Origin of the sequence: Tuberibacillus sp. Marseille-P3662 (genome assembly GCF_900178005.1) — a bacterium.
Taxonomy (GTDB): Bacteria; Bacillota; Bacilli; order Bacillales; family Sporolactobacillaceae; genus Marseille-P3662.
Genome location: NZ_FXBS01000006.1, coordinates 1,382,070 through 1,497,412 on the forward strand (window position 1 = coordinate 1,382,070; position 115,343 = coordinate 1,497,412).

Consider the following 115,343-nt stretch of genomic DNA (forward strand, 5'->3'; position numbering starts at 1 on the left):
TTTTATATTCTGTCATATCCAATTTCATGATGTCTTTAAATAATTTATGTTCCTTGTTCTCTGCTTTGACCATGGGTTTTTGCAAGTCATTAAATGTTGATTCACCATCGGCGGCGTCTTCTATTTTTTGATACATGTGATCTCCCGGACTTTTCCCTAGACTACAACTTGTCAGGAAGACAAAAACAGCCATTAGAGTCAGGACTATTTTATAGCTATGTAACGGTTTCAAGCGTCTCCTCCTCTTTTAAATGCAAATTAATTTCCTATATCATATCAAAATTTCATCATGGGTGATATAACATCAATAAAAAAGTGACACACTTATCAATGTTTTTCCTGCTAAACATGATTATGCTAAACTAAATATACTGATGAAAAGTTCGCCTTGAGAAGGAGAGGATAATATGTACACCATGGATGACATCGTGCGGGAAGGTCATCCCATTCTGCGTCAAGTCGCTGACGCGGTCACCTTGCCGCCAAGTGAAGAAGACCAAAAAACGTTAAACAAAATGATGGAATACTTAGTGAATAGCCAAGATGACAATATCGCACAGCAATGTCAACTGCGTCCAGGTATCGGGCTCGCTGCCCCGCAAATCGCCGTATCTAAGCGAATGCTTGCCGTCTATCTTGTTGACGGCAAAGAACAGTTGCATCAATATGCAATGATCAATCCAAGAATCATCAGTCACTCAATTGAGAAGTCCTATTTAGAAAGTGGTGAAGGGTGCTTATCCGTTGACCGTGATGTTCCGGGATACGTCCCCCGTTATGCGCGGATTAAGGTTAGAGCTTACGATATTAACGGTCAAGAATTCACGATAAAATTACGCGGACTACCCTCGATTGCAGTGCAACATGAGCTCGATCATCTTGATGGTATTATGTTTTATGATCATATCAACGCTGATGACCCATTTGCCGTCCCTGACAATGCGCGATCTGTGGATCGTTAGCAACCAAACATACTCCGTGAACGGAGTATGTTTTTTTATAATAATCCTAGATGCTTTAGACCATTATAAATACCATTGTCTGAAACATGGGTTGTCACATGTTTGGCCACATCTTTCACTTGAGGTTGACCGTTACCCATGGCAACACCATTCTCAACGAATGACAGCATTTCAATGTCATTCATGGCATCACCAAACGCAATGGTGTTTCTCCGGTCGATGCCAAGATTGTCTAATAAAGACTGGATGCCAATGGCCTTGGATCCTCCTGTTGGAACCACGTCCATAGAATAGCGGTGCCAACGGACATAATCAAAGGCATCAATCGCCTGGAAAGCTCCAATATCTTCACCTTCTTCACAAAAAATGAGCGCTTGATAAATTTCATGATCATGATGGAACGTTTTATCGTAATCGGGTGGATCCAATTTTAAAGAATTAAAGCTTTTCATAATAAAAGGATGTTGATCATGGGTTACAGCCGCTTTATGCGAGGATAGAAACGCTAATGGATAATCTCCTCCCATTGCTTTTTGGTGTAACTCACCTAAATCTTCAAAGTGCATAGGATTTTTAAAAACAGCTTCACCCTTATGAACGACATACTGACCATTAAAACTAATAAAAGAATCAATATTTAACTCACGACGGACATCCGCAAACATAAACGGCGCCCGACCCGTGGCAATCGCTGTGATAACTCCTTTTTTCTGTAAATCATAAACAGCTTGTCGCGTGGTGTCCGGTATGTTTTTATCTTCATCTAATAAAGTGCCATCAATGTCAAAAAATACGATGGGTTGTTCGCTCATCAGTTCCACTCCTCCACTAACTCCCAATAATATAACCCTCATAATTATAACAAGCCGTGCAACCCTAAGTAATAAATCAAACATTTTTGTCAATAATAGTGATGTTTGAATACATGTCACAACACTGCCATGAACAAACTAATTCATATAGCCGATACATTTGGTCACACTGTCCTTGTCCGAACATCTGGGATCCGACTTCAAGGGAGGCCAGACCATGAGCAAAAAAGCACGTAGAAGATGGCTCCGGCGCGTTAAGGAGCTTCTTGAGAACGATCGGCTTGCGCGTATTTAGTTTTTTAAATTTGGCGTTCCACTCAGTTTGGAACGTCAAATTTAAAATATGACATGAAATTCGCTTTTATATGATTTATAATAAACATTAGACATTTTTACAGGCTTACGTCGTAATAAGATAAAGGAGAGGTTATACATGATTTTTAAAGTATTATATCAAGAAACTTTAGACGAAATTCCTGTTAGAGAAAGCACCCATTCAATGTATGTTGAAGGTGACTCCGAGAAAGATGTACGCAAAAAACTTGCGGAAAAAGGCTGGAACATTAATATAGAATTTGTTCAAGGTCTTAGTGATGAATTCCTGGAATACGAAAAACAATCGGAAGACTTTAAAGTGGAGCAGCTCTAACCTTATGAAATCAGTAAAAAATCATCAGACAGCAGTTTTCGCCCTTGGCGGGTTAGGTGAGGTCGGTAAGAATACGTACGCGGTCCAATTCCAGGATGAGATTGTGTTAATCGATGCCGGAATTAAATTTCCGGAAGATGAACTACTAGGGATCGATTACGTCATTCCCGATTATAATTACTTAACAAAAAACGCTGATAAAATTAAAGGACTTTTTATCACCCATGGCCATGAAGACCATATTGGCGGTGTTCCCTACTTACTTAGAGTTGTGAATGTCCCCGTATTTGGGGGGAAACTCGTGATTGGACTTTTGCGTAATAAGCTGGAAGAACACGGTTTGTTACGGCAGACAGAACTGCACACCATTCAGGAGGATGACGTCATCAAGTTTCAAAAAACATCGGTGACTTTCTTTCGCACTACACATAGTATCCCGGATTCTTACGGTATTGTAGTCAAAACACCGTCGGGGAACATTGTCCAAACCGGTGACTTTAAATTTGACTTTACACCAGTAGGAGAGTCAGCTAATTTAACTAAAATGGCTGAAATTGGAAAAGAAGGCGTTCTGTGCTTGCTTTCCGATAGCACGAACAGTGAAGTTCCTAAATTCACCATGTCTGAACGTCAAGTTGGATCTAACATCACTGATATTTTCCGTAAAGTTAAAGGGCGTGTCATTTTCGCCACCTTTGCATCTAATATCCATCGTTTGCAACAAGTCGTAGAAGCCTCGATTGAAACTAAGCGAAAAATAGCCGTATTCGGTCGAAGTATGGAAGCGAACATGCGGTTGGGGCAAGAACTTGGGTATATTCGGGCGCCAAAGGATACTTTCATTGAACATCAGGAGATCAATCGTTTGCCTGAGAATGAGGTTACAATTCTTTGCACAGGAAGCCAAGGCGAACCGATGGCGGCGTTATCGCGTATTGCCAACGGCACCCATCGCCAAATTCAGATTATTCCTGGGGATACTGTGGTGTTTTCATCATCACCGATTCCTGGTAATGCGATTAGTATTAATAACACGATTAACCAACTGTTTCGTGCAGGTGCCGAAGTCATACATGGCCCGCTGAACGATATTCATACATCAGGCCACGGCGGACAGGAAGAGCAAAAACTGATGCTCAGATTAATGCAGCCTAAGTTCTTCATGCCTATCCATGGTGAATATCGTATGCTTAAGAAGCACGCTGAGTTGGCCCATGATTGCGGCCTGCCAGAAGACAAATCATTCATTATGGATAACGGCGATGTTCTAGCATTGGATGAAAACGAAGCAGAAATTGCTGGACGCGTCCCTTCAGGATCTGTTTATGTGGACGGTAATGGTATCGGCGATATTGGTAATATCGTTTTGCGTGACCGTCGCATCCTTTCTGAGGAAGGTCTTGTGATTGTCGTTGTCAGCATTAACATGAAAAAATATCAAGTGCTTGCTGGGCCTGATATCATTTCTCGCGGATTCGTCTATATGCGTGAATCAGGTGATCTTATCAAAGACGCCGAACGTCTATTAAAACAACATCTCGGCAAAGTCATGGAACAGCAAACGTCACAATGGTCGGAAATTAAATCCGAAATAAGCGATACTTTAGGACCATTTTTATATGAAAAAACACGTCGTAAGCCAATGATCTTACCCATTATTATGGAAGTCAATGAATAATAAGCAAGAAAAAACACCCGGAGGTTTCATAACCTTCGGGTGTTAATTATCTAGCATATGATTTTTAAATCGGTCGATGTCATTGTCCGCACCAATGATAATTAAGATGTCACCATCATTTACCGTTTGATCAGCCCTAGGCGACACGTTAATGTTTCCTTCCTCTTTTATAGCAACAATATTAACACCAAACTTAGCTCTGACATCGAGATCGATCAATGTCTGTCCATCCATTTTCTGTCCAGCGATCACTTCCATAATACTATGTTGGTCTGACAGCTCAAGATAATCTAGAACACTCGAAGAGGTAATATTGTTAGCAATCCGCGTCCCCATATCACGCTCGGGGTGACTGACTTGATCGGCCCCAATCTTTCTAAGCACTTTTTCATGATAGTCGTTTTGGGCTTTAGCCGTGACCTTTTCAACCCCTAATTCCTTTAATATCAAGGTCGTGAGCGTACTGGCTTGAATATTATCCCCTATCGCTACGATCACATGGTCAAAATTCCGTAAGCCTAAACTTTTCAAAACCGTTTCATCAGTTGAATCAGCGATCACGGCATGTGTTGCAATCGGCGTATATTCATTGACGCGGTCTTCATCCATGTCAATTGCTAAAACCTCCTGCCCCTGCTCACTTAAAGTCCAGCATATACTGCCTCCGAACCGTCCGAGTCCAATCACAGCATATTGTTTTTTCACATTCATTCCTCCATCTCTATAAAACGAAATTAAAATCAATGATTAACGATGATGAGCCCGTTCCAGTACTTTGACCGCGCCATATATTAATCCCAATATCAGTAACAGTGCGATAATAAACCAAACTGCCCCAGAAGGGATATCGTCTGCTAACTTAATATTAGGATACAATAAATAAGGTAAATGAGAAATGCCGTAGCCGTAGAAAGCAAAGAAAAACTGCAATACAACAAAGCCAAACGCTCCCGAAATCAGATACTTTCGAAAAACTAATGATATTGCAATAAGCAGGCTAATCAAAGACAGCATAAACAACCATGCATGATCCAGCGCATTAATGAAATGTTCATTGTTGTGTCCCTGTAACGCTGCAAAGACTAAAGCACTAGCTAATAATGTCGGCATACTCCAATAGAGGGTTAAATGTCGCGGCGTATCTGCTTGCTGTTCGACATGCAAATGGAAATACCGAACATGATACGCTGAACTGATGTACATCACAGAAACAACCGCAAGAATACCGACGCTCCAAGGATAGATAGACGTAAGAAATGTCCCATAATCCAACATCATCGTTTCATCACTAATAAAACCACCCTCAGAAACCGCTAAAACCGATGCCATCACACCTGGGATGATTAGAGATAAGAGCCCCATACAAAACGTCACAGATAATCTCACTTGATTAAGAGGTATCCAGTAAGTGAACCCTTTCCAGACCATATGCATCAGCAGAATCCCAAGCACAGGCCACTTAAGCGGCGGGACGAACGTTTCTAACAACGTCTCATTCAAGACAAATAGTCCGGCTAATGCAGCCAATAGAAACACATAGAAATAAATCCAGAAATAGGCCTTCAAAAGTTGATCCAAGACAGCCCCTGCACGCTGCCGGCCAGTCAAGCGCATATACACCATCAAGCCGCCCGTTCCGAAATCAATTGATGCCATAACGACGTATAAAAATAAGATCAGCCATAGTAAATAAATATCAAGCCAGTGAGGCAACCGACTTCACCCCGATTCTCTATTCTATTTCAAATGAATGTCTATTAATACAATAGGCAATACGGCCACGAACGTCAATGATTGTTTATGAAACGTGACTGTTGATTTTAGGTCCAGGCGTTCGTCCACTAGGTAAAGGGGTTTTCTTGACCAAGTTATCTGGGGCCGTGCCCGCGGCAAGCGAAGGATTTTGACGAAGCGATGATAGGAATGACGATTTTAAAACAAATCATCCGAACGGATTAACAAAAAAGTTCGGATGATTCTGTTATCAATATACTTTTGTCTCAGCCTCGTTTTCTTTTATCCTTATGATGCGTCCAGTGCTTTGAATTGGCTCAGGACCAATTCATAATACTTGCCTTGAGCATCCATCAATTCATCGTGTGTACCCCGTTCAAGAATATTGCCTTCCTCAAGGACAATAATTTGATCTGCATCACGTATGGTTGATAGACGGTGAGCAATGATTACTGACGTCCGTCCTTTCAGCAGCTTATCCATCGCTTCTTGAATTTTCAATTCCGTCTCCGTATCGATACTCGCTGTCGCCTCATCCAAAATTAAAATTTTCGGATCAGCTAACAACGCACGAGCAAACGATAACAACTGACGTTCACCGACGGACAAAATGTTACCGCGTTCTTCAACTTCAGTGTCATAGCCCTGGGCTAACTGCTGAATAAAAAAATCAGCGCCAACGGCTCGAGACGCGCTTTTAACTTCTTCATCAGAAGCATCCGGTCGCCCAAAACGAATATTTTCCATAATCGTCCCTGAGAAAATGAAGGTGTCCTGCAAAACGGTACTGACATTAGCCCTCAGTTCATCAAGCTTAATATCTTTTAGATCAATACCATCAAAAGTCACTTGGCCGTCCGTTGGATCATAGAAACGACCAATCATATTCGCAATCGTTGATTTTCCTGAACCCGTATGACCAACCAAAGCAACCGACTGTCCAGCTTCCATCGTTAAGTTAATATCATTAAGAGCTTTTCGCTTATCATCGTAACTGAATTCAACATCCTTGAAATCCACGCGTCCTTGAATGTGACTCATACTGATGGCATCAGGTTTTTCAACAACATTGGGTCTCTCATCCAAAAATTCAAAGATTCGTTCGGATGACGCCATCGCCATTAATAGCTGATTATAGACTTGACCAAGACGGGATATCGGTTCCCAAAACATCCCGATATAGAACGCAAATGAAACAAAAACACCCATTTCAATATAACCATTTAAAATCAACACAGATCCAAGCCAAATTAAGATCGCCGAACCTACAGCATTGGCCATTTCCACAAACGGCCGAAACATTGCGTTTTTTTGTGTAGCATGACGCAAACTTTCATAGGTTTCGCCGTTAACACCTTTAAAATAATCCATGTTTTCCGACTCTTGTGTGAATGACTGCGTAATCCGCATACCCTGGATACTTTCATTCAAGTGCGAATTCATCTTGGATTGTTTAACCCGCACCTGTTGCCATGCCCGCCTGATCCGGCGCCGGAGTTTAGTCGATATGAAAAACATAATCGGCATAACAATAAATACAGCAAGCGCAAGCGGCGGGCTCAGTGTAAATAATATGACGGCAATACCGACTAACATCGTTAAGTCCATTAATATGTTAATAACACCATTTGTGAACAAATCTTGTAATGAATTAATATCATTAATAATACGAACTAAAATTGATCCTGCCGATCGCGAATCAAAAAATCGGTGGGACAATCGTTGAACATGATCAAATAAAGCTTTCCGCAAATCATAAATCACATATTGACCGATCCGATTCGTTAATTTAATTCGAAACATATTACTTAACCATGAAACAGCGTACATCGCCGCAATTCCAGCGACGAGCCACCAGAGTTGATCAAACTTGCCTTTGGCTATAACTTCATCAAATGCATACACACCAATTAAAATCGGGACAATTAAACGAACCGCAGTCTGGATGAACATGGTCAAAACAGCTAACGGAACGAGTGTTTTTGCATAAGGTTTCATGTAGGACATCAAACGGAACATTTGTTTCCAATTAAACTGTTTCTCAACAACTTGATCAGCCTTATAATAAAATCGCTCTCTCTTTGGCTTTTCAATTTTGACAGTCACAACTCTCACCTCCTAAAGAACGTGCTCTGACCGTTGTAAAATTTCCTTGTCTTTATATTGAATGTCAAAAATGCGACGGTAAATGCCATTTGGATGCTCCAACAATTCACTGTGGACACCCCGTTCATTAATTTCACCATCGTCAAGAACTAGGATCTGATCGGCATGCTGAACCGAAGAAATCCGATGAGCAATAATGAATGTTGTCCGCCCTTTCATTAATTCGCGAAATGCTTTCTGAATTTTAGCTTCCGTCTGCATATCAACGGCACTGGTCGCATCATCCAAAATTAAAATACTTGGATTAATTAACAAAGCACGGGCAATCGCCAACCGTTGCTTCTGACCACCGGATAGACCTAATCCGCGTTCACCGAGCATGGTGTCATAGCCATCAGGCATTTCAGAAATGAACGCATGCGCTTGGGCACGTTTGGCTGCATCAATTATCTTCTCATCACTAATATCAGGGTTTCCGTAAGCAATATTGTCGCGAATGGTTGACGAGAATAAAAATGATTCCTGGAGCACAAATCCGATATTTTTTCTTAATGCACTGACGTTATAGTCATGAACCGGCTTACCATCAATCAAGAGCTCTCCATCAGTAATATCATAGAACCGGGAAATCACTTGTGTAATTGTTGATTTACCGGATCCTGTCGCTCCCATCAAGCCAATTGTTTCACCAGGTTCCACATTAAAAGAAATATTTTTTAAGGCATAGACTTTTTCATTCGGATATCGAAGAGACACATGGTTAAATTCGATATGACCCTGAATCTGCTTAGTGTCAATCGCTTTATTTGGAGACTGAATATCCTCAGATTCATTCAAAATCTGCAATAAACGTTCCCCTGACGCTTTGGATTGTGAGAATGTATTGATAATAAATCCCAAATTCATTAATGGCCCCATGATGTACCAAACTAAACTAAAGAAAGCGACAAGCTCTCCGGATGACAATTGACCTTGCATGACCATATAACCGCCAAGCCCTAATAAGAAAACCACGCAAAGGTCACCGACAAGTTCCATGATAGGAAAAAACTTCGCCCAAATATCCGATGTTTCAATTTGCCGAGACCGATAATTCAGATTAGATCTCTTAAAACGCCCCATTTCAAAGTCTTCTCTCGATAATGCTTTGACGGTGCCCATACCACTAATATTCTCCTGAACACGCGTATTCAAATGAGCCATAGACAGACGAATTCTACGGAACGCTGGATGTACCTGCTTATCGAAGCGGTACACGGTCAAAGCAAGAAACGGTACCATGAGTAAGGTAACAATTGACAGCACCGCCGAATAGGTGAACATCACAATAAGACTAAAGGTCACAATCAGACAAAAGTTAATCAGTTGAGCAAATCCCCCGGACAAGAAAAAACGAAACGCCTGAACATCCGCTGTCAATCTAGACATGAGATCCCCTGTGTGCGCATTATCGTAATACCGGAACGGCAAGCGTTGCAACTTTGCATATAGCGCATTACGCAGTTCATAAACTGAACTAATGCCAAACAGTTCTCCCCAATATTGATTAAAGTAGGCCGATAGTCCTTTAATAGCCATCAATAGTATAAAACCAATTGCAATATACGGAACGATATCAATTTTTCCTTGTAATACAACCTTATCAATGGTTAGCTGTAAAGCAATTGGATAGGTTACAGTAATCCCTGTTACAAACAACAAAAAGACAATCGAACCAATAAAATACTTTCTATACGGCCAATAAAACGGTTTCAACTGCTTAAAAACACCCATAAGGTCACCACCTAACCCAGTCATTATAAAGTAACATCACCTAATATAACGAATTTCGAAATAATTGACTATGGGATTTTATTGCCAAATAAACCGGTGAGACCCCAAATCATTTGATTTAACGACAAAATATTATCATTAGTATACATTTTTTAAAATTTTCTTCTTATATCTCAATTTATCTTTAAATAACAAAATCTATAGGCACCAAACAATATATTTTTGCTTTTAATACAAATTATACGAAAAGAGCTAAACAACCTACAGAAAAAGGATACCCCTTTTTGGGATATCCTTTGAATACTGCTTCAGTTTTTTTCTTAAAGTGTCGCTTGACCAGGCTTCCAGTTAGCTGGACACATACCGCCTGTTTGTAGCGCCTGAAGGACACGAGACGTTTCTTCCACGCTACGACCGATGTCGTTATGGTTAACAACGGAATATTTCAATTCTCCTTCAGGGTCAATGATGAATAGACCGCGAAGAGCTACACCTTCTTCTTCAATTAGGACGCCGTACTTTCGAGCAATTTCATGATTCGTATCAGCAGCGAGAGGATAAGTTAGGTCACCCAAACCATTATCGTCCCGCGGAGTGTTAATCCATGCTAAGTGTGTGTGAATCGTATCCGTTGACGCACCAATCACTTCAGCATCAAGATCTTCGAATATATCAAATTCATCACTCATTGCTGTAATTTCCGTTGGACAAACAAAGGTGAAATCCATTGGATAAAAGAATAAAATCGTCCATTTGTCGTTTTTCATGTTCTCTTCAAGACTGACCTTACCAAATTCTTTGTTCGGCATAACAGCCTCCATTTCAAATCGAGGCGCTTGTTTGCCTACCATGCGTTCTGGCATGAAAAATCCCTCCTATTATAGTTTCCCGTAAGTCTTATGTATCGGGTTTTTTCATCACGCTAGCCATTATAGTATAATCCTGATACTTGGTCAATTTGTATTGGAGATCGAAAAACCTTGCTAGATTTTCGAATGATACTTTATAGACTAGCGCCTGAGCCCTATGATTTTATTGGTATTATCATTATTGGTATAATAGAGAAAAACTATACGTAATAAGGAGTATTCTCATGGATATGAACAACTTTATCAGCGCGCCATTTTGGACAGAATTACTTGTCAAATTCGGTGCCAATATCATCGAATTCATCGCTGTTGTCATTATTTACTTTGTATTAAAAAGGGTCGGTTCAAAAATTATCGCCCGTTCTTTTGACCGTTACAAACAGCGAAGGGACGTCTCCTCAAATCGCATCTACACATTAGAAAAATTAACAGCCAGTGCCTATACATACGTCCTCTTTTTCATATTTCTTGTTCTCGCTTTTAATGCGTTTGGACTTCCTACAGCGAGCCTAATTGCCGGGGCTAGTGTTATTGGCCTAGCTGTCGGTTTCGGTGCTCAAGGATTAGTCAGTGATGTCGTGACAGGGTTCTTTATTTTATTAGAAAAGCAAATAGATGTCGGCGATTATGTCACAACGGCAGGTTTTGGCGGCATTGTCGAAGAAGTCGGCTTACGCACTACTAAAATCCGGAGTTTTGACGGAACATTAAATTATATACCCAACCGGCAAATTGCTACTGTCAGCAACCATACTCGAGGAAATATGCGTGCGCTTGTTGATCTGGGTATAGCCTACGAAGAGAATGTTGACGATGCCATTACTGTCATCCAAGAGGCTTGTAACCAAGCTGCGGAGAATGATGACCGGATTAAGGAAGGGCCTGATGTCGTCGGTGTTCAAGCCTTTGGTTCGTCAGATATCGTCATCCGCGTCATTGCTCAAACAGAAAATATGGAACAATGGGCGGTTGAACGCGATTTGCGCAAAGCCATTAAATGGGCATTGGATACCAATAACATCGAAATTCCCTACCCGCATCAAGTTAATATTGATAAAAATGCCTAAAAAAGCTGCCATTACGGCAGCTTTTTTTATCCTGTAAAGACATCGCCATTAGGAAAGCGGATATTGTCTTTCTTAGGTGTTGCTAATGAGAATGCTAAGGTTAATGGCCCCATTCTGCCAAAGAACATTAACACAATGACAATCACTTTTCCCGCTATCGATAATTCGGGCGTGACGCCCATAGATAACCCGCATGTTCCAACGGCTGAGGCTACTTCAAATAATAATGGGACAAACGGTTGATTTTCCGTAATCGATAAGATAATAAGTGCGATAAAAAATATCGTTAATGAAATGATCACAATAGATATGGCACGCATAATCGCCCCTTGACGAATGGTGCGGCCGAAAGCAACTGTGTTGTCTCTCCCTCTGATAAAAGCAATAACAGCCAATAAAATCGCTAGAAACGTGGTTAATTTAATCCCGCTTGCCGTTGATCCACTTCCAGCGCCAATGAACATGAGCATGGAAGTAATAATGGCTGTTCCATCTGTGACTTCTGATATATCTACAGTATTAAACCCGGCTGATCGCGGGGTCAACCCTTGAAAAATAGATGCTAGAAATTTCTTAAACAGTGATAGGTGCCCTAATGTACCAGGATTCATATATTCTAAGAGAAAGAATAGTAGAACAGCAACGATGTTAATGCCAATGGTCCCGGCAATCATTAATTTGGTATGGAGCGTCAAGTTTTTAAACTCTTTTGTAAACCAAATATCATAGATGACCGTGAAACCAAGTCCACCCGTGACAAACAATACCATAATGATAAGATTCACAACCGGATCACCTACAAAGCGCATTAAACTGTCTGACCATAATGTAAACCCAGCATTATTAAAAGCTGATATCACATGAAAAACACTATAATAAAGCCCTTGTCCCAGACCCATTTTGGGTATCCAATATAATGCCAAGAAGAACATGGCAATCCCTTCTGTAACCAACGTATAGATCAGTAGAATTCTAACGAGCCGCACAACGCCACCCAGTGAATCTTGACTCAATGCTTGTTGGATAAGCATGCGCTGTCTTAGGCCCACTTTCCGTCCCAGAACCATAATAATTAAGACCGCAAACGACATAAAACTTAACCCGCCAACTTGAATCAAACACAAGATGACGACTTGACCAAACAGGGTGAATGTCGCCCCAGTATCGACAACTGTCAATCCTGTAACCATGGTCGCCGAAGTCGAGGTGAACCACGCATCAATAAGACTAATAGATCCATGAGTTGCTACAGGCAAGCATAAAAGTACCGCTCCTATTAAAATAATGAAGGTAAAACCTAGTGCTAAGATTTGCGGTGGACTTAGGCGCTTTGATATGATGTTATTTTTTAGAGTCGGCATCCTCATTTTCAATGTGTTTTTCTCCTTCTTTAGCCGCTGCCTGAATTTCAACCCATTTGATTTGTAAACCTTCTGCCTCTTGCACTTTAAAGGTTAAACCCTGGTATTGAACAACTGTTCCTATTTGAACATCGGGATTTTTGGATAAAATAAAGCCACCAATCGTATCAATCTCCTCATGATAGATGGGCACATTCATTAATTCACTGAGATCAGTCAGTAGTACTTTACCATCCACTTCATAAGTGTCATCTCCAGTCTTGCGAATCATCGGTGCTTCGTCAATATCAAACTCATCACGAATCTCACCAACGATTTCTTCAAGAATGTCCTCAACCGTTACGATACCTGAAGTCCCGCCGTATTCATCAATCAGCACAGCCATATGAACACTTTCCTTCTGCATTTTGATCAATAATTGTTTAATTGGCGTTGTTTCCAGCATGCTAATAATTGGGCGGATGTGCGGACGAAGACTTTGCCGATACGCATCATCCGAATGGAATAACTCTTTAATATTAACCAACCCAATGATATGATCTTTATCATTTTCCGCAACTGGATAACGAGTGAACTTCTCTTTCTTCATGATAGTCATATTATCTTCCATTGAACACTGGCAATAAAGACAATCCACTTCCGTCCTTGGAATCATAATTTCCTTGGCCAACCGGTTATCAAAATCAAAGATCCGGTCAGCATAGCGATATTCCGACTGGTTGATTTCTCCGCTTTGGTAGCTTTCTGATAATAAATGCCTGAGTTCTTCTTCCGTATGTGACTCTTCTTGTTCGCTCATCGGCCGAACGCCAAACAATTTAGCAATCAAATTGGCTGAGCTATTCAATACCCAAATTAAAGGATACATGATTCTATTAAACCATATTAAAGGTAAAGCACACATGATCACAATTTGCTCAGCCTTCTGAATCGCAAATGTCTTGGCGACAAGTTCACCCAGTACAACATGCAAGACCGTTACCAGTAAAAATGCGATAATCGTAGAAATCGTCATTGAAAGTCCATGTGATAACGGTAACTCAAAAAACCACACTTCCATAAGCTGGCCAATAGCGGGTTCACCAAGCCAACCAATGCCTAATGATGTCATCGTAATCCCTAATTGACAAGCTGATAAAAATTCATCGAGTTTTTCTAGCACGCTTTGAGCTGCTGCTGCCTTACGATCACCATTAGCAGCAAGTGTGTCAATTTTCCCTTTTCTTACCTTTACAATAGCAAATTCGGTTGCCACAAAAAAAGCTGTTAAGAAAATCAGTAAAGCAACTATAAATAATTTTAAGGCAATCATTGACCATACTCCCTTAGACTCTCAAAAACCATTATATATAAGAATGTCCGACCTGTCATGCTTCACTTTTAAGTGAAAAAAAGGCAGCAAATAGTAGCTGCCTTAAATGAACTATTGCAATCGACTATCGACCTCTTCACAAACCTGATTGGCATCAAGGCCGCGTGCGTCAATGACTGATCCATCAGTAGTCACGTCTTGCATGCCCATCACATTCACGTCCTGACCAGAAATCACACAACAATCACTGTTCTTAGCGTCCTCCTCATTTTTTAGGGGAGCGACTTGATAACCTTTGCTCTCTAAAGCTTCCTTGATGTCAGTCAAGGATTGTTCAACAGCTATTTTAGCCATTTTCACACCTCCTAGACCTAGGTTACCAAAAAAGGGATTCATCTATTCGCTGGCCAGATCATTTATATAACCACTAACAGCCTTAACAGCCTGTTCCATCGCTGGTTCATGTGGCTTTAATGTCGATGAATGCAACCCTGATGTTGAATCCACACCCAACCAAAACATAAACCCTGGAATATTTTTTAAAAAGTAGCCGAAATCTTCTCCCGTCATAGCGGCATCACATATTTGGACAGGCAAGTCGTTCCGACGACAATACGACAAAAATGATTGGGTGAAGTCAGCATCATTAGTGACTTGATAATAATGGCTGCCGTAATCAATGGATGCCTGGCAATGATAGGCCGCTTCAATCCCTGCCACATGCGCTTCAATTTCCTGTTGAATCACTTTCATACTCTCAGGACTCAGCGCCCGAATCGTGCCTTCAACTCGTGCCTTTTCGGCAATAATATTTTGCTTTGTCCCGCCGTCAATTTTTCCTATGGTGATCACCCCTGAGTTCATAGGATCAACTCTGCGGCTGACAATGGATTGCAGTTGAGTCACAAAAGCACTGGCCGCAACCACCATATCATTAGCAAGATGCGGATAAGCCGCATGGCCGCCTTTCCCGTGAAAATCAATAAAGAGTTCAGACGTATTCGCGAACAATAAACCTTCTTTCAGGGCAAGCGTTCCCGTCGGCAATTCTGGAGCAACATGTAGAGCAAAAATCATATCAGGTAACCAGTCTTGAAACACTGCGCTTTCCTGCATCGGCCGAGCACCACCCGGGCCTTCTTCAGCGGGTTGGAAGATGACGACAACATTGTCACGGAGCGGCTTTTCTAATAGCTGTTCGATCACTCCAAGACCAATAGTGATATGAAAGTCGTGGCCACATGCATGCATCCAGCCATCATGCTGTGAACGAAAATCATATCCCGTTTCCTCTTCGATAGGTAAGCCGTCAATATCCGTTCGATAGCCAATGGTTTGCTGGGGTGCTGTTCCTTCAATTTTAACGAGTACACCTGTTTCCCATGTTTTAATCACTAACCGGTCTTGAGGAAGACGGTCTAAATAATCAAGGATTAACGCCTGGGTTTGATATTCCTTGAAACCGGGTTCAGGAATTTGATGAAAGCTACGGCGAAGATCAACTAAATTGAATAACACTAATGAACCCCCTCTCCTCTAACTGGTCCTTACTGAACCACATGTTCAATTGTCTCTGCAAAGGCTTGGACAAAGGTGTCAATGTCTTCCCGGGTAATCGTTAACGGTGGGAGCAAGCGAATGATCGTTTTCTGCGTAACATCAATTAAGAACCCTTTCTGGAGCATCGTTTCCCTAACTTCGCGTATCGCATCGGCATCTCCATTCAAAACAACACCAAGCATCAGACCTTTTCCACGAACCTCTTCAACAACAGCAGACGTCTGCTGCAAGTGTTCTAAAGCATCCCATAAATAAGTCGCCTGTTCAGCCGCCGTTTGCATAACACCATCATCCGTTAAAACTTCAAGCACGGTATTGCCTAGCGCAGCGGCCATCGGTGAGGGTGCAAACGTTGTACCGTGATCCCCCGTCTGAAACAATCCCGAGAATCGATCGGCAACAATCATTCCCCCTAACGGCAATCCGCCTCCAATCCCTTTAGCAAATAAAATCGCATCCGGATCAATATGATAATGCTGATAAGCAAACAGTTCACCTGTTCGCCCCATGCCTGTTTGAATCTCATCAAGACAAAATAGGACATCGTTTTCTCGACACAGCTGGTAGGCCGTTTCCATAAAAAACTGTGATAAAGGCAAAATCCCAGCAGAACCAAGCACCGGCTCCATAAGTAACGCAGCAGGTTTGTTTTCAAGGGCCGCCTCCAACTGTTCCAGATTCTCTGGTTCAACCTCATATACAGGAATATCTGAATAAGGGAAATCTTGATAGACATGCGGCTGCCTCGTCAATTTTAATGCTCCAAGTGTACGACCGTGAAAACTTTGACGGAGGACGACAATCCCGGATTGACCACTTGTTGCTTCCTTTTCATACTTATGCAGCCATTTGACAAATGCCTCCGTCGCTTCTGTCCCGGAATTAGTAAAAAACACCTTGCCATTATTGGTCGCTTTTGACAACTTTTCGGCTAATCGAATGGCTGGCGGATTATAGTAAACATTAGATATATGTAAAAATTTTTCCGCTTGGTCTTTTAACGTTGCTATAATTTTAGGATGTGAGTGACCTAAAGTATTCACTGCCAAACCTGTAAATAGATCAAGATATTGATGACCTTCCGTGTCATATAAGGAATTGCCCTCGCCACGAGCAATGGCGATGGGCAATTTTTGCTTAGTATAGGTTGGCATGATGAACTCATGGTCCCGTTCTTCCCAGCTCGTCATTGAAGGAACCCCCTTAGATGTTTACTCGTCCTTGAGCTGCCGTAATTCTTGCTTGATTTCCGTTTTACCTTTTGTCTGCTCGTCCATTTGCTTAATGACCTTTGCAGGTGTTCCAGCAACAACGGTATTGGCTGGGACATCTTCTGTTACAACAGCACCAGCTGCGACAACCGCACCTTTTCCGACTGTGACACCTTCCAGAATGACGGCGTTTGCACCAACGACGACATCATCTTCTAAAATAACTGGACTGGCGGAAGGCGGCTCAATAACACCAGCAAGCACAGATCCCGCACCGACATGGCAATTTTTCCCTACTGTTGCGCGTCCACCAAGAACGGCATTCATGTCGATCATCGTGCCTTCACCAACAACAGAACCAATGTTAATTGTCGCGCCCATCATAATGACAGCATTCTTACCGATCTCCACTTGATCACGAATAACGGCACCAGGTTCAATCCGGGCTTGAATCCCTTTTAAATCCAGCAATGGGACACCTGAATGTCTGCGATCATTCTCCACAACGTAATCATCTATGTACTCCGCTTGTTCTTCAAGCAACGATTTAACAACTTTCCATTCACCGAAAATTACGCCAGATTCGTCGTTGACAAAACTTTGAATGTTAGCCCCAAAGTTAACTTTCGATAATTCTCCTTTTATATACACTTTTACAGGTGTCGTTTTTTCACTGTTCTGGATAAAAGAAATAATTTGATTTGCGTCCATCGTTTCCATGCTTTTAGTTCCCCCTATGTATTATGAATGTCCTAATGGTATCGAATTTTTAATTATAAGTCTATGCCTTCACTTCGAACAAGTTCCATGAAAGCCTTTACTTGTTTTAATTCCATTGTTTCATGATGGGTTAACAGCCATGTATCTCTCGTCAAAGGCTTTTGTTTTCTGTCCTCTAGTGGTATCTGAAAGATATGCTGATCTTGGTCCGTTAAACTGATCGAAGGTAAAATTGCATAGCCAATCCCGTTAATAGCCATTTGCTTACATGTCTCAATTTGATCGACAATAATCGTTCTTTCCGGTGGTTTTTGGTAATAATGATGCCACCACTCTTGAATTTCCTGATAATAAGAAGAATCACTCTTAAATTGAATGTAGGGTTTGGTGATATCATCCAATTCTTTAATTGATCGCATGTTAGTATCTACTAAGTTGAGGGCATCACTAAATAAATGGAACGTCTTCCCCCGCCATTTTGGTTTCCCGCGAATAATACCAATATGTGTATCATTTTCGTACATATGCCTCAAAATATCTGAACTCCACCCCGTCATGAGCGAAATCTTAACATGAGGGTAAGTTTCAACGTATTTTTTTAGCAAGCGCGGCAGCCAATATTGACCAATAATCGAAGCAACCGCTAATTTGAGCGTTCCGTAAACCTCGGTCTGGGTTGAAACAATGTTATCTCGTAGTTGGTCCTCCTCTTCCAACATCTTTTTGGCAAAATCAGCAATCTTTTCGCCCTCCGGTGTTAAGATCAGTCCCCGCTTTGAACGAATAAAGATCTCCGTTTCCCAATGAGTTTCAATACTATGCAGCCGTTGACTAAGGGCCGGTTGCGACACAAATAAGCGTTCGGCTGCTCTTCTCATATTTTTCTCATCAGCAAGGACACAAATGATTTCATAATCAGCTCGTTGCATTTTGGTCACCTTTTGTTTCGTTAGTCATTCATATCAATGTCACCTTGTATTTTTCACGATAGACTCACTGTTGAATCCTGATCCCGAAGATAGTGATTCAACAATTTCAAAAGACTGCTTCTAGGTAAAATCCCAATTAACATTTGTTCCTCGTCGACAACACATAGAAATGGGTGATTAATCGCCAATTTGATTGCATCAAGAATATGCTTATCCATATTTAAAATGGGGGGATCTGTATTCATTGCCTTTTCAACAATGTAATCGCTTAACTGTTCAAATTCAATGCGTTCGACACCTAATATAGAATCCAAAATCAAGGTTTTACTGATAATACCTTGTAACTTAAATGCCTCATCTAAAACGGGAATCGCTGAATAGCCCGTCTTTATCAATACCAATAATGCATGTTCCAGTGGATTACCCATTTGTACGTGAGCGACGTGATCCGCAGGAATCATGAGATCTTCAATTTTTTTATTCATGACATCACCCAAGGTAAGTTTACTCATATAACCATCCCCTTTTTAACTCACGATGTCACTTCCAAATACAGTTTACCATATAAAGGGCTAAGGCTGAATCATGCTGTTCCAAAACGCTAACAATGGTAAAAAAGACTTACGAAAACCCGAATAATGTTAAATGAACAATGAAAAACACTTCCCTAAAGTCCTATTCTTAAATGCGAATTCCCTCGAATCGCGACTTTTTTAATCGAATCTATTTAAAACGGGGTTGCTTTGTACGATAATATGGACATCTGGTTGTACCAATAATAGAGGTGAAACAACATATGTTGACAAAAGTCATCGAAAAAAAACGAGACGAACTCATTAAGACCGTGAACCTATATGGTTTAAGCTCTGAGCAAGCATTAGCGACGAGTCGGGAATTAGATGAATTGATTGACCGGTATCAAGATTATAAAAGACATTCCGTACCCTCTGTACCATTGTTATTACAAGACATTGGTTAATATTTATGACGAATCATGTATAGGCTGAAGGACCTATCCGCTCATAGGTCCTTGGCCGTCTAACTTACGTTTTAGTTAACGTATGATGCGCCTACAATGATTAACAGTATGAACAGAACAACGATGATAACGAAACCTCCACCGCCCGTATGACTCATACAATATCTCCTCCTGAAAGCATATTTTTGACGCGAGCCTTCCCGCGCTTACACTCATACACTATTCATGAGAATCGATCCTTGTATAGGCCAAAGCCCAATTCACCTTATATTTTAATCTCAGCTAATTTTATTTTGTTAGGATAAGGCCGATGGCTGCAACCCATATTATACTTGAGGTGATTTATAATGGATGAGACATTAGCTTATTTAAAAGAGTCTTTGTCGAATTGGGCCGATGACAACCCTGCCGCCTATGATTTGTATCAAAAATTACAAGGGTACATGGGAGAAAATGAAGCCCACTTCGCGAGTGATCTGTCTCAAGAGGAAGTTCAATTCTTAAGTGAAATTATGAACAAAGAGATGAGTTATGCGGAACATGCTAATGACGACGTCCGTCTTGCTCAACTAAATGAGGTTAATGAACAACTGTACTAATAAAGTAAAGGTATGGGGGTCAGACGGCTGACTCCCATTTTTTCATACACAGAATGGTTTCGTCATAGTTATAGAGCATCCTTAGACGCCTAAAAAACAACCATGAGTCCAGTCAAAGTCAAAATTCTGTCACCTCCATTTCCGTTGACAATAAGATAGGTCGATTATATAGTTAAACATATGAACTATTAAATGATTAAACAAAAATCCTTGAATAGGAGGGGTGAATTCATGAGGCATGATCCGGAGTTGCTTAAACTCGCTGAATGGTATGAAGATTTATCGTTTAAAGTTCACAAGATGGGCGAAGTTTTAATTAACGATAAGATTAGCGAAACGCTAACACCTGATCAAGGTGCAATACTACGTTACTTGTATAAAAATCAGCCGTGTACTTCTTCTTCCTTGTCTAAAGCGTTTTATGTGAAGAAGAGCGCCATCACTGCTATTATTAATCGCTTATTTAAGAAAGAGCTCATCAAACGGGAGAGAAGCGAGGATGACCGCCGGGTTGTTTACTTACTGCTCACTGATAAAGGTGAACAATTGTACATGGAGACATCACAGCAATCGAGTCATATTGTTGCTTCGCTTATGTCACAGTTTGATGATGAGGAAATTCGCTCATTTATGAACACATATGAAAAATTGGCCAATACTTTGGAGCAGCAAATTGAAAATATGAAAGGTGTCGAGGAATGAAGACCTTACTTAAAGCAAAATGGTTGGTAATCGGTATATGGATCGCCGGTTTAGCCGCACTCATTATATTTCAACCCAATATGTCAAAGTTGGTACGTGAACATGGGCAGCCTGAAGTTCCGGATGGCTATTCATCGAAAATGGCCAGCGATATTTTAAATGAATATAGCGACAATGACAGTTCACAGACAGCCTTAGTTTTTCATACCGATCACGCTATGACAGATCAAGATAAAAACACTGTCAAATCAGCGATCAATACGCTGAAATCAGACAAAGATTCACTGGGGATTGAATCGGTCACATCTTATTTTGATAACCCTGATGCTAAAGATCAGTTTGTTTCTGATAACAAGAAAACGATTCTTGCCAGCTTACAAGTTAATTTAGATGAGCGAACAGCTGCAGAGGCAAAGAAAGCCTTGTATAACGCTCTGGATGATGTTGACATCGACCATTACTATACAGGCGATTGGCTCATCAATGAAGACTATACAGCCAGCATTGAAGATGGGATGCATCAGACTGAATATCTAACCATTATTTTCATCCTTATCGTCCTATTGGTGGTGTTTCGTTCAGTTATCACACCATTGATTCCACTCGTAACGGTTGGTATCACTTATATTGCATCACAATCGATTGTTGCTTGGTTAGTTAAACTGTTTGACTTTCCATTATCAAACTTTACACAAATATTCTTGGTCGCGGTCCTGTTTGGAATTGGTACAGACTACTGTATCCTGCTGCTTAGCCGTTTTAAGGAAGAATTACCAAGGCATGAGTCGATCACTGATGCTATTGCACAAACATACAAGAGTGGCGGTCGAACCGTATTTTTTAGTGGCCTCGCCGTACTGGTTGGTTTCTCAACCATCGGTCTTTCTAAATTTAGTACGTATCAATCGTCAGTAGGAGTCGCTATCGGGATTATCATATTGATCATTGCTTTGGTCACTATCGTACCGATTCTCATGCTGCTACTTGGACGAAAAATGTTTTGGCCGTCCAAGAAAGCAATGGAGCATAATGAAAGCCGTCTTTGGGGAGCTGCCGGCCGGTTCTCCCTTAAACGCCCGCTGCTTTCACTTTTAATTGTTGCCGCCGTAACGGTTCCGTTTATCATAACAGATGATGGCTTGAAATCTTTTAACACACTTGAAGAAATCGGAAATGAATACAAGTCAGTCCAAGGATTTAACATTCTTTCTGACAATTTTGGTGCTGGTGAAGCGATGCCGACTCAAGTCGTGATTGAAAACGACGAAAAAATGGATCAACGCGCCTACTTACAAACGATTGAAGGCATCACTCGTGAGCTGAAAACGATCAATCACGTTGATACGGTTCGCAGTGTCACCCAACCAAAGGGCGAGCCTATAGAGGATTTTCTCGTCCCTAACCAAGCCCAGACGCTGGATGAAGGTATTGCAGACGCCAATGATGGGATTGATAAAATCGCAGATGGTTTAAAGCAAGCACAAAATCAATTGAATGATTCGAAACCAAAACTCAAAAAAGCGGTCAATGGTTTTGATCCATTGATCTCCGGAACCAGTGACTTACAATCTGGCGTTAAGAAATTAAAAACCAATCTAGTTAAAATTCAAAACGGCCTAGAAGACGGTGCTCAGCAGATCGATATCAATAAACTCAAGCAAGCTAAACAAAGTGCTCAACAGTTGGCTGATAAGAGCCAAAAGTTATTGAATAACTATCAAAAGATCGGCGATGGCATCGGTACATTACAAAAGAAATATACCGATATCCAATCTCAGACATCAAAATTATCTAAAGGATTGTCCGGGATACAGAAGAGACTGAAAAAATTAGGTAACGATCACCCTGATATTAAGGACGATACAAATTACCAAAAAATTGTAGGCACGACCGGAACATTATTAAGTAGTACTCAAGATTTATCAGATGGTTTGGGTCAATTGAATAAACAGTTAGGTTCTGTAGCTTCAAATATCAAAAAAGCCAACAATGGATTAAGCAAAATTGTTGATGGTCAGAAACAATTCGCGTCACAAATGCAACAAACCGTTGACGGTTTAAGCCAACTGCAAACCGCGATGACGAAACTGGCGAATGGGCAGCAGCAAATCATCAACAATGTCCCTAGCATCCAAAATGGCTTGAGTGATATTAAGAATGGACAAAAACAGTTACAGAATGGCTTCTCACCCATTGTTTCACAGCTTGATCAAATGGCCAGTGGCCTTGGCGACAGCGTCAATGGATTAAACAAGGTTTCAAATGGTTTAGGGGATGCTCGAGGATTTTTAGATGAGTTGTCACAAAACAACAGTTCACTCGCTGGCTTCTACATTCCCGACGAGGCTTTAGAAGGCGATGACTTCGTCCAATCCCTTGATCAATATATGTCCGATAATCGGAAAATGACGACGATCAGCGTGTTATTTGATGTGAGTCCGTATTCGACAACAGCCATTGATCAAATTGATGACATCAAATCAGCTGTCGACCGGGCAACGGATGATACTAAATTGGAGAACGCCCATGTCGGTGTCGGTGGAGCTACAAGTAATTTTGCCGACCTCCGAAATATCTCTGATGAGGATTATTCACGCACGGTCATGCTTATGTTGATCGGCATTGGGATTATTCTCATCGGCCTCTTAAGATCATTGATTATGCCGATCTATATTTTAGGTTCACTTTTACTCACCTATTACACAGCCATGGGTGTGACGGAACTTATTTTTGTTAACCTGTTAGATTATACCGGCATCAACTGGGCGGTACCGTTCTTCGGTTTTGTCATGCTGATTGCCCTAGGTGTTGATTACAGTATTTTCTTAATGGACCGGTTTAACGAATATAAAGATATTGACGTGAAAACGGCCATAATAGAAGCGATGAAACATATGGGTACGGTCATTATGTCCGCTGCCGTAATTCTTGGCGGTACCTTTGCAGCTATGATGCCATCAGGTGTCGTTGTACTCATGGAAATCGCGACGATCATCATTACCGGATTAATTTTGTATAACATTTTCATCCTCCCACTGTTCATTCCGGTGATGGTTAAAATCTTTGGTAAAGCCAATTGGTGGCCGTTCAAGCGCAATGATGATTAAAGAATAAGTCTTCCTAGAACGGACGTTTCATTAAGCGTCCGTTCTTTTTGCTTGATTCGCGAACGACTCAACGACTTTCAGGATATGATGAACCTCATAACTTTTCTATTTTCATGAGTTAACCCGCCTCCTGTGGAGTGCGGGTTTGTTACTTTGTGATTCTCATAATAACGCGTGTCATGCTTTCCCCTATACAACTTGTTCGGGATTTTGTCCTGAGAACAATCGTGATACTACATGTTTCATCGTATGCTTCGCTTGTTGACCTTCAATAATGACCAATAACCGTCGATGTCTAGATGTCAATATAAAAGCTAAGAGTTCAGTGACTCTGGTTATTTTTTTTGTTTTACCATCTTTGTATAAGTATATGTCATTATTGGCATCACAGCAGGTATGATAGAGTTCTAGGACATTTTGTAACGCCATTTGACTAGGATCGAGTTTGAAAGAGACAATATTTTTCATGGTGCATCCCCTTTATTTAGTGTGTGATGTCTACACCATTATTTTCCCACATAACCATTGATTGCTGAACCGGGTTATTTTGTCGATTCACCACTAATTTTCACCAACCAACGCAAATAATCATTACGGATGCACTATTTAAAAATGAGAAATAATTGTCACAAGTCACCTTTCTTTTTCTATTTACGCGGTAATGAAATTGCGTTATAATTCGAATATTGCTCTAAAAAGTCAGAAAAGTATAAAGTTGATAGTCGCTAAGCTTAGCATAGACAACATGATACGGCTTCGGAGGTGGCAGCATGAAACAAACAAACTTCAACACACTCAAACTAGGGCTCATGATGTTAGCTTTATTTTTGGGAGCAGGAAACCTGATTTTCCCACCCAAGCTCGGACTAACTTCAGGTGAGCACCTTTGGCCAGCCATTATTGGTTTCTTAATAACAGGTGTCGGACTTCCTCTGTTAGGTGTAACAGCGGTTGCGGTAACTGGGAATAGTCTTCGAGACCTTGCGGGAAGGGCTCACCCAATATTTGGGATTATGTTTACGGTTGTTATTTATTTAGCTATCGGTCCTCTATTCGGCATTCCACGGACCGGTTCAGTAGCTTATGAAATCGGGATTGCCCCTTTTGCACAAGACTTTATACCAAATACGGACGCGCTTCTCATTTTTTCAATCATCTTTTTTGGGCTTACTTTATGGCTATCTTTAAAGCCAGGAAAAATGGTCGACCGTTTTGGTAAAATCATAACGCCGATACTGGTAATTGTCATTGCTACGATTGTTATTGTTGGCTTTCTACAAATTAATGGTCAGACTGGACAAGCCGCAGCCCCTTATGATAGTGAACCATTTTATGGTGGATTTATTCAGGGATATTTAACACTTGATGCCATCGCCGCCTTAGTTTTTGGCATCGTGATTACCAGCACCATTAAAAGTCAAGGTACTACTGATCATAAGACGGTAACCAAAGTGACTTTAAAAGCAGGTATGATTGCTGTAACAGGTCTTGGACTCATTTACCTTTCCTTAGCCTACCTTGGCGCAAACACGGTTAACCAGTTAGGTGCTGGCGCTAGTGGCGGTGATATTCTCACTTTTATTGCCAATACAACATTAGGTCAAATAGGTCAAATTTTACTTGGTATCGCGATTGGTTTAGCTTGCTTAACGACTGCTGTCGGCTTAGTCACATCTTGCAGCAGTTTCCTGCAGCAATTGTTGCCGAAACTGCCTTATCCAGTGATCGCCACCCTTTTATCTCTATTTAGTGGATTAATGGCTAACCTTGGTCTGACGCAATTGATTGCGGTTATGACACCGATTTTATTAGCAATTTATCCGATGGCGATCACCTTGATGATTCTATGCTTTACACACAGGCTATTTTCCGGTTTTCACGAAGTCTATGCGGGAGCTCTCATTGGTACCGGAATCATCAGTATTCTAGACGCATTAAGCGGCTACGGTATTTCTTTAGGCGTTCTGCAAGACGCGTTAGCGCTTCTCCCCCTTTATGAACAAAGCATGGGCTGGATCGTACCTGCCTTCATTTTCGGACTAGTCGGATGGATTATCGGTTACGTACGAAAGGACGCACAAGACATGCAGCATGAGTATTCATAATCTTAAAAGACCGCTGTATAAGCGGTCTTTTATAGTGATAAAGCTTAGATTACACAACCAAATTTATTTCATGATATACTAGCTATGTGAATAAGACAGCTAAGGAGGCAAACCTATGTCAAAACAACAAATCGGCGTTATTGGACTTGCTGTGATGGGTCGTAATCTTGCACTCAATATAGAAAGCCGCGGCTATTCTGTTGCCGTATATAATCGATCGTCCGAGAAGACCGAAACCATGCTTGAAGAGGCCCAAGGCAAGCAAGTGGTCGGTACATATTCAATTAAAGAGCTTGTTGATTCTTTGGAAAAACCAAGAAAAATATTGTTGATGGTTAAAGCCGGAAAGGCCACTGATGCGACCATTGAGCAACTGCTCCCCCACCTTGATCAAGGGGATATCCTAATTGATGGCGGGAATACTTATTTTGAAAATACGCGTCGTCGTAATCAAGATTTGGCTGAAAAGGGCATTCACTTCATCGGCACCGGGGTCTCCGGCGGTGAAGAAGGTGCGCTGAATGGCCCGTCCATTATGCCTGGGGGCCAAAAAGAAGCGTTTGACAAAGTTGAACCCATCCTTAAAGACATCGCCGCTAAAGTCGACGGTGAGCCCTGTACGACTTATATTGGTCCCGATGGTGCTGGACACTACGTTAAAATGGTGCATAATGGCATTGAATACGGCGATATGCAGCTCATTTCAGAAGCCTATTATGTATTAAAACATGTGCTGGGGCTCTCAACTGAAGAAATGGCACAAGTTTTTTCCGATTGGAATCAAGGTGAGCTTGACAGTTATTTAATCGAGATCACCGCTGATATTTTCACCAAATATGATGATAAAACCGGACAACCAATGGTCGACGTGATTCTTGATACAGCTGGACAAAAAGGCACAGGTAAATGGACAAGCCAGGATGCTCTTGGTCTAGGTGTGCCCCTTCCGATTATCACAGAATCCGTCTTTTCCCGATTCATTTCCGCTTTAAAAGAAGAACGAACAGCAGCCAGCAAAGTCTTAAGCGGACCGGATGTTGAACCATTCAACGGTGATAAAGATGACTTAATTGAAGCCGTGCGCAAAGCCTTGTATATGAGTAAAATTGTTTCATATGCCCAAGGGTTTGCCCAAATGAAGGCTGCTTCAGAAGAATATGACTGGAACCTTGAATACGGCAATATTGCGATGATCTTCCGCGGCGGCTGTATTATCCGTGCCGGATTCCTACAAAAAATTAAGGAAGCCTATGATCGCGATCCGAACTTGAACAACTTGCTTTTGGATGATTACTTTAAATCCATTGTTGAAAGTTATCAAGGGGCTTTGCGCAAAGTCAACGCTGTCGCCATGGAACGTGGCATCCCCGTTCCCGGCTTCTCTAGCGCCCTAGCTTATTATGACAGCTATCGTTCTGAGCGGCTGCCTGCTAACCTATTGCAAGCGCAACGTGACTACTTCGGTGCGCACACTTATCAACGCGTCGATCAAGAAGGCACATTCCACACGGATTGGATTAACAAATAATAATAAAATGTTCATTACCCCGCTTTCGAGCGGGGTTTTTTTGTTTACTTACACTTTGTAGAGACGAATGAAAAAGTAAATGCTTCATAAGATGGTATTCCTTTCTGTAAATTGAGCGCTCCCTCCTGAAATTGAGCACTCTTTTTTTAGGTTGATTTCCACGACAGGATGCTCGCTTTCCTCGGCGCTCTGCGCCTGTGGGGTCTCACCTGTCCCGCTCCTCCCGCAGGACTCTAGTAAGACATCTTGAGTAAGCGGCGCTGAGGAACACACTAAGTCTAAGTGTTCCGAATCTCGACACACCTGCCGCTCCAATCAACGATTTTCGACCTTTAGCTTTCATAAGTCCTATTTAAACAGCAACAATCTTTTAGAAAAGAGCCTTTTTTTCAATCCATTGACACCAATCATGTACGCGTGTATTATTTATCTAGAACACTATTACAGTCAAACAAATTAAATTTGGAGGTGATTGAATGCAAGCGTTTTGGGGGCAATTGAAGAAAGATTTTTATTTGGGACGGTCTATGATCATCATAACGATCATCGGCTTAATCGTTCTTTTCATGGTGGGACAGTTTCTTGAACTTTATTTTAATATAGAGCGCTTAGTGACAGGGCTATGGGCCATGATAATCGCTCCCCATATTTTTTATCTATGGGCTTATATGGCCGTCAGTTTAAATGTTGAAACGAACAAGTTTCACTTATGGCTGCATACGCCTTTATCCGGATTCCAATTACTTATTTCAAAATTCATCAACGGGCTAGTCGCAATGGTGATTTCTTTCGCTATTGCATGTAGTGTGTTTTTATGGATGTCATTCCAGGAATTGAATCAGGCCATATTGCTTCAATATGGTTTTATCTTGGCCGTCCATCTTTTCTTGTTTGCCATCTATATCGCTATTTGGTTCATTTTTTATTGGACCATTTTTCAGTATTTTAAAAAGAAGATCGGGTCGTTCGCATGGCTCATCATCATTGGTTTATTTATCGCCATATCCTGGGGCATGGGCAAACTCAGATCAAGCGCGCTCTATGATACGTTAACAACTTGGGGATCCATGACATCTCAGAAAGCAATGGAAAATTTAGTAGATAGTAACATCGGAGCTCTATCCTTTCAAGTCCAGCCAAATGGTGAATTAACGGTTTATGCCGGCTTCTACATTTTTTATCTTATCCTTTGTGTCATACTCATCTGGTTCTCTAGTTGGCTGCTCGATAAGAAGATTGAGGTGTAGGTATGACCAACGATTTCAATCCATCAAGACCGATTTACCTACAAATTGCTGACCGCATCATCCGGCAAATTCTAAGGCGTGAACTGAATCCCGGGGATAAACTGCCCTCCGTTCGGGATATGGCCGTTGAATCAGGGGTCAATCCTAATACCGTTCAACGAACCTACCGTGAATTAGAAGTCATGCGTGCCGTTGAATTCAAACGCGGTCAAGGAACCTTTGTGACTGAGGATCACACAGCATTAAGTGACCTTCGCAAGCAACTAAAACACGAAGAAATATCAACCTTTATTCAGCACATGACAGAGATGGGTTATACCGAACAAGAGACGATTGAAGGCGTTCGCGACTATTTGCAAACGAAAGGAGAGTCCCAAGATGATTGAATTTGACCATGTGACAAAAAAATATCTGTCGTCATTAGCATTAGACGACATTTCATTTCAATTGAAACCAGGTAAAATTACCGGTCTCGTTGGTGCGAACGGCAGTGGCAAATCCACGACATTAAAACTGATTGCCGGCCTTATCCATCCAACAAAAGGTGATATTACGATTGACGGCGAACCTGCCCACCGGCGTTTAGCAACAAAAGTAGCCTATTTATCCGAACTTGACGCCACTTACGACTTTTTCACCATTAGAAATATGTTACAATATTACAGTCAGCTTTTTCCCGACTTTGATTGGGATAAAGCGCAAGCCATCCTTGATTTTATGGATTTATCTAATGAAAGAAAAATTAAACATCTCTCAAAAGGAAACCGTGGGCGCCTCAAAATCGTTTTAACCTTAGCACGGGACGTTCCAATCATACTCATGGATGAACCCTTGTCCGGTTTGGATCCTATGGTTCGTGACGCCATCGTTAAGGGACTCATTTCGTTCATTGACTTGGACAAACAACTTGTTTTGATCACAACTCACGAAATTAGGGAGATTGAAGCTCTTTTAGATGAAGTGATGGTTGTCAAAGATGGCCAGCTGCTCGGCAGACAAGATGTTGAGACTTTAAGAGTCGAAAAAAATATGAGTATCGTTGATTGGATGAAACACGTCTATCAATAAATTTTTTACTTACAATGGAGGGACAATCAATGGCTGAACCCGTTATTCAACTCGAGAATGTCAAGAAAAATATCGGCGGAAAGACGATTATCCATGGTCTGAGTTTCGATATTTATCCAGGCGAAGTCTTTGGCTTCTTAGGACCGAACGGCGCCGGTAAAACAACGACGATCCGGATGATGGTCGGATTGATGAAACTTACCGAAGGCGACGTCATTATAAAAGGAAAAAGTATTAAAACAAACTTTCAAGATGCCATCAGTCAAGTCGGTGGAATTGTTGAGAACCCAGAAATGTACAAATTCCTAAGCGGATGGAAAAATCTTGTTCATTACGCCCGAATGGTTCCTGGGGTCACCAAAGAGCGGATGAAGGAAGTCGTTCAATTGGTGGGATTGGAAAAACGTATTAATGAAAAAGTTGGGAAGTACTCGTTAGGTATGCGCCAACGGTTGGGTCTTGCGCAGGCGTTATTACATAAACCTTCCGTATTAATTTTGGATGAACCGACCAATGGTCTGGATCCTGCCGGGATTCGTGAAATTCGTAACTATATTCGCCGCTTAGCTCAAGAAGAAGGATTGTCAGTGATTGTTTCCAGTCACTTGCTTTCGGAAATGGAATTGATGTGTGACCGGATTGGCATTCTCCAAAATGGAAAATTGATCGGTGTTCAAGCAATGAATGATTTCGTTAATGACGAAACAACCGTCCAAGTCCGTTTATCGCTGGAGCCCGATGAACAAGCCAAAACGATTTTGGAACAGGAACTTGACTTAACAGTTCAAGTTGAAGATGACGCCTTTACCATCCATACAGAACGGGAGCGCATTCCAGATATCGTGAAACAACTTGTCGATAATGATATTAAGGTGTTTGGCGTTAACGTGACATCAGGAACATTAGAAGATCGATTCTTGGAAGTGACTGGAGGGGAAGGCATTGAGTAGCTTTATCAATCTTGTAAAAAATGAAAACATGAAATTAATGTTGAAACGTTCGACCCAAATTATGACCGCTCTTTTGATTGTCTTTATTATCGGCGCGGCATTGCTGATCAAATTCACAAGCGACAGCCCTGACGCAAATGACAATGACCAATGGAAGCAGGAATTAAAAGAACAAAATCAAACCTATCAACAATCAATGGAAAAAAACGATAATGTTGATTATAAACAACAAATCGCATTAAATGAATACCGAATTGAACATGATTTAGAACCGGAAGGCAATAATGTCTGGTCATTTGTTAAAGATATGGTTGGATTGACGATGATCATAAGTCTGTTCACCATTATTGCCGCTGCGGGCAGTGTCGCCAATGAATTCAGTTGGGGAACGATTAAACTGTTACTGATCCGGCCGGTTTCCCGGGCCAAAATTCTGCTGTCCAAATACGTATCCAGTCTACTGTACGCCGTCGTTCTTATTTTGATCCTTTTCGTTGTATCGTTCATTATCGGTGGTCTATTTTTCGGGTTCGAAGGTTTAACCCATCCCGAATTGATTTACCAAGACGGTCAAGTTGACAGCGTCAATATGATCGGCTACATTTTTGCCCAATATGGCTTCAAAGTCATAAACTTAATCATGATGACCACTTTTGCGTTTATGATTTCTTCGATTTTCCGCAACAGTGCCTTAGCCATTGGTCTAGCCGTGTTCTTAATGTTGGCAGGAAACATGATTATGAACTTTTTGATGGCCTTTGGCTTTGACTGGGCCAAATACGTGCTGTTTGCCAACACAGATTTGAGTAGATACTATTCAGGATCTCCGATGTTTGATGGCATGACCTTAACATTTTCAATCGTCGTATTAGTTGTTTACTATATCATCTTCGTCGCACTCTCTTGGTGGGCCTTTACCAAACGCGACGTTGCAGCTTAAGAAAGATAAGCACGCTGAATGATCAGCGTGCTCTTTTTAATGGAAAATAGATAGTTCTGAATTTCACTTCCCCTCTACCATTCATCAGTGATTTTGGTATAATAGGCTAAATAGTGAAAGTTATATAGAAAGGAGTATTGACATTTGGAAAAGTTATCGTCGTATCGATTAGGTACTTATCTTAAATTTATTATTCCATCCATCATCGGCGTCTTTTTATTCATGATCCCCGTTCAATATACAGACCCAAGCACGGGGGAAGATGCCACTACCATTCCAATAGCCTATTTGGCTGATTTGCTTAAGGGTGAAATTGTTCAATCGATTCCTTACATTGTCACGGTCATCATTACAATTACAGCCCTTATGACATTACTGACTAAATTAGTCCACCCGAGAGGCATCATAGAGCGGCCATTTTTAAACGCTCTTTTTAACGCTAATTGGTTTTGGACAGCGGTTCGAATCTTAGGCTGTATCTTTGCGATTATGGTTGCCTTTAATATCGGCCCTGAAGCAGTCACATCTATGGCGACCGGCGGCCTCCTTTTAGATGCTCAAGAAGGCTTGCTTTCGGTGCTTTTTGTCGTCTTTTTATTTGCTGGACTGTTCTTGCCATTATTACTTGATTTCGGGTTATTAGATTTGTTTGGTACACTGATGACTAAAATTATGCGACCTTTATTTACCTTACCAGGGCGCTCAGCAATTGATTGTCTGGCTTCATGGCTTGGTGACGGAACCATCGGGGTTTTGTTAACCAATAAACAGTATGATGACGGGTATTACACGAAACGTGAAGCCGCCGTTATCGGTACTACATTCTCTGTGGTGTCCATTACTTTCAGCATCGTCGTCTTAGAAACAATGGATTTAACATCTTATATGCTGCCTTACTATTTAACAATTGTTGTGGCCGGTGTTGTCGCTGCCTTAATCATGCCCCGGATTCCACCATTGTCACGTAAAGATAATTCATATAGTGAACAGCAGGATCAGTCATCTATGAGTGAAGAGATTCCTGAGGGGCAATCGGTATTTAAATTTGGTTTACTCAAGGCCGCGAAACAGTCCAGCCAAACGCGATTGACCGATGTTGCCAAAAGCGGTGTTCAAAACGTGATTGATATGTGGTTCGCCGTGATGCCGATTGTGATGGCGATTGGTACAGGCGCACTCATCATTGCCGAAGAAACACCCATATTTGATTGGCTCGGCCTGCCATTTATTCCGCTTCTAGAATTGATGCAAATTCCTGAAGCGGCAGAAGCGAGTAAAACAATTCTCGTCGGCTTTACAGATATGTTCACCCCTGCTCTAATCGGGGCTAATATTGAAAGTGAACTGACTCGATTTGTGATTGCTTGTTTGTCAGTGACGCAGCTCATTTATATGTCGGAAGTTGGCGGTCTTCTGCTCGGTTCCAAATTGCCGATCAAATTCAGAGACCTTGTTATTATATTTCTTGAGCGAACGGTCATTACATTGCCGATCATCGTGATCATGGCCCATATTATTTTCTAAGGTGCTTTTCTAAAAGATTGTTGTTTTTTTAATTAGGATTAATGGAAGCTAGAGGTCGAAATCAATACTTAAAGAACGTTCTTTATACTTTCTTTAAGCGCAAAAAGAGTGCCCAATTAAATTGGGCACTCTTTTACTATGTTCATTATTTAATGTGAATAATATCTTTTTCAAGCTCACCCACATAACCTTGCTTGTCTAATGATAGTTGTTCTTGTTCACCTAAGTTCGTCATGATCACGGGCGTAATGGTCGATGGCGCGTTCTGTTCAAGATAGCTCCAATCCACTTCAAGCAGCACATCGCCGGCTTTAACTTCGGCACCCTCTTTGACCTTTTCAGTAAACCCTTCACCGTTCAGTTGAACCGTATCAAGGCCGACGTGGATGAGAATTTCGCGGCCGTTCGCCGTTTGCAAACCAATCGCATGCTTCGTCGGGAACACATTAACGACTTGTGCATCGACGGGCGCCACAATTGATCCTCCCTCAGGTTTGACTGCAAAGCCGTCCCCCATCATCTTCTGTGAGAAAACTTGGTCTGGGACTTCAGATAACGGTATAATCGTTCCTTTAACCGGTGCAGCAAGGTTGTCCAATGTTGAATCAGCTTCCACCGTCGCAGCAGCTTCGTGATCATTAGAAGGTGTCTGCGGTGCTTCAGACGGTGTCTTCCCAGCCATAATTTCTTGAATTTGCCCCTTTAAGGTCTCGGATTTTGGACCGAAAATCGCCTGAACATTGTTACCCACTTCAAGAACGCCAGAAGCTCCAAGATTCTTTAGCTCATCCTTACTGACTTCACCTTTGTCAGCCACACTGACACGCAGACGTGTAATACAAGCATCCAGATGTGTAATATTGTCTGAACCACCTAAACCAGCGAGCACTTTTCTCGGAAGTTCAGCACCTTCGACAGTGGTGTGTTCACCACTCTCGTCCTCATCATCTTCGCGTCCCGGGGTTTTGAGATTAAACTTGCGGATCGCAAACCGGAAACCAAAGTAATAAACAACAGCTAAAGCAAGTCCCACCGGAATCACGAGCCACCAATCTGTCTGGTTAGGCAATACCCCGAATAGAAGATAGTCAATCAATCCACCGGAGAACGTCATCCCAATTTTAACACCTAGAATATGCATCACCATAAATGATAATCCTGCAAAAATACAGTGAATCGCGAACAATAATGGAGCTACAAACAAAAAGGCAAATTCAATGGGTTCTGTAATTCCTGTTAAGAATGCCGTTAACGCACCTGAACCCATAATACCAGCAACATAAACTTTATGCTGTGGCTTTGCTTCGTGATACATCGCCAATGCTGCTGCCGGAAGACCGAACATCATAAACGGAAACTTGCCTGTCATAAATGTTCCAGCTGTTAATGGCACATTGTCTTTAATTTGTTTCATAAAAATCGCTTGGTCACCATGAACCACTTCCCCACTTTTGGAAACATAGGTTCCAAATTCAAACCAAAATGGCGAGTAGAAAATGTGGTGTAGACCAAATGGAATTAATGAACGTTCAATTACGCCGAAAATAAAGGCTGCCAATGTACGGTTTTGATCAAGCATAAAATGCGAGAAAGCATTCAGCCCACCCTGAATAGGTGGCCAAATGACGATCATAAGACCAGCTACAATAAAAGCTGAGAAGGCCGTCACAATCGGCACAAACCGTTTACCTTGGAAAAATCCTAGATATTGCGGCAACTCAATATTATGAAATCGATTGTAGAGCACCGCTGCAAGCACACCGATAATAATTCCGCCGAATACACCTGTTTGCACGGTAGGAATTCCTAACACTTCAGTAAATGCTTTTGAGCCTTCAATATCACTGGCTTCAATACCTTTGAATGCACCCATGGCAACGTTAAAGATAAGATAGCCAACTATTGAGGCTAGACCGGCACTGCCTGCTCCATCCGCAAGACCAATGGCCACACCAACCGCAAATAATAAAGCTAAGTTGGAAAAGACAATATCACCAGATGACTCAAGTACTGTTGCCAATAGTTGAACCCAATCCGCTTTCAAAGCGGGAATGACTGCCAAAGTTTGCTCTTCACTTAACGCCGTTCCAATGCCAAGAAGCAGTCCGGCTGCCGGCAGTATCGCGACCGGTAGCATGAGCGAACGACCAATGCGTTGTAATACGCCAAAGAGTTGTTTAAACACAACCGTTGCCTCCTTTTAAATATAACTATTGATTGATGAAAGCAAAATGATACTCACACAAACAAAAAAGGCATGAGTAAAAAGATACCTGGAAGCATACACCTCACCTAATAGTGGATGTGCTCCAAACATCTTTTCACTCATGCCTGATCACGTCAGTAACACGTCAAAAAGTTGTTGGTTACTCGTTTTTGGTTGTAAACCTTTGCAAATGAAGTGTTAAATAGACGGCTTCTGCCTCATCAATGGTCTGATGAAGTTCTTGTTGCATGATTTTAATCATTTTCCATGCTAGATTATAACACAAAGGGTATTGCGCTTTCAATAAATTTTTCATAAGATCTGATTCATGTAACTGCTCTCCCTTTTTTACCCTTTCTAACGTGTATCTGAGATGTCGAATGAATCTTAAATAGTGGGTACTGTTTGTATCTATAGCAATGCCTAGTTCATCTTCAACAATTTGTAAAAGTCGGCTAATTAACTGAGAATAACGGTTCAGTTCTTGAAGATTGGTTTCTGTTAACGCACTATGAATATGTAAGGCGATAAATCCCGTTTCTCCTTCCGGAAGATTCAACCCCAACCGCATTTCAATCATGCTTGTCACATGACGTGCTATTTTATATTCATCGGGATATAAAGCCTTAGTTTCATGGAGAAATGGGTTTGTGATCGGCAGCCCTTGCTGCAAGCGTTTAACAGCAAAAGCAATATGATCGGTCAAAGCAACATGGATATGTTCGTTCAAAGATGAACCTGACATTGTCTCAATATCATCAATAATATCGTGCATCAAAGCAATTAACGGCTCATCAACATTAGCAATAATTTGTTTATATTGCTCTTGTTCATCCGGACTTTCTAAGACAAAGACTTTTTCTATATGGTCAGTGGCAATGGCTTGTCCAGCTTTCTTTCCAAATCCAAGCCCTTTACCAATCAAGACCACTTCATCATCGTCCCCTCTGTCAGCGATCAGCACATTATTATTGAGAATCTTGGTTATTTCATAATGAATTGCCATCTCCTCCGCCCTTCCTTACACAAGCGATTCCAATCACTCATTATCCAAAAAGCACTTCATTCTGTCAATTCAAATGCTGTTATACATGAAAACACTATACATGTCTAAACTAATCCTAATAACAGACCAGAGGTGACAATAAATGTATCCGGAGATGCCCTATTACGGCGAAAAAACAAAGAACAAAAAAGAAACCTTAACCTTCCCACCCCAGAGTCAACCGACATTGCCAGGTCAAGAACAAGAGATGGACCCTAGACCCATTGTCGATAATCCCGAATATCAAGGTAGTCAGAAACTTAAGGGGAAAACGGCTATCATCACAGGGGGTGACAGCGGTATTGGAAAAGCAGCCGCCATTGCATTTGGCAAGGAAGGCGCAAATGTCATGATCGCTTATTTGAACGAACATCAAGATGCCGAGGAAACTCAAAAAATCATCCGTTCACTGGGTGGAGAGTGCCTTTTAGTGCCTGTGGATCTATCAAAGACCAGCGCAGCGCAAAAAGTCGTGCAACAAACTCTTAACGCCTATTCACAAATTGACATTTTAGTGAATAACTGCGCCACCCAATATCCGCAAAAAAGTATCATGGATATTACCGAACAACAGCTTGAATTAACATTTAAAACGAATATTTTCTCATATTTTTTTATGATTCAAGCGGTTCTACCTCACATGAAATCAGGAGCCTCGATTATTAACACAACGTCGATTACTGCCTATAAAGGCAACAAAGAGTTAATTGATTATTCCGCGACCAAAGGGGCGGTTACCACATTAACCCGGTCATTATCCTTATCGCTTGCAGATACAGGGATTCGTGTTAACGGAGTCGCTCCAGGACCGATTTGGACTCCGCTGATTCCAGGATCGTTCACGGAAGACAATGTATCAACTTTTGGAAATAATACACCGATGAAACGCGCTGGTCAACCGTTTGAATTAGCCCCTGCGTACGTCTATCTAGCATCTGATGATTCTGCTTTTATGAACGGACAGGTTTTACACATTAATGGCGGTGACATTGTCAATGGATAAAGAGCAGATAAAAGCCGGTGAGATGCTCACCGGCTTAATCCTTAGCTGAAATCGGATCACTAAAATGTGACGTATCAGCATATAGAGCAATATTCGTTTCCTCTTCATCAATATCAACCACGGACAAACTTGTACCGTGTATGTAAGGACCTTCCCACAATTTTTCTAAAGGACGCTGTTCAAAATAACTCAACAATATTTTTAAAACAACTGAATGGGTAACAATGAGTATATTTTGATCCGTAAAATCTCGTATCAAATGTTTCAAACGCGGTAATACACGTTCACGAACATGGTAGAAATCTTCCCCTTGATCCGTTTTAAATAAATGGGGCTGCTCCCAAAACAGCTGATGCCGCTCAAGATCTAATGCCTCGATCTCATCCTTCGTCTGACCTTCCCACTCGCCAACATCCATTTCAAGAAAATGTTCGTCGCGGTGGATCACTGCATCCCGTTGTCCCTTTATAAGTTCAGCTGTTTGAATCGCTCGCTTGCTTGGTGATGAGATAATCACATCAATCGATTCATCATTCAACTTCCTCGCTAGTTCTTGGGCTTGTTTGTACCCAAGGTCTGTTAATGGTGAGTCGGCCCGACCTTGCATCCGCCCGTTGGCATTCCACTCTGTCTCCCCATGTCGGGTTAAGAGCAAGCGTATCATGAATCAACCCTCCCACGAAATCTACAATGTATCAAAACACTCTCCTACATGATGCTTGTTATCCATGGTGTGAAGAACCGAGATGTGTTGACATTAATATATTCGTTATCATTAAAGCAATTCCTCTTAAATGTCGAAAAGTTTCAAGATAAGAAACGATTAATAGCGGCACTAACTTGTTGGGGACGCTCCTCAGGCAGAAGATGGCCTGTCTCATCAAACGCCTGTAATTGGGCGTTGGGAAGATCCTGCAAGAATCTTTCGCCTGTTTTAAGGGGGACCACTTTATCTTCTTTCCCCCACAAAAGCAGAACAGGCTGCTTGATATCAGAGAGCTGTTTTGCGTTCATATCTCCTTCTCGATGCCGTGCTAATCGTTTTAATGAATGGTAAAAGTCAATCCGCTTCAACGGTTTTAAATAAGCCTCCATCATATCTTGAGTGATGGCTGAACGATTATAAACGACTAATGAAAATTGCTGGGTTACATCATTTTTATTCATATAATAACGCAGAAGATAACTGCTGAACGGTAAGTAAGTGGCCAACTTCAATTTTTTATTGACACGCCCCATATAGCCGGCAACCGACAAACCGATCACTTTTTGAATACGACCGGGACTTTGTCTAGCCGTATTGAGGCAAATTTGTCCCCCCATTGAATGGCCAATAAGCACTGCTCTAGAAATCGTCAATTGATCCATAAATGACAAAATGAGCCGACCGTAATTTTCTAAAGAGTAATGGAATGTTTTCGACTTTTCGCTATCGCCAAATCCAGGTAAATCCAACGCATAAATGGTATATGAATGCGCTAGGTGAGGATATAGAAACCGGAAACTGAACAAAGATGATAAATAACCGTGCACGAAGATAAGAACCGGTTTTGCTTCTTCAGTGGGACAACCATGTACCTCGTAATAAATGATGACACCGTTAACCTCCATGGTCTTACCTGCTTGAGTCAATCACATCAAACCTCCTTATCCACTGAATCTTTATCATATCATAAAGGCCCTCTCAATCCTTATAATCGTATCATCATTACATATCTAATATATCGTTTGAAACCTTTATTCACCCTATGATTAAATGGTGTTCGCGGATAATGATTGATCCGTCGATTGAAGATACTTCACTAATATGGCATACATAATGATTGACGTCTTTATAAAAGAATAAGGTCTGGATAACTTACATGAATGCCATTGGATTAGGACAATCTAACAATAGTGAACGTTAACGGATAAGAATAAGGAAGGTGAGCACATGAAAAAAGGGAAACTGACCACAGTCTTTATTATTTCTGTCATAATGTCTTTTGCTTTTGTATTATGGGGAGCGTTTGCGCCCGACAATCTTAGCAATGTGACAACAACGATTCAGACTTTTTTACAACTAAAATTTGGCTGGTTTTATTTAATTTCCAGCAGTATTTTTCTTATTTTCTCCATATATTTGATTTTCTCACGTTGGGGTAAAATCAGATTAGGAAAAGATGATGATCAACCTGAATACAGTCTTATTAGTTGGTTCGGGATGTTATTCAGTGCCGGCATGGGTATTGGATTGGTGTTCTGGGGGGTTTCTGAACCTCTATCGCACTATGCGGTTCCGCCTTTTGGTGAGCCGAAATCAGAACAAGCCGCTAAACTAGCGCTAAGATACTCTTTCTTCCATTGGGGATTGCATCCATGGGGAATTTACACGGTCATTGCCTTATCACTTGCGTACTTTAAGTTTAGAAAAGGCGTTCCAGGTGTGATCAGTGCAACATTTCAACCCCTTTTAGGCGATAAAATTCATGGTCCTATCGGGAAAATCATTGACATTATCGCCGTCTTTGCAACAATATTCGGTGTCGCAACGTCACTGGGATTGGGTGCCATTCAAATCAGCAGTGGTGTTTCTTATATCAGTGATATTCCAAAAACAACGGGTGTTCAATTCATCATCATATTAATTGTGACTGTTTTGTTCATGTTATCGGCCATTTCCGGTCTTGGCCGAGGGATTAAATGGTTAAGTAACACCAATATTTTGCTCGCTGGCTTGCTTATGGTTTTCCTATTGTTCGCTGGACCGACGAATTTCTTGTTGAACTACTTCACATCAACACTGGGCAGTTATTTGCAAAACTTGCCAAAAATGAGTTTTCGGTTAGCCCCATTTGATGAACAGTCAGGCCAATGGATTCAAGACTGGACGATTTTCTATTGGGCATGGTGGATTGCTTGGTCACCCTTCGTTGGAACGTTCATTGCCCGTGTATCCAGGGGAAGAACCATCCGTGAATTTGTCATTGGTGTCTTGGCCGTCCCCACCATCTTTAGTGCACTATGGTTCGCTGTATTCGGCGGTTCCGGTGTGTATTTGGATAAATTCTTAGGAAACGACGTTTCATCTGTCGTTCAAAAGCAGTATGAAATCGGTCTGTTCGCAGTCTTAGATTACTTCCCAATGTCAACAGTGATGACGCTAATAGCCATTCTTTTGATTAGCTCGTTCTTCATCACTTCAGCTGACTCAGCGACCTTTGTTCTCGGTATGCAGACATCGAATGGTAAGTTAAATCCTTCTCTAGCCATTAAACTTTGCTGGGGGGTCATCCAATCAGCGGCAGCCGCTGTACTCTTGTTCTCAGGGGGACTGAATGCTTTACAAACCGCCTCAATTATTTCGGCATTTCCATTTGCATTTATCTTGCTGTTCATGATCGTTTCCCTAGTCAAAGCGTTAAAAGAAGAACAACCAAAGCAAAGACGCTACTAACTCATCCCCGGCGGATCACACACCCTGTGTGATTCGCTTTTTATTGATCTTACAATAATTTCACCAGTCAAAGAATATTCCTTTCCTTACCGTCAATAATAATATATAGGAGACCAATATTCTTGCCCATAAGAAGCAAATAGCATAACTAAGTTTTAGCCAAGGACTAGATATCATGAGAGCAACCGAATCACTACTTTGGAGTATTGCACTACCGGGGTTTGGGCAGTTACTTAATCGAAAGTACATCAAAGGTATTCTTTTTATTATATTGGAGTTTACCATCAATGTTCAAGCGAACTTCAATGTTATTATTAAGCACAGCTTCCAAGGTGACATTGAACAAGCCATTAATTCCTGTAATTACAGTTGGTTAATGTTTTACCCTTGTGTTTACCTATTTGCTGCTTGGGATGCGTTCCGTGACGCCGGTGGTCGGCAGTCCCCTTATACATTTTTGCCGTTTGTTTTTGCGGCCTATTTTGTCACGGTAGGTCTGATATTTTCCGACCAACCTATTTTCCATATTTTGTTTGGCCCTGTTTGGTTACCTATTTTAGCACTGATTCCTGGTGTTTTAATCGGCTTTATCATTCGGACCATTCTAATAAGGATTCATAATTCCCTTGATTAAAGCAGCGGTCACTATGATCGCTGCTTTTCAGTCATTATTCAGGTAAGTGCCCCAGTTGTTGCAGGACTTGTAGATCGCTCATTTCACACCAGATCTCTTTAATCTTTTTCCTGTTATTAATATGAAGCATAATCATGCCGGTTTCCTTAATTGTTTGACCTTTTCCTTTTATATTTAATAGTCCTCCCCAATAAGCAGCCTTCGCTTGATATCTAACGACAATAATATTACTTTCCTGAATCACATCTTGGATCTCCCAGGAATGATCTTGAAACGTTTGTCGATACCAATCAAGCCAGTTTTTAAACTCATCACGGCCTAGCAATTCTTTTTGGTGACCCTGGCCATGAAACGTGCAGTTAACAGTGAGCATATCGTCAACAGCGTCGTGAGAGCCCCTTGTAAAAATATCGTCAAACCAGCGTTGGGCAATGTGTTTACCCGGTTTCATCGTTTGCATAAAACCCCTCCTGGTCTCTTATTATTGGCAGGTTAGAGGTTAAAAAAACGCCGGATGGTGCTCATCCGGCGTTAGCTAACTCATGAATCAAGCGTACAATCCGGCTTGCCGGTTCTTCAGCATTATCATGGGTCATATTACTGATATATTGCTGGCGGGCTGTATAAAGCTGATCCACCGCCTTAACAAATGTATCGTCGGTTATCGCTTCTTCTTCCATCACTTTTGCATAGCCTAATCTTTCAAACGATCGAGCATTCAAAATTTGGTCACCACGACTAGCCTGACGTGACAGCGGAATGAGTAACATAGGGATTTTTAATGCTAGAAATTCAAAAATCGAATTAGAACCCGCTCTTGATACCACCAGATCGGTCATGGTCAAAACATCAGGCAAGGCCTCATTTAAATACTCAAATTGTATGTAACCCGGTTTATTAATCGTCTCATCGACTTGACCTTTGCCACAAAGGTGGACAATTTGATAATGATTCAAAAGATGATCTAAATTATGGCGGATGGTCTCATTGATCTGCTTAGCCCCAAGACTGCCACCCATGATAAGCAGAACAGGTTTTTGTTTGGTGAAACCGCACAGCTTACGACCTTTGGCTGGATCACCTGCTTTTAACGTTTCACGAACAACAGCTCCAACATATTCCGTTTTCTCCGATTTAATATATTCTTTAGTCTCTGGAAATGTAGTGCAAATTTTGGTCGCAAACGGCATGGCTAGTTTGTTAGCTAACCCGGGTGTCAGATCCGATTCATGAATCATCACCGGAACCCGGTTCAACCAAGCACCAATGACGACAGGAACGGAGACAAAGCCACCTTTTGAGAAAATGATCTCGGGCTGTTCACGACGAATGAGCCGCATCGCTTGAATGACACCACCCATGACTTTAAATGGATCTTTGAAGTTCTGCCAATCAAAATAACGCCTGAGCTTACCCGTCGAAACAGTATCATAAGGGATATCCAGTTGAGATATAAGATCTTTTTCAATGCCGGTCTTGGAACCAATATATCGCGTTTCCCAACCTTCTTCTTGTAAACGGGGAATTAAGGCGAGATTAACACTGACGTGACCTGCAGATCCACCGCCTGTCAACATAATTGTTCGCTTCTTTGTCTTCTTCATGATGGAGGTTTCACCCATTCTTTAAAAAAATCATACATCATTCTGTATGTATTTTACACGACTTACGTTCATAACAGAACACTTCTAAACAAATCCTCTTGTTGAAAACGCTTTCTTTTGCCGTTCATTTATCTTATAGTATATAAAGAAGCCTTTTTGAATGAATTAAAGGAGGAAAAGACATATGGGCCAACATCGACGTTTCGAAACCCAAGTGATTCATCATGGGTATCAACAAGAGAGCGACCAAGGCAGCTTAGTACCACCATTATATCAAACATCGACTTTTGCTTTTGACAGTGCCGAACAAGGTGAACAGCGATTCGCTGGTGAAGCGGAGGGCTATGTTTATTCACGTCTAGGTAATCCTACAGTAAAATTGTTGGAAAAGCGTATGGCAATATTGGAACAAGGTGAAGCAGCACTAGCTTTCGGTTCAGGCATGGCCGCTGTTTCAGCCTTACTTTTTCATCTTACAAAATCTCATGATCACATCCTTTGTTCTGAAGGGGTGTATGGCTGTACATTTGGATTATTACAGTTAATAGAGAAAAAGCATCACATCAGCCATGATTTGATTGCTATGACGGATGAGGATGGGCTTCGAGCGGCGATTCAAGAAAACACTGCGGTTATTTATGTAGAAACGCCGATCAATCCAACGATGACGGTTATTGACTTAGAAATGGTTACCAATGTCGCCAGAGACTACGGGATTCCCGTCGTTGTCGACAATACATTTTGTTCACCTTATTTGCAAAAGCCTTTAACTTTAGGATGTGACTATGTGATTCATAGCGCCACCAAATATATTGGCGGGCACGGAGATGTCGTAGCTGGTATCGTTGCCGGTCCCGAAGAATCATTAAATGACATGGCGATGACAACGCAAAAAGATATCGGAGGTGTGCTTTCCCCTTTTGATGCGTGGCTGTTAATCCGCGGGTTAAAGACACTCCCGATTCGACTGGACCGTCATTGTGATAATGCTAGGCAATTAGCCACCAAACTGAAAGCTCATCCCATGGTGGACCATATTTATTATCCAGGTGATCCGTCTTTTTCACAATATACTGTTGCGGAAAAACAGATGCATGCGCCGGGCGGGATGATTACTTTTACTATTAATGGAACAAAAGAAGATGCTCAGTCATTCCTTAATACATTAAACCTAATAAAAATCGCTGTCAGTCTTGGGGATGCGGAAACCCTTATCCAACATCCGGCAACCATGACCCACGCCGTTGTTCCGAAAGCCGATCGCGCAAAAATGGGCATCAGTGATTCACTTCTCCGTCTATCCGTCGGTCTTGAAGCCTGGGAGGATATCTGGGAAGACCTTGAGCAAGCCCTGAATGTTATTCAAGATCAGACAACACAAAGTGGGCAAGTCAACGGATAGAAATAAGGACTAAAACATGAGCCGCCTTGCATGTTTGGCAAGACGGCTCAATTTAATTATCCTTTTTGTCATCATGGCTGGGCAAACGTCCCGCTTTTTTGGCAGCTTCACGGAGTAAAAATTCAACGTGACTGTTGACACTGCGGAATTCGTCTTTTGCCCATGATTGAAGAATATCATATAGTTGTGGGTCTATGCGTAACGGAAAGTTCTTCTTTTTTGCCATATAAACCCTCTTTTACTGCGCCCTTATTCACGGGAGTGTCATAGTTATTGATAGAGACTGCCTGTATTGACAACGGGTTGCGAGCCGTTTTCAGACACAATAGACACAAGCAGATTGTTAATCATTGTTACGCGTCGTTCATCATCAAGATCAATCACACCATCTGTCTCTAGCCGTTTGATCGCATCTTGGGCCATACCGACAGCTCCATCGACAATTTGCTTCCGGGCGGAAATGATCGCCGATGCTTGCTGTCTTTGCAACATCGCTTGGGCGATTTCCGTCGAATACGCTAAGTGAGTCAAGCGTGTCTCAATCACTTCAACACCTGCAACCTTAAGACGTTCTTGTAACTCTGTTGTCAGTTCATGCGACACTTCTTGAGCATTGCCTCTCAAGGTTAGTTTAACATCTTCAAACGTATCATAGGGATATTTAGTTGCCACATGTCGGATTGCGGTCTCACTCTGAATTTCCACAAATTCTTCATATTGATCAACATCAAATACTGCCTTAGCCGCATCAACCACTTTGAAAACAATAACCGCAGCAATTTCTACCGGATTACCCTCAACATCGTTCACTTTTAGACGCTTACTGTTAAAATTTCTGACCCGCAAAGAAATCGTCCGACGGATTGTAAAGGGGATCGTCATGAAAATCCCCGCTTCACGGATACTTCCCATGTATTTGCCGAGAAAAAGCACCACAACCGATTGATTAGGTTGAACAATTGTGATCCCTGAAACTAAAACAATGGCCACAACGACGAGCAAAATACCTGGTATCACTTGTTCTTGGAGTAAACTATACACCCCGCCTCCGGCCAAAACAACCATCACCAATATTCCGAGAAACCCATTCATCGCCCACGCTTTGCTTTCCTGCATCAACGCTCACCACTTCCCCATTTTTGTTTTTGTGACATCATTATTTCAATATTATATTAATATCACTTTTGTATATTTATGTTAAGTGATTATCATAAAAATATCGCTTTTGTTGAAGGGCATTTTTCCATATAATGTTTTCGATTATGCCTTTGTCTTCTGGATAAGCTAATCGATAAGGAGGGATTTCTTTGTCAAGCAATCGTTCGATCATGCCGAATCAGCAATCTGACAATAATAAATATGAGATTGCCGAGGAAAACAATATTCCGTTGAAGGAAGGTTACAACGGTGATATTACAGCTGAACAGGCAGGTAAAATTGGCGGCGAAATCGGCGGTAACAAAGTCAAAGATCTCATTCGCCAAGCTGAACAGAATTTAAAAAAGTAACCCTCCAACGAAAGGATGCCCCTTAAATTTAAGGGACATCCTTTGTATAGCCTAATAGCGCCTACATCCTGAACTTCCACGTCTTCTTCTTCGACCGGTACTTTTATGACCCGGTGACCTGTGCCCACTTTTTCTGCGGCCAGGGCTTCTGCGACCCGGACTTTTCCGACCTGGGCTTCCTGGGCCTCGTCTTCCTGGACCTGTCCGTCGAGGTCGGCTTCTGCGAACCGGGCTGGCCTTTTTCCGACTTGTTTTCCTACCCCCTGTACATCTTCGCCTTGATGAGCGTTTGGATTCAACTGGATCATTATACAGATAAGAATGATCTTCAACCATTAACAGAATCTCATTCATATCATCTTTGAACATAACAGTATCCCTCCAATATTATATCTAAGAAGAAATGAGGCTTTTACTAAAATTCATTTCTTGGTAAGCATAATATGACAAAAAATACTTTCAGTTTGGACATTCATATAAGCATAAAGGATTTTGTACAAATGACATCTTAAGTCATTTGTCATTAATATATAAACAGTTCCTCTCCAATTAAGCAGAAATATTTCGATTGCTCACTGCCTCCTATGTCCTCCATTCATTTTGGCTATAGTAACTTACCAATGACCAAATAAGTAAAATAACTATTTTTCAAAGATTTAATCAAATTGTCTATACCTCTGTCACACCATGGTACATATACTGCAGTGAAAGCTGTTGAATAGATTTATTAAGGAGGAAACAGAATGAGGAATCACGATTCTATGGAAAAATTATTGGACTATCAAGGGAAAAATGTAAAAGTTAATTTCGGTGGGCCTGAATCTCGAAGTGGAAGGCTACTAATTGTCAAATCTGACTATCTGGCTATTAATACCGAGCGGGATGGCGTATGCTATTACCAATTAAAACATGTTAAAGGGGTATCCATTGATTCAAAAGATCATTCACGAACATCAGGAAGACACAATCATTGTTATGAGGAAAATGACTTTGTTGAAATATTAAGATGTTTCAAGCATAAAAGAATCAAAATTAACCGAGGCGGTCCTGAGAGTATTGAAGGTGTCTTAAATAATATTTTCGACCACCATCTAGAAGTAACAATCAATGATGAGATTATTTTTGTATCCATCTATCATATAAAAAGTGTTAGTCAAATATCCAATTCAAAACATTCAGGGCATCGAAGATCTTCTCACGGAACAGGTCATAGAAAAAGTCATAGAACAGGTCACAAACATTCCTCTGGTTCAAAAGTATATGATGCCATGAAAAAGGCTGATAAAAGCGGGACCAGAAAATATATGTACAATGATCCGTCCGAATCTTCCCATTCAAGTCATTCAAAAGGAAAGAAAAGTTCTAGACGTTCACAGGAGTCAAAGGGCGAGAGACCTCACTGGCATTCAAAACAACGTATGCTTCGTGGAGGATGGATTAAATTATCGTAACCAATGGCCAGTAATCAATCGAAACTTTCACCCAATGCCTCTACTTCAGTTAAGAAATTTCGGCTATTTTATACTTCCACTCGGGGTGAACTAAATGGTTAGGATTATGGGCATGGTCTTATTAGAAATTTATGCAGATGATTAGAATTTTTTTAGACAGGTAACCCCCATGCCCTCAATTATTATGCTCTGGAAACTAGGGACCTTAATTTAAGCAGAGATTAATGACTGACTATAATATGCCTAACTAAAGGAGGAAAAAAACATTGATCATACTTCTCTATTTTTTATTCCCTCTTATAATATTTGCACAAGGATTCCTACTCTATATCTTGATGAAACCTCCCGTTGAAGAAATGAGTTCAACCGATTTAATCAATGATCATCATCAAACAATACAGCCAGTACTCAACAAACATGAGGCGAAGCCTTATGTCTGACTATCTTTTATTATTTGCATTAACTGTATTCTCTTTATCTATTTTTTTTATGATATGGAATCCCTGGAGACTTAGCGAAACAGTTCCAACAGCCATTGGAGCCGGTATTTATTTGCTTTTCGGCATCGTCCCTCTTTATGATGTTTTAGAAATATTTAATATAGTGCGCGGTGCTTCTATTACCATCATCTCTACTATAGCTATGTCTATTGTTTTGGAAAGTATCGGTTTTTTCCATTGGGTCGCTTTTAACATTGTCAAGCGAGCTAAATGTTCGGGAATTAAATTGTTTCTCTATATTAATAGTCTATGTTATTTAATGACACTCTTTTTTAATAATGATGGCAGCATATTAATTACAACACCCATTATTATTAGAACGGTTAATATGCTTAATTTAAAACCACATCAAAAAATCGCCTACCTACTCCCAGGAGCTCTTACTGCCACTGCCGCAAGCGCTCCCATTGCTATTAGTAATATCGCTAATTTAATCGCACTAAAAATTGTTGGTCTCGATATTAATAGTTACGTTGCTTTAATGTTTGTCCCTTCAATGATAGGAATTGTAACCATCTGTTTTCTGTTATACCTTTACTTCCGAAGAGATATTCCAAAAACACTTCCCAATGTACAACTAAGTATAGACAATTATAATCTTTATTCCCGCTCGTTCCCGCATCCATTATCAGATCAGCAAGAGGAAACACAAGTAGATTGGTGGATGTTTAGGTTATGTCTGCTTGTAATCGTTATTACTAGAGGGACATTTTTTATATTATCACCATTAGGAGTGCCTATCGAATGGATTGCATTGAGTGGTGCCTTTATACTCATTATGCTTCGCTGGTATCGCAACAACATCGGTGTACGCGACGTTATTAGAAGAACACCCTGGCACATCCTGTTATTCGCCTTTAGTATGTATATCCTTGTATATGGGCTAAAAAATATTGGTTTAACAGTCATACTCGTCAACCACCTTACAGAATCCATTCAGTCAAATCCTATTTTATCTATATTTACGATGGGAGGCTTAATCACTTTATTTTCAAACGTTTTCAATAATTTACCAGCTGTTATGATCGGCACCCTTACTCTCACTGAAATGAGCCTAGATCCTCAAACACTGCAGATCGCGTATCTTGCTAATATTATTGGTAGTGATATAGGGTCACTCCTTACTCCGGTTGGCACCCTAGCAACTTTATTATGGATGTTTATTCTAAAAGAAAACGACATTCCAATTAATTGGAAGCAATATTTTAAAGTGACGATTTTCATTATTCCAATAGGATTACTTGTTAGTCTAACAAGTTTATATTATTGGACCAATTTTATCATGAATTAAACGAGTAAAGTAAGAAAGGGTGAATCCTTTGAACAGTTATAAAGTCTATCGTGGCGAACTTGTTGAGTTATCTTTAAGCGGGCATATTCACTTTTCAGGTATGTTAATTGATACCGGACCGGATATTATGGTCATATACAATGGTCATGATTTTATTTATATCCCAATTATTCATATTCAATATGTCAATTTTGAATACGAGAATAAGAATAATAATGATATTGCTAAACCAGACGATATTCCAATTGGAGATAGGCAAGCATCAATCTCATTTCGTAAGATTTTAAATAATGCAAAGGGCATTTTCACAGAAATTTATGTAACTGGGCAACAGTCTATCCATGGTTACATCACCAATATTATGAATGATTATTTTGTTTTCTATTCACCTGTATACAAAACCATGTTTATCCCGTTACATCATCTAAAATTTCTTAAGCCGTATAATTCCCATGAACGTCCATATGCTTTAGACAATGAAGAACTCCCTTTAACACCTTCGACCGTTTCATTGTCAAGAACTTTTGAAGAACAATGCAAGAAGTATATAGGCAAAATCACGATCTTTGATATGGGACATGACCCAACAAAAATAGGAAAATTAACAAAAATAGAAAATAGCCAGATAGAGCTTGTCATAGCACGTCAGCAGGCAATCTCTATCAATTCAAATCATGTTAAATCTCTTCATTTTCCATAGCCGAACTCCATCTTATGTATAAGATGGAGTCGACTTCCTTTTAGGTTAGCTTTGATAATTGACTCCTTAAATACTTATTTCTACTTTTGATAAAATTCATGATAAATTGTGGCTCTTCATCATAGGCGTTGATAAATGTCTTTATATACGGATCTTGTAGCACATAAGGACGAAGCATTCCGTGGATGCCTTTAATTTGAGGATTTAAAAACTCTGTAGTAAATTGGTCGTTAAGGATATTCTTAAGGAGTCGACCATAATGTTTTCGAAACGCTGGCACATCCAAAACTCGTGCCGTTAATGTATTATAGCCTTTGATAGGAATATAGTCATAATCCAATTCTTCACCATTAATATCCCTCCCCCAGGTTGCATCAAAATCCCAAGGGATTAATTCAAATAATCCCGACTCTGTGTCACGGTACAAGGCATAGTTGTGGATAAACCCATCAAAATTCTGTGTGCACACCACCCCTGATAACCATCGCAAATATTTATCAATGTTGATATATCTCTCTATGTTCTTCTCGAATTCAGAACGTGACATCGTATTAATTTTGTAAATTAATTCTTTTAGAAAGATATCATCTTTTTCATGACCTTCTTTTCTGCTATAACCGTCATCAAATGATTGCTTAACATCATAATCAATGGGACTCATCAATGAGAAGTTTGCATCATCGTCCTCAGCGTACCAAATGGGGCCATATGATCTTCCCCTAGACTCCAAGAAATGCTTATCAACGGACTCAATTTGCAAGTATATACCTTGATAAGCCTCGTTAATAACAAGATTCACATAATGAGTCGACGGAGATAGTACACCTATACTTGAGAAAAAATCTAAAGATAACTTATTTCTTAACAATGTTGCATCTACATATTCTGCATTTAGATGAATCGTTCTTTTTTCATCAAAATGACACTGAAAAGATTTCTTTGGAAACTTGCGAATATGCGCACCTCTGTATCCTATTTCCGCATCATAAATTACATTATCGAAACTAAGGCTAGCTTGAACCATTTGATCAGACCAAATATCACTACGTAATTTTTTTAAATCACTTGGAGATATTGAGATATCGTATGTTGGTACTTCTTTTTGAATACCCATCCATCACATCTTTCCTTTGGTTGTTTTTTTATATAAATATGCTTCTATGTCTTGATATGTCACAATTAAACATCTGCTTGAAAAAAATAATGATATGGATTATAAAGTGGATTGTCTAATTAACGGGACATCTATCACATAAAATTAGACCCATCTCCTTCATTGGAGATGGGTCTAGTGTGTGGCTCGTTTGTTCAGAGGCTAGATATTTGGAAATACCTCTCCTGATTGGCGCATATGCTGAAAACGGTCTCTCGCTTGCCGCATAACGGTCGCGCCTGCATTCCTGTTCATCATACAATAAGTGACTGCGCCAATACCGACCGAAGCAACGACGGGAATCCAATTATTTCGCATGACAACTCACCACCATCCTTGATATTGGTTCAAGTTAGAACCACTCTTAATTTGGGCCATCTAAACAAAATGATGTGAGTGAATCATTTCCATCAATGAATCAATCACATCTAGGAGAAGCTATTCAGTAAGGAGGGATTGCCTGTGTCAAGTGATGACTACATCGCGCCGAGTCAGCCATCTAATAACGACAAATACGACATCGCTAGGGAAAACAATATCCCCTTAAAAGAAGGCTATAACGGTGATCTCACCGCTGAACAAGCCGGCAAAATCGGCGGTGAAATGGGTGGCGAAATCGGCGGCAATAAGGTTAAAGACCTCGTCCGCCAGGCTGAACAGAACTTGAAACAATAGTCCTTCCTTACAGGAAACGGATGTCCCTTTTAGTATCGGGACATCCGTTTGAATGGATTGCGCCTCTTTTACGCTTAATTGCGCTGAATGAACACTTAATTGCGCTCTCTTCACTTGTAATTGCGCTATTTTCCACAATTTAGGTCGGATCAGCGCACCGACATCGATTCACGAGCTGTTGCCCGCTGCTTAGACTGAGGCAAAAACCCTAGAATGATCGTAAAAATCGGTGAGAGCCATAAGAAAAACACAAACGGTAAATAGTCCAAGACGCTAACACCCAGCGTCGAAGAAAAGAATGCCCCACACACGCTCCAGGGTACTAGTGGATTCACTAAAGTACCGGCATCCTCCAATGTCCTTGATAAGGTTTTATGAGGAATCCCTTGCTTAGTATAAGAATCTTTGAACGTTTGCCCCGGCAACAAAATGGATAGATATTGTTCACCGGTCAAAAGATTGACACCAACAGAAGAAAGCGCAGTGACTGTGACAAAATGGCCTTTGCGATTCAGTCTTTCCACAATCTTATTGATCATCATATCAATCAAACCTGTCTTGTAAGCGACACCACCGAGAGCGAGAGCGATAATAATCAATGATATGGACGACATCATCGCGACTAATCCACCGCGATTAACAATCTCATTAACAGCTTCACTGCCGGTATCTGCTTGCATGCCCCCATGCATGACGGTCACTAACGTTTTCAAAGTTGCGTGCGGTTGTACCAGCAAATACGTTAAGCCTCCTGTTATGATTCCCGTGACCAAAACCGGCAAAATCGGAAATCGCAAATAAGCAAGGACAACGACAACGAGCGGTGAAATCATAACAACCCAACTTAGATTGAACTGATTAGTTAACGCAGATGTCATCCCTTCGATCGTATTTTGATTTAAAACCTGGTTGTTTGTGTGGCCGATAGATAAGAAAATCACAATTGTCACAATGATTGCGGGAACCGTCGTCCATAACATATGACGAATGTGCGTGAACAAATCTGAACCAGCTACAGCCGGCGCAAAATTGGTCGTATCCGATAAAGGACTCATCTTATCACCGAACATCGCACCGGAGATAATGGCCCCCGCACACAAAGCCGGATCAATGTCGAAGCCAATACCAATACCCATCAATGCGGCACCAACGGTTCCTACCGTCGTGAATGAACTGCCGGCAAAAGTCGACACAATCATCGTTGTGATCAGTGCCGTAACAAGAAACCAGGCCGGACTGACTAATTGAAATCCTAAGTAAACAAGGTAAGGGACTGTTCCACTCACCATCCAAACACCAATCACGATACCAACCAATAGCAGAATGAACACGGGTTTTAGTCCCTTAGTAACCCCTTCAATTAGCCCCTGTTCAATCGTTTCCCATGATGCCCCATGCCCAAAAACAAATAACGCTAATAATATGAGACATAGAAATAATGGGATGTGCGGCATGACACCGAAACCGACAATCCCTGTCATTAGCACACCGAACAATATCAACATAAAAACAACCATCACAAATCCATTGACCTTTTTCGTCACTCTTCATCACACCCTTCCCCATTAAAATAATCCCAAGTCTACGATTGGACTTGGGACGAATTAAATTCCGCGGTACCACCCACATTGATTCATATAGAATCCGCTTCAATATTAATAACCGTGTTCATCACGGACGCTTGCTCAGAACATGTACTTCACGGCCGTAGCTGCCTTAGTTTGCACCCTCCACTAAGTCTCTGTTACTGCCAGTCTATGACCCTACTGCGTGTTCATCATCGCTTTGCGTTTACATTTTATTTGTTTAGTGATTCAAGTTTACTTTCTCACTTTTATGCGTTCAAGTATAAAATTAAAAAAGACAAATGTCAATGAAAAAATGATTTATAGTTATAATATGTGCTCCACATTCATCTGTGATAGTTTTTTTTGTAACAATTTCTTTCTTGTTACCCGATAAAAAGTTTAGTAGGATAAATAAAGTATTAAGGGAGGGATCTGATGCAACGCTTGAAGATCATGATGAGTCTATTCGTTTTGACAGCCACTATAGCCGGTTGTACAACCTCATCCCTAGATCATCAACAAACCATACAGGCCAAGGTCATCAAGGCGGTTGACGGCGATACCGTCAAGGTCAAATGGAATGGTGATCAAATCTCGGTTCGCCTGTTATTAGTGGATACGCCCGAAACACACCACCCTGATGAACCTGTTCAGCCTTATGGACCTGAAGCTGCCCAATTCACAAAATCCCTCGTAGAAGGTCAAACGGTCCAATTAGAAATCGGTGAAGACAAGTGGGATAAGTACCATCGGCTTTTGGCCTACATCTATGTCAATGGTTGCATGCTTAACGAGCAATTACTTAAGAAAGGTCTTGCTCGCGTCGCCTACGTCTATCCACCAAATACGAAATACCTCGATCGTTTCCAACGTACTGAAACCAAAGCTAAAAATAACAACCGCGGCATATGGCGCTTCAATCACTATGTACAGGATGACGGTTTTCACGAAGACGTCGTTCCCGCCTCCAAGCAGCCAGACCAAGCCAGTGAGGGGTCACAACGACCAAGCTCATCTGCCGATCAATTCAACGGACCTGACCGTAACTGTGATGATTTTGCGACGCATGCCGATGCCCAGACTTTTTTTACTGCGGCAGGCGGTCCTGAAAAAGATCCGCATCAACTTGACCATGATGGCGATGGTCAAGTCTGTGAAACCCTACCATAACTAGGAGCAACATTCCTATCCCTTCTATTTTCAGCCCAAACTGATTACAAATTCTTTAAAAAGATTAACTTTCAGCTATGACCCAATAACAAAAATATTAAAACCCCAATAAATCAGATATTTATTAGAATATTTGTTGCCAGAGGTGATAATAGATGAAAAAAATCTTTGCAATCATTGTGGCTATTACTTTGCTAATAATCCCGATGCAAACCATGGCCTATACGGTAAAAGGGAATGACACGCTTTGGGAAATTGCCCAAGATCATCACTTATCAGTGGACAAGCTGCTTAATATAAATCCACAAATCAAGAACCCGAATCTTATTTATCCGGGGCAAAACATTCAATTGTATGCCATCTCAGAAGAGGAACATCGATTATTGGCTAAATTAGTTCATGCCGAAGCTCGCGGGGAACCCTTTAAAGGAAAAGTCAGTGTCGCGGCAGTTGTTCTTAACCGTGTCAGCTCAAATGAGTTCCCTGACAACATCCATGATGTTATCTACCAAGACCACCAATTCACACCCGTGGCCAATGGCACTCTAGCTCAGGCCGACCCGTCAGACGATGATTATAAAGCTGTTGATCAGGCCATTGCTAAGCGAGGATCAGGCAAGGGTTCCCTATTCTTTTACAATCCAGACCTAGCGGATAGTCAATTCCTAGAAGGATTAACAACAACAACTGTTATCGGCAATCATGTCTTTAAAAAATAATGAACGTCCGGAGAGCCCTATGCTCTTCGGACGTTTCTTTATGCTAGTTCACAAAAAAAAGGCAAGAAATGAATTCCTGCCTTGCCTCTACCATTTAGATTTAACGTAGATGCACCGTTATTTGACGAAATAACTTTCAATTTCGTCTTTTAATCGTTTGGCACCTTCAGGACTTAATGCCACTTTACCATCTGCAACGGTGAAATTATCAGAGGTTACTTCGCCCGTGACCTGGCAAGCCATGGCAGGGTGGTATTTTTTCAAAATAACTTTTTCCCCATCAATAAAAATCTCCAGCGGATCTTTGGTGTCAATGTCTAACATGGAGCGCAATTCTTTCGGAATGACAATTCGCCCTAGTTCGTCCACTTTACGTACAATACCTGTCGATTTCACCTCTATCAATCTCCTTGTGAAAAAATTATTTCTATTTTTAACAAAATAATACCATAGTCACCAGCTTAAAGTCTAGGAAAATAATACAAACAATGCTAATCATCACAGTTTTCGGAACACAATCAACAATTTTGACGGAATGGATCTAATAATGACGAAAAAATAACCGGCCTTCATGTTAACGTAAAGACCGGATTTTTATTCGTTTTAAGTTTGATCGGGTTCATGCCCGCCATAAGTGCCTTTCAAATACCAGACAACCCCGATGAATAGGACGATCGATACAATGAAACCGATCGTTGCACTTCCCGTAAAACCAAGGACGAGATAGCCGATCACACTGATAATGCCAGCAACAATCGCGTAAGGTAATTGTGTTAAGACATGATCAATATGATTACAGCCTGCCCCTGTCGACGACAAAATCGTCGTATCAGAAATCGGTGAACAATGATCACCTAATACGGAACCTGAAAGAACAGCAGCAAGCATCGGTAACATATAAGTCACGTCAATCGTGGCTGCAATTTGTCCTGCAATGGGCAGCATTAGACCAAATGTGCCCCATGATGTCCCTGTTGAGAACGCCATGAAAGCCGAAAGAATAAATAACAACGCCGGCAAGAAACCAATGGGAAGGTTCAAGTCATGGACGAGTCCAGCAAGATATTGACCCGTTTGTAGTTCGCTAATGATCGTGTTAATCGTCCAAGCTGTGATTAAAATATAAATGGCTGGTAGCATTGATTGAATGCCACTTTTAACACCCATCCAGAACATTCTAAAGGAATATCCTTTTGGTAAAAATAAGATGACCGTTACAATAAGGCCAAAAAGGCCACCATAAATAAGTGACTTGGCCACAGCAGTATTTTCGAAAATACTAAGCACATTCACAGAATCACCAGCAGCAGCAACAACTTGATAGCCGGTATAGATCATGGCACCGACTGTACCGATGACAAGGGCAACGATGGGCCAGATGAGGTCACCTATATTTCCTTTATCGCTTTCCGGCAAGTCGGATTGTTGTCCGGGAACATGGCGATCATCACCAAGCACGTCTCCACTTGTCATGGCTTTATCTTCCAATTTCCTCATCTTTCCAAAGCTAATATTCAACCAAGCCGTGGCAATCACAAGCAAAATAGCGAGCACCGCATATAGATTCATGGGAATGATATATAAGAAACCAGTAAAGGCACTGTAATCGGTCACCTGATGCGCCGTGAGCACAGTTCCGATTAACCCAATGATGTAAGCCCCCCAACTCGACACCGGGGAAATAACACAAACGGGCGCAGCCGTCGAATCGAGAAAATAGGCCAATTTCGCACGAGACATTCGGTGACGATCTGTCAAGGGACGACTCACTTGGCCAACAGCGAGTGAATTAAAATAATCATCAATAAAAACGATAATACCTAATACCACTGTTAATAGTTGTGCGCCCTTCCGTGTCTTCACTCGTTTAATTGCCCAATCACCAAAGGCTCTTGTTCCCCCGGCCATCGAAATCAAGGCCGTCATAATGCCTAATATGACTAAAAATAGCAGAATAAAAATATTCCAAGTGTTAAAATGCCAATTGGATTCATTCGAAGTAACAAAAATGTCACGGACCGTATTAAAGATTTTTGCCAGACCACCGGGAACATTAAATTGATTTAACATCATCGCCCCGACAACAATACCGACACCTAAGGACAAAATGACGCGACGAGTTAGAATCACCATTAGAATTGCTAATAGTGGCGGAATCAACGAATAAACGGTATTGGCATATTCGATATCCCCCAGGAATTGAAACATGATATGTCCCCTCCTTTATCATATGTTTTTCTCCATTTTAACGCACAATCATCCATGATCTCTCTTTTTTAAACCATAAAAAAAGACAATGATAGACGAGAACACCTATCATTGCCTGATATATCGGTTGCTCCCATCTGAACGTAAGTGCTCCACCTAGGGACAAAACTCCCCCAGCCGTGACAGCGCCGCACTTTTTCAGGTACGACTCCAGCTTAGAAGATGACGACGCTTCCCAAGCTTCGGCGAAATCCCCTTTCCATAACGATCAACGGTGGTCAACCTTCCGTCATGTACTGATGATTTTCGCACCCCAAACCTATCAGATGTTTGATACAATACTTTATTATATGATTGTGACAAACTGTATTATATTAAAACATTAAATCATATGCAATGTTTTTTTATTTTATAATTATATTTTAATCCCGGCAGCGCATTGTTCCTAGGATTAACACCTGATTAACCAATTTCCTCCACTAACTTGAGCACAGCTTCTTTTGACTTCACGTTTTTCAATGATTCACGAAATTCACCGTCCATAAGTTTGCGAGAAAGCTGCTGTAAAATTTTCAAATGCTCGTCTCCAGCATTTTCCGACGGAACAGCGATCATGAAAATGAGATGTGCATCAGTTCCATCCATGCTGTTCCAATCAACACCTTGTTGATGTAAACCAAAGGCAACACGCGGGCTTTCAACAGCCGCTGATTTGCCATGCGGAATCGCGATGCTGAAACCGATGCCGGTACTGCTTTCTTGTTCACGATCATATAAAGCCTGCTTAAATGCTTCCTTTTGAGATAAATGACCCGCCTCAGCAAGCATGTCCACCATTTCATCCATGACGGCATCTTGAGATTGTCCTTGTAAATCGAGATTAATAATATCTTCTGTCATAAGTGATGTGATTTTCATCAATCATCAATCCTTTCTGATTATGATACTTCTTGTTCAACATTTTTCTTAAGGATGTTGGCTAGTAGTGCTGTAATGATTACACCGACAATGATGGCGACAAAGAACATTAACACGTGGTCAACAGCCTGAAATACGGCGACAATTGGACCGCCATGTGGCACACTATCAGTCACATTACCGACCATGGCCATTGCCCCGGCAACCATCGAACCAACGACAATACTTGGAATCACACGAAATGGATCTCGTGCTGCAAAGGGAATCGCGCCTTCAGTAATACCAACGAGCCCCATCGCTAAAGCGGCTTTACCCGTTTCTTGTTCCTCACCATAATATTTACGATTATTTAGTACGCTGGCAAGTCCCATACCAAGTGGTGGAACCGGTATCGCCGCAGCAACAGCCCCCATGATCATCGGATTACCGGCACCAATCATGGCCGCACCAAACAAGAAGGCAACTTTATTAAAGGGCCCTCCCATATCCACAGCGACCATGCCTCCAAGAATAAGTCCCAGTATGATTTTACTGCTCCCTTGCATGCCGTTTAACCAGGATTCTAAGCCAGACATAATATTAGCAATCGGTGTTCCGAGAACAAAAATAAAAATAATGCCGACTAGAACGGAGGTTAATAACGGTATAATTAAAATCGGCATAATCGGTTGAATCATTTCCGGAACTTTAACCGATTTTATCCATTTAGCTATATAACCAGCTAGGAAACCAGCGATAATACCTCCTAAGAAACCCGCACCTGCTTCACTACCATATAAACCACCATGTGCAGCAATATAACCGCCGACCATACCTGGCGCTAATCCAGGGCGATCGGCAATACTCAATGCGATAAAGCCAGCCAGAATCGGTACCATAAAGCTAAAAGCGGCACTGCCGATGTCATTGATCGCATGCCATATCGAATCTTCGGGAATTTTAAAACCGTTTTCCGTTGGTGTTCCACCGAAACCAATTGATAATGCTATGAGTAGTCCTCCAACCACGACAAATGGAATCATGTAGGAAACCCCATTCATTAGATGACGGTAAATGGGATTTTGTTTTCTTTCCTTTGTAGTTTCAGCAGTGGACGTCGATGGTTCACCTTCATCTTTGGCATCACCATATACATCAACATCACCGTTTTCGAAAGCCTGTACTAGTTCCTTCGGCCGGCGGATACCATCGGAAACGGCGACTTCGATTAACTTTTTGCCTTCAAACCTTTGCTTATCAATTTGTTTATCTGCCGCTATAATAATCCCATCGGCTTCACGAATGTCCTCTTCAGTCAACTCGTTTTCGGAACCAATAGACCCTTGTGTCTCGACTTTCATGTCTACATCAAGTTCTTCTGCGGCTTTTTGTAAGTTTTCCGCCGCCATATAAGTATGGGCAATCCCATTAGGACATGATGTAATCCCTAACAGTTTCATTGGTGTCCCCCCTTAACATACTAAGATTAAGATTTAAATTGTTTCAGAACCGCATTCGGGTCCGTTTGTGTCTTTAGTGTTTCAAGCAATGGCAGATCGTCTTCCAGCGCTGCCAATTCCTTAAATAAAACCTCTGTTTCCTCTTTACCCATATCCCCCAAGGCTAATATCAAAACAATCTGGACTTGTGATTCTCCCCAAGGCATCGGCTCATCGAGGACAGCCAGTGCAATAGCGGTTTCATAGATAAACGACGGTGAACCGTGCGGAATCGCCAGACCATTGGATAACGCCGTATCAGCCCGGTAATCCCGTTTCACAGCGCTTTCTGAATAATTTTGACTGACATAGCCCCCTTGATACAAGGCATGCCCCATTGCTTCAATAAGAGCGAAGCGATGCTCAGTTTTAGGATGAATAAAGATTAAATCTTTATTCAGTAAGCGGCCTATAACGTGATAACGGGGTGTCGGCTGCGATCCCTGTTCTAAAGGACCAGTGAGGAACCGGGATATTTTATTTTGATCCGTTTCAGACAGAACAGGTGTAATCGTCACGACAGGATAGTTTTGAAGTTCAACCGGCACGGTACTAATCACAAAATCAGGTCGACTATAATGAACGGTTCGTGTGATATCATTGACGCTCACCGTATCAATGACGTCAATTTGCGGAAACGACCTGTTGAGCTTGGCCTGAATCAGGTTCGACGTCCCCATGCCTGTTGAACAGGCAATAAGTGCCCGATAGCGCTGATCATGTTCACTTATCCTTTCCAGCGCCGCCTGAATATGCAAGGACAGGTACGCAGCTTCATCCTCTGGTATCGTGACATCAAAGCACTGTTCTAATTCCGGTAAAATAAAATGAATGAGTTCAAAACTATAGCGATAATTCGCTTTGATCTGTTCTAACAATGGATTGTGCAATGTCAACCCATACTTCAGTCGATTCAGTGCCGAATGAAGATGCATGATTAACCCATGACGTAAATGCTGATCGTTTTTACTCGATACTCCAATGAAGTCCTCTAAACAATCAACAACAAGATCAGCCGCTTTCAGTGCATCAGGATCAATTTTGCTAAAAGCTTGGGCAAAAGCACGATGGGAGAGCTCTTCGTGTCCCTGAATTTTTGCACCGATTAAGTGCAGGGTGATATAACCTACCTCGCTTTCAGGAAGCACCATGGCCAATAATTTTTCCAAATGATTCGCAAATCGTTCCGCCAAAGCAAATTCATCGTACGTTCTCAATCTCTTCAGTTCCTCAAATGCCATATTAATTTGGTGGCCCCGCTTGACTCTTCTCGCAGCAATCCCAATATGTACCATGAGATTCATAATCGCTTCATCTGTAAAGTTATAGGGTAAGGCGCTTTCAAGTTTGCGTATAAAACGCTCAATCACTAACATTTCCTGTTGTGGCAACAATCCCTTCATTCCCGCCTGATGCCAGATCAATGCCACTTGTGATCGCTGGTTCAGTTGGTGGATGATCTGTGCCAGCGCTTGCCGCCAATCTTGCTCCTTACCCCGGACCTGCAATCCAACTCGAGGTTTTCTGATTAACCGCAAATTCAATCCAGATAACTTATCTTGAACGGCTTGAATATCATGACGCATTGTAGCTTTACTGACATATAAAGCATCAGCCAACTGTTGTAAGGTATACGTTTCTGATTCAAGCAACCGCTTAGACGCTTGAAGCACCCGCGTTTCAGGGTCATTGTCATCGGCTTGTCCACTATGTTCGATGGCTGCTTTCATCGTCTCTTTTGTTGGTTCATCAGCATTAAGAACAACACCAGTACCAGGCTTACGAATTAAATCAGCAGATTCAAAGGTTTCCAACCACTCATTGATGAGCTTAAGATCTGTGCGCACTGTCTTTTCTGAGCAATTGAGCATTCTAGCTAACGCCCCGGTTGATATCGGTTCACGTGTCTCTACAAGTAACTGAATCAATTGTTTTTGTCTATGGTTGAACATAATGACCACCCTTGAAGTCAGCCCCATCTTCTATTATAAAACCGTTTTCATGATCAATCGTTTAAACCTTTACCGTAGATTACGGTAAAGGATATATGATTTATTGACGCCGTCTCAAATGTCAATCCGATGTTTCATAGGGTCAAATGGTTTCTCCTGTTCAGCCAGTTTCCAGTATGACATGGGCCGGCGCAGGTTCCACTTTTGAAAGAAGCGGGTCCGGTTGTCTTTATAAACTTGATTGTAGTGCCATGGCAAGTTCGCAAATGATTGACCGCCGTAATGATGAATATAGACATCATCTGCAACCCATAATCGATAATCAGCAATTAGAGTACGAAGGGACAGGTCATCATCTTCAAAGTTGCCGGGATAAAATTGTTCATCAAATCCGCCCACTTCTGTGAGTAACGACCGGCGAAAAACCATGCACATTCCGCTTAGTTGCTCAACCTCATAACCCTGAGAATGGTGCTGATCACGCCAGCGATCGGCAAACAGGTGAATATCTTCCGCAGACTTATAAGGCATATGATAAATCCGTTGCTTAGGTAAAATCCTATTTGAACGCGGACCGACAATGCCGATCGTTGGATCACGCCTGAGCCATTTCACTAAATTGCTCAGCCATTCTTTCGTTACAAACGTATCGTTATTCAACAATACGATGGTATCACCGTTCGCCGCACGTAATCCTTGATTACAAGCTGCTGCAAATCCCTTGTTCTCATCATTAAATACACCCATCACCGTTTCCAAACTCTTGATATACGCTTGGGTACCGTCTGAAGAACCGTTGTCTACGATTATCAACTCAAACGGTTGGGGTGTATATTGCCAAAGACTTGATAAGCAAGCCTTTGTTAATTCTAAACCATTACAGGTCACAAGAATAATGGACACAAGTTTGTGATTTGATATCTTATGATCATGCATCTTTTCTCACCCTATCAAACATGTTAACGACCGTACCATCCATTCTAGATGAATTGACTTATCAAAGTATCATATTCTCTAGCAACATTGAACCAGGTTCTCTTCAACACAGGATTGATGGCTGCCTGCTGCTTAGCTAAATCTCCCTTGTTTTGTTGTCGAAGTTCGCCTATGGCTCTTGTCATCTCTTCTAATGAATAGGGATCAAATGTCGTAAAATGCCTTGTATCTGGAATCACTTCATTAATAACGTCAATTGAGCTCATAGCCACCGGCGTTCCCATTGTTAATGATTCAAGTATTTGAAAAGGACAGCTGCCTTCAAAAAGCGTAGGGATGATAGTGCCAATTGCATAATGATATAATGATGGGACATGTTTTTCCGGTATTCGTCCAATAAATACAACACTGTCACGAGCCGCTTTATCTTGACAATGATTCAAAATTTGCGTAATCTCTTGCTGCTTTGGCCGATTAAGATAATGATCCGTTAACACCAAACGAAGATTGGACGCTTTGCCCTCATTACTTTGCTTATATCGCAAAAATGCCTCAATAAGTCTGTCATGATTCTTATGCAGACGAATGACGGACGGATAGACAATGTAATCACCTTGTAAATGATACCGTCTCCTAAATTCAGCCTCATTGATTAAACCCAGTGATTGATATTCTTCACTCGGTGCAGCCAAGCGAATCACTTTTGTTTTTGATTTCGGTAAGCCTAAAAACGTCAAACCTTCGTGATTTCTGACATAGTTTGAATTGAAGACCACTTGCGCGGCACGATTGACGAGCTTTTGTGCAATCGGTGTAAAGGTTTGATTTAAATTCGGATGAACCTGATCATACAGATCCTTAAAATGCATATAAACCAAATCATGCAAACAGACAATGAGGGGACGAGTTAATTGCAGTGCAAGTTCCATACCTACATAAGGCACAATCCAAACATCAACAGGAATATGCTGATTAACCCAAGCAACGCTCTGAAATTTTTGGATACTTAATCGGTCATGATAGCGGTGCAAAAGGTTCTTGAAGGCACTTGTTACATCAGCATAATTCTGTTCATTTGTTACAAGGGTGATGGCGTTATCTTGATGGCCTGCTAGCAACCCTTCCACTAAACGGACTGAAAATCGTCCAATCCCTTCCCCGTCAAAGTGTTTTCCAACCTTTGTCGTATAACCTAGAAACAAACCTATATGCTTATTATGATTCATCCGATGATGATTATGAAATGCTTTCAGATTTCCTGAAGTTAGTAACTGATTGAATTCATGAGAATTGATAATATGAATAATGAATGACAAACGCAATTTGATTTGCTTGGCGCTGCGAGAACCTTGGCGCCGTTCCTTTTCATGAGGCAGCCGTCTCAAAATTGCTTCGTAAACAGCAGGTACAAATTCAGTCGAACTGACGTGAAGCAATGAATTGACATGATAAATCATCGTATACGGATCCTGACCGATCAGCCCTTGTTTATGCTTATGCATCATCTCACTTTTATACTTCTGTAACAGTGCACGGATAACACGCATTTTATCCCCGCTGTGTCCCATGAGCTGCAAATAGAATTGACATTCAGATTCACTCGGTTCCCGCTCTAATAGTTGCCGATAAAGTTCCAGTATGAGATCCCCTTGTTCTAAAAACATGACTTGATGAAACAGCTCCGGAATCCCTTTAGGCGCTGCTTGCTTAAGTTGTTTCTGAAATACTTGATTATTTTGCCGTAGATGCATCATATCCATCTTGGCGCAACCCTCCTCTCCCAATCACATTAAACGTGATCATTGTTGCGAATGCTTAAAGGCTTCTAGTTCGCGTTTCGCTTTAGGATCTAATGCTTGTAATTGCTCATCAAGCTTCTGGGAAGCGTAGTTGTATAACTGCCGATCCAAAGCATTTTTTTCTTCGACTTGGTCAATGATGAATTGAGGAAATTGATGCTTTAATGGCCGCTTCTGATTCACGTTTCGCTTTTGATATTGAGTATTTTTCCATCCCAAGGTTTGCTTCATTAAGAAAATGGATTCGTCAAAACGTTCAGTTAAGCCCGCAACAGAAAAGAAATTTTGCAAATTGTATTTAGCTGTTTCTAGATCAGGCGTATGATCGCCACAAATGAATCGGGTCTGTAAATTAGACGTGAGATAGTTATAAGGATATTCTTGACTGTTGATATAATCACTAAAATTACCGGCAAAATGGTCATATTTCGGACTTCTGTAACGGAAGTAAAACCAGGAAATCACTTGCTCAACGGGATCACGCAACATCGTAATATACGTAAAGGGGCCTGTTATATATTGGTGACCTCCAAACCAATAATGTCCACAAAAAGTATCCGCCTTCTCAATTTGGTCTTTATAATCTAAGATGCCTTGAGGAGACCATCCTTTACCCCGGAAATGGACATTATTCGTGTACTGACCCGTAACAATATCTGTTAAAGTTGTGCCTCCCGTTTTCATAATATGCAGTAAAAAAAGTAAGCGCTTGTCGTTATCGATCATCTCATGTTGACTCATATAAACACCTCATTTGTTTTTATTAAGCCAATTTCTTGACATTAAGATGGGTGTATTCACATGTGTGCCCACCATTCCAAACCAAACGCAACTCCTTGAGTAAATCAGCCTGTTCTGGCGTGAAATGAACGGTTAATTCGATGGTGTTAGCACCTGGTTTGACATGAGAAATCGTCTGTGATTTCAAGACACTATATTGAGGATTCCAAATACCGAGTGAGAACGCGCCTAATGACGACCGGGCAGCATGATCACTATTCAATTCAATGGAGAAGCGATATCTTCCAGGCGTTAACTGTCTAATGTGTTCTGCGATCAACATCCCTGGAGCATCTTTTCTTTGTTCCACTCGGCGAGATAGGAATTTTCCGTGATGATTATAGATCATTTTTCCTGTCATAGAGCCAATATTTTCTGATCTAAATGTCACGGTTTGTCCCGGTTCTGTCGGCAAATCCTTGTGAATGACATTGGGACGAAAAGCATCTTTTTTCAAGACATTAAAGGCCGCTGGCTGGGCATATTGCTGAGTTCTGTGTTGACTAACATAGGGCGCAATATCGTCGATAAATTTTTTGGTTCTTGCTAAAGCAGCATCTCGACTGAAAATCTTACCCAAAACTTGTGACTGTTCACGAGCAAGTTGTTCAAGTGCTGTAAAATCATGATAATGCGACTGGACAAATTGTTTCATTTCCTGTGGATTACTGCACATCCCGATCGTCTTTAATTTGGCTCGACTCACGCTGTGATCGCGGGCCTCTTGGGCCAAACCTGATTGCTCTAAGAAAACGACGGGCACCCCCATTTTTATCGCCTCGATCGGGGTATAATGAAGATGGTAATTGGAACCCAGCCCGAAATAAACAAACATCCGGCTGTGGGCGATTTTAGAAAAAAATTGCTGATCATTAAGATGTCCTAACACTTTATCTGACAGACCTTTAACGGCATGCTTCGAGTTTTTCCCTAATACAACATAAGGTATATCCCCAAAGCGTTCAGCAAAGTCTTCATAGATCTCGCGTGCTTGCGGATTACCGTCAAGATAAGAAATTGTTGTACTTAAATAAGGTTGGGATTGATCTTTGGCCCATTGAAATCCTAGACGCTCTTGGGACACAAACGCATTGAGATAAAACTTATTCTTACTGAGTTGTGGAAGTTCTCGCTTGCCTAGACTACTTAAGATCGGCGACCAGACATATTTGTCATTTGCCACAACCTGATCGATATTAACATTCAATCGCCTGAGCTGTTCGGTGTATGTGGTGTAATCACCGTGTCCAAAGACTCTAAATACAACATAACCTTGAAACCATTTTGACACATTTCCTAAAATTTCCGGATAATTGGAAATAAAGATAACGTCAACCCATTGATTAAAAAATGATGCCTCTTCAGGGGTCAGTGCGCCTTTCTTTCCTAATATATCGATACGCCTCAGTTTTTCAACAATATGCGTAGGTAAAGTGCACGATTTTCGCCAATGCGGGTATAAACGAGCCGTTTCATTCTCATAATCAGGATCATATTTTAACCAAAATGACTCACCAAGACCGGGAATCACCTCAGCTCCAGCTTCCATGAGCAACGGGACTTCTTCATATCGTAATGTTTGATGCGTGCATAACCAAAATATCCTAGGAGATTTCATTGTTACCCACCTCTTTCCATAATATAGTTATTTATTAATCATTTAGATGATACGCAATACTCTCTGATATCGCCTTAATATCGCCCGGCGTTAATCGTGCGTGTGACGGGAGGTTCAGTCCTCTGGAGGCGATGTCGTCAGCGGTCGCGTATTGAGCAGATTCTTTATACGGCGGCAGGATATGCATTGGATAAAAGACGGGTCGGGTTTCGATACCATCATCCTTTAACCGCCGGATCAATTCATCACGTGATATCGCCACAGATGGCTTCAATAGTATTGTGTACATCCAATAGGCATGCCGCGCCCACGTTTGTTCAACTGGAAGATCAATCACATGCATCAAGGATGACAATTGTTCTTGGTATGCGGTGGCCACCTCACGCCTGCATTGAATATGCCATTCCATATTCTCCAACTGACCCAAACCGATCGCCGCTTGCATGTTTGTCATCCGATAATTGTATCCGATCACCGGAAACCAGTATTTGTTCTCTGGGTCCATGCCTTGACCTCTTAGCAAGACGATTTTTTGTTGGAGGGCATCATTATTCGTGGTAATCATCCCGCCTTCGCCGGTTGTGATCATTTTATTACCGAAAAAACTAAAACAAGCCACATCACCAATCGAACCGACGCGCTGATTTTTATATTCTGCACCGTGTGCCTCAGCTGCGTCTTCAATGACGTAGAGATTGTGTTCTGCGGCAATAAATTGAACAGCATCCATATCAACGGGATGGCCATATAAATGGACCGCGATGATGGCCTTGGTTCGTCCGTTGATTTTTGCTTCGATCCCATCAGGATCGATATTCCATGTCTCAGGCTCGGCATCGACGAATACCGGTGTCGCGCCACAATACGTCACAGCATTCGCTGAAGCGATATAGGTTAATGTGGGGACAATCACCTCATCACCGGGGCCAATTCCTAGAGCCTCAAGAGCTAGATGCAAGGCGACGGTCCCATTGGCACAGCTGATAGCGTACTGTGTACCACAATAATCAGCAAATTGCCGTTCAAAAGCTTGCACATACTTGCCACCTGAGGAAATCCAGGTTGAATCGATACAATCAAGTACATATTGTTTTTCATTCCCGTTAAAGACGGGAGATGCCAAAGGAATCATTCGCTTTTCACTCATTTCCATCACCTTTTGTTGATCCAATTTTTTTGGCCGGCACCCCCGCCGATTTCGTATAATCACCGATATGATCAATGACCGTCGCACCGGCACCAATGACCGACCAGCGACCAATTTTTTTGTTGGGGATGACTCCGCATCCAGTACCCAGAAACGCGCCTTCTTCAACATCTATTCCCCCAGCGAGATGACAGCCCGGGGCGATATGAGCATGCGCATGGATGTGATTATCATGATCGATGGTGGCTCCGGTATTAACAATGACATTGTTTTCGAGGGTCGAAGCAGCATTGATGACAGCTCCTGGCATCACGGCAATACCTTCTCCAAGGGTGACGGATGGAGCCACATAGGCATTGGGACTGATAACATTAATACATGTAAAGCCAATATCTCTGACTTTGTTAAATAGTTTTTTTCTTAACATGTTGTCCCCTACCGCGATGAATGCTAACACGAGACCTGATTGGAATAATGTCAGCAACTCCGTATCAGACCCAAGTTTCGGCGCATCTAACAAGGCTTTCTTTGAGCTGGTATCGACAAAACCAGCTACTTCATAAGCTGATTGTTGCCGGATCGTATCAATAATGACTTTGGCATGACCCCCACCGCCAACGATCACTACTTTTTCTTTCATTGATAACCCCTCTCAATTGTTTGAAGTCTTGTTTTGATCTTTTCACCCATCACTTCCGGCGCATAATCGGTTTTCATCGTTTCTAATCCTTTTTGACCTAATGACTGTGCTTGCTTGGGATTGAAGTATAGTTCCCGCATACAGGCTGCGGCATGATCTGTATCAGGCTCAGCCCATTGCTGATTAGCCGAATAAGGTCCATAGTTGTCACCAACCGACGTTAGTGTATACGGCACGGGATACGCATTGCTTTGATTCATAAAATCGGTGTTGCCGGACCAATTCGTTCCAATCACGGGCTTCCCTAAATACATGGCCTCAGCCAGCGGTAAACCAAATCCTTCCGAACGATGGAGAGAAACTAGGGCATCCGTTACATGAATAAGAGCATTGACATGCCGGCGATCAAGGATTTGGGGCATGATATATATATGATCCTGATGATCAATCCATCTTTTGAGCTCGTGAAGTTCCCGATTACGATGATTGGCTGCATTCACTTTGATCACAAGACCAACATTGGCATGATCATGACCAAAAGCTTTCTTAAAGGCTGTAATGGCCGCTTTGGGATTTTTGCGCTCACGATAGCTGAGTGCATCATACATCATAAGAAATAGAAAACGATGATCTGGTAATTTAAAATGGCGTCTTGTGATCGTTTGATCAACATCAACGTCTATCGCATGCGGCATTTTTATAACAGGTTTATCAGTCTTTGAAACGATTGCCTGATAGACAAAGGATGATGGCACCCAGATTTCATCCACAAGTTGGAATCCCGTTCTCCAGTCTTCAGGGAAGCTCGGTAGCTCCCAGTGCCAGTAACCAATATTATATTTATCACGGAACAGCCTCTCTGAAAGCCGACCCGTTTGCCAGCCTCTGATCATTTCATCAGCATTAATGTGAAAAAGATTCGTGTTATAAATCGGCCGTCTCATTTCTTTGTGAATCCATGTTAAATCCCGCTTCCGGGACGGGTTCGCAGCATGATTTAAAATACCGAAAGGCAGACCGGCGCTGTCCATGGCACCCGCAGCTAAGCGGCAAGATTGACCTATCCCGGATTCAGTCCGGGCGTAACCGATTAAATTAATCCCCTGATCCATCATTATCACCTGAACTTTTCCGATGCTTGATCACTTTAATCAGATTTTTAATATCCTGTTCCTTGGACTTATCACAGATTAATAGACCGTTCTCATTAGAAACGATGATCAAATTTTCTGCTCCGATAATCAGCGCATCACGATCGGACAATACGAAGGAATTATGGGTTGCCATTGATTCAATATCGTAACCGCCAATAAATAGATTGTCATCGACATCTTGTTTATTAATGCGCTCCACGGCTGTCCATGTACCCATATCATCCCATTCAAAGGCAACGGGAATCATGAACACGTGCTGTGCTTTTTCTAAGATGGCGTAATCAACAGATAGTTTTGGAAACGTCTTATAGTCCGACTCGAGATCTTGTGATATTTGCAATGCATGCCAGAGGTCTGGTTGATATTGCTTCATATAATAGGCAATGGTTGATGGTTTCCATATGAAAATACCGCTGTTCCAAAACGTGTACTCAGCCTGTAGTAATTGTTCTGCTTTTGTCTGATTGGGTTTTTCTATAAATGCACGGACTTGATAAGTGGTATCTTCTGAATCTGTAGGCACCGCATCGATATAACCATAGCCGGTCTCCGGACGTGTCGGTTTGACACCTAGCGTTACGATCGATTTCTTGTCATACGCCTTTTCCTCTGCCCGGTATAAAGCATTGATCAATTCATGATCATCGCCGATGTACTGATCACTAGGAACGTGCACAAGCACTTCGTCATCATCATTTTTTTGATTAAGGAAATAATGGGCAGTTAATGCCACACAAGGTCCTGTATCTCTTTGTGCGGGTTCCACAATTAATTGATTTTCCGGCAGCTCTGGCAATTGCTCCATTGTCAGTTTTTTATAGTCAGACGTTGTGATGACATATATACTTTCTTTAGGCAACCACTTGCGAAAACGGTCATACGTTTCCTGAAGCATCGTTTGGCTGGCATGATTGATCTGCAAGAATTGTTTCGGTTTCTTCTGGTCACTCATGGGCCAAAACCGTGTGCCTTGACCGCCTGCCATGATCACAATTTTCATTGAGCTCACCTCACTGATATTTCACTATGATTTCTCGTGTATCTTACGTTTTTCTAGTAAAATATTCAGTGTGCTCCGTTTTCGAAGCCAACAACTAACTATATTAAAAAAAATGGACGATTATTGTAGGAAAATAGCATCATGTTGCATTTCTATCGATATCACTTTCAACCATCATTTGAATCAGTTCCTCAAACGATGTTGATGGTTGCCAATCAAGCTGCTTTTGTGCTTTGGAAGCGTCACCCAGTAACAAATCCACTTCTGCCGGTCGCATGAATTTAGGATCTTGAACGACATAATCTTGCCAATCAAGGCCAACATGATTAAAAGCAACCCGGACGAACTCTCTAACCGTATGCGTTTCACCTGAAGCAATCACAAAATCGTCTGGCTGAGATTGTTGTAGCATAAGCCACATCGCCTGCACATAATCACCAGCAAACCCCCAGTCCCGTTTGGCATCTAGATTGCCAAGTCTCAGTTCGTTTTGCTTGCCACATTTAATTTTGGCGACACCATCGGTGATCTTTCGAGTCACGAATTCCAGACCTCTTCTTGGTGATTCATGATTAAATAGAATTCCTGAACAAGTGAATAAGTCGTAACTTTCCCGGAAATTAATCGTGATCCAATGCCCATAGACTTTAGCCACCCCGTATGGACTTCGTGGATAAAACGGGGTCGTTTCTTTTTGCGGTGTTTCGACCACCTTGCCAAACATTTCACTGCTTGAAGCCTGGTAGAAGCGGACATCCGGTTTCACGAGACGAACCGCTTCCAACATATTGAGAGCCCCCATCGCGGTGACTTCCCCTGTAAAAATGGGCTGTGCCCATGAGTCAGCTACATAAGATTGAGCGGCTAAATTATAGATTTCGTCAGGCTGGGCCTCACGCACCGCATCAATCAGTGATGCCAGGTCTCGCAAATCCCCCGGGATAAACGTGACTTGATCTTTGATATGAGCTATATTCATATCGTTAGGTGTTGCTGTCCTACGTTTGAGACCGTAGACCTTGTAACCTTGCTTAAGCAAAAATTCGGCCAGGTAGGAACCATCCTGACCTGTTATCCCTGTAATCAATGCTTTTTTCATCATTATCCACTCCGTTTTTTCACGTATTTTCATACTATACGCTATGTCCAGAGAGGATTCAGCGTATGGTCGGACGTCGTCATCTATTTAAAATTGTTGTGGTTGATTGTTCGCATCTATCCAGCGCCACATATAAGGCTCTCCCTGCGGTAATGCTGTGAATTCATACTGTCGTAGAGGGATCAGTGCTTGGCGGGTAAATTTTAACCGGTTTAAGACCTTTCCTGAGATCTGATGGAGGTAACCGTATTGACTGATATAAAAGGTTCGTTGAAATTGACATAACCGGCCATCTGGTATCATTGTCTTCGTCAGATCGTCGGTGATCGGACATCCATCAGGAATCGATGCCAGCCGTTCGAGGGATAACATGATGAGCAACTGACGATTAAAACGCCATTTGTGCAGCACTTGATCGCCCAACAAACGCCGTTTATATCCCTGTTGAATAAAATAGATTGCGCCGGATGCTTCACATTGGACAAGCTGTTGACTCGGGAACGGGCCCGTCTGCATGATATGACTGTCAATTCCCGATCCTTGAGAATATTTAAACAGGAGCGGATCCGATATTTGAACAATTTTGCTAGAGTCATACTTTAATTGACTGAATATCTCCGTAGATATGGGACGGCGTTTCTGCTGATCCAGCAAATAGACTTGCGATGACACTCCCTGGATTAAAAGACCATCCGGTAAATGTTGTGGCGTATATTGACTTAATTGTTGAAACGATGACGGCGTTTGATAAGTGGTATCTAAAACGCTCTTGACCGGGTAAAACGAGCTCCACCTGTTTAACCGGCGCCAAAAGGCTGCATCCCCGTTATACCAGTGAATTGGATCATCATCCCAATAGCTGCCGTAAGTTTGATATACACGATCAGCAATGTTCCGTGTATGCATCACAGAGCAATGATCCACAAGACCCGCGGCATGTGCCAACACACCGTTTGTTTTATCAATCCGTTCCGATTGCCGTCTAAACTTTGTATCCAATTGGACCACCCGCTGGGCAGAATACACAACTGCAACATCAGGATGTTGGCGTAGAAAGGTAACCAGTTCAGCTAAGCGCTCAGGTTCATACTCTGTATCATCCGTTAAATAAGATATATATTGTCCTGATGTTAGAGGTATCGCTTGATTAATTAATGAGGCATACCGCGTGGTTTTATGGCGATCACAATCGTTCACTTCGCTGTTTATATAATGAATATTCGGATGATGGATATACTCACGAATCACGTTCTGAGTCTGTTCATTGGACGCATCATCCATAATATAAAGTTCCCATTGATCAAACGTTTGCGCTAACATACTTTCAATCGCTCGACCCACCAGTTGTGGTTGATTATAACTCGTTAAGATGACGGAAACGGTTGGATTCAACCCGTTCACCCCTCTCTAACGTCATTTTCAATAAGCATTATCGGGCTTTTGTCTCCCAATCAAAGTTGATGACGGGATCGTCCCAGGCTATTCGTTCTTCATCAGGATGATCGCGATTATAAGGCTCAGATGTGAAATAGAGAATTGTTGCCGGCTTATTCCCAAGAACGCGATAACCATGGGCCACCAGACGAGGGATCAACAGCAATATCGGATGCTCTTCACCCATATAATAGACTTCCGTGACCCCTTTTGTTTGTGAATCCTGCCGTAAGTCATGCAGCACGACTTGCGCATGACCGGAAGGAAAAAACCAGAGATCCTCTTGCTGCCTATGGTAGTGAAAAGCTTTAATGACCCCGGGGAAACTCATGGATAATGTCGCTTGACCAAACTGTGTGAGCAATGCCTCATCACTACGCACCAATTCTGCTAAATAACCGCGGTCATCAAAGTTTTTTGTGATCGTTTTAGTTTTCACCCCGTCGATCATCGACCATCGACTCCTTCCATAAATATTCCTTCAGGGCTTCTTGCCAAATGCGTGGTTTCGTCATACAAGAGTGTTCCAACTTTTCCATACTTAATACGGAATACGCTGGCCGCTCCGCCTCCGTCTGAAAATCTTTCTTTTCGATCGGTAGCACCCATTCAGGGTCAGACCCTAAAAATTGATAAACCGTTTGCGCGAGCTCATAGCGGGAACAGTGCCGGTCATTACTGATATGATAGATTCCCGGTGGGCATTCAAGTAGATTTAAACACGCGCTGGCAAGATCATCAGCATAAGTAGGAGCACCGATTTCATCCGTGACCACTCGAACCGTTTCCTGATGTTCAGCGCGTCGTTTCATCGTACTGATAAAGTGATTGCCGCCATGACCAAATAACCAAGATGTTCGGACAATATAGTTGGCCGACAAGTCACAGCCAATGATTTCTTCACCTATCCACTTGCTCATGCCGTATACATTAATCGGATCGGTTGCATCATCCTCTTTATAGGGAATCGATTTTTCACCGCCAAACACATAATCCGTGCTAATATACATGACCGGACAATGCATACGTCGACATGCTTGAAGCACGTTTAAAACCCCTAGAGCGTTCACATTAAAAGCTTGACGCGGGTCGACCTCGCACTGATCAACATCGGTTAAAGCGGCTGCATGAATCACAATATCGGGTTCTAACTCACAGATCATGCTATCGGTTTCTTCACGATGGGTGACATCAAGAACCGTTCTAGATAGTGGAACAACCACATCGGATGGACGCTGCTTGCGTTTAAATGCTTCCCCGAGTTGCCCATCTCCGCCTGTGACCAAAATTTTCATGAACGTCACTCCCTATCCTATTCGTGGACGCAAACATTGGCTTGATAAAGCGTTTCATGAGTACCGGCATCAATCCACCAATCATTGAATACATCATAAGTGAGATCGCCTTCTTCGATATATTGATTATTAACATCCGTAATTTCTAATTCTCCGCGTCCTGATGGATCGATGCTCTCAATTCGATCAAACACCGTCCTATCAAACATATAAATACCCGTTACACAGTAATGGCTTAGCGGCTGCTTTGGTTTCTCATGAATCGCTGTAATCGTTTGATTCGTTTTATTGACGATTGCGACGCCGAATCGTTCCGGATCAGGAACATGCTTTAATAAAACATGGGCTCCCTTCTTTCGTTCCAAGAACTGTGAAACGAATGGCGCTAAGGATTGCCGGTAAATGTTATCGCCGAGATGAACCACGACTGATTCATCAGCTGCGAAATATTTGGCTTGATAGAGGGCGGCTGCGATCCCATCGGGTTGTTGTTGGATCCCATACTGAAGATTCACGCCCCACTCATGACCATCCCCTAACAATCGTTGAAACAAATCAAGATCATGTTGATTCGTAACAATGAACAAATCGCTTATCCCTGCCTCTTTTAATTTAAAAATCGGCCAAACAATCATAGGATAGCGGCCGACAGGCAATAGATGTTTATTGATGACTTTGGTTACCGGACGAAGCCTTGTGCCCGCCCCTCCGGCTAAAATAACGCCTTTCATAATTATGACACCAACCCTTTTACTGCGATTCCTAGCCGTCTTTTCTCTATCATATGTTTTGATTTTAGCGAAGTGACAGGCTATCTATAAATTGGTCATATGTGGGATGAGATGTCGATGTCTTGTGGCTGTTCCATTGCAGGAGCGTTGTCCCGCACTTGGCCCGAAACGACACATACGTGTCCCGTATTTTTATTATTCTGTCCCGCAAAACTTTAATCTTGGAACGCACCTGGCCCATTGCAGGAGCGTTGTCCCGCACTTGGCCCGAAACGACACATACGTGTCCCGTATTTTTATTATTCTGTCCCGCTAAACTTTAATATTGGAACGCACCTGGCCCATTGCAGGAGCGTTGTCCCGCACTTGGCCCGAAACGACACATACGTGTCCCATATTTTTATTATTCTGTCCCGCTAAACTTTAATATTGGAACGCACCTGGCCCATTGAAGGGGCGTTGTCACACACTTGGCCCGAAACGTCACAAACGTGTCCCGTATTTTTATTATTCTGTCCCACAAAACTTTAATCTTGGAACGCACGGGGACTATTGCAGGAGCACTCTCCCACATGATTATCACATCGCTATCAAACAGTGAATAGCATTATGGGCATTTCCCTTTTTTTCCGTATCATCTCACAGTCGTACAGCCTCAGAATACCCTGTTAATGACATTTTGTAAGAGAGGAGGACATTCATGCGATATTTTTGGAAGCGTCAAAGTTTATTCCAAAAAGATAATCACCGGTCCTCTTTTTGGTGGCTAATAATGATGGCCATTCCCATCTTTGTTATCGGTTCTCTTCTACTTCTTGCACTTCATTTCGATCCATCTTCCAAGCAACCGGACCAACCGAATGGATCAGATGATGAATCAAAACAAAAGCTCATTTGGGGTATTGATACAGCAAATCAAGTGACTGACAATTTGTATCAATGTGTTGATAAGCATTATGGTCAACCAGCAATCATTGGGCGTTACCTCGGTGATAAAGACAATGTTTCGACGGGCCTAACCCAAGATGAGGCCCAATTCATTCATCAGAAAGGCGCCAGGATCATCCCCATTCACAACCATTTCACGGATGCCACCGGTCGGAGCAATGGGATACAAGAAGCCCAAGAAGCCCTTGATTACGCTCAATCGCTTGATATTCCTAAGGAAACGTATCTGTTCGCCGATATTGAACCGAGTTATCCTGTGAATGCTGATTTTTTAATGGGTTGGACAAAAACATTAATTGATGCCCATTACCAAGCCGGGGTCTATGGTAACTTTGCTGACGATAATCTGAGAGACGTCTATCAGACAGCTAGTAAACAAAGCAATACGGTTAAAAAGAACCTCGCGATTTGGAGCAATGAACCCAAAACCGGTGTAACATCCAAAAAGCAAGCGCCCCATCACTTTAAAGCCGAAACGCCAAATTCATCGGAAACGTTCATCTGGCAATATGGTCTTGGTGCAAAGCAATGTAACACTGATACCAATCTTATTAAAAACAAGCTATCATCTGGATTATGGTAGAGACATCTTAAGTCCAAAGACTATGACACAGCAGCTCGAGTTAACAAGAAATCAACATATTTAGACTTATAAGATAAAAATAGTAACAAAATAAAAACCGCTAAAGCTGCATTAAAAATTGATTATTTCAATAAACACCCTCCGGTCTGTATTAGGTCGGAGGGTGTTTACTCTCGTTTTTGATTGACCTTAAGAAAGTATATCTCCCGAATCCCAAGTAAATAGATAGGATAAAAGCAAATTGTTTGTATGATCCTTCGACATCATATAAGATGTTATCGATTGAAATTAAAAACGCAAGGTCGGTCATCATTGTTGATATTTCGGAAACGATATAAATGGGAGGTTCAAACATGAAAAAAATTTGGAGCAGCTATATTGAAGCTTCTTTAATATTAAAAATAACGATCGCTCTAATATTAGGCATCATTGTCGGGTTGATTTTTGGTCAAGACGCAGCTGTTTTAGCGCCATTGGGTGATTTACTCATTCGCCTATTAAGATTCTTGATTATACCGTTAATCTTGTTCACTTTGATTGTCGGTATCAACCAAACGAAACCATCCAATCTAGGTAGAATGGGTGGCAAGGTATTCATCTACTATATTTTAACGTCAGCCTTGGCGTTGGTTGTCGGACTGACTGTTGCTTATCTTTTTAATCCAGGTGAAGGATTTAATCTCCAGACAGGTAATGAGGTTAATGTCCCGGATCGGCCGGGGATTGCCAGTGTCTTGTTAAATATCGTTCCTGATAATATTTTTAAGGCATTTAGTGAGCTGAACTTATTAGGTATTATTTTTACAGCCATTATCTTTGGTATTGGTCTTTCCACATTAAGAGCTTCAGAAAAAAACGCCGATTTGGGTGAATTTTTATTTAAAGTGATTCAAGCTTTAAATGAAATCACGTTAAAGATCATGTCTTGGATGTTGCAATATGTTCCGATTGGTATCTTTGCGATTATCGCTAAGACGGTTGGTAATCAAGGGGCTGAAACACTGGTCTCCCTCGGTAAAATGGTTGGCGTCTTGTATGGCGCAATCATCATTCAGATCATTTTATATATGGTCATATTGAAAATCTTTAAAGTGAATGTCGGAAGCTTCCTTTCACAAGCACGTACACCGATGCTGACCGCTTTTGCGACGCAAAGCAGCTCAGGGACATTGCCGGTGACGCTCAATGCTGCCAAAAACCTTAATTTAACAAAGGGTCTTTACGGTTTTAGCTTGCCTCTTGGAGCAACGATCAACATGGACGGCGCCGCGATACGAATTGGCGTTTCTGCTGTCTTCGCGGCTAATGTGGTTGATGCTTCTCTTTCGATGGGAAATATCATTGAAATCGTTATGATTGGTACGCTCGCTACGATTGGTACTGCTGGTGTTCCCGGTGCCGGACTGATTATGATCGCAACGGTTTTCCAACAAGCAGGACTCCCGATTGAAACCGTCGCCCTGCTAAGTTCCATTGATGCCTTAGTCGGCATGGGCGCAACAATGACCAATATAACCGGTGATTTAGTCGGAACAACAGTGATCAATGAGACGGAAAAAAATAAAACTAAAACACCAGAGCCCTTGGAATCCTGATCCAAGGGCTTTCAGATATTTATATTTTCTCACCGGCTACGTAGGTCCATCCGTCCTGTTGATAAACCTTCTTTTCTTTCATTAGCCTGCCAAGGGCCCTCTTAAAAGGGGCTTTATTCATATTAAATATTGCTTTAATGTCGTCCGGAGATGTTCGGTCGCCATAAGGCATTGAGCCGCCATGATTGACTAAATAGGAGAAGATGAGCTCGGCATCTGTGTCAATACTTTCTTGCTTGCGTGGCAGCAAAGAAACATTAACAGTGCCATCATCTTTAACCTCAATAATCCTTCCCATAACTTTTTCGCCGAGATGAGGCTCTTGTTTACGCTCACTGTGATGTATGAATCCCTTTATCCCGTCCTTTGTTATAAAAAAAGAACCGCTTGGAATCATTCGATAAATCGTTGCTGTAATATCTTGATTGAACATCTCGCTTGTAGCATCTTTTGCTAGGGTAGCGATCTCTTGTTCATCCGCTAGTTTAGCCAACAGTCTGCCCTTTTTATCAAGTTTCAGGGCACAATACAGCTCGTCCTCCACATTGGGCCACATTGAATTGTGATCCGGTAAATCATCTAAGGATAAAAGAATATCCTTGTTAATGCCAATATCTATAAAGACACCTAGTTTTCTTTTCACAGTGACAACAGGTAACCATTGATATGTATCAAATGTAACGTCTGGAATCGTCATTGTCGCGGCAAGACGTCCTTTCTTATCATGGTATAAAAACACTGTAACAAAATCGCCTTCAACAATATTGTCTTCGATTTCATATTCATGAAGCAATACTTCCTCGTTATCACTTTTTAAAAAGTAACCAAATGATACTTCCCTTTCAACATAAAGCGTCCTAACAGCGCCCGCATGCAGTTCCTCCATTCCTTGCTCACCTTCCCTTTTCTATCATTATTATAGCAAATATTGATGCACTTATTCGATATTCAATTGAAATTAAACCAAACAGAGGCTGGAACAAATCTAAAACAGGATACTCAGGAAGCCGAACAGTAAGATATGAAAGCAAGTTCTAAGCGTCGTCAAAATGCGTAGACGCCTGCGGGAACAGCACGAACGCCTTAGAATAAGCTTCTTTGGACTGCGACGAAGCATTTGCTTCCCTGAAAAGGCTTGAAGATGCAGGAGCACGAACGCCTTAGAATAAGCTTCTTTGGACTGCGACGAAGCATTTTGCTTCCCTGAATAGGCTTGAAGATGCAGGAGCACGAACGCCTTAGAATAAGCTTCTTTGGACTGCGACGAAGCATTTGCTTCCCTGAAAAGGCTTGAAGATGCAGGAGCACGAACGCCTTAGAATAAGCTTCTTTGGACTGCGACGAAGCATTTTGCTTCCCTGAAAAGGCTTGAAGATGCAGGAGCACGAACGCCTTAGAATAAGCTTCTTTGGATTGCGACGAAGCATTTTGCTTCCCTGAAAAGGCTTGAAGATGCAGGAGCACGAGCCGAAGATCCACTTGGTCAAGCGGTTTTCTTTACCAAGTTAGCTGAGGCCGTGCCCGCGGCAAGCGAAGGATTTTGACGATGCGATGATAGGAATTGCTATTCTAAACAAATAATCCGAACTGATTATTAAACAAGTTCGGATTATTCTATAACTAATATACTTTTGTTCCATCCAGCCTCTTATTATCACTCTTTTATTAAGCTACGTCTATACATTAACGCTTTTTTATCCCTATGGTCCGCCCAGCTTCTTTGGGTAACGAATAGGTTGACTGTTCATGATTAATCTGTTGAATCTGATTTTGGATCATTTCCGGAAAAGGAGACGGACGTCCAGTATGCATATCCATGCCCATCAGCATTTGCTCGCTTGTCGCCAATTTCCCGCCACCTTCATCTGTCATCGTGAAGAATACGTGAAGACGCTTCGCATCATCGTCAAGCAGCTGCATTGTCACAAGTAAATTCTGATCCTCATGCGCTTCATCTAAGTAGCAGACATGCGTCTCTAATGTGAACATTGAGTACTGTTGTTCCGAACGAAACGTCTCATTCATACCCAAATTGTCCATCAACTGATCAACGGCCAGACTGAACACTTGCGCATAAGCGGCATCATTCATATGACCGTTGTAATCAACCCAATCAGGACGAACGGCTGTCTTCATTAATAATGACATTTTTAAAATCTCCTTAACTATATGCGGCCGTTCAGATTAGCAGCCGGCCAATATTTTTCAAGCAAATCGGTCAATTCGATAAGAAAATCATCTCGGCGTTGATTCAGTTCAGTCACTGAATGCCCTTGCGTCTGTTGTTCACAGCCTTCAACCACGCGCTGAGCCAGTTCATCCGTCAGCTCTGGAGCTTCGAGTTTTGTCCACGGGAGTTTCAAGGCAGGACCAAATTGTTCTAGCATGTGCCGCATGCCTTGTTCTCCCCCTGCTAAGTGTAGCGTTAGGAATGGCCCCATTAAGGCCCAGCGTAAACCAGGACCGTATACAATCGATGCATCCACTTCTTCAGTTGTAGCGACGCCGTCATTAACAATATGTAGCGCTTCACGCCAGATAGCTTCCATCAGTCTGTCTGCTACATGGCCTTCAATTTCCCGTTCAACAATAAGAGGCTTCATATGAAGTGAATCATAAAATTGTCTAGCTTTATGAATGACGTTAGAATCCGTATTTTGACCGCCAACAAGTTCAACAAGCGGGATCAAATAAACCGGGTTAAATGGATGCGCAACAATCACTCGTTCAGGGTGGTTACAATCAGCCTGTAATGTACTTGGCATAATACCAGACGTACTGGAAGCCATGATGGCATCCGGTTTAGCAAAACGATCAATATCGGCTAAAACTTTGCGCTTTAGTGGTTCGCGCTCAGGCACATTTTCTTGGATAAAATCAGCCTGGCTAACGGCTTTCTCAAGATTTGGCTCAAAATATAGACGATCCCGTGAAGCCCCTTCAGCTAAACCTTGTTTCTCAAGAGCTGGCCATGCATGATCAATCGCTTTTCTCATACTTGATTCAGCCCCTTCGGCTGGATCTGAAGCGATCACTTCATAACCTTGGGATAAAAATCGAGCAATCCAGCCGTTGCCGATGACCCCTGTGCCGACAACAGCTACTTGTTTAACAGTTGTTTCTTGATGTTCCATTCTATTCAGCCTTTCCATGTGGGTTTCTAAGTCCTAACTGTTCGCGTGCTTCACTCGGTGACATTGGTTTGGGTCCAAGCTTGTCAATCATTGAGACCGCTTTGTCTACCAATTGGGCATTCGTCCCAAGCACACCTTTTTCTAGATAAAGGTTGTCTTCCAAGCCAACACGGACGTGTCCGCCAAGCAGAACCGACTGTGCAGCCATCGGCAGTTGCTGGCGCCCGATACCAAATGCTGTCCAGTGGGCATGATCCGATACCTTATTTCGCATAGTTAACATGGTTTCCGCATCGGCTTCTGCTGCCCATGGAATACCGAGACAAAATTGGAATAATGGATCGCCGTCAATCAATCCTTCACTCTTTAACTGATTCGCAAACCGGACCTGTCCAGTGTCAAAACACTCAAGTTCCGGTTTGACACCACTTTTTTGAATGAGAGCAGCTTGCCTGCGCAGCCAATGGGTCGGACTCATGTAAATTTGTTCACCGAAATTAACACTACCGCAATCAAGCGTACAGATTTCCGGTAGTAGTTCACCAACAGGTTCGTGACGCTCTTCAGGCCGTTGAATATCAGTGCCTTCTCCAGCTGTTAAAGGATTTTCTGCGTTGGGAACCCAATCACCGCCACCGCCTGCGGTTAAATTTAAAATGACATCAGTGTCAGATTCTCGGACACGTTCAACAACTTCACGAAATAGATTCGTATCGTGGCTGAGTTTACCGGTCTTTGGATCACGAACATGAATGTGCGCAATCGCGGCCCCCGCTTTTGCTGCTTCAATAGCTGATTCAGCAATTGCCTCCGGTGTCACGGGAACATGTGGACTTTTTTCTGTTGTGTCCCCTGCCCCTGTTATCGCTGCTGTAAAGATCACTTTTTTTTGCATATGAATGCCTCCATTCAATCATTGATGTTTTGGTACATGTTTAAAGACCTCGCCGCTTTCAAAGAATTCAATCAGCCGACTGATCCAATCGTAATATTCAACCCAAACTTTTGTTTCTTCTAATAATTCATTAACCTTTTGCTCAACATCAGCTGTTAAGTCGTTGCTCTCATCAAGCGCTACTAAATCTTCCTTTAGTTTACGTTCAAACATTTTATTTTTATTAATCGCTTTGCGCCAATTCGTTGTGAATAGTGATATAAACGTTTGATAGTAATCCCGTTCAACATTGAACAAGTCTTTACGTACGCCTTTTTCAAACACTTTTTCCGCAATATTTAAATCAATCATTTCGCGAACGACTTGGCTCATTCTTGTCTTACTCATGCCCGTTTCCTCTGACAATTCATCTAGCGTCATGGGTTCACGGTTCATATAGATAATCCCGAGCACGCGGCCAACTGTCGTGGAAACACCGAACGTATGCATGTTATCGGCGATTTTCTCTGCAAACTGTTTTCTAGCATGAGTCACCTTTTCTAGTGATTGATCATCCATGTCCTTCCCCCCTTAGGAACCGTTTAATATAACTGAATGTAACACGTTTTAAAGAAAATCAAAAAAAAGACATTGGATAGCAAACAAAAGCAATTCCGAGCAATTTTAAGAAAGAATCGCTTTAAAATCTATAAAACAAAAAATATACGTACAAAATATATAATTTGTTCAATTTATGCATTTTTTATTTTACAAAATGACATTTACACTAGAATACGTTAGCGAATTGCAAACGATCGAACAGTACATAGTTTTTCGCTTTAGAATATCTATTGATCTATTCATAAACCATATAAAACTACTAGGAGGTATCACTTACTTGCTGACTTTTGAAAATGTATCCAAAGTATATGCCGGAGATAAAAAGGCGGTTGAGCATCTATCGCTTGATGTACAAACGGGCGAGTTCATTGTTTTTATTGGACCAAGTGGGTGTGGGAAAACCACAACAATGAAAATGATCAATCGCATTATTGAACCGTCAGAAGGAAGTATTTATGTGGGCGGGGAGAATATTTTACAACAAAATGCGGTTGAATTACGGCGTTCAATCGGTTATGTCATTCAACAGATTGGTTTATTTCCACATATGACTATTAGAGATAATATCGCGCTTGTGACCAAACTATTAAAATGGCCCGAGGATAAGCGGCATGCCCGTGCTGAAGAACTATTAAAACTCGTAGATATGCCTTCAGATTACCTTAACCGCTACCCACACGAATTAAGCGGGGGACAACAACAGCGGATTGGCGTACTACGTGCGTTAGCCGCAGACCCGCCATTAATATTAATGGATGAGCCTTTCGGTGCTCTTGACCCAATTACGAGAGATACGTTACAAGAAGAATTTAAAAAACTTCAACAAAGTCTTGGTAAGACAATCGTGTTCGTGACTCATGACATGGATGAGGCCTTAAAATTAGCCGATCGTATTGTCATTATGCGGGATGGACAAATGGTTCAAGTGGGTACACCTGATGATATTATCCGAAACCCTGCCAATGAATTTGTAGAGGAATTTATCGGTAAAGATCGTCTCGTTCAGGCACAGCCAGATATCCGCACAGTCGGACAAATTATGAACCCTGATCCCGCTGTGATTACCGAACAACATTCATTATCGGAAGCTATCCAATACATGAAACAAAAACGCGTCGATTCTCTACTCGTAATCGATCAAGAAAACACATTGAAAGGCTTTATCGATATTGAGATCATCGATCACCATCATAGGAAAGGTCTTAATGTCGGTGATGTGATGGATCCATCACCTTATAGCGTGGAAAAACAAGCCTTACTCCGGGATACAATCCACCGGATTTTGAAACGAGGAACGAAAAACGTTCCCGTCGTTGACACCGACCATCGTTTAGTGGGGATTGTTACTCGCGCAAGTCTTGCAGATGTGGTTTATGACTCTATCTGGGGTGAGTCAGAAGTACTCACAACCATTAGCTAATAAGGAGGGATAACTTGGAAGCTTTCTTTAATTTCTTAGCAAACAATGGAACACAGCTACTCCTTAAAACATGGGAGCATTTTTATATTTCGTTAACGGCCGTCGCCCTCGGCGTGTTAGTGGCAGTCCCGCTGGGCATTTTTCTAACTCGCGTGCCCAAAATTTCCGGAGCCGTCATGAGCATTGTCGGAATCATACAAACCTTTCCGAGTCTAGCCATTTTAGCCTTTTTCATTCCGATTCTCGGCATTGGTAAAATTCCAGCAATAGTTGCCCTATTTTTCTATTCCGTTTTGCCGATATTGCGGAATACGTACACAGGTGTCAAAGATGTTGATCAAAGTCTATTAGAATCTGGCCGCGGTATGGGCATGAAAGGTTGGGAATGTATCCGTTATGTTGAAGTCCCGCTCGCTCTACCCGTGATTATGGCCGGCATTCGGGTCTCTACAGTGTATTTAATCGGGTGGGCCACGCTTGCTTCTTTCATTGGAGCTGGTGGTTTAGGTGATTATATTTTCAATGGGCTCAACTTATATCGCCCCGACTTTATCATAGCCGGCGCCGTGCCATCGACATTGTTAGCTTTGGTGACCGATCTCCTCTTCGGTCGTCTGGAAAGCTGGCTAACGCCTAACGGAATAAAAAATACAAAAGAAGCCGCTTAGAAGGGAGCCATTTTTGTGCTGAAAACATCTCGCAAAATCGTTTTATTATTCGTCGTTACCATCATATTGCTCAGCGGTTGTTCTCTTCCCGGCTTAAGCGGGCCTTCTGAGAAAACCGTAACGATTGGAACTTTAGGCACATCTGAGTCCAAGACCATTGGTAACATGATCAAGCAAATGATTGAACATAACACAGATCTGCAGGTTGAAATGGTTGGTAATCTGGGATCATCCACGGTTCAACACAAAGCCATGATGAGCGGTGATATCGATATTACTGCGACCCGATATACTGGAACTGATATCGTGGGTGCACTGAACATGGACCCCATTACAGACCCAGAAAAGGCTCTTAAAACGGTTAAGAGAGAATTTGATCAACGCTTTAACCAGACTTGGTTTGATTCCTATGGATTCGCGAATTCGTATGCTTTTACGGTTACAAGCCAATTAGCCAAAAATAAACATTTAGAAACGGTATCAGATTTAGAAAAATATGCTTCAGATCTTAGGCTGGGTGTCGATAGTGCCTGGATCGAACGTAAGGGTGTTGGCTATGATGCATTTGTTAAGGAATACGGGTTTGAGTTTAACCGTGTTTATCCCATGCAGTTGGGTCTCGTCTACCAAGCCGTTGCTAATGGGAAGATGGATGTCGTTTTAGCTTACACGACGGATGGGCGTATCGAAGACTTTAACCTCGTCACCTTAAAAGATAATAAGCATTTCTTCCCACCTTATGATGCTTCACCCGTTGCTAGGAATGAAGTGCTGAAAAAACACCCTGAACTGCGTGATATCTTAAATCAATTAGCAGGCAAGATCAGTACGAAAACGATGCGCAAATTGAACTATAAAGCTGATGTCAAACTGAAGGAACCATCCATTATAGCCAAAAATTTTCTTGAAAAACATCACTACTTCAAGAACAAAGAATGAGGAGGTGACACAAAGTGGAAACGATTGAGCAATTAGGTACGTATTATTCACAAAATCTCGAATATGTTTGGTCACAATTTTTTCGACACTTTTTAATGTCAGCTTATGGTGTTTTATTTGCTGCGATTGTCGCCATTCCGGTCGGAATTTTAATTGCACGGCGCTACAAATTAAGCACTTGGGTCATTTCCCTGACAAATATCATTCAAACCATTCCCGCATTGGCCATGTTAGCTGTTCTTATGCTTGTCTTGGGATTAGGTGCCAATACCGTTGTTGTGGGGTTATTTCTCTATTCATTACTACCAATCCTTAAAAATACATATACTGGAATACGCAGTGTAGACAGTGCTATCCTTGAATCTGGACATGCGATGGGTATGACTAAATTTCAAGTCTTGCGGATGGTTGAATTACCGCTTGCGCTATCAGTGATTATGGCCGGTATTCGAACAGCATTTGTCATCGCCATCGGGATTGCGACGATCGGGACATTTATCGGAGCTGGCGGTCTAGGTTCAATTATTGTCCGCGGTACCAATGCCACGAATGGTGCAGCCATTATTTTGGCGGGAGCAATTCCAACAGCTTTAATGGCAGTCATTGCCGATATTGTTTTGGGATGGATCGAACGGGTGCTCTCACCGACCAAAGGTCAATCAACCGATAAGGCAAACAAGGCAGCATGATTTTACTTCCAGCGATCCATTCGGATGAAGCCTCCGGATGGATCGCTTGTATCAACGATTTTAGTTCTAAGGAGATGAACACATGACAAGCTCACAAATCCTTGTTGAGAAAAACATCCCTTGTACCATGCGAGATGGTACGATCTTATACGCAGATATTTATCGTCCGAATCACAACGGCCCCTTCCCTGTCTTGCTGACACGAATCCCCTATAATAAAGATTTACCTATGTTCTCGCATCGTTATATCGACACACACCGGCTTGTCATGAACGGCTATGTCGTCATCATTCAAGATGTGCGCGGACGGTTTGCTTCAGATGGAGACTTTTTACCGTTTGTAAATGAAGCTGAAGATGGTTACGACACTGTAGAGTGGGCCGCTTCGCTCCCCTATTCGACCGGAAAAGTCGGGATGTTCGGCTTATCGTACTATGGTTTTACTCAATTACTCGCAGCGAGCGCACGTCCACCTCACCTAGAATGTATGGTGCCAGCGATGACATTAAATGACCAGCGCAACAGTCTTGCCTTTAACAATGGCCCTTATGAATTAGGTTTATTCGAAACCTGGACCCTTGAATCCATCGTACCTGACCTAGTCAAACGGACCTATACTGAACCTGATACCTACAAAAAGAAAATGATGACGATGGCTGAATTTTATAATGACATCCAAAATTGGTATCCCTATGCTCCTGTCAACGAATGGCCGCCTGTTCAAGAACTCGGTGTCGCCGATTTTTTCGTTCAATCGCTAACCAAAGATTTGGATGACGATGATTGGCGTAAGACAAGCATCACCCATAAGTATGAATCGTTCGATGTTCCCGCTTATCATATTGGGGGATGGTACGATGCCTTGCTACCTTCGACGATCGACAATTTTACTGAAATGAAGAAAAACATTGAAGGCTCTCATGGTGAAAACAAACAAAAATTAATCATCGGCCCATGGGGACACGGGGATTTTGGTTCCGTCATTGGTGAACGTTCTTTCGGCATCCATGCATCCGAAGATTGGATCAACTATCATGAAGACCTTACCGACTTGCACCTGCGTTGGTTTGATTATTGGCTGAAAGGCATTGAAACACACATTACTGACGAAGCACCGATTAAACTATTTGTCATGGGGATCAATCAATGGCGGGATGAACAGGAATGGCCGTTGGCCCGAACACAGTATATTCCATACTACTTCCATAGCAATGGCCGAGCGAATACAAAGGATGGTGACGGGCGGCTAGCCCCGGAAGAACCTATCCATGAGCCAACCGATCACTTTTTATATGACCCGGCTGACCCTGTCCCCACCCATGGCGGTCCAACATTATATTCTGGCATACAAACAATGGGACCGCGTGACCAACGTTCGATTGAAGAAAGGACCGATGTCCTTGTCTATTCATCTGAAGGGTTAGAGAAGTCCTTGGAAGTGACCGGTCCGGTAAAAGTATATCTGTGGGCGAAAAGCGACGCCCCTGACACAGACTTCAGCGCCAAACTAATCGATGTATGTCCAGATGGAACTGCCTATCACTTGACAGAAGGGATCGTTCGTGCGAAATATCGGAATGGGTTTACGCCTGAGGAACCACTTAGTGGAGAAGTCACCCAATATGAGATTGACCTTTGGGCAACAAGTTATGTGTTTTTACCCGATCATTGTGTCAGAGTCGAGATATCATCAAGCAGTTTTCCACGATTTGATACCAACTTGAACACCGGAGAAACAATGATTAGTAGTGATACGTTTCAGACAGCGAAGCAGACGATTTTTCATGAACAAGACTATCCCTCCCACATTCTATTGCCGATCATTAATTAAAAGGGTCTGGCCCCCCACTTTACTAAAGTATTAATGCAGTGGGGGGCAGACCCCTATAGTTTGATTTGTTGTAACGGTTGTTCCGCCGGTCCTTCGATCACTTCACCTTTGATTGAGAATCTTGAACCGTGACACGGGCAGTCCCACGTTCGGTCGCCATGGTTCCATTCAACTTCGCAGCCCATATGGGTACACGTTGTATCGACGGTATGTAGTTCGCTGTCATGATCTTTATAGGCGCCGATTCTGCGGCCCTGATGGATGACAACAGCACCGTCATCAACGGATAAGTCATCTAATTTCTTAGCTGCTGGCTCGAACTTCCCTTTAATTAAATGACCGGCGACATCGGCGTTTTGCTTTAAGAATTTCTTGAGACTTGGATCTGCTTGAAAGCGTGATGGCATAAATAAATTTTTGTAGGGTGAGTCATGATCCATGACATAGTCCTTCATAAGCAAGGCTGCAGCTGTTCCACCTGTCATGCCCCACTTCCGATACCCCGTCGCGACAAGCAAATTTGGATGACGACCGGTAATCGGACCGATATATGGGATTTTATCTAGAGTCGTTAAGTCTTGTGCCGACCAGCGGTATTTGAAGTTTTTAATCCCGAGTGTCTCTTCCGCAAAGCTTTCCAGAGCCTCGTAATGTTGGATCATGTCCACACCTTGGCCGGTTTTATGGCTTTCACCCGCTACCAAAACCATAGGTTTGCCATCAATCGTCACCGATCGCAGCGACCGTGTCGGTTGTTCTGCCGTAATATACATGCCATCGGGAAAATCCTTTTCGGCTTCGATGCCAATAATATAGGAGCGATTAGCTGTCAGCCGGGAAAAATAAAAACCTTTGACATCATTAAAGGGAAAATGTGAACAAGAAAGCACATAATCACCTTTGACTTCATGACCCTCTCTCGTAACTACGGTCGGTTGCTGTCCTTTGTCATCTGCATCCACCGCGGTGGTGTATTCATAGATCTGACCACCAGCTTGAGTGATTGCATGAACCAAATGGGCCAAATATTTCAGCGGATGAAACTGGGCTTGTTGCTTCATGACAATCGCTTTTTTCATCTGAACATCAAGCGGCATTTGGCTGACAGTACCCCCATCAATACCGAGTTCGTGATAGGCCTGAGCCTCTTTATGAATTTTGTCAACATAACGATCGGAATTTGTATAGATATACGCATCCTCTTCAGTATAATCACAATCAATATCACGATCCGTCACCGTTTGTTGGATGAAACGGAGGGCATCCATATTCGCCTCATAATATTGCCGTGCTTTGTCTTCACCAAAGTGCTGAATGAATTCGTCATAGATTAATCCGTGCTGGGCAGTGATTTTGGCCGTTGTGTGACCTGTGGTCCCATTTAGTATATTACTGGCTTCTAATAGAACAACCTGATAACCTTCTTTCACAAGTAAATAAGCCGCCGTAATACCAGTTATGCCGCCACCAACGATCACAACATCAGCGTCCTGATCTTCCGTCAGTCGATCGAATGATGGTAATTGAACGGAATCACGCCAATATGGCTCAGGTGATGTTGGCATATGATTTGAGGGTTTTGATTGACTCAAGAGACCATTCCTCCAGTGTGTAGGGTTGAATTTATTTTTAATGTCTCCAATCATACCCCAATCATGTAAATTTCCGTAAATCCGAATAAAATTACCTGTATTCACTCTTGCGGTCAAGCATCGCATCCTTGATCCGACGGTGTTCCCTGTAGCTCTCATAAGAGTTATGAGCCGTTTTTTTGACACGGAACCATTTTCTCATATTCATCATGGATCTTCATTCCTTCCGATTAATACTGAACTATCCAAAGTATAACCGGTGAGAACCTATTTTAAATCAAGCAACGGATCGGTTTTTACTCAGCCTTTGGGATGAAAATGCCTCATCCCTAGGCCATATTGTAAACGGGCATGAAAAAAGAGCACCTTTGAAGGCGCTCCCTCACTTTTCGTTATTTATTGTTCGCTTGTAGTTGAGTTTCGGAACACTTGTTTCTCAGCGCCACTTACTCAAGATGCCTTTACTAGAGTCCTGCGTGAAAAGCAACAGCTGAAGACCCCGCAGGAAGAGGTTTTCTTCCGAGGAGACTGAAGCGTTGCCCGCGGAAAGCGAACGCCTGGAGCGGAAATCAACAGCAACGTTTAACAGAGTCATAACAAAAGATGATGACTCATTGGTTTAAATACACAAACAAAAAGACGGCTCCGACTGACGGAGCCGCCTTTCACATGATTACTTGCTGCTATTGCCGCCGACGGGCACAACAGCGCCTTTATATTCTTCTTTGATAAAGTTTTGTATCTTTTCAGAGTGCAAAACATCAACCAGCGTCTGGATAGCTTGGTTATCTTTGTCTTCCTTTTTAACGACGACAAGATTGACATAAGGTGACTCTGAATCTTCCATAACCACGGCATCTTCCGTCGGATTCAATCCAGCATCCAAGGCATAGTTGGTATTAATGATAACTGCATCGCCTTCACCGTTTTGATAAGTCCGTGATAACATACCCGGATCGATTTTATCAAATGTGATATTCTTCGGATTTTCAACAATATCATCGATGCGAGCTTTAACGGGATCCACATCCGGATCAAGTTTAATTAAACCGCCTTTTTGCAAAAGCATTAGCATCCGTCCTGTATCCGCAACCGAGTTACTCATGATGATTTTGCCGCCCTTCGGAATATCCTCTAAGCTATCATATTTCTGTGAGTAAACACCCATCGGTTCAATATGAATTTTTCCAGCGCTCACAAAGTTATAACCAAATTCCTGTTTTTGCTTTTTCAAATATGGCTGATGTTGAAAATAGTTGGCATCCAATTCGCCTTTACTTAAAAATTTATTAGGTGTTGTATAGTCTTGGAATTGCTTAATTTCAAGATCGATGCCTTTTTCTTTTAAAATCGGCTTAGCTTTTTCTAAAACCTCAGCGTGTGGCGTAGGTGTCGCACCGACAACTAATTTTGTTGGTCCATCACCGTTACCTTCCGAACTGCTTTGACCACACGCCGCTAATCCAACCGTCACAAGAACGGTTATTAATAAAAGTAACAATCTCTTCATTGCTTGACCCTCCACTATCTTTTATCTATTTTTTTCGTTGTAATGTCGCCAATTAATTGAATGACGAAGACGATCACTAGAATACATACCGTTGATATTAATGTCACATCATTGTGGTTCCGTTGATAGCCTTCAAGATAAGCGAGGTTACCTAGACCACCAGCTCCTACCACACCCGCCATCGCTGTATTACCAATGAGTGCAATGGCCGTTACTGTAATCCCTGAAGTCAGGGCAGGCATCGCTTCAGGCAGCAACACCTTACGAACAATTTGCAGCTTGGTTGCGCCCATCGATTGCGCTGCTTCAATCACACCTTTGTCAATTTCCCGTAACCCTATTTCAACAAGCCGGGCATAGAAAGGGGCCGCCGCAATAATTAGAGCAGGTAAAGCTGCCTTGGCACCAAGCATGGTACCGACAAGAAAGACGGTAAACGGAATGAGTAAAATCAGTAAAATAATAAACGGAATGGATCGAAAAATGTTCACAATGGCAGCGATCATTTTATTAATGACCACATTTTCAAACAGATTGCCTTTGCTCGTCACAAATAACAATAATCCCAAAATAATACCTAAAATGAATGTTGCGGCAACGGAAATCACCGTCATAAATAGTGTCTCAAGGGTGGCTTGCCACATTTCCAGCCAATCAACATTTGGAAATAATTCATGTAACATGGCTGACCACCTCCACGTCGACATTCCGCTTGCGGCAATAGTCAATCGCCTCATTAATACCCGCTTCTTGTCCCTCTAGTTGCAAATACAAGGTTCCGTAGGCACTGCCTTGAGCTTGTGACACATTGCCTTGTAAAATATTGATGCTTATATTTGTTTCCCGGAACAACTCATTAATGAACGGTTTGTGTGTATTCTCACCAACAAACGTCAACTTAACAATTTTTCCACCACTAAACTTCTCAGTCAGGAACTGGATGGTCTCTTCTGTGTTTTCTGCCTCAGTCACTTGCTTTACAAAGTCTTTCGTGATCGATTGTTTTGGATTTTTAAAGACATCGATCACATCACCTTGTTCCACAACCTCACCGTCTTCCATTACCGCTACGCGATGACTAATTTTCCGGATGACATGCATCTCGTGAGTAATGATCACAACCGTTAAGCCCAATGTCTTATTGATATCGACCAATAAATCGAGAATCGAATCTGTTGTTTTCGGATCAAGAGCCGATGTCGCTTCATCACAAAGTAACACCTGTGGATCATTAGCAAGGGCCCGCGCAATGCCAACACGTTGTTTTTGCCCCCCGCTTAACTGCGATGGGTACGCATCACCGCGACCTTCAAGACCGACAAGTTCAATCAATTCCTGAGACCGCTTTTGTCGCTTTTTCTTGGATACACCGGCAATCTCTAAGGGGAACTCAATATTTTCCTGAACGGTACGGGACCACAAAAGGTTAAAATGTTGAAAGATCATCCCTATGTCGCGCCGAGCATTTCGTAAATGCTTATTATTCAGTTGTGAGAGCTTTCTGTCAGCAACGGTCACAGTACCTGATGTCGGCTCTTCAAGATTATTTAACAAGCGAATTAATGTACTTTTCCCGGCACCACTATAGCCAATAATCCCGAAGATCTCACCATCGTCTATCGTTAAGCTAACGTCTTTAACAGCGTCAATCGTCCCATGGCTTGTCTGAAACGATTTGTGGAGATTCTCTAGTTGAATCATGATGCACCTCCTATATTTCCTGTAACTAAAAAACCTTCCCACTCAAATGAGCAGAAAGGCTAACCGTTTGAAATCGAAGTCCTTCCTCTCATCTTCCAAAGCAGCACTTGCTTTGCAGGAATTGGCACCGTTTTAAATATAGTTACATTTAAAGGTTGCCGGGTTTCATAGGGCCAGACCCTCCACCACTCTTGATAAGAGATTGATATGAATGAAGTTTTTAAAAGAATGATTGAATTGTAGCATGGTGATAGGACTATGTCAATAAAGAAAACTTGGCTTATCGCCAAGCTTAATGACGAAACCTATTGCACTCAGTAGTCGTTTACTAAAGTTCCATTATTCAGCCTTTTTCAACATGGTCATAAATTCAAGGCCGATTGGGTTGACGAAGTGCATTCCAGCCTGAAAGCCAAGCCGTTCATAAACTTTAATCGCTCTTAAGTTAAAAGTGGCAACGGTCAAACGAAACACTTTGACTTGCGGATACATGTCTTTGGCCTGAATAAGACAATGGTGAATAAATTCACATCCGAACCCTTGACCTGTCATATCGGGTCGCATGCCTAGACCTATATCAATGACATCCATCCGGTTCTCGTAGGCATGACATTCATAACCTCCAGGAACTTGTGCGACACGTCCGAGACAAAAAAAGCCGATCAGCCCCTCTTGCAGATCGAACACAGCATAGTAGTCGTTCTCAAGAAATTCATCGACGGCATCTTCACCAACATTATATAGACTGTATGGATCTTCATAGTGCCATTGTGATATGCGGACCGCGCTGCGCTTGTCCATCGATTGAATCTGAATATTCATCGCTTGTCCTCCTACATCATGACCCTTCTACTATACTACTTATCATGGACGATGTGTACATGAATAAAGTAAAAAATCCTCCACATCAGGAGGATTATAAACTCTTAACAGGATCCAAGGTGGCTCGCGGCTCTACATGGACGCCTGATTGAACGATTTTAAGTTGTTCCAAATGATGATCCGGATACTGTTTTCTTAAATGGGTAACAAATCGTCCGGAAACATTCACCGGACAGAATACGAGCATCGTTGGCCCCGCCCCGCTTAGTGCTGTACCATAGGCGCCGAACGCATTGGCATCAGCCATGACTTGATCCATTTCTGGAATGAGCGCTTTCCGGTAAGGCTGATGCAAGGTGTCCTCATCCATCATCCGTCCTGCGGTTACCCAATCGCCTTGCAAAGCTGCGGCGACAAACAGATTAGCGGCTGAACTGCCTTTCACAGCTGTCGAATGCTTGAGAGTGTCAGGTAACACGCTCCTAGCTGTTTTTGTTTCTAATAGTCGTTCTGGAATGAAGGCCACTAAGTCAACATCCGATGGCGCTATCGGAACAACCGTCGTCTCCCCTTCTAATGGTTGGTGCGCAATCACCAACCCCCCATACAAGGAAGGGGCTACATTATCAGGATGCCCTTCAATATTTGCGGCCATATTCAGCTTCGATTGTCGATCCAAGTTCAGTCCAGCAAAGACATCTGCCACTTCAATACCAGCAACAACAGCTGCGGCGCTGCTTCCTAATCCACGGGCCGGAGGAATGTCGCTTGAGATCGTCAAAGCAAGCGGTGGCAGCGATTGTCCATATAATTTCGCAACATCCGCAGCAACCTGATAAATGAGATTGGTTTTATCAAGAGGAATCCCTTCTAGATTAGATGCGAACTGCCATTGATCCGCAATAACTGCCTCGACCGTTAAAAACCGGTTCACTGCTAATCCAATGGAATCAAAACCAGGGCCAAGATTGGACGTGCTGCCAGGGACTTTAACCACGATTCGCTCAGCCATGCGCGACACTCGCCTTCAACTGAGATTTCAAATAGTCAGCATCTCCTCGAATGATATTGCCCGATTTTTGAAAGCATTCAGAAGCTGTTGTCGGATCCTTGAGGCCATTTCCGGTCATCACAGCAACCACTGTCGATCCTTCCGGCACCTGTCCCGCTGCCACTTGCTGCTTAATGCCAGCCAATCCAGCACAAGAAGCCGGTTCTACAAAGACCCCTTCTCGTCGAGCTAGGGTTTGATACATGTCGATAATGTCATCATCAGACACCCAGCCAATCATCCCCTCCGATTCATCCGTTGCCGCGTTTGCTAGCGTCCAACTGGCCGGATGACCAATCCGTATCGCCGTCGCAATCGTTTCCGGTTCTTGAATCACTTGACCTTTAGCAATTGCTGCAGACCCTTCCGCTTCAAAACCGTACATTTTTGGTAAGGCAGCGCCCGCCGCTGAGTGATACTCTTTAAAACCCTGCCAATAAGCAGAAATATTTCCGGCATTACCTACTGGTATAGATAAAATATCGGGTGCATATCCGAGCTGTTCACACACCTCAAAAGCCGCTGTTTTCTGTCCTTCTATTCGATAGGCATTAACCGAATTGACTAATTCAATCGTATCAGACGTTGCTAAGTCTTTAACAAGCGCTAGCGCGTCATCAAAGTTACCTTCAATCTCAAAGATCTCCGCGCCATACATCATTGCTTGAGACAATTTTCCGAGAGCAACCTTACCCTTAGGAATAACAATAATTGTTCGAATCCCGGCACGTGCCCCATAAGCGGCAGCGGATGCTGAAGTATTGCCTGTCGATGCACAAATAATCGCTTCGTTGCCAGCCTCTTTCGCTTTCGCAACAGCTAACACCATTCCGCGATCCTTAAAAGATCCCGTCGGATTAGCACCTTCGTATTTTCCATATAGCTGAATCCCTAATTGCTCCGATAGATAAGGCAATGGTATCAGTGGTGTATTGCCTTCCATCAGCGACAATGCGGGTGTTTGTTCGGTTAATGGCAATGATTCTGAGTAAGCATTTAAAATCCCTTTCCAACTCATGATGACATCATCCCTTCGACACGATATTGACTTTTGACATCCTGAACGACATTAAGATCCTTGAGGTAGATTTCCATGTCTTCAATCGCTTGTTTACTCGTTTGATGCGTGATAACCGCAACTTCTGCCGATTGATCTTCAAGTGGTTCCTGAATGACTTTTTCTAAGCTAATGTTTTGTTCTTTAAATAAATGGGTCAGTTCCATAAACGAACCGATTTCATCTTGAAGATGAAGCCGGAGGTAAAATTTAGATGCGCCCTCACCAGGATTGAGAATATTTTTTTCTTGCCTGCGTTTCAATGCTAGCTGTGATCCATTCAATCCTGATTTCATATTCTTGATGACTTCGGCTAAATCGGCCATTATACTTGAAGCCGTTGGCCGTTCGCCTGCCCCGGGACCGTAGAACATCGTTTCACCAACCGCATCCCCGTACACGTAAACAGCATTATACTCACCATTGACCGATGCCAGAGAATGATCTTTAGGTAAAAAAGTGGGTTCAACGCCGATTTCAATGCCGTGATCACCGCATTCAACAGTACCAATTTGCTTAATCACGTAACCCATTCTTTCCGCAAAATCAATATCACTTTCATCGATCGATTCTATGTTGGAAATTTGGACATCATCCAAATTCACGTCGACACCACAACCGAGGTGGGCTAAGATCACCATCTTCCTCGCAGCGTCAAGACCCGAGATATCGGCATAAGGGTCAGCTTCGGCAAATCCGAGATCTTGGGCCTCTTTCAACACCTCATCAAATGGGACATGCTCAGCCGCCATTTTTGATAAGATAAAATTAGAGGTTCCATTAAGAATACCGATAATGCGATGAATGGATTCCAAAGATAAACCGTTGGTTAAACTCCGCAGAACAGGAATCCCGCCGCCAACAGCGGCCTCATAATAAAGATTACAGTCATAAGCAGCTGCCGTTTCCTGCAACGATCCGCCGTGGACCGCCATTAAGTCTTTATTTGCAGAAATGACGTGTTTCCGGTTCTGCAAGGCTTTTTGGATCGAACCATAAGTGTCGTCAATCCCGCCCATCACTTCTATTAAAATATCAATCTCGGGATCGTTGACTAATACATCAATATCTGTCGTCAACAACGCGTTATCTACCGCCACTTGCCGTTGTTTTTCACGACTTTTGATTAAAACTTTAGTGACCTTTACCTCACACCCGGCAATGGCGGCTAATTGTGACTGCCGTTCTTCAATGAGATTCCAGACCCCAGTTCCAACTGTACCTAATCCCATTAAACCAACGTTTATGGATTTCATTCTCCCCACCCCTTTATAACGTTCATATATAGTATACATATGTTTTTATATAAGGGACAGTATAACGCAATCACTTTAACTTGACAAGGACATTTTGCAACAATTTTAAATAATCCCCCCACTTTTGACAATCGTTGATTTAACGTGTAAACGGAACAATTGCGGGACAACGTACCCGTCATGGGACAGGTGCGTTCCAAGATGACTGTTTTGCGGGACAGAATTATGAATATACGGGACACTCTTGTGACTTTTCGGGACAAGTGCGGGACAACACACCCGTCATGGGACAGGTGCGTTCCAAGATGACTGTTTTGCGGGACAGAATTATGAATATACGGGACACTCTTGTGACTTTTCGGGACAAGTGCGGGACAACACACCCGTCATGGGACAGGTGCGTTCCAAGATGACTGTTTTGTGGGACAGAATTATGAATATACGGGACACTCTTGTGACTTTTCGGGACAAGTGCGGGACAACGTACCTGTCATGGCACATGTGCATTCCAAGATGACTGTTTTGCGGGACAGAATTATGAATATACGGGACACTCTTGTGACTTTTCGGGACAAGTGCGCGACAACACCCACAGATTCATGAACATCTGCCATTCTAAAAGACCGACAACACATGCTTCAATATAGGATACCTACTTCAACCTTTTTCCCATAATAACAAAAGGTTCCTCATTCGGATAAAAAGGCTCCAGAACCACGTGCCAGCCAAGCCGGTCATAAAGGGTCCGTGCACTCGTATTGTCTGTCCGAGTGGTCAATACAGACGTTCGATGCGGCAAACCGCTCAGTAAATGCTGATGTAAATTCGTGGCGACACCATGACGGCGGTAATTACCATCAACCGCTAACTCTACAAATTCAAAGCAATGATCCAGCCAGTCATCGGCTTGTTTAAGTGTCAAAGCTTCTTTCAGCTTGGTGTTGTAATATTGTCCGGGAAGCGATGTGTAGCCGTAGGCAAAACCTATAACGTTATTATTGATTTCTGACACAGCCACATAACCTCGAAACCCGGCGTACCCAGCATGTTTTTGGAATCTAGCACGAATGTCGTCACTTTCATCTGTTGTAAAAATAGAACAATACAATTCAACAACCGCATCAAGATGATAACCATGAACATCGAGAGGCACAATTTTAATGTTTAAAATATTTTAATCCCCTTTTTGACTATGATTTCAAGCTTCATAGGTAAGATATAACGCAACAGACCAAAATCCCCTTAAAACATGTTTGATACCATTACTTAAATAATAAGACCGCAAATAACACTATCATTATAATGTTTCCCTAAATCTTTAAAAATTCCCTTCCATTGTTTTTATCTATCATGAAGGATTATTTTATATTGAATGCCGCTTCCATAAACATTCACATGTAAAATTGCTGGATCGATGCCTCACAAATAAAGCCCCTCTTCTTATACGAGGGGACACAAATCCACTTAGTATTGCTTGATCGAAGTTTCAACATCATCATTGCCTGATAAAATCTCAGTGGATAATTCAATTATCGGGGTTTTATTTCCACAAAATCGTTTATATTCCATTTTTGTCTGTTATAATGTAAAATTGAAGATTCACTTTAAATACAAATGACGAAGGAGGTAGATGCATGGAAGGCATTACAGGTGCAACTTGGTTTTGGTTCCTCGTTCCTATGGGACTAACCGTGTTCTTATCATTCGTTAGTGTTATGAAGCATAAAGAAAAAGAATAAGGGGGAATCAAGACGTGAATGCCGCAACATTGACAACATTTATTATTTATCTCATCGGAATGTTAGCCATCGGCGTGATGGCCTATCGTTTAACGAACAATCTATCGGACTATGTATTAGGTGGAAGAAAACTCAATCCGGCTGTTGCAGCGCTTAGTGCAGGAGCTTCTGACATGAGCAGCTGGTTATTACTCGCCCTTCCTGGAGCCATCTATAGTAACGGAATGGGCGGTATGTGGATCGCTGTCGGTCTTTGCGTCGGTGCCTATCTGAACTGGCAATTTGTTGCCAAACGATTGCGAACCTATACGAAGACCGCCAACGACTCAATTACAGTACCCGACTACTTTGAAAATCGTTTCCGCGACGCGTCCAAATCATTGCGCGTGATATCAGCCATCGTCATATTATTCTTTTTTACCATATATGGTGCTTCAGGCCTTGTTGGTGGAGCGAAATTATTTAGCAGTTCATTCGGACTGGGTTATCATCAAGCTTTATGGATTGGTGCCATTGTCATCATATCCTACACATTCTTAGGCGGTTTTCTAGCCGTCAGTTGGACGGATTTTATCCAAGGTATTTTGATGCTTTTAACTTTAATCATTGTCCCGATTGTCGTCATATCAAATATCGGTGGTTGGGACAACGCTGTTCGCGAAATCAATACAATCAATCCAGAGCTCTTAAATGCCTTTACAGGAACGGCTGTTATTGCCATCATTTCCAATCTTGCTTGGGGATTGGGTTACTTTGGACAACCGCATATTATTGTTCGATTTATGGCTCTACGGTCACCTAAAGATGTCCCGAAAGCTCGATTAATCGGTATGACCTGGATGGTGCTCGGGCTAATTGGCGCTGTTTTCACCGGACTCATTGGTTTGGCCAAATTTGCCGGTTCGCCTCTCGATGCACCGGAAACCGTTTTTATCGTTTTAATTCAGACGTTATTTAATCCGTGGGTCGCTGGCATCCTATTAGCTGCTATCTTGGCAGCGATTATGAGCACGATTGACTCACAACTGCTCGTCTCTTCAAGCGCATTGGCTGAAGACTTTTACAAAGCGATCTTTCGGAGACAGGCAAGTGATAAGGAATTGGTCTGGATTGGCCGCTTCGGTGTCCTGATTATCGCTGTTATTGCCGTTATTATTGCTTGGGACAAAAACAGTAAGGTCATTGACCTCGTCAGTTATGCTTGGGGCGGTTTCGGTTCCGCTTTTGGTCCAGTCGTCCTCCTGAGCTTATTCTGGAAACGCATGACCCGTAACGGAGCACTAGCCGGGATGGTTGTCGGAGCGATAACGGCTGTTGTTTGGAAAACAGTGATACCTTCCGATCTATACGAACTGGTACCAGGGTTCATTTTAGCGGTTCTTGCCATTTGGATTGTGAGCCTACTAGACAAGGAACCCTCGAAGGAAATCCAGGATGAATTTAAGTCAATTTAGGTACCTGTTACCCTGCAATTGTGGATAACTATATTAAGGGACAGTCCCCCTCACTTCTGGGACTGTCCCTTTTCTATTGAATAATAGCTTGTTTCAATTGACTTAAATACAACAGTCGTATAAATAAAAAATAAACCACTTGAACTAGAATAAACGCGCCTAAGACCCATATAGTTGGCCAAGTTACGGAAAGATTAAATAGACTTTGTAACGCATTAAAAGCAAATACACTGTGAATAACAGCGACAACAATCGGAACAAAGAACAACAACGCGATTTGCGTCGTGACAATCCGATTCAACTCTTTTTCTGTCAAACCAATCCTCGAAAGTGCCCTGTATTGTTGTTTATCGCTTTCTAAGTCCATTAACAGCCGGAAATATAGGAAACTGCCTGCTGCGATGAAAAAGACCGCTCCCACTAAAATTCCGATAAACAACATCACGCTATATATTTGCACCGTCTCAGCATACTTTTGACCGCTTACTGAGAATTTATAAGTGTTTTGGCCTGTATAAACCGAATTATCTTTATCAAGTTCGCTAGCGATACCCTCGGTTGTCTTCCAATCATCCACTTCATAGCCAATGTAGGTCGCGCCAGCGTAGTGACTTGGATGATCGGAGTCCTTCACTGAAAGGGATTGAAACACCTGATCGGGAATCACAATAACATTTGAACCAACAGCAAACTTATAAAAAATTTGGTTCGCAGCACCCGTGATGGTTAATTGTTGATCACTTGGCTGTAACGTCACGGTTTGATGATCCCGTTTGACCAGTCCTTCTTGTTGTTCAAGTGACACCGGAATAAATTTGGCTTCGTGATCACCCAGAGTAAGCTTTGAATAACCCAACGTTTTCGCAAAACGATTATAGTCTTGCTCGGATACAAGTGTCACGTTGTGATGTGTTTGTGCACTTCTCTGTGTCTTCACGGTCAAGCTAACCTTCTTATAGGATAAATCTTTAGCCTGTATATCTTGTTCTATGACATTAAGATGTTGCTTCATCGAGTCATCGCCATCAAGTGAAACATAACTGACACCAAACGGGTATTCAACAGCCATCTTGTCATCCAATTTCGTCATTGATGCAATTGAACCAACCGCACAGAATGCGACCGTGGTGACAATCGTTACAAAGAAAAACATCCGTGCGTTGTCCTTCATTTTATAAGTCAAATGACTTAAGGTAATCATGTGGGTTTTCTCCATATAAAAGGATCGCTTCCGTTTGAGCATACGAATCACAAATACGCTTAGCTGTGAGAACAAAAAATAGGTCGCGATAATCGTTAATGGAACAACCGTCATAATCCTGTTTTCCAACATGTAACTGCCTTTGGTTGTTACAGACAGATAATATGCGATGATAAGGGCAACAACCGTTAAGATCGAGACAATCAAGGAGGCTCTCGGTTCTTTCTTTGGCTTTGTACTACCTTGCAGTAGATTAATAACTTTGCGTTTGCGAATCAATAGTGGCGTCAGTAATGAAATCACCAAAAATAAACCAATAAACGCACCCAATGTTAAAACAAGCGGTTGCCAAGAAAGATAAAATGGCAGGTTAATCCCCATGACATTAGCACCGATCATTAAGAACAATTTAGCAAAGACTAAACCAACGCCAATTCCAACAACAACCGCCGTTAAACCAATCAACATATTTTCAAAAAACACGAGACGATTCAGTTGTCCGCGCGTCATTCCATGCATCATCAACACACCGAATTCATGATGCCTTGTTTTCAAAAAGATGCCTACCGAGTAAAGGATAAATAAGAACGAAAAGACATAAATGATATATTCAGCGGCCGTCATCCCTTTTAGTGCCACAGGTCTGATCGTTCCTTCACCTATGCCTGGATGAAAAATGAACAGCGCGTAGACAAAAAATACCATAACAGAGAGGGCACTACTTAGAAAGTATGCAGCATACGTGCGTTTATTTCGGAGTACATTATTGATCGCGAAGCGCCGAAAGGTCATGGATGGATCTCCCCTCCTAAGAGCAACAACATGTCCAAAATCCGTTGGTGATACGTCTTCCGATTACCGCCGCGTTCAATTTCGTTATACAATGCCCCGTCCTTAATGAAAATGACTCTGTCACAATAGCTTGCAACCTGAGGATCATGCGTGACCATCATAATGGTTGCATCATCATTCTTATTAATAGACGTTAAATTTTCCATAACTTCCTTGGAAGATTTTGAGTCCAAATTCCCCGTTGGTTCGTCAGCCAGAAGCAGCTTAGGTGAATGAATCATTGCCCGGGCAATAGCTGTCCGCTGTGCTTGTCCACCGGAAATCTCATAAGTTCGTTTATCTAAAATCGCCTCAATGCCCAGCCGTTGAGCCATGTGAGTGACCTTATCATTCATCTCGTTCACATCCACACCTTCAAGCGTTAAAGGTAAAACAATATTCTCTTTAACAGTCAATGTATCGAGTAAATTAAAATCTTGAAACACGAAACCCAGCTCACGTCGCCGAAATTTGGCCAAATCATTCTTTTTTAAACGATAAGGGTGCTCCTCATCAATCAGAACTTCCCCTGATGACGGCCGGTCGATCGTTGCGATCATATTAAGCAGCGTCGTTTTCCCGCTTCCAGATGGTCCCATAACCCCGACAAACTCACCTGCTTCGATATAAAAGCTGACATGATCCAACGCCTGATTGGAAACTTGACCTTGATATACTTTCGTTAGCTGATGAACGTTCAACATTCGTTTGTCCTCCTTCATCTTTCAATAATCAGTTTACAAGGTAAGAAACTCGCGAACGATCGAATCAGCTTTCATGACCTTACACGTTTGTAAGGTTATAATGACGCATGATGCATCAAAATCGTAACCGTCGTCCCTTGGTCAACTTCCGAAGTGAGCTTCACTTCATGATTGAGCCGGTCACAAATTTCTTCAACCATATAAAGGCCCATACCTGTCGATGCTTGGTGCCTCCGTCCATTCTCACCCGTGTAAAAGGATCGAAATACCCTTTGCTGATCTTCTTTCGGAATACCAATGCCTTCATCAATGACTTCTAAAGCAACATTATGGCTATCACTTTGATAACCTCTTATAGTCACCTTTGTCCCTGATCCTGATGCGTACTTTACCGCATTTGTGACCAGTTGATTAAGGACAAACGGCAGCCACTTTGCGTCAGAAGCAGCCGTCAAATGCTCAGAAATTTGGATGTCAGGATAGACACGATGACGAATAAAATAGCGTTTATTGTCCGTCACAACATTCTGCGCAACAGCTCTTAGATTGACTTTCTCAGCACGAAAATCTTGCCGAAAGTCCTCAAGTCTTGCCACATATAGCGCCATATCCAATCCTTTTGACAGTCGGTCAATTTCTGCCTGAATGTCACGGCTCCGGTCATCATCTCCCTCCTGTATAATCAGTTCAATCACAGACAAAGGCGTCTTCATTTGATGAATCCATTGATTAACAAATTGATAATAATCGCGCTGTCGATTGGTTAACTGTTCAAATTGATTTTGATAATATTGATACTGTCGCTGTAATAATTCTTTAACAGCCTGACTAAGGGCACCGCTTGTTTCAACGTTAATCGTCTCTTCCAAGTTAGAATCATTCGCCTCAATCCGGTGATAAAATGCCCGGTTTTTTATATACCTAACACCGATAAACACCGCTAATAAAAATAGACCTAACCCTGTTGCGTACAAGGCTAGTAAAGGTTGTTGATGGCCGCCGAGCCAATAAACAAGAAATAAGAGAAACAGTTGAACAATATTCAAAATCACAAGAGAAACATGCTCTTTGATAAAAAGGACCATCTTAGCGGGCTCCTTTCCAATCTGTCGGCAGCCGGTAACCCTCACCTCTAACGGTTTCAATACCATTCTCAATGCCTAGGTCTTTCAATTTTTTTCGCACGCGTGTCACGTTAACATTCAATGTGTTTTCATCAACAAAACTTTCATCATCCCACAGTTTTTCTAATAAAGAATCACGATTAACCACCTTAGGATACTGCTTCATCAACGCTTCCAGAAGAACGGCCTCTTTTTTAGATAAGCTAACTTCACGACCTTCATAAGTAGCTTCCATCCGCTCAGGATAAAGCGTTAATCCGGATTGTTCATGAATTCGCTCACCGCCCGCTTGCGCATATTCACCATAGGCCCGCCGTAGCTGACTACGAATTTTCGCCATAACAACATCATAGTTAAAAGGTTTCGTGATGTAGTCATCCGCGCCGTGTTCAAGAGCCATCACCTGATCCATTTGCTCAGATCGGGCGGATATAAATAGAATCGGACACACGGATGTCTTCCGAATTTGCCGGCACCAATAATAGCCATCGAACTTTGGTAAGTTGACATCCAGTAGTACGAGCTGTGGTTCGATCCGTTCAAAAATAGCCATTACATCATTAAAGTTATCTGCTACTTCAGCCTGATAACCATATTTCTCAAGATATCCTTCTAACAGTTCTGCCAATTTAGCATCATCTTCAACAATGAGGATGGCCGTCACATGAAACACTCCTCTAAATTTTTCAATTCCTTTTATAGTAATAACGAATTGATGATATCGGTTTGTTCAAAGTTAACTTTTCTGATTAAAAAGAGAAATAAAACATAAAAAAAGCCAGAGACACGTCCGGCTGTTTAAGTCCCCCTTTTTAATATAGCTTCTGTCATTGGTTAATAACAATCGCTTGTCTCCCCATTTGAATCCATGCCTTCTCAAAGTTGGATCGGTCCACTCTTTGATTCTTCTTCCCATAAGGATTATTGATCCATACATACTGATCACTATAGCCCGTCATTACAACACTGTGTACGCTGAATGTGATTTTGACTTTTCCTTGAGGGGTCTGCCACGTTTGCATATTATTAACAGGTGCAAATTGTGTGGTTGTAATCACCCAAACAGGTATACCTTGATCAATTTTTTGATAGACTTGGGATATGTTACTGCCTGTTAAGTCTTCCACCCGATCATCCGCATACCGTCTTGCTAGTTGTACAAGCGGTCCATGATAGACCGATAATCCCGGCCCCTCCGCCATATCGCCGACAAATCCTTCATTAGGATTCCCCTTTAGCCCATTTTCATAAGTTAACGGCACCTTAGGTATTTTTTGATTCAATTCATTTTTGGTTACATGAATACCTGCGTCCTGTAAAATCATGGCCAAACTTGAGACTTCACACCCATTGTATAGACGCGGTTCTGCCATCTGGTTGATAAGCGGAACATTAAGGGGGTCAGCTTCCGGTGTCTTTTCGGGTTGATCAACTAAAATTTTATATAATTGAATCACAAAGAGACCTACAATAACAACGATCATGATCTTAAATACAGCTTTAAACAATGAATTCCCCTCCTAGCAATCCCTTTTCATTATCAGCATAGAAGAATCCCTTTTTATAAACTATTGAAAATCATTTCAACAACTTACATTGTTGTAAGATCAGTGATGGCCCGACACCAAAAAGCAAATCAATTGCAATTTTAGGAAAGCGTGTGCAATCATAAAAATACACTCTTACACTGGAGGCGATCATTTGTCTAGTATACCGACAACAACACTACATAATGGGGTCAAGATGCCGCAATTTGGCCTTGGTGTCTGGAAGATGAGCAATGATGACGAGGTGACCACCGCTGTCAAAGCAGCGCTGGATGCTGGTTATACGGCGATCGACACGGCCGCTATCTACAAAAATGAAGAAGGGGCCGGCCAAGCCATCAAAGACAGTGGAGTCCGCAGAGAGGACATTTTTCTAACATCTAAGGTTTGGAATGATGACCAAGGCTATGAATCAACCTTAAAAGCTTATGAGGCCAGCCTTGAACGTCTAGGTGTCAACTACTTAGATCTCTACCTTATCCATTGGCCGGGCGTTAACAAGTACAAGGATACTTGGCGGGCCTTGGAAAAACTGTACAATGACGGCCGCGTTCGCGCCATTGGTGTCAGCAACTTTCACATTCACCACCTAGAAGAATTGAAGAAAGATGCCACCATCAAACCAATGGTCAACCAAGTCGAGTTCCACCCATTACTTGTCCAAGAGGACCTGCGTGCTTATTGCCGAAAGCAAGACATCCAAATGGAAGCGTGGAGCCCGCTTGCTCAGGGTCAACTGTTAGACAATCCTACACTTAAGGAAATTGGCGACAAATACGGCAAATCACCGGCACAAGTCATCATTCGCTGGGATCTTCAACACGGTGTCGTCACGATTCCGAAGTCATCAACACCTAAGCGGATTGCCCAGAACAAAGATGTGTTTGACTTTGAATTGACAGAAGAAGAAATCAAAGCCATTGATAGCCTGAACAAAAATGAGCGCATGGGTTCCGACCCTGATGATTTTAAGTTCTAATGATAGGCATAAAAAAAAAGAGGCCTCCCCAAGCATGTACTTACTTGGGGGAGGCCTCTTTTCACCTTTATGACTATCCTTTTGTTCCTTAGATCCGAGTGATGCTCCTAGCGTTTTACTTTTTACCCTTTATTCTGTTACTCAGTACATTCAAGCAACATTGCCGAAGTCTCATCACCTTTTTCATACAACCGATGCTTGATCCAGTGAGCAAAGTCTTCGGTAACCGCAAACAGTGTCCCCCGGTTTCTCATCCGCCCAGCCTCAGTTGTTTGATAGACTTGTGTATGTTTAAATTCATAGTAAGGAATGTCATGATTGAATTCACGGATACCTCTGACAATAATGCCTTCATCATTGAATGCCTCCTCCACTTCCGCTAATCCAACAATCCCCCGCTGCACAGACCCACTCCGGTAGCATAAAATTTTGTCACCTTCATGGACGGATTTAAAATTGCGCGGCATTTTCCGCAACGACCAAAATTGTTTCTCTTGAGTTTCCAAGATATGATGCCAACGAAAAGTAGCGGCTTGGTCAGAAGCAACCATGAACCATATTTTTTGATCGATCATGTTAACAACCTCATCTACAATATTGATTGAAATATTTTTTAATTATGAAAGCTGTAGCTACTCAGTCTCTGTCGTCTCCACCGCTATCCATGTCTCTACCATTCCCGTCATCATCACCACCCAAAAAGCCGCCATGATGACCTCCACCGGCATAATGATTCCTACCACCGCGATTGAGACCTACCAAAAGAATAATGACTATGGCAATCGCAATAAAAATCCCAAAAGCCTCCATACAATCACCTCACAGAAATCGAAACCACTTTGGTCGATGTTCCGCTTGCACTAATTAATCCGTTTTCAACCTAAAAAAGCAGCACCCGAACTTCTTTAGCAATCACCTGCCATGCTTCCGAATTAGGATCTATCAACTTAAAATGTTCAACTGTCGGAAGCTCAATCATCTTAACCTCATCATCAAGTTCCTCTGCTTCCCGATGATAGCTCGAACTAATCCCCACTGGAACATTGATATCAAGCGCGCCATGGATAAGGACTTGTTTCACATCACCAAGCGGTAGTAATTCCGATGGTGACGCTGCGGCATATCGCTCAGCTACATCATCTGGAGATCCGCCCATCAAGTTAGCGACAGGATCTGTTCCTGCTTGAGGGTTCCTCGCATCACGAATACGATGCACCTCATGCATCATGCGCAAATCGTTAACTCCAGCAAGACTGATCGCTGCTTTTAAGCGAACGGGGTGATCAGCTACGTTCACTTCACTTGCTGCGGGCAAACGGTGACGCCCAGCCGTCCATAAGGCCAAATGTCCGCCTGCCGAATGGCCGATTGTAATGACTCGATTAAGGTCAAGATCATAGGTCTCTTGTAAAGTATGTAAATAATCGACTGCCTCACTCGCATCAGTGAATGTCCCTGGCCAACTGCCGCCTTCATGGCCAACGCGCCGATATTCAATTGTCCATGTCGCGATGCCACGATTTGTCAAATCATTGGCGACACCCGTCATATTATCTAAGCTGATTTCGGCTTTCCAAAAACCACCGTGAATAACAACAGCCACTGGGTGCGGACCTTCTCCCACAGGCAAGCGCAAATCGCCAAATTGGTGTTCATTTCCTCCATAATAAATGCGTTTTTTCTCCATGCCAATCCCTCCAAAGAACCGGTAATTTTATACTGTTCGTAATTAAACCTTATCACAATCACAATAACGAAACACTATACAAAAACCTCCACACTCCCAATGGAATAATGGAAGGACAAGGAGAGTGCCCGCCCTAAAAACTGATTATGTTACAATAATATAGGACAATCAGAAAATGAGATGAAGGGGTTGGTCACATGTTTGGGAAAGTTGCATCTGACGTTCTCGGGTTAAGTGACGTTGGGAGCGTCATCAAACCGGAAGATTACGATAAAGTTGACGCTGACGATTATGTGATGCACGAAGATGGCGAGAAAATCTATTTTTTAATCAAATCAAAATCAGATGAATACTGTTTCACTAATAGAGCGCTGATTCACGTGGATGGCACGAGTGCCACTAGCAAGAAACGTGTGCTACACCGCTATGACTATCAAATCAACCATTTTTCACAAATCGCTTTGGAAACGGCCGGAACCGTCGACCTTGATGTCGAAGTGACGTTCAAAGTTGGCGAAGTTGTCCTATCCATTGATGTGCACAAAAAGTATTTAGAAGAATTAAAAGATCTATATAAAGCTTTACTCAAAATCGAAGAAATCACAAGAGATAACAGCACCTATCTAGACTATGCTAGACAAAGTCTTGAGTTAGCATCAGCAACGTTAAGCTACAACCGCAGCACAGAGAGTAAGTTGGCGGATGAATTCCAAACTATCAATGAACACGCTTTTAGCTGGTTGTCTGAAGCTAAAGACAAATACAACCTTAAAGATTTTGGCGACGTATTTGAGCGATATATTAATAACTAGCAGGGTATACAAAAAACCACTAGCATTGTAATGCTAGTGGTTTTTTATAATGATCATGACGTTGTCGCTGTGTCTGCCTCTATACTAGGATCAGCGGGTTTATGCTCTTTTTTATACCGGAACACATAAAAGCAGAGTGATAGCAACATTCCAATGATCAAGAAAGCAATCAAAGCGTACATACTGTTCACTAAAACAGAATTATTTTTTGCTGAGATGATTGATTTAAAGCCAAGAATGGCATAACTCATCGGTATCCAAGGATTCAACTTTTGGAAAAAGGTTGGCAACATTTCTAAGGGAAAGGACCCCGCAGACGCCGTCAACTGCAAAATGAGCAATGCCATCGATACAAATCTACCAATCGACCCAAGGGCAGTATTGATGAATAATAAAATCGCAGCAAATGACCAACAGGTTAAAATCGTAAACAAAATAAAATGAATGATACTGTCTACGTGTATCCCCATAAGCAACATTAATCCATCTAAAATCACCGCTTGTAAAGCACCGACAATGAATAAAACCCCCATTTTGCCAAAAAACCAGCTAAATGAAGATCGCGCATATAAAAAGGTCGATAACGGAAATACAGAACAGAATAAAAACATCCCTACATACAAGCCTAAAGCTAGGAAATAAGGTGCGAAAGCCGGACCGTATTCAGAAACATGATGAATCGGTTCTTCGTCCAACTTCACAGGGTCGGACATTGCATTGGAAGAACGATCGACATGAATATCTTGATCATTGACCTTTTCATTCATCTTGTTTAAACCGGATGACAAATCATTTGACCCTTGATCAAGATTATCTAAGCCATTTGATAGCTTTGAAGAGCCATGATTAAGCTGTTGGGCTCCGTTTAATAGTTTTGAAGATGATTGAGAAAGGTCCGTTGTACCATTCGTTAATTGAGCCAACCCACTCGAAAGCGCCTTGCTTCCATCAACTAATTGGTCTGCTCCCTTTTCCGAAGAATGAATACCGTCATTTAAATCTTTCGCCCCAGTTGCTAGTTGCTTTTGGCGATCAGAAAATGTTTCAGCATTTTTAAGCAATTGTTTCTGACCCGCTTTCAATTTTCCGAGTCCTTTTACAAGGGATTGATCTCCGGACGTGAGAGATTGAACTTCTTGTTTGATGGCCTTCGATGATGATGCCACCTCATTCTCTGACATATCAGCCTGATGGGCTGTCTGATTAACCTGAGATTGGAAATTCTCAAATTGAGAAAGCATTTGTTGTTTTTCTTTTTTAGACAAGGACTCATTATTTTTAATCATGTCTTTCATCTTTTGAACGTGCTTTGACATTTTTGAACGAATTTGATTAAAACCTTCATCCGCTTCCTTCACACTAGTAGTTAAGTGATCTACTTTCGATTTTAATTGACTGGCATGAGTTTGTTCATTTTTGTTTTCCTGAACAACCTGATGATTGACATTCCCTGTCATGTTCAATAATTGCTGAATACCATCCTTTAATTCAATCGATTTTTCACTCGATAATTGCGTACGATCTGCAAGGTGTTGGCTTCCCTTTTCTAATTCTCCAAGTCCCTGACTAAGATCTTGGGTTCCAGCTGTCAGCTTAGACGCACTCGTCTCGGCTGACTGAATGTTTGAGGACAGTTGATTCATTCCTTGATTGAATTGCAGTGTCCCTTGTGCGAGTTGAGAGATATTCTTGTGCAAACGTTCTGTCCCCTGTTCAGCACTACTCACTCCCTGATTTAATTGCTGTCCTCCATCAGCTAGCTCTGATACGCCATTCCCGATCTGTTTTTGCGCCTTTAATAAAGCTTTTGTATAGGAATGTGTTATATTATTAGCCACTCGTTCTTTCACTTGCTTCATCGCAGAAGTGCTAATCGTAGCCGCCGTATAGTTGAATCCTTCATTCGGAACAATCTTTAACTTAGCTTTCTTTGTATGATCTTTTAAAGCGCTCATCGCATTTTTAGAAAAATGCTCAGGAATACGTACGATCATATAGTAATCATGATCTTTTAACCCTTTTTCAGCTTGGTCTTCACTAATAACGGACACATTTAAGTCATCGTTATCTTGTAATTGACCACTTAAATCATTACCGATCGTAATGGACTTGTCATCCATCGTTGTTCCCGTATCCTGGTTAACAACGCCTATAGGAAGTTCATCAGTTTTGCTATATGGGTCCCAATAGGACCACACAAATAAACCAGCATATATGCAAGGTATGAGCAAGATGATACATGTAGCGATCAATAGTAACTTACGCTTGAACATTAACCGCAGTTCTTTCCTCAATGAGGTCAAGGCGCCCATTCAAATAATCCTCCTCGAGCTATTCATTTATTTATGAAACTAATCACATATGATATTACATATAATAAAAAAAATCAACGAAAAAATATGTTATAAATGACATATGGTAAACGAGGAGATTATATCGGAAAATCATGATATGATAGACTTATATTATGACTATTGAAAGGACGATTCTTATGAACACACTTTCATACGGCATACTCGGTATGATTCAGACAGGACCATGCAGTGGTTATGATATTATGAATAATTTAAAGCCTTTTCGGGAGGTCAAGCATAGTCAAATTTACCGATTACTTTCTGAGCTCGAAAATGAAGCGTACGTGACCTCAAAACTCGTTGAACAATCAGGCAGACCCAATAAAAAAATCTATGACATAACAGAAAAAGGCAAGAAGGAAATTGAAGAATGGTTTTTTAAGCCGAATACACCCGCCACACTTCGTGATGAATTTGTATTAAAAGCGTATCTTATCGGATTAAAAAATTCAGAGGAAGCCAAGGAACTGTTTAGGAAAAGAATTGAACATTTAAGAAATAAGGAAAGGATATGTAAAGAGCGCTTGGAGGTCCTACAAGAGTCTTGTGAAGGTGTTCTCACAGACTTTCAATCGCTGGCATTTGGAAGGTACATACTGCTTCGGCAAGTGCTTCATCAAACTTATGGCGACATTCGCTGGTGTGAGTGGGTCATCGACCTATTAGAAAAGGACAATATCAACTTCCTTAACTATCCTTTCTAATCTTTCATAGGGGGTATTTGTGACAGATGGCGAAGACGATGAATGAACCTCTCCCTATGAAGTTTAGAGAGAGGGGAAGAAGGGGGAGGAGCCCCTCTATTACATTTTCATCTTATAAATAGACGGGCTGTCTGCATAGGGACAAATCGGTGACATTCCACTTATGAGTCCTTAATATATATGTAACCGCCCTCTTTTCGACCAATAATAAGACTGGATGCGGATCCTAATTTTTCTCTTAGACGCTTGACCAACCTTCTAACACTGCTAATTTCTATCTGCCCATCCCATATTTCTTGAGCGATGTCATCCTTGCTCAACACTATTCCCTCATGTTTTATGAACATATTGAGCAGTTGACTTTCGAGGGTGGTTAGTTGATTGTTCATGTCTTCGGTTCCTACCCACAGCTGCTTCATATTAAAAAAAACATCCAATCCGAGATAAATCAATTCCGGGTCATCACTTTCAGCTGGCATAAGAACCGAGAATAAGTCATTTTCACGTCTAACATTAGATTGGACCTTAAGCAGTGGGTCAACCAATATATCTTTTATACCCATCTTTTTTGCCTTGCTCTTATCCTCATTAGAAGGCGTTGTCTTAATCATAAGATAGACGGAAGAATATCCACGATCGACTATTGCTTGGCATAACTGCCAGTCATATTTTGTTGGTATGTCAGTCCCTAAAATAAAATCATCATATTCATAAAACCTGTTGTAGGCTTGATGCAAACAGGTTTTTGATAAAAGATCAACACTGGCAAATTGGGCAAAGAATCTTAAGGCAACTTCCTTCATATATCCATCGTCCGTACAGAAAAGTATGTTTATCGTATTAGCTTCCCCATTCCTACACAACCCCCTTTATATAATAAGATGGAAGCTGAATGGTACGCTCGTTCAGCGAATACCGGGCACAGATTTTTTCACCTTTCTCTAATAAACGTTGAATCAGTTCATTACGAGCCTTCATAGGCATGAATTCTAACTCCTGTTGAAAAAAGCCGACACCATGAATCATAAACTGGACAACCGTTTGTGGATCAGGGAATACCCACGAGAGATTAACTGTTTGATGACTTATATGCTTCAGACCATACTCTCTAAATAATTGTGTTAAGTCTTCGATCCGATGAAGATATATCTGCAGCTTCGATTGAGACGTTTTTTGTTCAGATAACAAAAAAATGTCCTCAAACCATTCCCGAAAGAAAGGTTGGTTAAGATCAAATTCTAAAGGCCCAGCCAGCCCAACAAATCCTTCCGGACGTGCCACTCTAATCATCTCTTTTAAGGCTTGATCATTATCTGTAAAGTGGAAGAATCCCGCTCCAAGTACACCGTCAAACTCTTGATCATTAAATGGAATTCTCTCTGCAGAAGCCGCTTCAAAGGTCACATTCTTATGATCGAGCTGATTGAGTTTATCTTCTGCCCGACTGAGCATTCCCGCTGAAGGATCAGTGGCCGTGAGCCATCCATTTTTCCCGACCTTTTCAGCAAGCTTAGCATCAAAGGTGAGCGAACCGGAACCACAACCCAATTCTAGGATATCCATACCTTCTGAGATATCTATATAATCTAGAAACTCTTTTCTGAATTGAATGTCATTCGGAAACATGACATTGGATATATGTTCCCAATCACTGAGTTGATCAAATTGAGAAATATAAGTCATTTTCATGCGGTGATCAATATACTTTGAATCAACGAGCATTCGATATTCCGTATTCATTCTATTGCGACCTTTTTGCGTTAACTGTACGCAGCGTTTTTCTTCTACTTCTATGATTTCCAGAAACCCTAAGGCCAGCTCGATAAACAATTCTTTTTCTAACGAATGGGATACCCAAGATCGGTGGTTTTTCCCTGCAATAAAATCTTTTTCTGTCATCGTTCCATAATAGGAAATAGCTTGATGGTTTTCAAAACCGACGATGACAAGATAACACCATATTAAATCTGCTAATCCATACTTTTTAACAAATGATTTCACATCATTCATGGCCATCTCAGCAATTTCATGATGAATGGCGAGACGCCCTTCCATATCATAAGAAACATAAATAGCCGTCCCAATAAAAAAATCAAAAATACAAGAATAGACAATATCATCAAAGATAGGGACCGTTCCAAAAAGCCGGAATCGATCATCTGTCTCCGAA

109 protein-coding genes and 2 riboswitches (2 of these 111 cut by a window edge) are annotated in these 115,343 nt (G+C 42.0%); of the genes, 38 read left to right on the forward strand and 71 right to left on the reverse strand.

Annotation, left to right across the window (positions count from 1 at the left end):
• Positions 1-232 carry the 5' end (the start) of a YkyA family protein gene (locus B9Y89_RS15630; protein WP_085524124.1) on the reverse strand. The gene continues 449 nt to the left of window position 1, outside the view, so only the first 232 of its 681 coding nucleotides appear in the window; it begins with the start codon at positions 230-232; its stop codon lies beyond the left edge, outside the window.
• A 175-nt stretch (positions 233-407) separates the two neighbouring features.
• Between B9Y89_RS15630 and def the strand changes: the two genes are divergently transcribed.
• A complete protein-coding gene (gene def / locus B9Y89_RS15635; protein WP_085524125.1) occupies positions 408-962 on the forward strand; it encodes a peptide deformylase in 555 nt (184 codons plus the stop codon).
• Between the two features lie 35 nt (positions 963-997).
• Here def and B9Y89_RS15640 read toward each other — a convergent pair whose 3' ends face one another.
• On the reverse strand, positions 998-1,774 hold the full coding sequence (locus B9Y89_RS15640) for a Cof-type HAD-IIB family hydrolase (protein ID WP_085524126.1): 777 nt from the start codon (positions 1,772-1,774) through the stop codon (positions 998-1,000).
• Positions 1,775-2,207: 433 nt separating this feature from the next.
• On the opposite strand from B9Y89_RS15640, the gene B9Y89_RS15645 reads away from it, so the two are divergent.
• Together B9Y89_RS15645 and rnjA are read left to right on the forward strand one after the other, a co-directional pair.
• On the forward strand, positions 2,208-2,423 hold the full coding sequence (locus B9Y89_RS15645; RefSeq protein ID WP_085524127.1) for a DNA-dependent RNA polymerase subunit epsilon: 216 nt from the start codon (positions 2,208-2,210) through the stop codon (positions 2,421-2,423).
• Between the two features lie 4 nt (positions 2,424-2,427).
• On the forward strand, positions 2,428-4,101 hold the full coding sequence (gene rnjA / locus B9Y89_RS15650; RefSeq protein ID WP_085524128.1) for a ribonuclease J1: 1,674 nt from the start codon (positions 2,428-2,430) through the stop codon (positions 4,099-4,101).
• A gap of 42 nt (positions 4,102-4,143) precedes the next feature.
• On the opposite strand, the gene B9Y89_RS15655 is transcribed toward rnjA, so the two are convergent.
• The 5 genes from B9Y89_RS15655 to B9Y89_RS15675 all read right to left on the reverse strand — a co-directional run bounded on the left by B9Y89_RS15655 (position 4,144) and on the right by B9Y89_RS15675 (position 10,577).
• Complete coding sequence (locus B9Y89_RS15655; RefSeq protein WP_303393582.1) at positions 4,144-4,812, reverse strand: potassium channel family protein; 669 nt, start codon at positions 4,810-4,812, stop codon at positions 4,144-4,146.
• Positions 4,813-4,848: 36 nt separating this feature from the next.
• A complete protein-coding gene (locus B9Y89_RS15660) occupies positions 4,849-5,814 on the reverse strand; it encodes a cytochrome d ubiquinol oxidase subunit II (protein WP_085524130.1) in 966 nt (321 codons plus the stop codon).
• Positions 5,815-6,123: 309 nt separating this feature from the next.
• Positions 6,124-7,941: an ABC transporter ATP-binding protein gene (locus tag B9Y89_RS15665; RefSeq protein WP_254901267.1), complete on the reverse strand. Its 1,818-nt coding sequence runs from the start codon at positions 7,939-7,941 to the stop codon at positions 6,124-6,126.
• A gap of 12 nt (positions 7,942-7,953) precedes the next feature.
• Entirely contained in the window at positions 7,954-9,714 is a 1,761-nt protein-coding gene (locus B9Y89_RS15670; protein WP_085524131.1) for an ABC transporter ATP-binding protein, read from the reverse strand.
• A 320-nt stretch (positions 9,715-10,034) separates the two neighbouring features.
• Positions 10,035-10,577, reverse strand: a complete 543-nt coding sequence (locus B9Y89_RS15675) for a peroxiredoxin (protein WP_085524132.1) — start codon at positions 10,575-10,577, stop codon at positions 10,035-10,037.
• A 236-nt stretch (positions 10,578-10,813) separates the two neighbouring features.
• Between B9Y89_RS15675 and B9Y89_RS15680 the strand changes: the two genes are divergently transcribed.
• Complete coding sequence (locus B9Y89_RS15680) at positions 10,814-11,650, forward strand: mechanosensitive ion channel family protein (RefSeq protein ID WP_085524768.1); 837 nt, start codon at positions 10,814-10,816, stop codon at positions 11,648-11,650.
• Between the two features lie 26 nt (positions 11,651-11,676).
• Here B9Y89_RS15680 and B9Y89_RS15685 read toward each other — a convergent pair whose 3' ends face one another.
• From B9Y89_RS15685 to cbpB, 8 genes are all read right to left on the reverse strand, one after another.
• A complete protein-coding gene (locus tag B9Y89_RS15685; RefSeq protein WP_085524769.1) occupies positions 11,677-13,011 on the reverse strand; it encodes a TrkH family potassium uptake protein in 1,335 nt (444 codons plus the stop codon).
• On the reverse strand, positions 12,992-14,323 hold the full coding sequence (locus tag B9Y89_RS15690; RefSeq protein ID WP_085524133.1) for a hemolysin family protein: 1,332 nt from the start codon (positions 14,321-14,323) through the stop codon (positions 12,992-12,994). The genes B9Y89_RS15685 and B9Y89_RS15690 overlap by 20 nt, the downstream gene beginning before the upstream one ends.
• Before the next feature lie 111 nt (positions 14,324-14,434).
• A complete protein-coding gene (locus B9Y89_RS15695; protein WP_085524134.1) occupies positions 14,435-14,677 on the reverse strand; it encodes a YkuS family protein in 243 nt (80 codons plus the stop codon).
• Positions 14,678-14,719: 42 nt separating this feature from the next.
• The gene (locus tag B9Y89_RS15700; RefSeq protein ID WP_085524135.1) at positions 14,720-15,841 is read right to left on the reverse strand and encodes an N-acetyldiaminopimelate deacetylase; all 1,122 of its coding nucleotides are present in this window, start codon (positions 15,839-15,841) and stop codon (positions 14,720-14,722) included.
• Between the two features lie 29 nt (positions 15,842-15,870).
• A complete protein-coding gene (locus tag B9Y89_RS15705; protein ID WP_085524136.1) occupies positions 15,871-17,073 on the reverse strand; it encodes an aspartate aminotransferase family protein in 1,203 nt (400 codons plus the stop codon).
• Positions 17,074-17,094: 21 nt separating this feature from the next.
• Positions 17,095-17,814 (reverse strand): 2,3,4,5-tetrahydropyridine-2,6-dicarboxylate N-acetyltransferase, encoded by a 720-nt coding sequence (gene dapD / locus B9Y89_RS15710; protein WP_085524137.1) that lies wholly within the window; start codon positions 17,812-17,814, stop codon positions 17,095-17,097.
• 53 nt (positions 17,815-17,867) lie between these two features.
• Positions 17,868-18,743, reverse strand: a complete 876-nt coding sequence (locus B9Y89_RS15715; RefSeq protein WP_085524138.1) for a LysR family transcriptional regulator — start codon at positions 18,741-18,743, stop codon at positions 17,868-17,870.
• Between the two features lie 53 nt (positions 18,744-18,796).
• A complete protein-coding gene (cbpB, locus tag B9Y89_RS15720) occupies positions 18,797-19,255 on the reverse strand; it encodes a cyclic-di-AMP-binding protein CbpB (protein WP_085524139.1) in 459 nt (152 codons plus the stop codon).
• Between the two features lie 284 nt (positions 19,256-19,539).
• On the opposite strand from cbpB, the gene B9Y89_RS15725 reads away from it, so the two are divergent.
• Positions 19,540-19,722, forward strand: a complete 183-nt coding sequence (locus B9Y89_RS15725) for an aspartyl-phosphate phosphatase Spo0E family protein (protein ID WP_085524140.1) — start codon at positions 19,540-19,542, stop codon at positions 19,720-19,722.
• 71 nt (positions 19,723-19,793) lie between these two features.
• Here the strand turns inward: B9Y89_RS15725 and B9Y89_RS15730 are convergent, their stop codons facing one another.
• Positions 19,794-19,880, reverse strand: coding sequence for a YjcZ family sporulation protein (locus tag B9Y89_RS15730; protein WP_085524141.1), 87 nt, complete (start codon positions 19,878-19,880; stop codon positions 19,794-19,796).
• 189 nt (positions 19,881-20,069) lie between these two features.
• Here B9Y89_RS15730 and B9Y89_RS15735 point away from each other — a divergent pair, with 189 nt between their 5' ends.
• From B9Y89_RS15735 to B9Y89_RS15745, 3 genes are all read left to right on the forward strand, one after another.
• Complete coding sequence (locus B9Y89_RS15735; protein WP_085524142.1) at positions 20,070-20,321, forward strand: hypothetical protein; 252 nt, start codon at positions 20,070-20,072, stop codon at positions 20,319-20,321.
• A gap of 231 nt (positions 20,322-20,552) precedes the next feature.
• Positions 20,553-21,023 (forward strand): MarR family winged helix-turn-helix transcriptional regulator, encoded by a 471-nt coding sequence (locus B9Y89_RS15740; protein WP_085524143.1) that lies wholly within the window; start codon positions 20,553-20,555, stop codon positions 21,021-21,023.
• Entirely contained in the window at positions 21,020-24,130 is a 3,111-nt protein-coding gene (locus B9Y89_RS15745; protein ID WP_085524144.1) for an MMPL family transporter, read from the forward strand. The genes B9Y89_RS15740 and B9Y89_RS15745 overlap by 4 nt, the downstream gene beginning before the upstream one ends.
• A 189-nt stretch (positions 24,131-24,319) precedes the next feature.
• Here B9Y89_RS15745 and B9Y89_RS15750 read toward each other — a convergent pair whose 3' ends face one another.
• On the reverse strand, positions 24,320-24,598 hold the full coding sequence (locus tag B9Y89_RS15750; RefSeq protein WP_085524145.1) for a hypothetical protein: 279 nt from the start codon (positions 24,596-24,598) through the stop codon (positions 24,320-24,322).
• Between the two features lie 302 nt (positions 24,599-24,900).
• On the opposite strand from B9Y89_RS15750, the gene brnQ reads away from it, so the two are divergent.
• The 8 genes from brnQ (at position 24,901) to B9Y89_RS15790 (ending at position 33,492) form a co-directional block, all read left to right on the forward strand.
• A complete protein-coding gene (gene brnQ, locus B9Y89_RS15755) occupies positions 24,901-26,235 on the forward strand; it encodes a branched-chain amino acid transport system II carrier protein (RefSeq protein WP_085524146.1) in 1,335 nt (444 codons plus the stop codon).
• Positions 26,236-26,350: 115 nt separating this feature from the next.
• Complete coding sequence (gndA, locus tag B9Y89_RS15760; protein WP_085524147.1) at positions 26,351-27,763, forward strand: NADP-dependent phosphogluconate dehydrogenase; 1,413 nt, start codon at positions 26,351-26,353, stop codon at positions 27,761-27,763.
• Between the two features lie 476 nt (positions 27,764-28,239).
• On the forward strand, positions 28,240-29,010 hold the full coding sequence (locus tag B9Y89_RS15765; protein WP_085524148.1) for a hypothetical protein: 771 nt from the start codon (positions 28,240-28,242) through the stop codon (positions 29,008-29,010).
• Positions 29,011-29,012: 2 nt separating this feature from the next.
• Positions 29,013-29,396, forward strand: coding sequence for a GntR family transcriptional regulator (locus B9Y89_RS15770; RefSeq protein WP_085524149.1), 384 nt, complete (start codon positions 29,013-29,015; stop codon positions 29,394-29,396).
• Positions 29,389-30,078 carry an ABC transporter ATP-binding protein gene (locus B9Y89_RS15775; RefSeq protein WP_085524150.1) on the forward strand — a complete coding sequence of 230 codons (690 nt, stop codon included), beginning with the start codon at positions 29,389-29,391 and terminating at the stop codon, positions 30,076-30,078. The genes B9Y89_RS15770 and B9Y89_RS15775 overlap by 8 nt, the downstream gene beginning before the upstream one ends.
• Before the next feature lie 29 nt (positions 30,079-30,107).
• Positions 30,108-31,028, forward strand: a complete 921-nt coding sequence (locus tag B9Y89_RS15780) for an ABC transporter ATP-binding protein (RefSeq protein ID WP_085524151.1) — start codon at positions 30,108-30,110, stop codon at positions 31,026-31,028.
• Complete coding sequence (locus B9Y89_RS15785) at positions 31,021-31,968, forward strand: ABC transporter permease (RefSeq protein WP_085524152.1); 948 nt, start codon at positions 31,021-31,023, stop codon at positions 31,966-31,968. Before B9Y89_RS15780 ends, B9Y89_RS15785 begins: the two co-directional genes overlap by 8 nt.
• A gap of 144 nt (positions 31,969-32,112) precedes the next feature.
• Positions 32,113-33,492: a YjiH family protein gene (locus B9Y89_RS15790; protein WP_254901268.1), complete on the forward strand. Its 1,380-nt coding sequence runs from the start codon at positions 32,113-32,115 to the stop codon at positions 33,490-33,492.
• A gap of 145 nt (positions 33,493-33,637) precedes the next feature.
• On the opposite strand, the gene ptsG is transcribed toward B9Y89_RS15790, so the two are convergent.
• Positions 33,638-35,677, reverse strand: a complete 2,040-nt coding sequence (gene ptsG, locus B9Y89_RS15795; RefSeq protein WP_085524153.1) for a glucose-specific PTS transporter subunit IIBC — start codon at positions 35,675-35,677, stop codon at positions 33,638-33,640.
• Between the two features lie 181 nt (positions 35,678-35,858).
• The gene (gene glcT / locus B9Y89_RS15800) at positions 35,859-36,704 is read right to left on the reverse strand and encodes a glucose PTS transporter transcription antiterminator GlcT (protein ID WP_085524154.1); all 846 of its coding nucleotides are present in this window, start codon (positions 36,702-36,704) and stop codon (positions 35,859-35,861) included.
• A gap of 142 nt (positions 36,705-36,846) precedes the next feature.
• Between glcT and B9Y89_RS15805 the strand changes: the two genes are divergently transcribed.
• Complete coding sequence (locus B9Y89_RS15805) at positions 36,847-37,746, forward strand: SDR family oxidoreductase (RefSeq protein WP_085524155.1); 900 nt, start codon at positions 36,847-36,849, stop codon at positions 37,744-37,746.
• Positions 37,747-37,780: 34 nt separating this feature from the next.
• Here the strand turns inward: B9Y89_RS15805 and B9Y89_RS15810 are convergent, their stop codons facing one another.
• Together B9Y89_RS15810 and B9Y89_RS15815 are read right to left on the reverse strand one after the other, a co-directional pair.
• A complete protein-coding gene (locus B9Y89_RS15810; RefSeq protein ID WP_085524156.1) occupies positions 37,781-38,410 on the reverse strand; it encodes a histidine phosphatase family protein in 630 nt (209 codons plus the stop codon).
• A 143-nt stretch (positions 38,411-38,553) separates the two neighbouring features.
• Entirely contained in the window at positions 38,554-39,378 is an 825-nt protein-coding gene (locus tag B9Y89_RS15815) for an alpha/beta fold hydrolase (RefSeq protein ID WP_085524157.1), read from the reverse strand.
• A gap of 301 nt (positions 39,379-39,679) precedes the next feature.
• On the opposite strand from B9Y89_RS15815, the gene B9Y89_RS15820 reads away from it, so the two are divergent.
• Positions 39,680-41,182: a glycine betaine uptake BCCT transporter gene (locus B9Y89_RS15820; RefSeq protein ID WP_085524158.1), complete on the forward strand. Its 1,503-nt coding sequence runs from the start codon at positions 39,680-39,682 to the stop codon at positions 41,180-41,182.
• A gap of 175 nt (positions 41,183-41,357) precedes the next feature.
• Positions 41,358-41,816, forward strand: a complete 459-nt coding sequence (locus B9Y89_RS15825) for a hypothetical protein (RefSeq protein WP_085524159.1) — start codon at positions 41,358-41,360, stop codon at positions 41,814-41,816.
• A 34-nt stretch (positions 41,817-41,850) separates the two neighbouring features.
• Here the strand turns inward: B9Y89_RS15825 and B9Y89_RS15830 are convergent, their stop codons facing one another.
• Complete coding sequence (locus B9Y89_RS15830) at positions 41,851-42,276, reverse strand: ester cyclase (protein WP_085524160.1); 426 nt, start codon at positions 42,274-42,276, stop codon at positions 41,851-41,853.
• Positions 42,277-42,337: 61 nt separating this feature from the next.
• Positions 42,338-43,420, reverse strand: coding sequence for an undecaprenyldiphospho-muramoylpentapeptide beta-N-acetylglucosaminyltransferase (locus B9Y89_RS15835; protein ID WP_085524161.1), 1,083 nt, complete (start codon positions 43,418-43,420; stop codon positions 42,338-42,340).
• Positions 43,421-43,604: 184 nt separating this feature from the next.
• Between B9Y89_RS15835 and megL the strand changes: the two genes are divergently transcribed.
• On the forward strand, positions 43,605-44,822 hold the full coding sequence (megL, locus tag B9Y89_RS15840) for a methionine gamma-lyase (RefSeq protein ID WP_085524162.1): 1,218 nt from the start codon (positions 43,605-43,607) through the stop codon (positions 44,820-44,822).
• A 52-nt stretch (positions 44,823-44,874) separates the two neighbouring features.
• Here the strand turns inward: megL and B9Y89_RS15845 are convergent, their stop codons facing one another.
• Positions 44,875-45,048 (reverse strand): type II toxin-antitoxin system antitoxin, encoded by a 174-nt coding sequence (locus tag B9Y89_RS15845; RefSeq protein WP_085524163.1) that lies wholly within the window; start codon positions 45,046-45,048, stop codon positions 44,875-44,877.
• A gap of 44 nt (positions 45,049-45,092) precedes the next feature.
• Complete coding sequence (locus B9Y89_RS15850) at positions 45,093-45,938, reverse strand: SPFH domain-containing protein (protein WP_085524164.1); 846 nt, start codon at positions 45,936-45,938, stop codon at positions 45,093-45,095.
• 185 nt (positions 45,939-46,123) lie between these two features.
• Here B9Y89_RS15850 and B9Y89_RS15855 point away from each other — a divergent pair, with 185 nt between their 5' ends.
• The 4 genes from B9Y89_RS15855 (at position 46,124) to B9Y89_RS15870 (ending at position 50,272) form a co-directional block, all read left to right on the forward strand.
• On the forward strand, positions 46,124-46,330 hold the full coding sequence (locus B9Y89_RS15855) for an alpha/beta-type small acid-soluble spore protein (protein ID WP_441351507.1): 207 nt from the start codon (positions 46,124-46,126) through the stop codon (positions 46,328-46,330).
• Between the two features lie 761 nt (positions 46,331-47,091).
• A complete protein-coding gene (locus tag B9Y89_RS15860; RefSeq protein ID WP_139822821.1) occupies positions 47,092-47,781 on the forward strand; it encodes a hypothetical protein in 690 nt (229 codons plus the stop codon).
• Positions 47,782-48,213: 432 nt separating this feature from the next.
• Positions 48,214-49,572 carry an arsenic transporter gene (locus B9Y89_RS15865; RefSeq protein WP_085524166.1) on the forward strand — a complete coding sequence of 453 codons (1,359 nt, stop codon included), beginning with the start codon at positions 48,214-48,216 and terminating at the stop codon, positions 49,570-49,572.
• 28 nt (positions 49,573-49,600) lie between these two features.
• A complete protein-coding gene (locus B9Y89_RS15870) occupies positions 49,601-50,272 on the forward strand; it encodes a DUF2642 domain-containing protein (protein WP_085524167.1) in 672 nt (223 codons plus the stop codon).
• A gap of 40 nt (positions 50,273-50,312) precedes the next feature.
• Here the strand turns inward: B9Y89_RS15870 and B9Y89_RS15875 are convergent, their stop codons facing one another.
• Together B9Y89_RS15875 and B9Y89_RS19140 are read right to left on the reverse strand one after the other, a co-directional pair.
• Positions 50,313-51,386: a CotH kinase family protein gene (locus B9Y89_RS15875; protein WP_085524168.1), complete on the reverse strand. Its 1,074-nt coding sequence runs from the start codon at positions 51,384-51,386 to the stop codon at positions 50,313-50,315.
• Positions 51,387-51,587: 201 nt separating this feature from the next.
• Positions 51,588-51,743, reverse strand: a complete 156-nt coding sequence (locus tag B9Y89_RS19140) for a hypothetical protein (protein WP_176222257.1) — start codon at positions 51,741-51,743, stop codon at positions 51,588-51,590.
• A 144-nt stretch (positions 51,744-51,887) separates the two neighbouring features.
• On the opposite strand from B9Y89_RS19140, the gene B9Y89_RS15880 reads away from it, so the two are divergent.
• Positions 51,888-52,100 (forward strand): small, acid-soluble spore protein, alpha/beta type, encoded by a 213-nt coding sequence (locus B9Y89_RS15880; protein WP_254901269.1) that lies wholly within the window; start codon positions 51,888-51,890, stop codon positions 52,098-52,100.
• 149 nt (positions 52,101-52,249) lie between these two features.
• On the opposite strand, the gene nhaC is transcribed toward B9Y89_RS15880, so the two are convergent.
• A complete protein-coding gene (nhaC, locus tag B9Y89_RS15885) occupies positions 52,250-53,644 on the reverse strand; it encodes a Na+/H+ antiporter NhaC (protein WP_254901270.1) in 1,395 nt (464 codons plus the stop codon).
• Between the two features lie 459 nt (positions 53,645-54,103).
• Here nhaC and B9Y89_RS15890 point away from each other — a divergent pair, with 459 nt between their 5' ends.
• The gene (locus tag B9Y89_RS15890; protein ID WP_085524170.1) at positions 54,104-54,838 is read left to right on the forward strand and encodes a thermonuclease family protein; all 735 of its coding nucleotides are present in this window, start codon (positions 54,104-54,106) and stop codon (positions 54,836-54,838) included.
• A 155-nt stretch (positions 54,839-54,993) separates the two neighbouring features.
• Entirely contained in the window at positions 54,994-55,557 is a 564-nt protein-coding gene (locus B9Y89_RS15895; RefSeq protein ID WP_085524171.1) for a cell wall hydrolase, read from the forward strand.
• Between the two features lie 117 nt (positions 55,558-55,674).
• Here B9Y89_RS15895 and B9Y89_RS15900 read toward each other — a convergent pair whose 3' ends face one another.
• The 18 genes from B9Y89_RS15900 to B9Y89_RS15980 form a co-directional block, all read right to left on the reverse strand.
• Entirely contained in the window at positions 55,675-55,953 is a 279-nt protein-coding gene (locus tag B9Y89_RS15900) for an AbrB/MazE/SpoVT family DNA-binding domain-containing protein (protein ID WP_085524172.1), read from the reverse strand.
• A gap of 207 nt (positions 55,954-56,160) precedes the next feature.
• A complete protein-coding gene (locus B9Y89_RS15905) occupies positions 56,161-57,765 on the reverse strand; it encodes a Na+/H+ antiporter NhaC family protein (protein WP_139822822.1) in 1,605 nt (534 codons plus the stop codon).
• Positions 57,766-57,902: 137 nt separating this feature from the next.
• Positions 57,903-58,090, reverse strand: a riboswitch (Lysine riboswitch).
• A gap of 137 nt (positions 58,091-58,227) precedes the next feature.
• Positions 58,228-58,683: a PTS sugar transporter subunit IIA gene (locus B9Y89_RS19665; RefSeq protein WP_176222258.1), complete on the reverse strand. Its 456-nt coding sequence runs from the start codon at positions 58,681-58,683 to the stop codon at positions 58,228-58,230.
• 20 nt (positions 58,684-58,703) lie between these two features.
• Entirely contained in the window at positions 58,704-60,122 is a 1,419-nt protein-coding gene (locus B9Y89_RS15910) for a PTS fructose transporter subunit IIC (protein ID WP_176222259.1), read from the reverse strand.
• A gap of 26 nt (positions 60,123-60,148) precedes the next feature.
• Positions 60,149-62,113 carry a BglG family transcription antiterminator gene (locus B9Y89_RS15915; protein WP_176222260.1) on the reverse strand — a complete coding sequence of 655 codons (1,965 nt, stop codon included), beginning with the start codon at positions 62,111-62,113 and terminating at the stop codon, positions 60,149-60,151.
• Between the two features lie 114 nt (positions 62,114-62,227).
• A complete protein-coding gene (locus tag B9Y89_RS15920; RefSeq protein ID WP_085524174.1) occupies positions 62,228-63,049 on the reverse strand; it encodes a glycosyltransferase family 2 protein in 822 nt (273 codons plus the stop codon).
• A 44-nt stretch (positions 63,050-63,093) separates the two neighbouring features.
• Positions 63,094-64,809 carry a glycosyltransferase gene (locus B9Y89_RS15925; protein WP_085524175.1) on the reverse strand — a complete coding sequence of 572 codons (1,716 nt, stop codon included), beginning with the start codon at positions 64,807-64,809 and terminating at the stop codon, positions 63,094-63,096.
• A gap of 39 nt (positions 64,810-64,848) precedes the next feature.
• Complete coding sequence (locus B9Y89_RS15930) at positions 64,849-65,589, reverse strand: sulfotransferase family 2 domain-containing protein (protein ID WP_085524176.1); 741 nt, start codon at positions 65,587-65,589, stop codon at positions 64,849-64,851.
• A gap of 22 nt (positions 65,590-65,611) precedes the next feature.
• On the reverse strand, positions 65,612-67,246 hold the full coding sequence (locus B9Y89_RS15935; protein ID WP_085524177.1) for a hypothetical protein: 1,635 nt from the start codon (positions 67,244-67,246) through the stop codon (positions 65,612-65,614).
• Positions 67,247-67,280: 34 nt separating this feature from the next.
• Positions 67,281-68,393 carry a DegT/DnrJ/EryC1/StrS family aminotransferase gene (locus B9Y89_RS15940; protein ID WP_085524178.1) on the reverse strand — a complete coding sequence of 371 codons (1,113 nt, stop codon included), beginning with the start codon at positions 68,391-68,393 and terminating at the stop codon, positions 67,281-67,283.
• Positions 68,386-69,033, reverse strand: coding sequence for an acetyltransferase (locus B9Y89_RS15945; RefSeq protein WP_085524179.1), 648 nt, complete (start codon positions 69,031-69,033; stop codon positions 68,386-68,388). The genes B9Y89_RS15940 and B9Y89_RS15945 overlap by 8 nt, the downstream gene beginning before the upstream one ends.
• A complete protein-coding gene (locus B9Y89_RS15950) occupies positions 69,030-70,145 on the reverse strand; it encodes a glycosyltransferase family 4 protein (protein WP_085524180.1) in 1,116 nt (371 codons plus the stop codon). Before B9Y89_RS15950 ends, B9Y89_RS15945 begins: the two co-directional genes overlap by 4 nt.
• Positions 70,129-71,187, reverse strand: coding sequence for a mannose-1-phosphate guanylyltransferase (locus B9Y89_RS15955; RefSeq protein WP_085524181.1), 1,059 nt, complete (start codon positions 71,185-71,187; stop codon positions 70,129-70,131). Before B9Y89_RS15955 ends, B9Y89_RS15950 begins: the two co-directional genes overlap by 17 nt.
• 139 nt (positions 71,188-71,326) lie before the next feature.
• Entirely contained in the window at positions 71,327-72,286 is a 960-nt protein-coding gene (gene gmd / locus B9Y89_RS15960) for a GDP-mannose 4,6-dehydratase (protein ID WP_085524182.1), read from the reverse strand.
• An 87-nt stretch (positions 72,287-72,373) separates the two neighbouring features.
• Positions 72,374-73,678 carry a glycosyltransferase family 2 protein gene (locus B9Y89_RS15965; RefSeq protein WP_176222261.1) on the reverse strand — a complete coding sequence of 435 codons (1,305 nt, stop codon included), beginning with the start codon at positions 73,676-73,678 and terminating at the stop codon, positions 72,374-72,376.
• A gap of 37 nt (positions 73,679-73,715) precedes the next feature.
• Positions 73,716-74,171 carry a dTDP-4-dehydrorhamnose 3,5-epimerase family protein gene (locus tag B9Y89_RS15970; RefSeq protein ID WP_085524184.1) on the reverse strand — a complete coding sequence of 152 codons (456 nt, stop codon included), beginning with the start codon at positions 74,169-74,171 and terminating at the stop codon, positions 73,716-73,718.
• On the reverse strand, positions 74,149-75,015 hold the full coding sequence (rfbD, locus tag B9Y89_RS15975; RefSeq protein ID WP_085524185.1) for a dTDP-4-dehydrorhamnose reductase: 867 nt from the start codon (positions 75,013-75,015) through the stop codon (positions 74,149-74,151). Before rfbD ends, B9Y89_RS15970 begins: the two co-directional genes overlap by 23 nt.
• 17 nt (positions 75,016-75,032) lie before the next feature.
• Positions 75,033-75,746: a sugar phosphate nucleotidyltransferase gene (locus B9Y89_RS15980; RefSeq protein ID WP_085524186.1), complete on the reverse strand. Its 714-nt coding sequence runs from the start codon at positions 75,744-75,746 to the stop codon at positions 75,033-75,035.
• Positions 75,747-76,446: 700 nt separating this feature from the next.
• Here B9Y89_RS15980 and B9Y89_RS15985 point away from each other — a divergent pair.
• Both B9Y89_RS15985 and B9Y89_RS15990 read left to right on the forward strand, forming a co-directional pair.
• A complete protein-coding gene (locus B9Y89_RS15985; protein WP_085524187.1) occupies positions 76,447-77,277 on the forward strand; it encodes a glycoside hydrolase domain-containing protein in 831 nt (276 codons plus the stop codon).
• Between the two features lie 353 nt (positions 77,278-77,630).
• A complete protein-coding gene (locus B9Y89_RS15990) occupies positions 77,631-78,872 on the forward strand; it encodes a dicarboxylate/amino acid:cation symporter (RefSeq protein WP_085524188.1) in 1,242 nt (413 codons plus the stop codon).
• 19 nt (positions 78,873-78,891) lie between these two features.
• On the opposite strand, the gene B9Y89_RS15995 is transcribed toward B9Y89_RS15990, so the two are convergent.
• From B9Y89_RS15995 to B9Y89_RS16015, 5 genes are all read right to left on the reverse strand, one after another.
• Entirely contained in the window at positions 78,892-79,758 is an 867-nt protein-coding gene (locus B9Y89_RS15995; protein WP_085524189.1) for a CvfB family protein, read from the reverse strand.
• Between the two features lie 797 nt (positions 79,759-80,555).
• The gene (locus B9Y89_RS16000; protein ID WP_085524190.1) at positions 80,556-81,020 is read right to left on the reverse strand and encodes a thioesterase family protein; all 465 of its coding nucleotides are present in this window, start codon (positions 81,018-81,020) and stop codon (positions 80,556-80,558) included.
• A gap of 17 nt (positions 81,021-81,037) precedes the next feature.
• The gene (locus tag B9Y89_RS16005; protein WP_254901271.1) at positions 81,038-82,006 is read right to left on the reverse strand and encodes an L-carnitine dehydrogenase; all 969 of its coding nucleotides are present in this window, start codon (positions 82,004-82,006) and stop codon (positions 81,038-81,040) included.
• Position 82,007: 1 nt separating this feature from the next.
• A complete protein-coding gene (locus B9Y89_RS16010; RefSeq protein ID WP_085524192.1) occupies positions 82,008-82,901 on the reverse strand; it encodes a beta-keto acid cleavage family enzyme in 894 nt (297 codons plus the stop codon).
• Between the two features lie 18 nt (positions 82,902-82,919).
• Positions 82,920-83,459, reverse strand: a complete 540-nt coding sequence (locus B9Y89_RS16015; RefSeq protein WP_085524193.1) for a GbsR/MarR family transcriptional regulator — start codon at positions 83,457-83,459, stop codon at positions 82,920-82,922.
• 319 nt (positions 83,460-83,778) lie between these two features.
• Here B9Y89_RS16015 and B9Y89_RS16020 point away from each other — a divergent pair, with 319 nt between their 5' ends.
• The 5 genes from B9Y89_RS16020 (at position 83,779) to B9Y89_RS16040 (ending at position 89,048) form a co-directional block, all read left to right on the forward strand.
• Entirely contained in the window at positions 83,779-84,921 is a 1,143-nt protein-coding gene (locus tag B9Y89_RS16020; RefSeq protein WP_085524194.1) for a betaine/proline/choline family ABC transporter ATP-binding protein, read from the forward strand.
• Positions 84,922-84,935: 14 nt separating this feature from the next.
• Positions 84,936-85,589: an ABC transporter permease gene (locus B9Y89_RS16025; RefSeq protein ID WP_085524195.1), complete on the forward strand. Its 654-nt coding sequence runs from the start codon at positions 84,936-84,938 to the stop codon at positions 85,587-85,589.
• Between the two features lie 18 nt (positions 85,590-85,607).
• Complete coding sequence (locus tag B9Y89_RS16030) at positions 85,608-86,528, forward strand: osmoprotectant ABC transporter substrate-binding protein (RefSeq protein WP_085524774.1); 921 nt, start codon at positions 85,608-85,610, stop codon at positions 86,526-86,528.
• Positions 86,529-86,542: 14 nt separating this feature from the next.
• Entirely contained in the window at positions 86,543-87,217 is a 675-nt protein-coding gene (locus B9Y89_RS16035) for an ABC transporter permease (RefSeq protein WP_085524196.1), read from the forward strand.
• An 82-nt stretch (positions 87,218-87,299) separates the two neighbouring features.
• Positions 87,300-89,048, forward strand: coding sequence for a CocE/NonD family hydrolase (locus B9Y89_RS16040; RefSeq protein ID WP_085524197.1), 1,749 nt, complete (start codon positions 87,300-87,302; stop codon positions 89,046-89,048).
• Positions 89,049-89,101: 53 nt separating this feature from the next.
• On the opposite strand, the gene B9Y89_RS16045 is transcribed toward B9Y89_RS16040, so the two are convergent.
• The 9 genes from B9Y89_RS16045 to B9Y89_RS16085 form a co-directional block, all read right to left on the reverse strand.
• On the reverse strand, positions 89,102-90,613 hold the full coding sequence (locus tag B9Y89_RS16045; protein ID WP_139822854.1) for an FAD-dependent oxidoreductase: 1,512 nt from the start codon (positions 90,611-90,613) through the stop codon (positions 89,102-89,104).
• 700 nt (positions 90,614-91,313) lie between these two features.
• Positions 91,314-92,150: a MetQ/NlpA family ABC transporter substrate-binding protein gene (locus tag B9Y89_RS16050; RefSeq protein ID WP_085524198.1), complete on the reverse strand. Its 837-nt coding sequence runs from the start codon at positions 92,148-92,150 to the stop codon at positions 91,314-91,316.
• Between the two features lie 14 nt (positions 92,151-92,164).
• Positions 92,165-92,833, reverse strand: coding sequence for a methionine ABC transporter permease (locus B9Y89_RS16055; RefSeq protein WP_085524199.1), 669 nt, complete (start codon positions 92,831-92,833; stop codon positions 92,165-92,167).
• Positions 92,823-93,851: a methionine ABC transporter ATP-binding protein gene (locus B9Y89_RS16060; RefSeq protein ID WP_085524200.1), complete on the reverse strand. Its 1,029-nt coding sequence runs from the start codon at positions 93,849-93,851 to the stop codon at positions 92,823-92,825. Before B9Y89_RS16060 ends, B9Y89_RS16055 begins: the two co-directional genes overlap by 11 nt.
• An 85-nt stretch (positions 93,852-93,936) precedes the next feature.
• A riboswitch (SAM riboswitch) is annotated at positions 93,937-94,052 on the reverse strand.
• 138 nt (positions 94,053-94,190) lie between these two features.
• The gene (locus tag B9Y89_RS16065; RefSeq protein ID WP_085524201.1) at positions 94,191-94,673 is read right to left on the reverse strand and encodes a GNAT family N-acetyltransferase; all 483 of its coding nucleotides are present in this window, start codon (positions 94,671-94,673) and stop codon (positions 94,191-94,193) included.
• 94 nt (positions 94,674-94,767) lie between these two features.
• Complete coding sequence (gene thrB / locus B9Y89_RS16070) at positions 94,768-95,685, reverse strand: homoserine kinase (RefSeq protein ID WP_085524202.1); 918 nt, start codon at positions 95,683-95,685, stop codon at positions 94,768-94,770.
• Positions 95,678-96,742, reverse strand: coding sequence for a threonine synthase (gene thrC, locus B9Y89_RS16075; protein WP_085524203.1), 1,065 nt, complete (start codon positions 96,740-96,742; stop codon positions 95,678-95,680). The genes thrB and thrC overlap by 8 nt, the downstream gene beginning before the upstream one ends.
• Positions 96,739-98,037 (reverse strand): homoserine dehydrogenase, encoded by a 1,299-nt coding sequence (locus B9Y89_RS16080; protein ID WP_085524204.1) that lies wholly within the window; start codon positions 98,035-98,037, stop codon positions 96,739-96,741. The genes thrC and B9Y89_RS16080 overlap by 4 nt, the downstream gene beginning before the upstream one ends.
• A gap of 652 nt (positions 98,038-98,689) precedes the next feature.
• Positions 98,690-99,190: a GNAT family N-acetyltransferase gene (locus tag B9Y89_RS16085; RefSeq protein ID WP_254901272.1), complete on the reverse strand. Its 501-nt coding sequence runs from the start codon at positions 99,188-99,190 to the stop codon at positions 98,690-98,692.
• Positions 99,191-99,790: 600 nt separating this feature from the next.
• Here B9Y89_RS16085 and putP point away from each other — a divergent pair.
• On the forward strand, positions 99,791-101,230 hold the full coding sequence (putP, locus tag B9Y89_RS16090; RefSeq protein ID WP_085524206.1) for a sodium/proline symporter PutP: 1,440 nt from the start codon (positions 99,791-99,793) through the stop codon (positions 101,228-101,230).
• 73 nt (positions 101,231-101,303) lie between these two features.
• Here putP and B9Y89_RS16095 read toward each other — a convergent pair whose 3' ends face one another.
• From B9Y89_RS16095 to B9Y89_RS16115, 5 genes are all read right to left on the reverse strand, one after another.
• The gene (locus B9Y89_RS16095) at positions 101,304-103,223 is read right to left on the reverse strand and encodes an ABC transporter permease (RefSeq protein ID WP_085524207.1); all 1,920 of its coding nucleotides are present in this window, start codon (positions 103,221-103,223) and stop codon (positions 101,304-101,306) included.
• Positions 103,220-103,966 carry an ABC transporter ATP-binding protein gene (locus B9Y89_RS16100; RefSeq protein WP_085524208.1) on the reverse strand — a complete coding sequence of 249 codons (747 nt, stop codon included), beginning with the start codon at positions 103,964-103,966 and terminating at the stop codon, positions 103,220-103,222. Before B9Y89_RS16100 ends, B9Y89_RS16095 begins: the two co-directional genes overlap by 4 nt.
• A 95-nt stretch (positions 103,967-104,061) precedes the next feature.
• Positions 104,062-105,051, reverse strand: a complete 990-nt coding sequence (locus B9Y89_RS16105; RefSeq protein ID WP_176222262.1) for a sensor histidine kinase — start codon at positions 105,049-105,051, stop codon at positions 104,062-104,064.
• A 1-nt stretch (position 105,052) separates the two neighbouring features.
• Positions 105,053-105,754 carry a response regulator transcription factor gene (locus tag B9Y89_RS16110; RefSeq protein WP_085524210.1) on the reverse strand — a complete coding sequence of 234 codons (702 nt, stop codon included), beginning with the start codon at positions 105,752-105,754 and terminating at the stop codon, positions 105,053-105,055.
• A 163-nt stretch (positions 105,755-105,917) separates the two neighbouring features.
• Positions 105,918-106,574, reverse strand: coding sequence for a C39 family peptidase (locus tag B9Y89_RS16115; RefSeq protein WP_085524776.1), 657 nt, complete (start codon positions 106,572-106,574; stop codon positions 105,918-105,920).
• Positions 106,575-106,833: 259 nt separating this feature from the next.
• Here B9Y89_RS16115 and B9Y89_RS16120 point away from each other — a divergent pair, with 259 nt between their 5' ends.
• Complete coding sequence (locus B9Y89_RS16120) at positions 106,834-107,616, forward strand: aldo/keto reductase (protein WP_139822855.1); 783 nt, start codon at positions 106,834-106,836, stop codon at positions 107,614-107,616.
• A gap of 137 nt (positions 107,617-107,753) precedes the next feature.
• On the opposite strand, the gene B9Y89_RS16125 is transcribed toward B9Y89_RS16120, so the two are convergent.
• The 3 genes from B9Y89_RS16125 to B9Y89_RS16130 all read right to left on the reverse strand — a co-directional run bounded on the left by B9Y89_RS16125 (position 107,754) and on the right by B9Y89_RS16130 (position 109,303).
• A complete protein-coding gene (locus B9Y89_RS16125) occupies positions 107,754-108,191 on the reverse strand; it encodes an EVE domain-containing protein (RefSeq protein ID WP_085524211.1) in 438 nt (145 codons plus the stop codon).
• A gap of 61 nt (positions 108,192-108,252) precedes the next feature.
• Entirely contained in the window at positions 108,253-108,426 is a 174-nt protein-coding gene (locus B9Y89_RS19150; protein ID WP_176222263.1) for a hypothetical protein, read from the reverse strand.
• A gap of 70 nt (positions 108,427-108,496) precedes the next feature.
• The gene (locus tag B9Y89_RS16130; protein ID WP_085524212.1) at positions 108,497-109,303 is read right to left on the reverse strand and encodes an alpha/beta hydrolase family protein; all 807 of its coding nucleotides are present in this window, start codon (positions 109,301-109,303) and stop codon (positions 108,497-108,499) included.
• Between the two features lie 197 nt (positions 109,304-109,500).
• Here B9Y89_RS16130 and B9Y89_RS16135 point away from each other — a divergent pair, with 197 nt between their 5' ends.
• The gene (locus B9Y89_RS16135) at positions 109,501-110,115 is read left to right on the forward strand and encodes a PH domain-containing protein (protein WP_085524213.1); all 615 of its coding nucleotides are present in this window, start codon (positions 109,501-109,503) and stop codon (positions 110,113-110,115) included.
• A gap of 53 nt (positions 110,116-110,168) precedes the next feature.
• Here the strand turns inward: B9Y89_RS16135 and B9Y89_RS16140 are convergent, their stop codons facing one another.
• The gene (locus B9Y89_RS16140; protein ID WP_085524214.1) at positions 110,169-112,427 is read right to left on the reverse strand and encodes a YhgE/Pip domain-containing protein; all 2,259 of its coding nucleotides are present in this window, start codon (positions 112,425-112,427) and stop codon (positions 110,169-110,171) included.
• A 179-nt stretch (positions 112,428-112,606) separates the two neighbouring features.
• Here B9Y89_RS16140 and B9Y89_RS16145 point away from each other — a divergent pair, with 179 nt between their 5' ends.
• The gene (locus B9Y89_RS16145; protein WP_176222264.1) at positions 112,607-113,173 is read left to right on the forward strand and encodes a PadR family transcriptional regulator; all 567 of its coding nucleotides are present in this window, start codon (positions 112,607-112,609) and stop codon (positions 113,171-113,173) included.
• A gap of 161 nt (positions 113,174-113,334) precedes the next feature.
• Here B9Y89_RS16145 and B9Y89_RS16150 read toward each other — a convergent pair whose 3' ends face one another.
• Positions 113,335-113,976: a winged helix-turn-helix domain-containing protein gene (locus tag B9Y89_RS16150; RefSeq protein WP_139822825.1), complete on the reverse strand. Its 642-nt coding sequence runs from the start codon at positions 113,974-113,976 to the stop codon at positions 113,335-113,337.
• Positions 113,977-114,028: 52 nt separating this feature from the next.
• Positions 114,029-115,343, reverse strand: partial view of a class I SAM-dependent methyltransferase gene (locus B9Y89_RS16155; protein WP_176222265.1) — the 3' portion only. It continues 185 nt past the right edge of the window; 1,315 of the gene's 1,500 nt are visible here — the last part of the coding sequence; its start codon lies beyond the right edge, outside the window; the stop codon is at positions 114,029-114,031.

What these genes read in the sequence shown, in the direction of transcription:
- def (WP_085524125.1), top strand. Translation starts at nt 408, where the DNA reads ATGTACACCATGGATGACATCGTGCGGGAAGGTCATCCCATTCTGCGT.
- B9Y89_RS15640 (WP_085524126.1), bottom strand. Translation starts at nt 1,774, where the DNA reads ATGAGCGAACAACCCATCGTATTTTTTGACATTGATGGCACTTTATTA.
- B9Y89_RS15645 (WP_085524127.1), top strand. Translation starts at nt 2,208, where the DNA reads ATGATTTTTAAAGTATTATATCAAGAAACTTTAGACGAAATTCCTGTT.
- rnjA (WP_085524128.1), top strand. Translation starts at nt 2,428, where the DNA reads ATGAAATCAGTAAAAAATCATCAGACAGCAGTTTTCGCCCTTGGCGGG.
- B9Y89_RS15655 (WP_303393582.1), bottom strand. Translation starts at nt 4,812, where the DNA reads ATGAATGTGAAAAAACAATATGCTGTGATTGGACTCGGACGGTTCGGA.
- B9Y89_RS15670 (WP_085524131.1), bottom strand. Translation starts at nt 9,714, where the DNA reads ATGGGTGTTTTTAAGCAGTTGAAACCGTTTTATTGGCCGTATAGAAAG.
- B9Y89_RS15675 (WP_085524132.1), bottom strand. Translation starts at nt 10,577, where the DNA reads ATGCCAGAACGCATGGTAGGCAAACAAGCGCCTCGATTTGAAATGGAG.
- B9Y89_RS15680 (WP_085524768.1), top strand. Translation starts at nt 10,814, where the DNA reads ATGAACAACTTTATCAGCGCGCCATTTTGGACAGAATTACTTGTCAAA.
- B9Y89_RS15685 (WP_085524769.1), bottom strand. Translation starts at nt 13,011, where the DNA reads ATGCCGACTCTAAAAAATAACATCATATCAAAGCGCCTAAGTCCACCG.
- B9Y89_RS15690 (WP_085524133.1), bottom strand. Translation starts at nt 14,323, where the DNA reads ATGATTGCCTTAAAATTATTTATAGTTGCTTTACTGATTTTCTTAACA.
- B9Y89_RS15695 (WP_085524134.1), bottom strand. Translation starts at nt 14,677, where the DNA reads ATGGCTAAAATAGCTGTTGAACAATCCTTGACTGACATCAAGGAAGCT.
- B9Y89_RS15705 (WP_085524136.1), bottom strand. Translation starts at nt 17,073, where the DNA reads ATGACGAGCTGGGAAGAACGGGACCATGAGTTCATCATGCCAACCTAT.
- dapD (WP_085524137.1), bottom strand. Translation starts at nt 17,814, where the DNA reads ATGGAAACGATGGACGCAAATCAAATTATTTCTTTTATCCAGAACAGT.
- B9Y89_RS15715 (WP_085524138.1), bottom strand. Translation starts at nt 18,743, where the DNA reads ATGCAACGAGCTGATTATGAAATCATTTGTGTCCTTGCTGATGAGAAA.
- cbpB (WP_085524139.1), bottom strand. Translation starts at nt 19,255, where the DNA reads ATGAGTAAACTTACCTTGGGTGATGTCATGAATAAAAAAATTGAAGAT.
- B9Y89_RS15725 (WP_085524140.1), top strand. Translation starts at nt 19,540, where the DNA reads ATGTTGACAAAAGTCATCGAAAAAAAACGAGACGAACTCATTAAGACC.
- B9Y89_RS15730 (WP_085524141.1), bottom strand. Translation starts at nt 19,880, where the DNA reads ATGAGTCATACGGGCGGTGGAGGTTTCGTTATCATCGTTGTTCTGTTC.
- B9Y89_RS15735 (WP_085524142.1), top strand. Translation starts at nt 20,070, where the DNA reads ATGGATGAGACATTAGCTTATTTAAAAGAGTCTTTGTCGAATTGGGCC.
- B9Y89_RS15740 (WP_085524143.1), top strand. Translation starts at nt 20,553, where the DNA reads ATGAGGCATGATCCGGAGTTGCTTAAACTCGCTGAATGGTATGAAGAT.
- B9Y89_RS15745 (WP_085524144.1), top strand. Translation starts at nt 21,020, where the DNA reads ATGAAGACCTTACTTAAAGCAAAATGGTTGGTAATCGGTATATGGATC.
- B9Y89_RS15750 (WP_085524145.1), bottom strand. Translation starts at nt 24,598, where the DNA reads ATGAAAAATATTGTCTCTTTCAAACTCGATCCTAGTCAAATGGCGTTA.
- brnQ (WP_085524146.1), top strand. Translation starts at nt 24,901, where the DNA reads ATGAAACAAACAAACTTCAACACACTCAAACTAGGGCTCATGATGTTA.
- gndA (WP_085524147.1), top strand. Translation starts at nt 26,351, where the DNA reads ATGTCAAAACAACAAATCGGCGTTATTGGACTTGCTGTGATGGGTCGT.
- B9Y89_RS15765 (WP_085524148.1), top strand. Translation starts at nt 28,240, where the DNA reads ATGCAAGCGTTTTGGGGGCAATTGAAGAAAGATTTTTATTTGGGACGG.
- B9Y89_RS15770 (WP_085524149.1), top strand. Translation starts at nt 29,013, where the DNA reads ATGACCAACGATTTCAATCCATCAAGACCGATTTACCTACAAATTGCT.
- B9Y89_RS15775 (WP_085524150.1), top strand. Translation starts at nt 29,389, where the DNA reads ATGATTGAATTTGACCATGTGACAAAAAAATATCTGTCGTCATTAGCA.
- B9Y89_RS15780 (WP_085524151.1), top strand. Translation starts at nt 30,108, where the DNA reads ATGGCTGAACCCGTTATTCAACTCGAGAATGTCAAGAAAAATATCGGC.
- glcT (WP_085524154.1), bottom strand. Translation starts at nt 36,704, where the DNA reads ATGGCAATTCATTATGAAATAACCAAGATTCTCAATAATAATGTGCTG.
- B9Y89_RS15805 (WP_085524155.1), top strand. Translation starts at nt 36,847, where the DNA reads ATGTATCCGGAGATGCCCTATTACGGCGAAAAAACAAAGAACAAAAAA.
- B9Y89_RS15810 (WP_085524156.1), bottom strand. Translation starts at nt 38,410, where the DNA reads ATGATACGCTTGCTCTTAACCCGACATGGGGAGACAGAGTGGAATGCC.
- B9Y89_RS15820 (WP_085524158.1), top strand. Translation starts at nt 39,680, where the DNA reads ATGAAAAAAGGGAAACTGACCACAGTCTTTATTATTTCTGTCATAATG.
- B9Y89_RS15825 (WP_085524159.1), top strand. Translation starts at nt 41,358, where the DNA reads ATGAGAGCAACCGAATCACTACTTTGGAGTATTGCACTACCGGGGTTT.
- B9Y89_RS15830 (WP_085524160.1), bottom strand. Translation starts at nt 42,276, where the DNA reads ATGCAAACGATGAAACCGGGTAAACACATTGCCCAACGCTGGTTTGAC.
- B9Y89_RS15835 (WP_085524161.1), bottom strand. Translation starts at nt 43,420, where the DNA reads ATGAAGAAGACAAAGAAGCGAACAATTATGTTGACAGGCGGTGGATCT.
- megL (WP_085524162.1), top strand. Translation starts at nt 43,605, where the DNA reads ATGGGCCAACATCGACGTTTCGAAACCCAAGTGATTCATCATGGGTAT.
- B9Y89_RS15845 (WP_085524163.1), bottom strand. Translation starts at nt 45,048, where the DNA reads ATGGCAAAAAAGAAGAACTTTCCGTTACGCATAGACCCACAACTATAT.
- B9Y89_RS15850 (WP_085524164.1), bottom strand. Translation starts at nt 45,938, where the DNA reads ATGCAGGAAAGCAAAGCGTGGGCGATGAATGGGTTTCTCGGAATATTG.
- B9Y89_RS15860 (WP_139822821.1), top strand. Translation starts at nt 47,092, where the DNA reads ATGGAAAAATTATTGGACTATCAAGGGAAAAATGTAAAAGTTAATTTC.
- B9Y89_RS15865 (WP_085524166.1), top strand. Translation starts at nt 48,214, where the DNA reads ATGTCTGACTATCTTTTATTATTTGCATTAACTGTATTCTCTTTATCT.
- B9Y89_RS15875 (WP_085524168.1), bottom strand. Translation starts at nt 51,386, where the DNA reads ATGGGTATTCAAAAAGAAGTACCAACATACGATATCTCAATATCTCCA.
- B9Y89_RS19140 (WP_176222257.1), bottom strand. Translation starts at nt 51,743, where the DNA reads ATGCGAAATAATTGGATTCCCGTCGTTGCTTCGGTCGGTATTGGCGCA.
- B9Y89_RS15890 (WP_085524170.1), top strand. Translation starts at nt 54,104, where the DNA reads ATGCAACGCTTGAAGATCATGATGAGTCTATTCGTTTTGACAGCCACT.
- B9Y89_RS15895 (WP_085524171.1), top strand. Translation starts at nt 54,994, where the DNA reads ATGAAAAAAATCTTTGCAATCATTGTGGCTATTACTTTGCTAATAATC.
- B9Y89_RS15905 (WP_139822822.1), bottom strand. Translation starts at nt 57,765, where the DNA reads ATGTTTCAATTCCTGGGGGATATCGAATATGCCAATACCGTTTATTCG.
- B9Y89_RS19665 (WP_176222258.1), bottom strand. Translation starts at nt 58,683, where the DNA reads ATGAAAATCACATCACTTATGACAGAAGATATTATTAATCTCGATTTA.
- B9Y89_RS15910 (WP_176222259.1), bottom strand. Translation starts at nt 60,122, where the DNA reads ATGAAACTGTTAGGGATTACATCATGTCCTAATGGGATTGCCCATACT.
- B9Y89_RS15915 (WP_176222260.1), bottom strand. Translation starts at nt 62,113, where the DNA reads ATGTTCAACCATAGACAAAAACAATTGATTCAGTTACTTGTAGAGACA.
- B9Y89_RS15920 (WP_085524174.1), bottom strand. Translation starts at nt 63,049, where the DNA reads ATGCATGATCATAAGATATCAAATCACAAACTTGTGTCCATTATTCTT.
- B9Y89_RS15925 (WP_085524175.1), bottom strand. Translation starts at nt 64,809, where the DNA reads ATGGATATGATGCATCTACGGCAAAATAATCAAGTATTTCAGAAACAA.
- B9Y89_RS15930 (WP_085524176.1), bottom strand. Translation starts at nt 65,589, where the DNA reads ATGAGTCAACATGAGATGATCGATAACGACAAGCGCTTACTTTTTTTA.
- B9Y89_RS15935 (WP_085524177.1), bottom strand. Translation starts at nt 67,246, where the DNA reads ATGAAATCTCCTAGGATATTTTGGTTATGCACGCATCAAACATTACGA.
- B9Y89_RS15940 (WP_085524178.1), bottom strand. Translation starts at nt 68,393, where the DNA reads ATGAGTGAAAAGCGAATGATTCCTTTGGCATCTCCCGTCTTTAACGGG.
- B9Y89_RS15945 (WP_085524179.1), bottom strand. Translation starts at nt 69,033, where the DNA reads ATGAAAGAAAAAGTAGTGATCGTTGGCGGTGGGGGTCATGCCAAAGTC.
- B9Y89_RS15950 (WP_085524180.1), bottom strand. Translation starts at nt 70,145, where the DNA reads ATGGATCAGGGGATTAATTTAATCGGTTACGCCCGGACTGAATCCGGG.
- B9Y89_RS15955 (WP_085524181.1), bottom strand. Translation starts at nt 71,187, where the DNA reads ATGAAAATTGTGATCATGGCAGGCGGTCAAGGCACACGGTTTTGGCCC.
- gmd (WP_085524182.1), bottom strand. Translation starts at nt 72,286, where the DNA reads ATGAAAAAAGCATTGATTACAGGGATAACAGGTCAGGATGGTTCCTAC.
- B9Y89_RS15970 (WP_085524184.1), bottom strand. Translation starts at nt 74,171, where the DNA reads ATGATCGACGGGGTGAAAACTAAAACGATCACAAAAAACTTTGATGAC.
- rfbD (WP_085524185.1), bottom strand. Translation starts at nt 75,015, where the DNA reads ATGAAAATTTTGGTCACAGGCGGAGATGGGCAACTCGGGGAAGCATTT.
- B9Y89_RS15980 (WP_085524186.1), bottom strand. Translation starts at nt 75,746, where the DNA reads ATGAAAGGCGTTATTTTAGCCGGAGGGGCGGGCACAAGGCTTCGTCCG.
- B9Y89_RS15985 (WP_085524187.1), top strand. Translation starts at nt 76,447, where the DNA reads ATGCGATATTTTTGGAAGCGTCAAAGTTTATTCCAAAAAGATAATCAC.
- B9Y89_RS15990 (WP_085524188.1), top strand. Translation starts at nt 77,631, where the DNA reads ATGAAAAAAATTTGGAGCAGCTATATTGAAGCTTCTTTAATATTAAAA.
- B9Y89_RS15995 (WP_085524189.1), bottom strand. Translation starts at nt 79,758, where the DNA reads ATGGAGGAACTGCATGCGGGCGCTGTTAGGACGCTTTATGTTGAAAGG.
- B9Y89_RS16000 (WP_085524190.1), bottom strand. Translation starts at nt 81,020, where the DNA reads ATGTCATTATTAATGAAGACAGCCGTTCGTCCTGATTGGGTTGATTAC.
- B9Y89_RS16005 (WP_254901271.1), bottom strand. Translation starts at nt 82,006, where the DNA reads ATGGAACATCAAGAAACAACTGTTAAACAAGTAGCTGTTGTCGGCACA.
- B9Y89_RS16010 (WP_085524192.1), bottom strand. Translation starts at nt 82,901, where the DNA reads ATGCAAAAAAAAGTGATCTTTACAGCAGCGATAACAGGGGCAGGGGAC.
- B9Y89_RS16015 (WP_085524193.1), bottom strand. Translation starts at nt 83,459, where the DNA reads ATGGATGATCAATCACTAGAAAAGGTGACTCATGCTAGAAAACAGTTT.
- B9Y89_RS16040 (WP_085524197.1), top strand. Translation starts at nt 87,300, where the DNA reads ATGACAAGCTCACAAATCCTTGTTGAGAAAAACATCCCTTGTACCATG.
- B9Y89_RS16045 (WP_139822854.1), bottom strand. Translation starts at nt 90,613, where the DNA reads ATGCCAACATCACCTGAGCCATATTGGCGTGATTCCGTTCAATTACCA.
- B9Y89_RS16050 (WP_085524198.1), bottom strand. Translation starts at nt 92,150, where the DNA reads ATGAAGAGATTGTTACTTTTATTAATAACCGTTCTTGTGACGGTTGGA.
- B9Y89_RS16055 (WP_085524199.1), bottom strand. Translation starts at nt 92,833, where the DNA reads ATGTTACATGAATTATTTCCAAATGTTGATTGGCTGGAAATGTGGCAA.
- B9Y89_RS16060 (WP_085524200.1), bottom strand. Translation starts at nt 93,851, where the DNA reads ATGATTCAACTAGAGAATCTCCACAAATCGTTTCAGACAAGCCATGGG.
- B9Y89_RS16065 (WP_085524201.1), bottom strand. Translation starts at nt 94,673, where the DNA reads ATGAATATTCAGATTCAATCGATGGACAAGCGCAGCGCGGTCCGCATA.
- thrB (WP_085524202.1), bottom strand. Translation starts at nt 95,685, where the DNA reads ATGGCTGAGCGAATCGTGGTTAAAGTCCCTGGCAGCACGTCCAATCTT.
- thrC (WP_085524203.1), bottom strand. Translation starts at nt 96,742, where the DNA reads ATGAGTTGGAAAGGGATTTTAAATGCTTACTCAGAATCATTGCCATTA.
- B9Y89_RS16080 (WP_085524204.1), bottom strand. Translation starts at nt 98,037, where the DNA reads ATGAAATCCATAAACGTTGGTTTAATGGGATTAGGTACAGTTGGAACT.
- B9Y89_RS16095 (WP_085524207.1), bottom strand. Translation starts at nt 103,223, where the DNA reads ATGACCTTTCGGCGCTTCGCGATCAATAATGTACTCCGAAATAAACGC.
- B9Y89_RS16100 (WP_085524208.1), bottom strand. Translation starts at nt 103,966, where the DNA reads ATGTTGAACGTTCATCAGCTAACGAAAGTATATCAAGGTCAAGTTTCC.
- B9Y89_RS16105 (WP_176222262.1), bottom strand. Translation starts at nt 105,051, where the DNA reads ATGGTCCTTTTTATCAAAGAGCATGTTTCTCTTGTGATTTTGAATATT.
- B9Y89_RS16115 (WP_085524776.1), bottom strand. Translation starts at nt 106,574, where the DNA reads ATGATCGTTGTTATTGTAGGTCTCTTTGTGATTCAATTATATAAAATT.
- B9Y89_RS16120 (WP_139822855.1), top strand. Translation starts at nt 106,834, where the DNA reads ATGCCGCAATTTGGCCTTGGTGTCTGGAAGATGAGCAATGATGACGAG.
- B9Y89_RS16125 (WP_085524211.1), bottom strand. Translation starts at nt 108,191, where the DNA reads ATGATCGATCAAAAAATATGGTTCATGGTTGCTTCTGACCAAGCCGCT.
- B9Y89_RS19150 (WP_176222263.1), bottom strand. Translation starts at nt 108,426, where the DNA reads ATGGAGGCTTTTGGGATTTTTATTGCGATTGCCATAGTCATTATTCTT.
- B9Y89_RS16130 (WP_085524212.1), bottom strand. Translation starts at nt 109,303, where the DNA reads ATGGAGAAAAAACGCATTTATTATGGAGGAAATGAACACCAATTTGGC.
- B9Y89_RS16135 (WP_085524213.1), top strand. Translation starts at nt 109,501, where the DNA reads ATGTTTGGGAAAGTTGCATCTGACGTTCTCGGGTTAAGTGACGTTGGG.
- B9Y89_RS16140 (WP_085524214.1), bottom strand. Translation starts at nt 112,427, where the DNA reads ATGGGCGCCTTGACCTCATTGAGGAAAGAACTGCGGTTAATGTTCAAG.
- B9Y89_RS16145 (WP_176222264.1), top strand. Translation starts at nt 112,607, where the DNA reads ATGAACACACTTTCATACGGCATACTCGGTATGATTCAGACAGGACCA.
- B9Y89_RS16150 (WP_139822825.1), bottom strand. Translation starts at nt 113,976, where the DNA reads ATGAAGGAAGTTGCCTTAAGATTCTTTGCCCAATTTGCCAGTGTTGAT.